This is a genomic window from Hymenobacter citatus, from assembly GCF_014333615.1.
Lineage (GTDB): Bacteria > Bacteroidota > Bacteroidia > Cytophagales > Hymenobacteraceae > Hymenobacter > Hymenobacter citatus.
This window is the reverse complement of sequence record NZ_JACSCY010000010.1, coordinates 57,672-164,063: the sequence shown is the minus strand read 5'-3', so window position 1 is coordinate 164,063 and position 106,392 is coordinate 57,672. Positions and strand designations below refer to the sequence as shown.

Here is a 106,392-nt window from a genome sequence, read left to right as displayed (position 1 = left end):
ATGTCGCGACGGGATGAAAGCCTAGCATAGGCTGTCAACTTACTAACTTGCAATCAATTGCTTTTTGCAACAGCCACCGTAGTTATACCCGGTGTCTTGGAATAATATATATTCGGTGCTCATAATACTGCTAAGTCTAGCATTGTATTTTAGCATGTAATCAAACTACGTGTTGTAGGGCGTCCTACTCCGCATGTGAGTTCACTTGTATTTCGCGTATGCTTCTTTGTCTCTTATGATTAAGTATTGTAACCTATTCGCCTTTATACTACTTCTCATCGGGTGGGCCGGATCACCTACTTGGGCTCAGCAAAGCAAGTCGCCTGCTCAATTACGACGTGATACCTTATTTGCTCTATTGCGAGTGCAAGGAGTACAAGCCATTTGCTTCTACACACCTGGCTGCATCGGTTGTCGCTCTCGTTCGCAAACCCCGTGTGAATCTGATAGGCGTGCCGAGCCTACCTTTGCCTTCTGGCAGTTGCAAGGACGTACATATCGCCTGTATTTAGGTGATTGCCGATTGAAGAAAGAGGTTGTCTCAACTGACTTGTGGTCATACATTAATCGTCATCATCAAGCTCTTGAGAGTGAGCATATTCGCCCGTTTCATCAACGAGTGTTTCTCTCTCTTCAACGCGTTTATCGTAACCACGGTGGGTGGCAGGAACTAGAAATTGTTTGGCCGAACTTTACAATTAGCCAAAGCTTCAGCGACTTTGATGTAACCCCGTTCATTCGTTCCTTCAGCGGCAAAGGAATAACGCGTAATATTTACTTTCGCCGCAACCAGCGGACGCATGTTTATCAACTTTGCCAACGATTGCAGGCTGCGTCTGAAGCACCTGACTTAACACAAGCAGAGAAGGATAGATAAAACCAGATGGTGTCTGACTTTATAACATTTAGTAAACGGACCTTTAATTAACGTTACAAGTGCTTTTTCAATAAAAATCACACATGTAGTAAATAATTAATTGATTAATAGATTTTTGTATTGCTTAGACTATTTTTTAAACGATGTTACAAGCTTACTCTGGCTATTGAAATAAACGTCAGGAGATGTGCTGGAAGGAGATGTTTCTCCAGCAACGTAATATAGATAGCGGCTGATAGTACATCTGGTTTACTCAAGCCCTACCAGAACCTATTCGTACACACCACTTGCGCTTTCTTCTTCAGGCGCAGGCCCAGCAGGATTTCGTGGCTGCCGTAGTGGTAGTTGTTGAGTTTGGAGAGGCCGGCGTCGTAGGAGTAGCCGATAGTGAACTGCTCGTAGCTGAGGCCTGCCAGCGCGATTACTGAGTCGAAGGCACGCCAGGAGGCGCCTACCCACAGCAGGTCGCGGTACTTGAGCTTGGCATTGAGGTCGACGGAAAGCGGGGCCGGATTCACGGTCTTCACCAGCACCGAGGGCACCAGCGACCAGTCCTGGCTAAGCGGCACCCGCACCCCGCCCGTGAAGAAGTAGTGCCGCTTCAGAGCGTTGCCGGGCGCGCCGGCACTCACTTGGTCGGGGCCGTAGGAGAAGTCGAGCTTGTTGCCGAGTAGCTGCGTGCTGGATACGCCCACGTAGAAATCGGAGCTGTATACCCACAGGCCCACCGAGCCATCGAGCACCCGCGAGGCCGCGCTGGCGGCCACGGTGGTGGGGTCATAGAACTGGAGCTGATTGCCATCCACGGCAAACTGCTGCATACCGATGGATGCTCCCAGCGCCGCCCGGATCTTGGGCGTCAGCACCAGGTTGTAGGCGTAGGAGGCGTAGGCGCTAGTGCGGCTGGTAGGGCCGGTCACGTCGCGGTACACTAGACCCCCAATGGCGTGAAAGGGCCTGCGCCGGTCGTTGAGGGTGCGTTTGCTGGTGCTGCGCCATTTGCCCAGCGAGGAGCTGCCGCTGAGGTAGAACGTTTTGGGCGCTCCATCCAGCCCTACCCACTGCGTGCGGTAGCTGGCCTTGATATCGATGTAATCTTCTACTCCGGTAGCGCCGGGGTTGAGAAGGTAATTGTTGTTCATGTACTGGCTGTATTGGGCCTCCTGCTGGGCCAGCGCGGGTATGGCAGCCAGCACAAGCAGCGGAAACAGCAATAGAAGTAAAGCTCTTTTCATATCTGTGGGAGTTATGAGTTGCGAGTTGTTGGACGTCATGCTGAGCGCAGCGTAGCGGAGTCGAAGCATCTCGCGTGCTGATGTTGCGTAACTAACTCAACGGTGCGAGCGAGATGCTTCGACTTCGCTCCGCTGCGCTCAGCATGACGTTCTTGTTTCTCTCAAACTCAATACAAAATCGTGATGGAGCCGCTGTACGACCGACCCAGCGGGCCCTTCGTGACCACGACGTAGTAGTAGGTGCCCACCGGAGCGGGCTGGCCGTTGATGTCGCCGCGCCACTCGTTGGAGCGGCTGTAGTTTTCGGCGGAGAAAATCTTGGTGCCCCAGCGGTTGTACACCGTCACGGTGTTGTCGGGGAACTGTTCGATGAACTCAATTTGCCAGGTATCGTCGCGGCCGTCGCCGTTGGGCGTAAAGGCATTGGGAATACGGATGGGCGGGCGCACCGTCACGGTTACCTCATCCGAATCGGCACAGCCACCAGAGCCGGCCGAGAGCGTATAGGTCGTAGTGACGGTAGGCGAAGCTGTGGGGTGCAGCGGGTCGGCAGGTGAGATGAAGAGGCCGGTTGCTGGCGTCCAGGCGACAGGGTAGGTGCCATCGGCGCGGCCTTCCAGCGTTACGGAGCTACCCGCCAGAATCTCCTTGTCGGGGCCGGCATCCACATCCACCGGTGGCTGAATTTGTACCGGTACCCCGTTAGACGTCACCGCGACGGGCTGGCCGCAGCTGTTGGTGGTGCTCAGGCGCAGTGTAACCACCTGGCCCGCACGCAATGTGCTGCTGGTGAACACCGGACCCGCAGCTACAGGGTTGCCATCCACCAGCCACTGGTATGTGGGGGTAGGGCCGGCCTCCGTGACACTGGCAATGCTGAACGTGATGGGCTCGCCCACGCAAACCGGCCCGCCGGGCTGGGCGGCAATGGATAGGGTAGGCGTGGGGGTAGGCGTACGTGTAACCGTAACGGTTGCCACGGCGGGTCCGGTGCTGCACAGCCCGGCGGTGGGCGTCACCTCCACCCGCACCTGGTCGCCCGTGACGAGGGTGCTGCTGGTGAAGGTAGGGCCGCTGGCTACAGGTGCGTTATTCACAAACCACTGATAGGTAGGCGCAGCACCCGCGTTGGTGGGCACCGCTGTGAAAGTGAGTGGCGTGCCGGGGCACTGTACAGGCGGCGGGGCCACGGTAACGGTCGGCGTCACGAGAGGCTGCACCTGGATGGCCACCACGTTGGACACCACCGTGGAGCAAGTGCCCGTGCCAGAGGTCACCCGGCGGCGGAAGTAGGTGGTAGCCGTTAATGCGCCGGGCGCGTACGTATCGCCCGTGGCGCCGGCTATGGCCGTCCAGTTCACGTTGTCGGTTGAGGCTTCCCATTGGAAGGCGAAGGTGCCCGTACCGCCCGTGGCCGCACCTGTGCTAGTGAGCGGGGCGGGGGTAGCGTTGGCACAAATGGTTTGGTTGGCGGCGATGCTACCCGCGGTCAGCGTCGGCAGCACGCTCAGCGTCACTACGTTGGATACTACTGGTGCGCAGGTGCCCGACGTTGCCTGGCGGCGGAAGTAGGTGGTGGTTGTGAGTGGACCTGGCGCAAAGGTCTCGCCCGTAGCGCCGGCAATAGCGGCCCAGGTTGAGTTGTTAGCCGACGATTCCCACTGATACGCAAACGTGCCCGTGCCACCACTAGCGGCGGTAGCGCTGATAAGCGGGGTGGGCGTAGCGCCGGGGCATAGAGTTTGGTCGGCAGCAATGCTACCCGCCGTGAGGGTTGGCGTTACGGTGATAGTCACCACGTTGGACACCACTGGCCCACACGGCCCCGAGGTGGCACGGCGGCGGAAGTAGGTGGTAGCAGCTAGAGTGCCTGGCGCGTAGGTGGCGCCGGTAGCCCCGCCGATAGGCGCCCAGGTGGTGTTGTCGGCCGAGGATTCCCACTGGTATTCTATCGTGCCCGTGCCACCCGTGGCTGCGCCCGTGCTAGTAAGCGGGGCCGGCGTGCTGCCGGCGCACAGCGTCTGGCTGGCAGCAATGGTACCAGCCACGAGGGCCGGCGTTACGGTGATAGTCACCACATTAGACGCCACCAGGCCGCAGGCTCCGGCTGTTACCTGGCGGCGGAAGGAGGTAGTAACCGTGAGGGCGCCCGGCGCAAATGTCTCGGCAGTGGCCCCGGTAACCGCAATCCAGGTGGTATTATCCGTCGAAGATTCCCACTGATAGGTAAACGTGCCCGTGCCGCCCGTGGCAGCGGCGGTGCTGGTAAGCGGCGCAGGCGTGCCACCCGCGCACACGGTTTGGTTGGCGGCAATGCCACCGGCTACCAGCTCGGGTAGTACGGTCAGCGTCACCACGTTGGACACCACTGGTCCGCAAGAGGCAGAAGTGGCCTGACGGCGGAAATACGTGGTAACCGGCAGAACGCCGGGCGTAAACGTAGCACTTGTAGCACCTATAATGAGCGCCCAAGTGTTGTTGTCCGTCGAAGATTCCCACTGGTAACTTACTGCGCCCGCGCCGCCACTAGCATCGGTAGTGCTTGAGAGGGGGGCGGGGGTAGCACCGGCACACAGCGTCTGGTCGGCGGCAATGGTACCAGCTACAAGTGCTGGTGCAACCGTAATGGTCACCACGTTGGACACGGCCGGAGCGCAGGCCGTCCCAGTATTGGCTTGGCGACGGAAATAAGTAGTGGCCGTCAGAGCGCCCGGTGCGTAGGCTTCGCCAGTAGCGCCCGGAATAGGTGTCCAAGCGGTATTGTCTGCGGAAGATTCCCATTGGTAGGCAATGGAGCCCGCTCCACCCGTCGCCGGTGCGACGCTGGTGAGCGGCGCCGGGGTAGCGCCGGAGCAAATGCTCTGATCAGCCGCAATGCTACCCGCCACCAACGCTGGCGTTACAGTGATGGTAATGGTATTGGATGGCGCGTTGCAGGGGCCGGAAATAGCCTGGCGGCGGTAGAGAGTAGTAAGCGTAGCCGGGCCGGGCGTGAGCGTTTCGCCGGTAGCGCCGGCAACCGGAGCCCAGGTGGTGCCGTTGTCAGTAGAAGATTCCCATTGGTAAGTAAACGTGCCCGTGCCGCCCGTAGCTGCGCTGGTGCTGGTAAGGGCAGCGGGCGTGCCACCTGCGCACACAGTTTGGTCGGCGGCGATGGTGCCAGCCACCAGGGCTGGTAGCACGGTAACAGCTACCGAGGTCGTATAGGTAGGCTCGCAGTAAGGGCCCGAGCCATTGGGCAGCAGCAGCTGCACACGCCGCCGGAAATAGGTAGTCCCAGCCGGCAAATTGGCTGGAGGCGTGTAGCTGGCCGCAGTAGCGCCACCGATTGGGGAGAAGGTGATGTTGTCCGTTGATGATTCCCATTGGTACGTTATCGGCAGACCGGCGTCGCTGGTCGCGTCGGTAGCGGTAATAGCGCCCGGCGCACTACCCGCGCACACAGTTTGGGGGCCAGCAATGGTGCCCGGTACAGGCAGATCGGGTACTTGAATACTGCCTGAGCTTTCGCGGCAGAAACATTCGGTTGAGATGCGCAGCGTTACGGTATAAGTGCCAGGCGTCGCATACACGTGCACGGGGTTTTCTTCCGTGGAGGTTTGGCCGTCGCCGAACTGCCAGGCGTAGGTTTTTCCGTCAAAATCAATTTGCGGAGCAGTGAAAGTGATTTGCCGGCAACCTGTTATCTCTGCACTAGGCCCCACGCGCAGCAGGGAGCTTTGGTTGAAGTTGGGCAGACCCAGCCCGCTAGTGTGGCCTGTTCCCAATTGCAGACTGTCCTCGGCGAAACCAATGGCCGCGCCCACCGAGTCGGGGTAGGGAATGAAGCCTAAGGCCGCTTGGTTGTTACGAGCCACGTAAATCTTCCCATCCGGTGCGGCCTGCATGGAGCCCAGGTCGGCAGAGGTAGTCAGCGGAATTTCCTGGCGGTTTAGCAGGCCTTGCCCACTGATGTTGAATTGCAGCAGCTTGGCTGGGTTCATCACCGTGGCGTACAGCTTGCTGCCCGGCACAAATTCCACCCCGTAGTATTTGCCTTCGCCGCTGTCGATGATGAAGGGGATATTCGGATTTTCGCTTACCTGACCCGTGCCCGTATCAAAATTGAACAGCTCCACCGTGCTGGTGCTGTCATTCAATGTATCGCTATAGCGGGCCAAGGCCAGCTGCCCGCCGTCGGGCGTTATTTTCATCTGACCCTTGTAACCCACCGACGACTCACTCGGGGCGTGCAGGCTGCCCACAGTGGAGATAATAGGGGTAGTGTCTACCCCTGCCACCCGCACGCGGTATGCCAAGAAGGCGTCGCCACGGTTGTTGTTGCCGGATTTCGCGTCGCCCCAGCCGTGTATGATAACCCAGATATCGCAGCCGTTTTTGTGAAATACAGCCGATAGCTTCTCCGCAGTACCGCGGGCGAGGGGGGTGTTTTTAGTGGCGGCTATTACGGTGCCTGGCCCCCCACCGGCGGGAATCTCGATTTCTGAATAGCTCAGCCCTATCGTGCTGTTCAGCGTGAAGAGCAGGTAGCGCGTCGGCTGACCCGCCGTAACCAGGCCCGGCTTCCGGATGGGTAGAGGGCCATCGGTAGTAGTGGAGTCACCCGCTAGGCCCCTGCCGTTAATCATTACACTGCCGTCGCCGTTCCACACAGTTCTACCGTTGCTGTAGAACAGAATCTTCCCATTACCGTCCGACATCACCCCCGAGCCGGCGGGCGCATCCATTGCGCTGTTGTCCAATACCGTGGGTGGTATGGAATCGGTGGCTTGGTTGAAGTCGAGCCCAGCCTTGAAGCCGAAGTACCAGGTGTTGGCAAACTTCTCATCGGCACTACACTCGGGTGGTGCACTAGGCGTTGTTTGGCCCAGGGCTGAAGTAGCAGCACCACTTAATAGTAGCAGCAGCAGGGAAAGAAGCCAACCAGCTACCAAACGCTTTGTATCCAGAGCCTTACGGGTGGTAGGGGGTAGGAAGCGGGTACGGGTTGTGCGGAAAATAGAAGACAGTAAATTTAGGGGCATAGCAGGGCGGGTAAGTGGGCGGACTGGTAACGTGCACTTTAACAGAAAAGTACCTCGTGTCGCCTATAAGGAGCAAAACCTGAAGGCAAGTTGCTTTGCTGCTGCAAAACGCTGCCAGCCGGTCTCAGTAAAGCTACGCACTACCTCTCAGCTTTGCGCAACGCAAGGGGTGAATAGTAAGGCGTAGAATGCAATTGATTACCGCGAAAGCCAACCCCTGCCAGGGCTCCAAGGCCTGGCAGGGGTAAGCGGGAATGCACGCCTATTGCACCACCAGGCGCCGCGTGGTGCGCTGGCCGGCCGCGGTTTCGGCCTGCACCACGTACACGCCGGCGGCGCGATGATGCAGGTCAAGCTGGTGGGTGCGGGCGGCCGTGGCTGAGCGGTAGAGCAGGCGGCCCGTCACGTCGAACAGGGACACGCGCACGGGGTCGGGGGCCTCTAGGGTAGCGGTGCTGCGGGCCGGGTTGGGGTAGAGCTGTACGGCCGTGAGCAGAGTAGGGGCCGTGGGGGCATCGGTTACCACAGTGCCGCGCACGCCGTAGGCCACCATGCCGCCGCTTTCGAGGCCGATGAACAGCTCGGGACGTTGGTCGCCGTTGAGGTCGGCCACGGCGGGCGCCAGGTGGCTACGCATACCCTGCCCCAGCCACGCTTGCTGGTAGCGGCCCAGCAGCTCGTTGTAAAACGTTTCGGTAAGTGGTGTGAAGGTGCCCTGCTGCGCCCGGTAGTTGGAAAAGAGCCGGATGCCGCCGTCACTGTCGGTTACCAGCAAATCGGGCTGGCCGTCGTTGTCGAAGTCGGCCACGGCGGGGTGCGCGTTGTAGGTACGGTTGCTGAGTGGGGCTTCCCGAGGAGTACGCAACTGCCCAAAATCCGCATTTACCAGCGCAAACGCCTGGCTCAAGTTGGCAGCGCCGGTGTTGCGGTAGTAACGCAGGCTGGTGGCGGCTTGGTCGTTGATGTTGGTGCCGAGGAGCAGATCCAGGCGGCCGTCGCCATCCACGTCCGCGAAGCACGGCGCGTCGTCGATGTAGTTGGGTAGGTTCTGGATAATCTGAGCCGCGGCGTTGTTGAACGCGGCCGGCTGCCCGGCGGGCGCGGTGTTCAACAGCACCCGCAGCTGACTGGTAGGGGCGGGCGTGCCGTTGGGGTTCATCGGAATCACCATCAGCGCCAGGTCGGGGCGACCATCCTGGTTCAGGTCCGTGAGCAAGGGCCGGATGCCGGCGTATTTCTGCGTCGACAACCCCAAATAGTCCTTGGTCATCAGCTGAAACGCCGGTTGCGTGGCCGTGCCCGCGTTGCGGTAGTACGTCAGCGAGGCACGAAAAAAGCCCTTGGTGCCGTTGCGGTTGGTGCTGCCCACTAGCATATCCAGCAGCCCGTCGCCGTCGATATCGGCGAAGGTAGGGGCGGCATTCTCGCCGGTGTCTATCATGCCGCGCTGCAAAAAGTCGTTTTGGCGGTAGGCAAACGCGGGCACCGCGCCGGCGCTGGTGTTCTCATAAAAGGCCACCGACTGCGTGGTATTGATGGTGTCCTGGTTGTCGAACACGCTGGGCGTCACCACCAAGTCGGGGCGGCCGTCGAAGTTCACGTCGAGGTGGTAGGCAGTGGGGTAGTTGGCCACCCGCACAGGCGTGGTGCTACTGGGGAAACTGGCGTTCAGGCCGGCGCTGCTCATCAGGGCCTCCGATTTGGTGCCATCGTTGCGCAGGCTCACCAGCTCGGCGCAGTAGTCGCGCCCCACCAGGGCGTCCTGGTCGCCGTCGCCGTCGAGGTCGAGTAGAGTGATGTTGTGGCCGCCTGTGTGCGCCGTACCTGCCGGACGGCAATAGGTGTTGTTGAAGGTGAACGAGGTGCAGGAAACCGCGCACGAGGCAAAGCCACCCCACTGCGGTGCCTCCAGCCGAAATTGCAGCCCCCCACAGGGCTCGGGGCTGTTGTTTCGGTAGTACTGCACCACCGCGCTGTTCACAAAGTCAAAGGTGACAATGTCCAGGCGGCCGTCGCCGTCCACATCCTGCAAGGCGGGCATGTTGTAGCCCCCGGGCAGGATGTTGCCCTGGAGCGTGGCGGTATTGAAAAAGCTCAGCTGCTCGCTCACCAGCTGAAAATCGGGGCCGCCGCCGCTGCCCGCCACGTTGCGGTACACGGCAATGTTGCCCTCTCGGGAGGTGAACAGGTCCGGGCGGCCGTCGCAGTCGTAGTCGCGCAGCAGCACCCAGTTCAGGAGCGTGCTGGGAAACAGCGCCTCATACTCAGGGGCATATTGATAGCGGCGGCCGCCATCGGGCGCCGCCACGTTCAAAAACGTGAGCGAGCGGTTCGTCACACGGTCGAACAGGTAGAGGTCTTGCTGCTGGTCGCCGTTCAGGTCGATGGCCGAAAACTGGGGCGAGTTCAGCCCGCCCGCCCAGGCGTTGGGTAGGGTTTCGGTGCCGTGCACTACTTTTACGAGGTCGGGCCTGCTAACCAGGCCAAACGGCACATTGGTTTGGGCCGTGGCCACCAATGGACCCACTATTCCGAATAAGAAAAGTAAAAAACGGTTCATTGGCAGCTGTTTTAGTAGTTGCAACGCACAATCACGTCACGAAAGTACTTCACTAGGTTCATGGTAGATACAGCGGCCCTCTACGCCCGGTTCCTTCAGTGCACCGCCGTCAGCACCGACTCGCGCCAGGCGCAGGACAATACCTTGTTTTTCGCGCTGAATGGTCCCAGCTTCCGGGGCCGCGACTTCGCCCCGCAGGCCCTGGCCCAAGGCGCCCGCCACGCCGTGGTAGATGATGCCGCCCTGGCCGCTCAAGACCCCGAGCACTATACCTACGCACCCGACCCGCTCGTGGCTTTGCAGGAGCTGGCGCAGTACCACCGCCAGCGGCTACAGATTCCGGTGCTGGCCATCACGGGCTCCAACGGCAAAACCACTACCAAAGAGCTAATCAACGCCGTGCTGAGTCGGCGCTACCGGGTGCAGTACACGCGCGGCAACCTCAATAACCACATCGGTGTGCCGCTTACGCTGCTCACTATCCGGCCGCAGGAGCACGAGCTGGCCATTGTGGAAATGGGCGCCAATCACCAAGGCGAAATCGCGCAGCTCTGTGCGCTGGCCGCGCCTACCCACGGCCTGCTCACCAACATCGGCCGCGCCCACCTCGAAGGGTTTGGCGGCGCCGAGGGGGTAGCCAAGGGCAAAGGCGAGCTGCTGCTCTACCTGGCTGCCCACCACGGCACGGCCTTCGTGAATACCGCTGACGCCAAAATTGCCGAGCGGGCCGCCGCCGTGCCGCAGCGCATTTCCTACCCCGGCCCCCAGGATACCTACCCCGCCACCCTGCTGCCCGGAACCGACTCCGCCGTGCGCCTGCGCCTGTTCGACGGCACCGAGGTAACGGCCCAGATTACCGGCGACTATAACTTCCCGAACCTGGCCGCCGCCGCTGCCGTGGGCGCGTATTTCGAGGTGCCTACCCCGGATATAGCTGCCGCCCTGGCCGCCTATGCACCCACCAACAACCGCTCGCAGCTGGTAAAAACCACTCGCAACGAAGTGGTGCTGGACGCCTACAACGCCAACCCCAGCAGCATGGCCGCCGCCCTGCGCAGCTTCGCCGCCCGCCCTACCCCGGCGAGTGGTAAGGTGGTTATTCTGGGTGATATGTTTGAGTTGGGCGAGGAAAGCGAGGCCGAGCACCGCGCCCTAGGCGAGCTGCTGGCCGGGTTGCAGATTGATACAGTAGTAGTAGTTGGACACGAAATGCGCCACGCCGCCTCAGCTAATAGCCAAGCCCACTATTTCGCTACCAAAGCCGAAGCCGCCGACTGGCTGCAACAGCAGCCGCTTCAGCATCAACTGATTCTGATTAAAGGCTCGCGGGGCATGGGGCTGGAGACGCTGCTGGAGCTGGTATAACTTTATGGTCAGCCGTTGACTAGGCTGATGGCAATCCGAGAGTGTGTTTGCGTTAGCCGAGATTGGTGTAGAGACGCATACTTGCGTCTCGTCGTTGAACTTCCGCCGCCTGATTCGTTCAACGACGAGACGCAAGTATGCGTCTCTACACCGGTTCGTATTAATGCAAACGGCTTCTCAGAACGAGAGCTATCAGCTAACAGCCAGCAGCTAACAGCCAGCAGCTAACAGCCAGCAGCTAACAGCTAATTTTTGATCTTCATCTTATACAGTCGAAACGGGTACTGTACCTTGTCCTCACCGTTGTTCCATTTGGGGGTGCGGTTGATTTGGGCATCCGTGAGGTAGAGGTAGCCGTCGGGGCCGAGGGCGAAGGTGTCGGGCCAGTGCAGGCGCGGGTCTTGGGTCACGGTTTCGAAGTGGCCGGCGGGCGTTACGCGGCGCACGGCGTGGTTGGGCGAGTCGGTGAGGTAGACATTACCGGCCGCGTCGGCAATCATACCGTGCGACACGCCGGTTTCGCCTACCGTCTCCACATGTTTGGCTACTTGTTGGGGGCTCAAGCTGGCATCGCGCAGGTACTCGGTCTTGATGCGGTAAAGCTTGGTCTGGTTGATGGCGCGGTAGTAGAAATACTCGAAATCGTGGGTTAGGGCAATGCCGTTTACATTGCTGCTGAATGGCTTACCCGTGTTGTCTTTCACCTCCTTGCCATCCAGGCGCAACACAAAGCCCGGCTCCGCCATCGTCGATTTATCGCCTTGTAGCACCAGGCGGCTTTTGCCGGTTTTCAGGTCCAGCACCACAATAGCGGCCAGCTTGGGGTCGGAGAGGTAGGCCACCTGCCGGCGCGTGTCGATGCGTACGTCGTTGAGGCCGCTCCGCTCGCGTGGGATGTCCTCGAAGCGGTAGATGCGCTCCACCTGATTCGTTTTCAGGTTGATTTTGAGGAGTTTGATTCCGGCAATTAATGGTGCGCCTTCGCCGGGGTTCGATGGATCCAATACCCACAAATTATCCTCCTGATCTACAAACACCGTTTGCACGCTCACGAAGCGCGTGCGCGCTTGCAGGGAGTCCCACTGGTTCCACTCGGCGTTGGGGTAGGGGCGGCGCTGCCCGTTCACGATTTCCGCCACGGCATAATCGTAGTTCTTATCCTTCTTCGGAAACGTAATAAATATGCGTCCCTGCTGCGACACGGCCACGCCTATGGGCTGGTGCTTGCCGAACTCCGCCACTTGTAGCAGCGGCGTGCCGGTGGTTTGGGCGGCAGTAGGTAGGATGGACATGGCCGTGAGGAGAAAAAAAAGGAGCGTTGATTTCATGTAGGGGGAGTTCGGAGAAGCAGTGTATAACGCTGTTATCCTTTCCATTCTGTCATCCTGAGTGCAGCGAAGGACCTTCTCACGGCAGAACGATTGACATAACAACGGCTCGTTCTAGCGTAAGAAGGTCCTTCGCTGCACTCAGGATGACAGAATGGAAAGGACAGCTCTTCCCTACGGCAGCGCTTCCTTCCGGGTTGATACGAACCACGTTGCGCAACCTTCAGCATAGTAGCAGGGTAGGGAAGAAGCGCCCCTTCTTCCCACTGTTCTGCTAACCCTGTACCTAATGCGCTTTCTCTTTCTGCTGCTGATCTGGCTGCTGCTGTTACCCCTATCGGCCGCGGCTCAGTCCTCCCCCAACCTCACCAAAGGCCGCATCATTCGGCAGGACCCCGGCCTCGATCAACTCCTCAGCCCCGACGCTCAACTTGAAATTGTAGGCTCCGGCTTCACGCACATCGAAGGCCCGCTGTGGGTAGCCGATAGCAGCATGCTGTTGTTTTCGGACACGAAATCGCGCACGATTTACCGCTGGTCGGAGCAGAAAGGCCTGTCGAAGTTTCTGGAAAACAGCGGCTACACCGGCCGCATGCCCCACGGCGAGGAGCCTGGCAGCAACGGCCTCGCCCTCGACGACCAAGGCAACCTGCTGCTCTGCCAGCACGGCGACCGGCGCATAGCCTTCCTACCCCTCGCCAAGCAAAGCGGCCTGCGCACCCTCACCGATAACTTCGAGGGCAAGCGCTACAACAGCCCCAACGATGTGCTGGCCCACCCCACCAACGGCGCCATCTACTTCACCGATCCGCCCTTCGGCCTACCTCAAAAGGAAATGGACCCCTTGCGCGAGCTGCCCGTATGCGGCGTGTACCGGCGCGATGCGAAAGGCAAGATAACGCAGGAAATTACGGACCTGTCGCGCCCCAACGGCTTGGCTTTCACCGCCGATGGCCGCACGCTCTACGTGTCTAACTCCGACTCGCTGCGCCCCGTGATTATGCAATACGATGTGCGCAGCAATGGCAAGCTCAGCAACGGCCGCGTGTTTTTCGACATGGCTACCCTACCCAAAGTGCGCCCCAAGGAACTACCCGATGGCTTGAAGGTAGACCAGGCCGGCAACGTGTATGCCACTGGCCCCGGCGGCGTTTCCATCCTCTCGCCCGCCGGCAAGCTGCTCGGCACCCTCGACCCCGGCGAAGTGGCCGCCAACTGCGCCTGGGGCGACGACGGCCGCACCCTCTACATCACCGCCAATACGTTTCTATGCCGCGTGAAAACCAGAGCGCAGGGAGTAGTAACGCAAAAGAAGAACTAGAGCTAGGAGCTAGAAGCTAGGTTAGTTCTTCTAGCATCTTTAATAACCCCACCAACTCCCGCACCAGTCCAGCATCTGTCTGCCAGTGCGCCACGTCAAACTCATTGGGTTGCGAGGGTAGGGGAATCAGCTTCTTGGCGCTAGTATGAAACTCTGTGGCGCCTATAGCAGCCGCTAGCGGCAGCAGATTGCCAGCGTTGATGCCCGCGCCCGGCTGTATGCTGATGCGGCCAGCGGCCTGGGTCACTAGCGCCGCCAGCTGCTGCTGCCCAGCCTCGGCGGACGTGGCGCTGCCGGAAGTCAGCACGCGCTGGCAACCGAGCGCTACGATTTCCTCCAGGGCCTGCGCCTGGTCCTGGCACACGTCAAAGGCGCGGTGGAAGGTAACCTGCATGGGCTGGGCCAGCTCTATGAGGGTGCGGCAGCGGGCCACGTCTACGCGGCCGGCTTCGTTTAGGATGCCCAATACTACCCCATCGCAACCCAGTTCGCGGCAGGCCAGCACGTCGGTTTGCATGAGGGCGAATTCCTCGGCGTCGTACACGAAGTTGCCCGGCCGGGGGCGAATCAAGACAAACACCTGAATACCGAGCAGCGCCCGCACGCGGCGGATGAGGCCGTAGGAGGGCGTGATGCCGCCCTGCTCCAGGTTCTGGCACAGCTCGATGCGGCCGGCGCCGCCCACCTGCGCCGCCTGGGCCGACTGCACCGAGTTGGCGCAGATTTCCAGGGTGTAGCTCACTTCAGCAGGTACTCGCAATTGACGAGCTGCTTCTGGTTTTTGGCGTCGCACACGGCGTAGCTGAAGCCTTTCTGTAGGGCAAACGCGCCTACCTCGCCCTTGCTGCTCACGGCAATAAAACCCACCTGAATGTCGCGGGCGGCCTTGTCGCCTTTGATGCGGAGGATGCGCTCCACGGCGGCTTTGCAGGCCGCTTTCGGCGACATACCCTGGCGCATCAGCTCCACTACCGTGTGCGAGCCTACCATCCGAATCACGTCTTCGCCCTGGCCGGTGGCGGCGGCGGCGCCTACCTCATTATCCACGTACAGCCCCGCCCCGATGATGGGCGAGTCGCCCACGCGGCCGCGCATCTTGAAGCCCATGCCGCTGGTGGTGCAGCTGCCGCTGAGGTTGCCCTGGGCATCCATGGCCAGCATGGCAATGGTATCGTGGTTTTGGGGGCCGCCCACGGGGCCTACCTTTTTCTGGTTGCCGCTATTTTCGATGTTGACGACGGGCTTATATTCGCTCTTTTTCAGCCACTCTTTATAGGCTGCGGCCGCATCGGCGCTCAGCTCCAGAGGCTCCAAGGGGAAGCCCTGGGCCACGGCAAACTGCTGGGCGCCTTCGCCTACCAGCATCACGTGGGGCGTTTTTTCCATCACGGCCCGCGCCACGCTGATGGGGTGCTTGATGCGCTCCAGGGCCGCCACGCTGCCGCAGTTGAACTTGTCGTCCATGATGCAGGCGTCGAGGGTTACGATGCCGTCGCGGTCGGGGTTGCCGCCCAGGCCCACGCAGCAGTTCTGCGAGTCTTCGGTCACGCGCACGCCGGCTTCCACGGCATCCAGGGCGCGGCCGCCTTTGCTCAGGATTTTCCAGGCATCCTGGTTGGCCGCTATGCCATCATTCCAGGTGGAAATCACCACGGGCTTGTTCTTGACGGTACCGGCGGCGGGTAGGGCGGCCGCGGCTACGGGTTTGGTGGCCAGCAAAGCCAGTCCGGCCGCCGACGATTTGATGAATTTTCTACGATTGGACATGCACAAGCGAAATGCGTTCGGGGTTAAAGAACGCAAGATTTGCGCATTTCTGCGTGATGTGGATGCAGGTCAGGCCAGACGGGATACCCCACCCCCAGCCCCTCCCCTCCGGGAGAGGGGTGCCAGACGCAAGTTGTCGTTGAACGAACCCCTCTCCCGGAGGGGAGGGGCTGGGGGTGGGGTAACTATGTCAGTGAAATCGTACTTTTCGCAAAGTCATTCTGAATACATTACCCTTACCACTTTATCCCTACTACCCTATGCGTACAGCATCTACCATCTTATTGCCCTTCTTGCTCCTCGGCGCCCCACTGTGCAGTTGGGCGCAGGCCACGCAACCCGTAACCGTCAGCCAGAAGAACCCCGCGGGCCGCGAAGAATACAACGTGCTGACCGCCGACCCGCAGACCAAGCAGGGCGCCTACCGCCACTACGGCGGCCGCAAAGGCGCAGTGCTGCTCGAAGAAGGCTTCTACGCGGCCGGCCAGAAAGACAGCCTGTGGACGGAATACGCCGAAATAGGCAGCCAGCCGAAAGCCAAAGGCCGCTACCGCCGCGGCCAGAAGGTAGGCGAGTGGGAATACTACACGCCCGACGGCACCCTGGCCACCCGCTACGACCATACCTCGGGCCAACTGCTTTTCCGCCAACCCAGCAAGTGGCCGCATCAGTTGGTCATTCGCCCCTTGTCCCCGGATGTGGTAATTACTGAGCCTCCCATCGCGCTGGCCGGCAACGATGCCCTGGCCCGCGCCGTGGGCATGAGCGTGCACTACCCGGTGATGGCGTTACGCCGAGGGGTAGGGGGCGAGGTGCGCGTTGCCTTCACCATCGACAGCAACGGCCACACCTCCAACCACCGCGTCGTGCGCGGCATCGGCTCCGGCTGTGACGAAGAAGCCCTGCGCGCGGTACAGAGCCTCAATGCCGAATGGATTCCGGCCTCCGCCAATGGGCAACCCGTGGCGTCGGAATGCAAGATGCCAGTGGTGTTTGCGGTTAGGTAGGGTAGGCGATAGGTAGTATCTTGGTAGCTGTATTTCATATCTATTTAACTTTATCTAATGGACCCTTTGACCGTTGCAATACTCGCCGAGCCAGCTAAGCAGATAGTGAAACCTGTTTATGACAAATTTCTAGAGCCACAGCTAGGTAAGATAAAAGAATGGTTTAAAGAAAAAGATTTGGTATCTCAAGAAGAGACGTTTGAAGAAAAATGTCTTGATTATATAAATCAAACTTACGATAAGTGTAATGTTGTTAATACACTCGTATTTCCTAATGAGCAAATTAAAATTGATGACCTGTACCAACCTTTGAGACTAGTTCCTGTTGGTGATGGTGAAATGCACGTTATAGCCAATACACAGCTTGGTTTTCTTAAGACTTATAGGAAGGTTTTAGTTAGAGATCAAGCAGGAATGGGTAAATCTACATTAATGAAGTGGATTGTCTGTAAAACTATTCTCAATAACATAGGTGTTCCTGTCTTTATAGAATTAAGAAAATTATCTGCTTCAAACAAGATAATTGATGAAATATTTAGTCAATTTAATCAAATTCAAAAACCTTTTAATAAGGATCTGTTATTGAGATTAATAAGTAATGGTCATTTTATTATTATATTAGATGGTTATGATGAAATAGTTCCTTCTGAGCAAAATAAGGTTGTTGAAGATATTGTTGAGTTTTCTTCAAAAGCTAGGAATAATTATTTTATAATGACGTCTAGGCCAGAGTCATCATTATCTACATTTGGAGATTTTAAAGTTTTTAATATTGCTGGACTTAAGAAATCTGATTATATTTCAATTATTAATAAGTGTGATGCAATTAGCGGATTTGGATTGTCGGAAAATCTAATATCAGATTTAGATAAAAAACGTGGACAAGTTCAGGTATTCCTCAAGAATCCCTTTTTAGTAACTTTGTTATATAAAGCATATGCTTATAATAAGAATATACCCTTAAAAAAGTCGGCTTTTTATGAAGAGATATACCAAGCTCTTTACAAACATCATGATCTTTCAAAGGATAGATACGAAAGGCCAAAAAAATCTGGCCTTGATATATATCAATTTAGGCAAGTCTTACGAAGATTTGCTTTCCAAACAGCGAAAGATGGTATTGTGGAGTATACAATACCACAATTAACATCTTACGTTGAGAAGGCTAGAAAAAATTTAGTTGGAATTCCTTCTTTTTCTGATTCCTCCTTTGTTGAAGACATCATTCAGCATGTTCCATTATTTTCTAAAGAAGGGCTTGATGTAAAGTGGCTTCATAAATCTTTGCAAGATTACTTTGCTGCTGAATATATTGTCTTCGCGAATCAAAAAGATGAAATACTAAATAATATATATAATTCAGGCAAGTATTTTAAATATGAGAATATATTAGATTTTATTGTTGAAATAGATTATCCTGTCTTTAGAAATACGATGCTTTACAACGCCTTGATTAAGTATAATGAATTTTATGATAAAAACAAAGGGCTTTACAGTAGATTTTCCGAGGATGAGATAGATGCAAGAATATCTATGATATTTGGTGCTGAGTGTTATCTAACTGATGATGTTAGGGATGATGAGCTAAGTGAAAAACTTAATTTAATGATAATTAATGATTCAATTATGGATTATAGTTATGGATATAATAAGGAATTATGTATTGCATTGGGCTATAATGATGTAGCTAGATTAGTATTAAATTATGTTAAATATTCTAATTGTGAAAATATATTTATAAATAAATATATTCATCCAAGTAAAAGTACTGTGGATGAAGACACTGATTTTATTTATAAAAAAATAAATAATAAGATTGTTCATATTATACCTAGTTCACGGCAATTTTATAATACTTCTTCTTATTTTTCAAAGATTAATAACGTTTATGTTCAAATTATGGGTCCAGAAACAACAGTGATTAGTTACGAGAAATGTAAATTGGTAAAGCTTGATATTGAAAGAAGAAAGGTAGGCGGAGCTGATAATGATGATTTAACTGGTCTTTAAATAAAAAAGCCATCATTTTAAGAATGATGGCTTTTTTATTTGCTACACCCCTACCTTCTCCTCACTCCCCAACTCACTCAGCACCCGCTTCGCCGCTTGCACGTTCTGCACGTCGTCGATGGTGATGATGAGCTGTTCTTTGCGCTCCTTCATGGTGGCGGTGCGGGGGTGGGTTTGCACGTAGTTGAGCACCGTGCCGAACTGGTCGCCCTGGAAGTAGGCCTCGTTGTTGGTGGCGGGCACGTAGGCTTTCAGCACGTTCTTCTTCAGCGTCACCTTCTCGAAGCCCACGCGGCAGGCCTGCCAGCGCAGCTTCACGATGTCGGCCAGCTGCTCTACCTCGGCGGGTAGGGGGCCAAAGCGGTCCACGATGCTGGCCACCAGCTTGCGCAGGGCCTCGGGGTCCTTCACGCGGTCGAGCTTGCTGTAGAGTTGCAGGCGCTCCGACACGCTGCTCACGTAGCTGTCCGGAATCAGGATTTGCAGGTCGGTTTCCACGTTGCACTCCTTGGGGCCTTTGGCGCCGGCGGCTTCCTGGAGGCGGCCGGTGGTGTCGCCCAGGAACAGGTCGCGGAACTCGGTTTCCTTCAGCTCCTGCACCGCGTCGTCCAAGATCTGGTGGTAGGTTTCAAAGCCCAGGTCGTTGATAAAGCCCGACTGCTCGCCGCCCAGCAGGTTGCCCGCACCCCGAATGTCGAGGTCGCGCATGGCCACGTTGAAGCCCGCGCCCAGGTCCGAGAATTCTTCCAGCGTGCTCAGGCGCTTGCGGGCGTCGGAGGGTAGGCCAGCCACGGGCGGCGTGAGCAGGTAGCAGTACGCCTTTTTGTTGGAGCGCCCTACCCGGCCGCGCATCTGGTGCAGGTCGGAGAGGCCGTGCATGTGGGCGCGGTTGATGATGATGGTGTTGGCGTTGGGAATATCCAGGCCCGACTCGATGAGCGTGGTGCTCACCAGCACGTCGTACTCGCCGTCCACAAACTTCATCATGCGCTTTTCCAGCGAGTCGCCGTCCATCTGGCCGTGCACGTAGGTTACGCGGGCATCGGGCACCAGGCGCAAGATCATAGCGGCCTGTTCCTCAATGTCTTTCACGCGGTTGTGCACGTAGAATACCTGCCCGCCGCGCTTCAGCTCCCGCGAAATGGCGTCGCGCACCAGCACTTCGTCAAACACATGCAGCTCCGTTTGCACCGGCTGGCGGTTGGGCGGCGGGGTAGCAATGACGCTCAGGTCGCGGGCGCCCATCAAAGAGAAGTGCAGGGTGCGCGGAATGGGCGTAGCCGAAAGCGTGAGCGTGTCCACGTTCACCTTCAGCTCCTTCAGCTTGTCCTTGGTCTTCACCCCGAATTTCTGCTCCTCATCAATCACCAGCAAGCCCAAGTCCTTGAACTGCACGTCTTTGTTGGTGAGGCGGTGCGTGCCGATGAGAATATCGGTCTTGCCCTCGGCCACCCTACCCAGCGTTTCCTTGATCTGCTTGGTGCTCTTGAAACGGTTCACGTACTCCACCGTCACGGGCAAATCGGCGAGCCGGTCGCGGAAGGTTTTGTAGTGCTGCATGGCCAGGATGGTGGTAGGCACCAGGATGGCCACCTGTTTGCCATCGGCCACCGCCTTAAACGCGGCCCGAATGGCTACCTCGGTCTTGCCGAAGCCCACGTCGCCGCACACCAGGCGGTCCATGGGGTGGGGCTGCTCCATGTCGTGCTTCACGTCTTCGGTGGCCTTGCCCTGGTCGGGCGTGTCCTCGTAGATGAAGCTCGATTCCAGCTCGGCCTGCATAAAGGAATCCTTGGCGAAGGCGAAGCCCGGCGCGGTCTTGCGCTTGGCGTACAGCCGAATCAGCTCGGCCGCAATGTCCTTCACCTTCTTCTTAACGGCCTTTTTCTTGTTTTCCCACTCCGGCGAGCCCAGCTTGCTCATGGTAGGCGGCGTGCCCTCGGCCCCGCTGTACTTGGCAATCTTGTGCAGGGCGTGAATGCTCACGGTCAGCACGTCGTCGTCGCGGTATACCAGCCGGATAGCCTCCTGCAACTGCCCGTTGATGTCCACCTGCATCAGCCCCGCAAAGCGCGCAATGCCGTGGTCCTGGTGCACCACGTAGTCGCCGGGTTGCAGGGTGCGCAGCTCCTTGAGGGTCAGGGCCTTTTTCTTGCTGAACTTGCGTGTTTCCTGGGCGCGGTAGTAGCGCTCAAACAGCTGGTGGTCGGTATACACGGTCAGCTTCAGCGTATCGTCTACGTAGCCCTCGCGCAGGGCCAGCAGCAGGTGCTGAAACTGCACGTTGTTGTCCAGCTCGTCGAAGATGGTGCGGAGCCGGTCGGCCTGCCGCACCGAGTCGGCCGCGATGATGCTGGTGAAGCCCTGCTGCTGGTAGTCGCGCAGATTCTTGAGCAGGCGCGGAAACTCCTTGTTGAAGCTGGGCTGGGGCTTGGCCGTGAAGGCAAACTCCTCGGCCCCGGTCTTGAAGTGAAAGCGCTTGCCGAACTCCACCACCGCGAAGTTTTCGAGCTGCTTGCGGAAGGTCTTGGCCGTTTCAAACAAATCGGCCGGCTTGCTCACAATCTGCGTGCCGCCCGCCGACTCCAGCAACCGCTGAAAGCCCGCATCGGCCTTGTCGAACGACTCGTCTACCACGTCCAGAGTCAGGCGCACGTCCTTGGCCCACACGGTCAGGTTGCGGGGTAGGAAATCCAGGAAGGCCTCGCGGGTTTCGTGCAGCAGCTTGGTTTGCACGTTGGGGATGATGCTGATCTGCGCCTTGCGCTCCACCGACAGCTGCGTTTCGGGGTTGAACGTGCGGATGCTCTCCACCTCATCCCCGAACAGCTCGATGCGGTAGGGCAGCTCGTTGGCGTAGCTGAAGATGTCCACAATGCCCCCGCGCACGGCGTACTGCCCGGCCTCGTACACAAAATCCGTCCGCTCGAAGTCGTACTCGCCCAGCATCTCCCCGATGAAGTTCACGTCCAGCTTCTCGCCCGTCTGGATAGAAAATGTATTCGCCACCAAGCTCTTGCGGTTGATAACCTTCTCGAACAGCGCCTCAGGGTAGGTGACGATGAGGGCGCCGGCGTCCTGAGCTGTTAGCTGTTGGCTGTTGGCTGTTAGCTTTTCCTCCACTTCGGGGGTAGGCTCCACGGGTTTCTGGCCTTTGCTACCCTTGCTGCCGCTGAGGCGGTTGAGCACCTCGGCGCGCATGAGCACGTTGGCGTTTTCTGTCTCGTCGAACTCGTAGGGGCGCTTGTAGGAACTGGGGAACAACAGCGGCTCGGCCTGGGGCAGCAGGTGCTGCAAGTCGGCCAGGAAGTAGGCGGCTTCCTCCTTGTCGTGCAGGATAAACAGGTGGTGCTGCTCGGGGTAGAGCGTGTGCAGGGCGGCGGCCAGCACCGCGTCCTGGCTGCCTACCAGCCCGCGCAGGTGTAGGCGGGGTAGGGGCGTGTCGGCGGCCTCGGCTTTTTTGAGGGAGCGAAGCGTGGCCGGATTCAGGCGGGCGCCTACCGTCAGCACGGTTGGGTCGAGGCGGTAAAGCTGGAGGAAGTCAGTAACCTTCAAAACAGGATATAGCTAGGAGGGAGGGCAAAGGTAGAAGCCCGGCCGGAAGGAATTTCCGGTCGGGCACGCGTAGGATATGGTAGTAGCAATACCGCAACCGCGCAGCGAAAGTTTCCGGCGCGGCTGGCAAGCGCCACCGCAGCAATTGCCGTATCTTAACAAAACGGATTGTCTCTATTCAACTATGGCCGATCATAACGAAAACCTTCCGCTGGGGGCAGCCGAAATCCTAATCGAAATGCGGGCAATGCGGCGGGAGAATCAGGAAAACAACGACCGCCTACTCATGACTATAAATCGGCTTACTGGTACGCTGACCGAGCACGTAGTTGATATTCGTCAGAACGTCCAGCGCATAGACCAACGGCTGGAGAAAATAGAAAAGAAACTAGACGAGTTTACCGATTTCTAGCACCGCCTGCGCATACTTGAAAATATTGTGCTGCGCAAAGCCTCGTAGTATGCGCTAGAAACTAGTTCCTCTCCTTTTTTCAAGGAGGGGCTAGGGGTGGTCTGACTAGAATTAGAAAACTAGAACTAGTATCGTTCTGAGGTATGGAACCACCCCTAGCCCCTCCTTAAAAAAGGAGGGGAACTAGCTTTAGCTTTTAGCTCACAGCTTAGTTCAGTAACGGCCGCGCCGGTATCTTCGTGGTTTATTTATACTAGTAGTATCTCTCCTTGCGCGGATCTTCTCACCTGGCCATTGGCCTGATTACCGGCGTGGCCGTCGCCGGACTTGTTCCCCACGTGCCCTTCTCGGTGGCCGGCATTGCGCTGGCGGGTTTTTCCTCCCTCGCCCCCGACCTCGACCACCCCAACTCCCGCCTGAGCAAGCGCCTGGGCTTTGTGCAGCAGTACGTGCGCTGGGCCTTTGTGCTGGCTGGCGCGGCCCTGGCCGTCTACACCCATTTTCTCCTACCCCTCGGCCCCGACCGGCGCATGGGGTTCACGGCGGCGCTGGCCTTTGGGCTAATTGGAGCAGCCATGCAAGGTAATTCTGTGCGGCGGCTAGCGTTGCTGTTCACAGGCTTATGCACGATAGTAGCCGGGTTTTACACCGAGTTTCTGTGGTTGAGCATGCTGGGGGCCTTTGTGTCGGTAGCGCCCTTCACCAGCCACCGCTCCTGGACGCACACCCTGTGGGCGGCGGGCCTCTGGACGTACATCGGGCACCTGGCCAACTACACTCTGGGTTGGCACGGGGTAGCGTGGTTTGCGGGCGCCGGCTACCTCTCGCACCTTGTGGCCGATTCGCTCACCAAAGCTGGTGTGAAATGGCTGATGCCTCTCACCGATGCCTGCTTCAAGATTCCGCTGATCCGTACGGGCTCTGCGAGTGGCAACGCGTTGGAAGTGGCTATCTGCCTGGGCTATGCTGCGCTGGTGCTGAGTCTGGTATTAGGCAATATGTCTTTCTAAGCTGCGTTTGAGGCCTGTGCTGAGTGGCTGACACCTACTGCACAACATTGCTTGGTGGAATTGGAGTGCGTAGAGCAGGTAGGATAAAGTGAAACGGGGGGAAGCTGATGTAGCAGAAACTGGATTTATACTGGAAAAGCTAAAAATATATTACTATAATAATACAGGAACCAGCTAGATTTGTGGCGGATAGTTGAAAGGAAGGTCGCGTGAAGTAAATTTATATATAGCTAATGGCATATACGAAATAGGTTGGATTTTGCTTTAATTTGCAGATTGCTAAGTGAATATACCTAGAGTAGGTATGAGACAGAATTTATGCGTGGTCTTTCAATCTTCATCCATGCATCATCTCGTATAGTACTCCTTACCGAAGCATATCACTTCTGCCAGATACCTCAGAAATCAAGCTACAGCAATAGTATGTAGCGTAGCTTGATATTCTACAGTAATTACTTAGTAATCAATATGAATAATTTTACACAGTTCAGCTTGTATATTTGACCTGGTACTTCCGCAACACAAGTACCTCCTGTTGTTTGCCCGTTCTCTTTTTCTTACTCACACCTCATTTTGCGCACACACAATTTTTTGCTTTATGAATCAGATTAATAGCCCTCTGGTTAGGATAGGCGTCTTTTACGATGGCAATTATTTCCTTAAAATCAGTGATTACTACTACTTCCAGCACGACCGTAAGGCCCGTATTAGCCTGGAGGGATTGCACGAGTTTATCCGGCAGCAAGTAGCCGAAGAAGAAGACGTAGACGTACGCCTGAGTCAGATCATTGATTCGCACTTTTTCCGTGGCCGCCTGAGCGCCACCGAAGCCCGCGACAAGGACCGCCTGTTCCACGACCGGCTGTTCGACGATATCCTCATGAACCTGGGCATCAACACGCACTACATGCCCCTGAAAACCCGCGACGGCCGGTTGCAGGAAAAAGGCATTGATGTGTGGCTCTCGCTGGAAGCCTACGAGCTGGCCATGTACAAGAGCTTCGATGTGGTGGTGCTGATTGCTGGCGACAGCGACTACGCCCCCCTCATCAAGAAGCTGAACACCCTAGGCACCCGCGTGATGCTGCTGAACTGGGACTTCAAATACACCGACTATAAAGGCGAAAACCGTGTAACGCGCGCCTCGCAGCAACTGCTTAGCAGCGCCACCTACCCGGTAGACATGCACGACATCATCGACCAAGGCCTGTCGACCAACGAGGAGCTGATCGAGAATATGTTTGTGGCCCAGTCGGAGCCTACTACCTACCCTACCTCTACCCTGAAGCCCGTACGCCCCACGGGCCCCACGGCAGCCGGTCCGGTAGGCACGGTGGGCATTAGCACCATCAAAAACCTGAAAAACGGTTTCGGCTTCGTGGTGATGCCGCCCAACAACCTGTTCTTCAGCTATGCTGATATGGCCGAGGGCGACTTCAACGACCTGAACGAAGGCGACTGGGTGGAATTCACCGTAGGCCGCAACCACCGCGACGAGGACTGCGCCCGCAACGTACGCAAAGTGCAGCCCCCGCAGATGGAAGATGGCGACGAGTACGAAGATGACGAGGAGCAGGAGCACGAATCTGCCGGCTCGCCCGACCGCCTGTAAGCCCTAACTTCGGTTTAGCTTGTCATACAAAAGCGCCGGTTTCCACTAGGAAGCCGGCGCTTTCGGTTTATTTTATACAACTAGTTACTGCTTGTGTATACCTGTCTGGTATGCAGTCAACAGCTGTAGTAACTACGGAATAATCTGGTCGTTGCGCAGCTGCGCAAACAGGTCGAAGAATGATTCCTCGGTGGGCTGGTATACCAGGAAACCCAGCTTGCGGCTCTTGCTCATGTCGGTCATCACCTCCAGGGGGCGGCCCAGGTCGAGGTCGGTGTGCCAGGGTGAGGCCAACTGGTGTAGCTCTGGTATAGCCAATTGGTAACGGGCGGCCATATCGCGCCATAGGTCGGCATCGTTGGTCATCTGGGCTTCCAGCGGGTGCACGGTGCCATCGAAACCGGCGGCTTCTACCCCAAACCAGGCCGCCAGGCGTGGCCACAGCCAGCTCCAGCGGAAATAGTCGCCATTCACGATATTAAACGCTTCGTTGCGGGCGGCGTCGGTGGTAGCGGCCCAGGCCAGTTGCTTGGCAATAATGCGGGCGTCGGTTACATCCGAAAGGCCATTCCACTGCGCTTCGGAGCCGGGCCATTGAAACGGCCGGCCGGTTTCCTTGCAAATGCTGGCGTACACGGCCAACGTGGTGCCCATATTCATCAGGTTGCCTACGGCCTTGCCAATGATGGTGTGGGGGCGGTGGATGCTCCAGGTGAAGCCGTCGCGCTCCGCCGCCGCGTATACCTCATCTTCCTGGGCGTAGTAGAAGTTCTCGATGTCGAGCCGGGGCAGCTCTTCCCGGAACGGGGTAGGAGGCAGGGTGCCGCCCTTCGCGTACGCCTCAAACGGCCCCAGGTAGTGTTTCAGGCCCGTAACCAGCGCCACATGCTGCACGGTGCCCTTCGGCGAAAGCGCCGCCAGGATATTGCGTACCAGCGCGCTATTCACACGAATGTTTTCGGCCTCCGTATCCTGCCGCATCCAGGTGGTGATGAACACGTGGGTAGGGTGCACATCGGCTAGGGCTGCTTCCAGGGCGGCTGGCTCCAGCAAATCGGCGGCCACGGGGTGGAGGCCGGCGAGGTGCTGCGGGGGGCGGCGCGCTAGGCCGTACACGGTCCAGTTGGTGGCGAGCAGCTCGGTGGCCAGGTTGCTACCAATGATGCCGCTGGCGCCCACAATCAGGGCAATTCTATTATCGTTCATGCTTTTCGTATCGAGAAAAAGAAGGCGTGAAAGTCCCACGCTCTCTATTCAACCCCCGGAAGGAAGAATAGTTGAACGATACATGATTCGATTGCTGGCGTAGGCTGTCCAGCCAACGCGGGGTAGGAGGTAGCCCGGTAGCTTAGCGCAGCGACTTGCGCATCAGAAAGTGCGGCACGTTGCCGAACAGCGTGTGCGACGGTGCCACCACGGTATAGCCGGCCGCCTCGTAAAACGGCACTGCCGTAGCACGGGCGTGCAGGATGCACTCTGTAAGGCCCTGCTGTCGGGCGCCAGCTTCCAGGAAATGTAGTACCTGTCGGCCCAGGCCCCTACCCTGGTAGGCCGGATCGACGGCCATGAAGCGCACTTGTGCTTGGCCTGGGGCCGAGGGGTGCAGCCGACCCACCGCTACTACCGGCCCATCGGGGGTAGGGTAGCGCAGCAGCGCGTGCAGGGTAGTATGGGCGTCGTCGTCGGGGGCGCGCTCCGAGCCGGGCGGCTGTTGCCAGGGCGCCCGCAGCACTTGGTAGCGCAGCTGGTAATAGGCGGCAAAATCGGCGGCGGTGCGGGGCGAGGAAACAGACATGGCAGCGAAGATAAAAATTACGTACAACGCATCTTTGGCCTACAAGCGGCCTGCGGGCAAACGCCTACCTTTGGCGCCCGCATTCAGCCTGTAGTTCCTTTTTCTTACCCTTCTAGTACTCATTTCCTTATGCCTTCTTTCGACATTGTGAGCAAAGTAGATCCGCAAACACTCGAAAACGCGGTGAATACAGCCAAAAAAGAATTGCAAACGCGCTACGACCTGCGCGATACCAAAGGCGGTATCGAGCTGGATAAGAAAGCCAATACCATCCAGCTCAGCTCCGAAAACTCTATGCGCGTGAAGGCCCTGGAAGATATTCTGCTGGCCCGCGTAGTGAAGCAGGGCATCGACGGCACGGCCCTCGACTTTACGGATGAGGAGCAAGCCAGCGGTGCCCTGGTGAAGAAAACCGTGAAGGTGCGCGCCGGTATTGATAAAGATACGGGCCGCAAAATCAGCAAGGCTATCAAAGATGCCAAGCTGAAAGTAGAGGTGCAGATGCAGGATGAGCAAGTGCGCGTATCGGGCAAGAAGATTGACGACTTGCAAGCCGTCATTGCCCTGCTGCGCCGCACCGATATCGGCCAGCCTCTGCAATTCGTGAATATGAAGTAGATAGGTTGCTTAGAACGTCATGCTGAGCGGAGGTGAAGCACCTCGCTCACATTCTTGAGCTAGGTATGCAACGTCAGCACGCGAGATGCTTCGACTCCGTTGCACTACGCTCAGCATGACATGCTAAGCAACCTGTTGCCACATCACCTCATCAGCACTTCAACCCCGTGTTTGACTTCTCTACCTTCGCCGAAGCCCACACCTGGGTCAGCCTACTCACGCTGACGTTCATGGAAATCGTGCTGGGCATCGACAACATCATTTTCATCTCTATTGTCGTGAACCGGCTGCCGCGCGAACAGCAGGCCCGCGGCCGCACCATTGGGCTGCTGCTGGCCCTGCTGTTCCGGATTGGGCTGCTGCTCAGCATTTCGTGGATTGTGGGGCTGAAAACGCCGTTGTTCCACTTGGATCTGCCGTTCCGGGAGCCCGATTTTGGGGTGTCGGGTAGAGACATTATTCTGTTTCTGGGTGGTCTCTTCCTGTTGGCCAAAAGTACCACCGAGATTCACGGCAAGTTGCAAGGTGAAGAAGAGGAACACGGTACGGGCAAGTACAACACCCTGTCGCGGGTGATTTTCCAGATCATTGTCATCGACATTGTCTTTTCGTTCGACTCCATCCTGACGGCCGTGGGCTTAGTCAACAACGTGCTGGTGATGATCCTGGCCGTGATTCTGGCCATGGGCGTGATGCTGGCTTTCTCGGGCTACGTAGCCGATTTCGTGAATCAGAACCCCACCATCAAAATCCTGGCCCTGTCGTTTCTGATTATGATTGGGGCCATGCTGATTATGGAGGCGTTCCACCAGGAAGTACCTAAAGGCTACGTGTACTTTGCCATGGCCTTCTCGCTGGCGGTAGAGCTGCTGAATATGCGGGTCCGCAAAAAAGTCCCGCCCGTGGAACTGCGCGACGTGAAAGCGCAGTCAACAGAGCAACCGTAAGCTATGCCTATCACCACAACACGCCCTACCCTCCAGCTTGCTCATGGCAGATGGAAGGGTAGGGCGTGCTGCTGCGTATGCGCGCCGGACGTACACCATTGACTGCCAGAATTCTTAGGTCATCAACCTGAGGGCGTGATGCCAGATTTCATCCGAAAAAAAACACGTAATACAGCCGGAGATTCCTAAATTTAGGAACTCCGTTGTGGTATCGAGCTCTCCCCTTATCTGTGTTAATGAAAAAACTATTACTCCTTTCTTTCTTGTCCATAGCCGCTGTTGCGCCTTCTTTCGGGCAGCAGGTAGTGAACTATGTGGGCCCTGGTATTCCGGATACTTGCTATGCCAGTTCCAAGGTGGTGCGCACGCGCGTACTCCCACCGGCCGCTTTTCTGGCAAACCGTCCATCGGCCACCAAGGCCACTATAATTGTTACGTATAAGGACTTTACGCCCGAGGCGCAGGCCGCTTTTCAGTATGCAGTGGATATCTGGCAGTCACTATTGGTGTCCAGCGTACCCATCCGCATCAACGCCACCTGGGAGCCACTCGGGACTGGCGTACTGGGGCAAGCTGGACCAAGCAGCTTGTATACAATCAATGGCGGCGGCGAGCGGATCAGCAATGCCTTGTACCCTACAGCCCTGGTGGAAAAATTGGTAGGTGGGGATATCAATAGAAACGCCCCTGACATCAATGCTAGCTTCAGTAGTACCTTCAACTGGTATCTGGGCACGGACGGCAATACGCCCGCCGGGCAGTATGACCTGGTATCGGTGGTGCTACACGAACTGGGCCATGGCCTGGGCTTTCTAACTTCGAAAGACTATGACGCGACTAGCAAACAAGGGTCTTTGTCGACGCCGCCTAGTATCTATGCCGATTTCATGAAAACCGGTGCCGGGCTAAGCGTAGCCGACACCCGCATCTTTGCCAATCCTTCGGTGGAATTAGGCACGGCCTTCACTACCAATGATTTGTATTTTGATAGCCCCCTAACGCGGGCCGCTAACAACGGGGAGCGGGCGCGTTTGTACGCGCCTACTACGTATGCGGCCGGCTCCAGCCTCTCCCACCTCGACGAAAATACTTACGGTCCCGGCGACCCTAACTCGCTGATGTCGCCGCAGTTTGCCTCGGGCGAAGCCATTCATTCGCCTGGGCCCATTGTGCTGGGTATGTTCAGTGACATGGGCTGGTTTAATACCGCTGTGCGTAATCAAATATTTTATAGCGATACCGAAACGCCTAGTACCTTCCCCGTTACGGTTCGGGTAGATAGCGACGGTACGATTACGCCCGGCTCGGTGAAGCTGAACTATTCCTTCAACGATGGGGCTACCACCACGGTAACGATGACGCCTACCGGCAGCGTCAACGAGTACACCGCTACCATCCCCAATCCCGGCCTTAATGTGCGGGTGAGCTACTATGTAGAGGCTTCCGACAATGAAACCCGACGCATCTACACCGCCCCCGGTCGCAACGCCTTTTCCACGGTATCCAACCGCTACTCGTTCTTCGTGGGGCCCGATGTGGTAGCGCCTACGCTCACGCACACGCCGCCTACCTACCTGTTTGCCAGCAGCCTACCATATACCATCACGGCGCAGGCCACGGACAACATTGGGGTAGCATCCGTAACGCTGGAATACAACGTGAACGGCACGGCCCGGCCTTCTATCACCATGACCAGGGGCACTGGTAACAACGCCAACACGTACACGGCCGTGCTCAGCACCGCCGCTGGCCCTATCACCGCTGGCGACGTTATCAACTACCGCTTGGTAGCGCAGGATAATTCCTCCAATACTAACCGTACTACCCTACCTGCTACTGGTTTCTTTGCGGTGCCGGTGGTAGAAGTGCGCCCGGCGGCCGATATGTACGCCAACGAGTTTGAGCGTACCACGCCTATCGACTTTGTGGGCTTGGGCTTCTCCATTGCTACGCCCGCGGGGTTTGCCAACGGAGCCATTCACTCCACGCACCCCTACGCCAACAATGCAGACTACACGTACCAACTGCTGGTACCTATTCGGGTGAAGGCCGATCCGCAGATTGCGCGGGTGCGTTTTGATGAGATTGTGCTGGTGGAGCCTGGCGAAACCGGCTCGGTGTTCCCCAACGAGGATTTTTACGACTATGTGGTGGTAGAAGGCAGCCTGAACGGCACCACCTGGACGCCACTGGCTCCCGGCTACGATGCCCGCGACAATGCCAACTGGCTCGATTTGTACAACCGTTCAAAAAGTGGCAGCAACTCGGCCGCTGTGGGTACACCGTCCCTTTATGCTTCCCGCACTATCAGCCTACTGGATAAGTACAAGGCCGGCGACGTGGTGCAGCTCCGCTTTCACCTGCACGCCGATGGCGCTGCCTACGGCTGGGGCTGGGCCATTGACAACCTACACATCCAGGACAACACCGTGACGCCGACAGCCCAAGCCCTGCAAGGTGCCGGCGTGAGCCTGTTCCCGAACCCTACGGCCGGGCAGTTCACCGTCCAAACCCGTTTCGATAAGCCAGTAGCCAACCTGGAAGTGGTAGTACGCAACGCCGTGGGCCAGGAAGTGCTGCGCCAGTCGCAAGCCGCCGTGAAAGGCCCGGTGTCCCTACCCCTCGACCTGACCAAGTACGCTAATGGCTTTTACCTCGTCAGCCTAACAGCCGACGGCGAAACTGCCACGCGCAAAGTGATGCTGAACAAGTAGGGGCGCGTTGCCCGTGCCCGTCGTTGCAACACGACAGACCAGCAGCGGCTGCTCCGATTGGGGCAGCCGCTGCTGTTTGTGGTGACCTAAAGTCTGTCATCCTTCGTCGCTGCTTGATGCGCGGAATGCTCAGGAGGACCCACACTTTTCGATTCAAAACGTCACAATCTCATTACTTCCCATCTTCGAGATAAAATCCCACAGCACTACGCCGGCAGCCACACTCACGTTCAGGGAATGTTTGGTGCCGAACTGCGGAATTTCCACGGCCGCATCGCAGAGGGCTAGTACCTCGTCTTCTACTCCAAATACCTCGTTGCCCATCACGAGGGCATAGCTCTGGCCTGGGGTAGGCTGGAAGTCGGGTAGGGGCTGGCTTGCGGTGGTTTGCTCCACGGCTACTACCTGGTAGCCAGCGGCCTTCAGCTGCTCTATGGCGGCCACGGTGGTAGGCGCATATTCCCACGCCACCGACTCGGTGGAGCCCAGCGCCGTTTTGGTGATTTCGCGCTGAGGCGGGCGGCCCGTGATGCCGCACAGCCAGATTTTTTCCACCGCAAAGGCATCGGCCGTGCGGAAGGCCGCCCCTACGTTGTGCAGGCTGCGCACGTTGTCGAGCACCAGGACGAGGGGGAATTTTTGCGTATTTTTGAAGTCTGCCACCGTTAGGCGGTTCAGCTCTTCCATCGAAAGTTTGCGCATTTAGCAAAGGTAGGAACACGCCGCCGGCTGGCGGGTGTTTGCTGAGTTATTAACAAAATACCCATCATGCTGAGCGCAGCGGAGCGAAGTCGAAGCATCTCGCTCGCATTGTTGAGGTAGTTGGATAACATCAGCACGCGAGATGCTTCGACTTCGCTCCGCTGCGCTCAGCATGACGTTCTGATTGCCCTACCCTTTGCGCTCATATTACCCTCGTACTACCCCGCACACCCGTGAAAACGAAATCCGCCGACTCCACCAAAAAGCCTGTTCGCACGCACGGTTCCCTTGGGCCCGCGCCCGTAGCCGATACGCCGCTGATGAAGCAGTATTACCAGCTGAAGCAGCAGCACCCCGGCGCCCTAATTCTCTTCCGGGTAGGCGACTTCTATGAAACCTTCGGCGAAGATGCCGTGAATGCCTCTCGCATCCTGGACATTGTGCTCACCAAGCGCGGAGCCGGCACGCCCTCGGAAGTGCCGCTGGCGGGCTTTCCGCACCATTCCCTCGATACCTACCTGCCTAAGCTGGTGCGCGCCGGCCAGCGCGTGGCCATCTGCGACCAGCTCGAAGACCCCAAACAGGCCAAGGGCCTCGTCAAGCGTGGCATCACGGAGGTGGTCACGCCCGGCGTGAGCCTGCACGACAACGTGCTGGAGCGCCGCCGCAACAACTACCTCTGTGCCATTCATTTCGGGAAGCAGGAAGCCGGCATCAGCTTCCTGGACGTGAGCACCGGTGAGTTTCTGGTGGCCCAGGGCGATGCGGCCTACCTGGGTAAGCTGCTGCAAAACTTCACGCCCGCCGAGGTGCTATTCTGCAAGCGCAGCCGCCGCGAGTTCGAGGAAAACTTCGGCCCCGACTACTGCCATTTCGCCCTGGATGAGTGGGTGTTCGGCTTCGACTACGCCCACGACACGCTCACGCGCCACTTCAACACCACTTCGCTCAAGGGCTATGGTATTGATAATCTGAAGGAAGGCATTACGGCGGCGGGCTGCATCCTGCACTACCTCGCCGAAACCAAGCACACCGACATCGGCCACATCGGCAGCATCGGGCGCCTGGAGGAGGACAAATACGTGTGGCTCGACCGTTTCACGGTGCGCAACCTAGAGCTGGTGCACGCCCAGCACCCCGGCGGCGTGCCCCTCATCGACATCCTCGACCAAACCGTGACGCCCATGGGCGCCCGCCTGCTGCGCAAATGGGTGGTCCTACCCCTGAAGGAGCCCGCCCAAATCCAGCGCCGCCTCGATACCGTGGATGGCTTGCTGCAAAACCCCGAGCTGCTGGCCGAGCTGGACCAATACCTGCGCCAGATCAACGACCTGGAGCGCCTGATTTCCAAGGTGGCCGTGCGCCGCATCAACCCGCGCGAGTTGGTGCAGCTGGCCCGCGCCTTGGAGGCCATCGAGCCGATACGGGAGCTGCTGGCGGCCTCGGAGCTGCGCGCCCTGCAAAAACTGGCTGACCAACTGAACCCCTGCGCGGCGTTGCGCGACGAAATCAAGGCCAAAATCAAAGTCGATGCGCCCTTGCTCATCAACCAGGGCAACGTGCTGAACGACGGGGTAGACCCCGAGCTGGACCGCCTCCGCCGCATTGCGTTTTCGGGCAAGGATGAGTTGCTGAATATTCAGCAGCGCGAGCAGCGCAACACCGGTATTTCGTCGCTGAAAGTGGCGTATAACAAGGTGTTTGGCTACTACCTCGAAGTCTCGAACGCGCACAAAAGCAAGGTGCCCACGGAGTGGATTCGCAAGCAAACTCTGGTGAATGCCGAGCGCTATATTACGGAGGAGCTGAAAACCTACGAGGAAACCATTCTGAACGCCGAGGAAAAGCTGTTTTCCCTAGAAATGCAGCTCTACAATGACCTAGTGCTATCAGCGGCCGAGTCGGTGTCCCAAATTCAGCAAAATGCTCGCGCTATTGGCGTCACCGACTGCCTGTCTTCCTTCGCCAACACGGCCCGCCAGCACCGCTACGTGAAGCCCGTGGTGAACGATGGCACTGTGCTCGACATCCGCGCCGGCCGCCACCCCGTGATTGAGCGCCAGCTGCCGGTAGGCGAAGCCTACATCCCCAACGATATCTGCCTCGACCAGGACGACCAGCAGATTGTAGTCATCACCGGCCCCAACATGGCCGGCAAATCGGCCCTGCTGCGCCAAACGGCCCTCATTGTGCTACTGGCGCAAATCGGCTCCTTCGTGCCCGCCGATGCAGCTACCGTGGGTATCATCGATAAGATTTTCACGCGGGTAGGGGCTTCCGACAACCTGAGCAAGGGCGAAAGTACCTTTATGGTGGAAATGACCGAAACGGCGTCTATTCTCAATAACTTATCGGACCGCAGCCTGGTGCTGATGGACGAAATCGGGCGCGGCACCAGCACATACGACGGCATCAGCATTGCCTGGGCCATTGTGGAGCACCTGCACAACTCACCCAAGGCACGGGCTAAAACGCTGTTTGCCACCCACTACCACGAGCTGAACCAGCTGGCCGACGACTGCCCCCGCGTGCGCAACTACAACGTGGCCGTAAAGGAAGCCGACGGCCGCATTCTGTTCCTGCGCAAGCTCCAGGAAGGCGGTTCCGAGCACAGCTTCGGCATCCACGTGGCCCGCATGGCCGGTATGCCCACAGCCGTAGTGCTGCGCGCCAACGAAATCATGCACCATCTGGAGCAGGAACGCGCCGGCACTGGCCTGGAACCCGACGCCCCTACCGAGTTCGACGAGGTGCTGGCCGGCCTGGATATCGAGCCGCCTACCCCCGAAACGGGCCGCCGCGCCCCCAAGGCCCAGCCCGCCGCGTCCGTGCACAACGCCCCGCGTCCCAGCCTGCAGCTCAGCATGTTCGAGCCCGCCGACCCGGCCCTGGAGCGCGTGCGCGAGCTGCTGGAGAAGCTGGACGTGAATACCCTCACGCCCATTGAAGCGCTGCTGAAGCTGAATGAGCTGAAGCTGGCGGCAGGTAGCAAGTAACCAATCGGCCGTACACAAAAAGCCCCTCGTACTATGGGTAGTACGAGGGGCTTTTGCTTGCTACCCGCTGAGGAGGTAGGCTACTTAGCTAGCAAGGAAATCTAATATCCAGGGTTCTGCTTAAGTTGCGGCGATACATTTATCGCATTCAGCGGGATAGGGTAAATCTTGGTATGGTCGTCGGCGTCCGGCGACTTATCCCACCATGTACCACTATTAAACTTGCCAAAGCGAATCAGGTCAGTGCGCCGGCGGCCTTCCCCGATGAATTCGCGGCCCCACTCGTCCAGCAACTCTTGTTCCGTAAGCACCGCTCCACCTGCACCGTACAGGCTAGATGAGCCAGCAGGGTAGTTCCGGCGCCGCACGGTGTTCAGCAGTTCAGCTGCTGCCGTGGGATTACCTGCCCGGAATCTACATTCGGCCAGCATGTAGTAGATTTCTGCTAAGCGTATCTCGGCATAGTCCGACTCAATTTTGTGCGGGTCAGAAGAGGGGTAAAAAGGATACTTCACCATGAAGATGCCTGAGTTCTGGTCAGCATTGTTCATGTCCGACACCTTATTGGCTGGCACCTGACCAGGTTTTGTGTATTTGAACAGGCCCACCTGGTCGCGTAAGTACAGTGTGTAGCCGCGGGTACTTTTGATGGTGTCCTTGCCGTCGTTATACAGCAGGTAACCTTTCAAAAACATACCCTCGCGAGTGCTATTGCCCAGGTTTTGGTAGTTTTTCAGACGTACGTCATCGGCATACTTCTGAAACTTTACGAATGGCTTCCCCTGCACAAAGGCATATTCCTTATTTTCTACATCGTGGCCCGGTTGCAGTGCGTAGCGCGGGTTACCCCCACCAAAATCGGTGAACTTAAAGTAGTTGACGGGAACGTTGTAGGGGAGTGCCCAGAAGTACATGCCGCCTGTATATTGCCAGTGCGAGCGGCCGAATGAGCCAGGGAAAGCAAAAATAGTCTCCGATGACTGGTCGTTGTTCCAGTCGAACGGCGCGTCCCAGCGGCTCTCGATGGCATACGGGCCGTACTTGCCACTGATAATGTCCTGACACAGGGTCGCGCAATCAGTGTAGTGGTCCTGGTCGATGTACACTTTGGCATTCAGGTAGAGGCGAGCTAGTAGGGCGGCCGCGCCCGCCTTGCTCCAGCGGCCCTGAAACTGCGCGGTACCTTGGTCGCCTTTCGCTAATAGATCTGGTAGTGCCTCCTTCAACTCTTTTTCAATAAAGCTGAAAGCCTCCTGGGGGGTCGATTGGGGCGGACTTGCTGTTTCCCCCTTCACCTTCGTCACAATCTGGATATTGCGAAACAGATCCAGCAGTCGCAGATGGTACCAGGCCCGCATCACGCGCAACTCCGCAATAAGCTGCTTTTGCTCCTCCACGGTCATGTTAAACCGGGCGGGGTCGAGGGCCTGGATGTCTTCCAGGGAGTTTGTTGCCAGCACATTGCCTTGGCTAAGGAGCGTCCAGGTGCCGTTAATGTACCCCTCCTGAATTGTCCAGGTGTGGTAGTGGGCTCTTGCATACTGCCCGCCGTCAAACCAGTCACCCTCCCGGTTAGGAGTCATGAGTTGGTCAGCGCTTAATTCCTGTAACTGGTAGGGTGCATCTTGTATGGTGTTGTACCCGTGCTCGAATGTACGCAAGAAATCACGGTACACGTCGTCTTTAGTTTGCAGAAAGTTGTCGGCCGTAATACGGTCGTACAGCGTTTCATCCAGGTTCGTGCAGCCACTAAACCCAGCAAGTACTACTGCCGCCGAAAGGCCGGCGTATGTTTTAAAGTATTTCATAGGAGGCAGAAAGAGGCGTTTATAGACCGAACTGAAGGCCGAATAGAACCTGCGTAGTAGCAGGATAATACTGGCGAGTACTGTTGATGCCCGGATACAGCCCATTGATGGGCAAAATGTCGGGGTCGCCGCCGGTGTAGCCTGTTATAGTTACAATGTTTTTGGCTGCCGCGTACAGGCGCAACGAGCGGGCATATTTGGAGGTGAATTGAAAGGTGTATCCTATACTCACGTTGTCCAGCTTCACAAAGTCGCCCTTTTCTAAAAAGTAGTCTGAGAGCACACTTGTGGTTGCTGGGTTAGTGAGCTTGGCATACTTACTGTCCCCGTAAGCAGACGTTAGCACGTTGGCGTTGGACTGCGTGGCTGGCGTGCCTATGTAAAACGCCCGAGTATTGAAGGCATCAAAGCCTAGCACGCTTCGGATGAAAATAGAAGCGTCGAAATTCTTGTAAGTGAACCGGTTGCCCAGGCTCAGCGTGTACTTAGGTAGACCGTTGCCTACCACTTGCCGGTCGTCTAGGCTTGCTTGGTTGCCCGGAATGATGTTGCCATCTTTGGAATATACCAGCAAGCGCCCCTGTTCATCTACGCCGGCTGACTTTAGCATGTAGAACGTACCAATGCGTTGCCCTTCCTGCAAACGTTGCGCGTTACCGGGTGAGCCAGGAGAGGGTAGGCCCACTACGTCAATATAGGTTTGGCCTTGGTAGTTGTTATTCGAGAAAGAAACAAACTGGTTGCCGTTGGTAGCCCCGGCAAAGGAGATGTCATACTGAAAGTTTGGCTTGCTAATGATGGGCGCATTTAGCTGCACTTCCACACCCGAGTTATCCAGGGTTCCTACGTTGGCGTACGTGCTGGTCTGCGTATTGGGCGGAATTGGTACGGTATAGCTACCCAACAGGTCTTTGTTGCGACGGGAATAGTAGTTGACGCTACCGGTCAGCTTGCTGTTAAACAAGGCAAAGTCTACCCCAACGTTGAAGCTTTGTGCTTCCTCCCAGCGGAGATTAGCGTTAAGGTTTTGGTTGGGTCCGTATACTTGGTAGTACGTGCCGTTTAACAGATAATATCCAAAACCGGTGTAGGTATTCAGCGACAGGTAGTTGCCAAAGTCCTGGTTGCCCGTCACGCCATAGTCAGCTCGCAGCTTCAGATCATTGATCCACTCTTGGCCATCCAGAAAAGATTCTTCCCCAATGCGCCAGCCCACCGATACAGCCGGGAAATTACCCCACTTGTTACTGGTGCCAAACCTTGTTGAGCCCTCGTGGCGCAAGCTAGCTGAGAAGAGGTATTTGTCTTTAAATGAATAGTTGACGCGGCCGAAAAAGGCAATCAGCTTGGAGTCGTTTTTATAGCTGCCAGCATCGTTGCGTCCAGCTACTTGACCGTACAGGCCGGTGCCAATATTATTATACGTGAAAGCGTCCGATGGAAAATCACGATTGTAGATGGAGTTGCCTTCTGACGAAAAGTACTGATAGGAGTAGCCTGCCAGAGCCTGCAACGAATGTTCTCCGACGTTGAGCGCATAATTTCCAGTCCACTCCAAGCTTTGCTGGTCGCTACGGTTGTAGTTGCGGTTGGCAGAGTTCATACCCCCTTCGTTTTGCAGCGCAAACGTGGAAGTAGAAGGCCGGAAGAAGAAGTCGAAATAGTCAGTAGTGAATCGGCCGTACGTTACCTGCGTGTTCAGGGTAGGCAGAATATTTAGCCTGAACGTAGCGTCGTAGTTCAGGATTTTGCCTTCTGTACCACTCAGCTCCGTTTGCAGGCGCTCTGCTGGGTTGAAGCGACCATCAAATCCACTTTGAATATTATAGTACCGCGTCGGATCATCAGGGTTCCGCACCGGAATGGTAGGGTTCAGTGTCAGCGATTGTTCAAAGCTAGCGTAATCAGCATTGCGGGAGTTAATGTAGCGAGGCGCAAAGTTCAGACCTAGGGAGTAGAGCTTACTGGGTGCATTGTGGTTCAAAGAAATGCGCGCGCCGTATTCCTTCCTGCCTGAGCGCACATCAATACCTTTGGCATCACGATAATCGAGTGTAGCCCGGTAGTTGCTATTTTCTGAGCCACCCGAAGCGGTGAGGGTATGCTTGTGCGAAAAAGCATGATTACGGGAAATTTCGTTTAGCCAGTTCGTTTGGCTGCCGTAATCCGTACCACGTTCCTGCGCCAAGAACTCCTCGGGAGAAAGTACTTTAGGCTGTAAGGTGGCGTAATCGAATGTGGTGTAGGCGTTGTAGAACAGCTGATTCTCCCTGGTTCCTTTCTTCGTGGTCACCACAATCACGCCGTTGCTACCCCGCGTACCGTAAATAGCAGATGCAGCACCGCCCTTCAGTACATCAATGGATTCGATGTCGTTTTGGTTGATGTTTTCCAGGTTGCCGCCCGGCACGCCGTTAATCACAATGAGCGGACCTAAGCCAGCATTACGCGACGATACACCGCGCAACTGCACACTGGGCTGTGAGTTCGGGTCGGCGGCCGAGGTGTTAGCAATGGTCAGACCCGCTACCTTGCCTTGCAACGCCGTCAGCGGGTTGATGGCGGCCACTGTCAGCAGCTCCTTGCTATCGATGTGGGTGATAGTGCTGGTTACCTCTTTCTTATCGAGCGTGCCGTAGCCTACTACCACCACGTTATCGAGCGACTGGCTGTTTTCCTGCAAAGAAACGCGCAGTGTGGTGGTAGCTTCCTGCACCGTCACATCCTGCGGATTGTAGCCGATAAAGCTAAAGGTGAGCACGCTACCCTGCGGCACCGTCAGCGAAAAGTTGCCGTCGGCATCGGTGGTGGTGCCAGTGGTGGTTCCTTTCACTACCACCGTCACGCCGGGTAGGCCCTGGCCATTGGGCTGCGTTACGCGGCCTGATACAGGTACGTCGGCGGCGCTGGCGCTAGTCTCAAGTGGTGCCTGGCTTAGAATCACGCGGCCTTTGCGCACCTCAAACTGTGCCTTGCGCGGAGCAAGCAACTCGTTCAGGACCTTCTCTAATGGCTCGTCTGTCACCCGCAGGGTTACCCGCCGGCTAGAGCCGATAAGCTGCGGGCTGTAGACGAAGTGCACGTCCAGTTGCTTTTCAAGCTGTTTCAGCACCGATTCAATCGTTTGCGATTCCACTTGAAATGAAACATGGCGCTCTAAGAGCACTTGCTGCGCCACGGCTGGACGGGCAATGGCCATGGTAGTCAGTGGCAAGGCTAAAGCAGATTGAATCGCTAGTATCCGGAGGGGATATCCAAAACGCTTCGAAAGAGGTAAGCGGTTTTTCATAGACAGAAAACGATTGCGGTGGAGAGGTAAAAAAAAGTTTATTGTAGTGGTTGTAGAAATGGGCGCGCTATTATGCTGCTTGACAGGTTGGTAAAGCAGTAACTAGTTGAAAAAGAGAAGTATGAAAAGCAAAGTGCCATTAGCGGGTTATGTCAAAAGCTTAAGGCGTACAGCCATCACTGTGGAATAGAATTCGAGCGTTATCAGCAAGCGAATAGCTAGCACCGAGCGCTTTACTCAGCACATCCAGTCGATCGTAGAGCGATTCGGATTCTTGGTAGAAAGTAATGGTGATGGTGCAGTTAGCTACTTTGGCCTCGTCATACACAAGCTCGACTCCGTATGCTTTCTCCAAGGCCTGTAATACTTTGCTGACAGGCTGTTTATCGAAAGTAAAGGTCTGTGGAACCAAGACGACGGGGTTCTGTACTAGCTGTTTGCGCAATGGACGTGGCGTCAGGGCCGAGTACATTACCTGTTGGTTGGGCAGCAGTATAACACCCTCAGTAGCTGGTTGTACTGGGGTAGCACTTAGGTCGGCCCCGCGGCGTAGTTGCACAGACACCCGGCCTTCTTGCACGGCTACCTCATTTTTGCGTCCTGCGTAGGCTTTCACCCGAAAGCTGGTACCCAGCACAGTCGTCACAAGCTGATCGGTGTATACTAAAAAGGGCCGATCGGGATTTTTAGCAACCTGAAAGAAAGCCTCCCCCTGCAATCGAACTTCCCGACGCGAACCTATCAAGCCTGGCCTATAGTGTAAGCTGCTACCTGGGAATAGCGTAACGCGACTGCCATCTGATAGGGTAAGCAATTCGGTCTTTTTTCCCTTGTTGTGGTGCTGCGTCCACTCTACGGCCATCGTACTCGGCGCAAGGGTCGATTTCCATGTTTGGGGTAACACTACTGCCAACGCTACCCCAAGGATGAGTAATGCTGCTGCCAGCCAACGTACCACCGGCATGCGCCAAAAAGAGGTGGAATGGTGAAGTTCTTTACCAGTAAGCGTATGATCAGTGGGCCCATTACCGGAGCGGCCCTGCGTGAGATGCTCAATCTGACGCCACATAGCCGCACGCACTTGCTCCCGTTCAGTGGGTGGTAGAACGAAGTTCTCTGGCTCCCCAAGTTGATTGCTCCACTGCTCTATCAGCTCCCGTTCGCCGGGCTGGCTGGTGCCGTCGAGGTAGCGTTGGAGCAGATCTTCAAATTCAGCTTCAGTCATAGGGGTAGGGCCGAGGTAGGCGTCTAAAAAGGAAGACGCCTACCTCGGCCCTACCCCTAAAGGATAGACAAACTTTTTTTTGATACGCTATTGCCCTAAGTGCCGGTGCTTGCCTACATAGATGCTCTCAGCGGATAAAAAGCAGGAAGGGCGCCAGCATAACCATAAACTCTCGTAAGTACAGACGCAACAACTTCAACGATTTAGTGAGGTGATACTCAACTGTTTTCGATGTGACGCCCAAATGTGTTGCGATTTCCTCCACGGACTGATGTTCCAGGCGACTCAGCCGAAACACCTCCTTCGACTTCTCAGGCAGAAGCTCCACACTCCGTAGAAGCGCAGCCGACAAATCACTGGCATCCAGCGATTCTTCCGTTTCGTGCGTTGTCTCTATTTGTACGGTATGGCAGTAAGTAGCGTAATGCGTTCGGACTCGGTAAGCACGAATGTAGCTTAGTACCCGATGGTTGATGGCTGCCAGCAAGTAGTGGTCTAATTGTGCAATTGTCTGTTCAGTCCGCTTGTGCCAGAGCGCGGCAAATAACTCCTGTACTAACTCCTCCGCTGTTTCCCTCGATTTTAGCTTACGGTAGGCTAATGCAAACACCCGGTACCAGTACCGTTCATACACTTCAGCAAAAGCTCCTCGGTTGTCTAGCGCTACTGCTTCCAATAAGGCAGCATCGGTCCAAGACGCATAAAACCGGATAGACGAAGAACTCACAAATAGAGATGAGAAAGAGGAAAAGTACGGAAAGAAAGATAAGGTGGTATGATAAATATACTGATTTATAATAAAATAGTAATACCGCAAAAGGTAGTCTATCTACCCTAAGCGCCAACACATTTGGATAATACAGGAAGGGTAAATTGTATATATAGCAATAAAAATATGTTTAGAAGATATGCAGGTACTTGAGCAACCAGAAGATGGAGGTACCTAAATCTTTCCATTTTTATTGAAATTTTTCTGCTTGAAAATCAGCTGAAAACAGCTTTTTTGCAGTGGAATAGAAGGCTTTTTTACGGCTAGCACTTGACTTCAGAAATTCTTCTACTACCTTTGTCACATCAAAACGCCGGTAACGGTGTCGAGACTAAAAGCGAGAGTAGCTCAGTTGGTAGAGCGCGACCTTGCCAAGGTCGAGGTCGCGAGTTCGAACCTCGTCTCCCGCTCCAAACAAAAAAGACGTTGCTTTACCAGCAGCGTCTTTTTTGTTTGCACGTAGTAAATAATTGCTGCTGGTAGGTGTAACTACTTGAGCCAGAGTGGTGTAATGGTAGCCACGAGGGACTTAAAATCCCTTGTCTTCACGGACGTACGGGTTCGAGTCCCGTCTCTGGTACTAATAAAAAGCCCTTTCATTGTAAAATGAAAGGGCTTTTTTGTGTCGCTTCTGCTGCTGTTTCTAACCTACTACTGCATCAAGCGGCTGGCGATTTACTACCCGAAGCGTATCGGCAAGCAACTGGTAGGAATACACGCGTGCTTCGTGGTCGAAGATATTGGAGACGGCCATCAGCTCGTTGACTTGCGTGCGGTCAACGAATGCTTGGAGCTCTGCTTGTAGCGTAGCTTTGCTGCCAATGAAGGAATAGGCCAACATCTGCTCGACCATATGCTGCTGGGCCGGCGACCAGAAGGGCTGCATGTTTTTCACGGGCGGCTGTAATGGAGCAGGGTGGCCGGCTACTACGCTCAACATGAATCGTTGCAGAGAAGTAGACAGCCATTGCGCCTGATCATCGGTGTCGGCTGCTACTACGTTTACGCAGGCAATAACGTAAGGTGAGGCCAGCGCGGCAGAAGGGCGGAACTGCTGCCGGTAGATTTCTAGAGCGGGTAGCAACTGTGCCGGTGCGAAGTGGCTAGCGAAGGCGTAGGGTAGGCCCAACTCTGCTGCCAGGTAGGCGCTATCGGTGCTGGAACCCAGGATGTAGATTGGGATGTCGAGGCCTTCGCCTGGCATGGCGCGTACGGGACTAGAACTGTTGGAAGCAGAGAAATAGGTCTGCAACTGCTGAATATCGCGTGGAAAGTCCTGCGAGGCCCCAAAACGGCTGCCCCGAATGGCTTGGGCCGTGCGTTGGTCGGTGCCGGGGGCGCGGCCCAGGCCCAGATCAATGCGGCCGGGGTAGAGCGAGGCCAGCGTGCCCATTTGCTCGGCCACTACCAGCGGCGCGTGGTTGGGTAGCATAATGCCGCCCGAGCCTACCCGCAACGAGGTAGTGCCCCCGGCAATGTGGCCAATTAGAATAGGTGGGGCTGAGCTGGCCACGCTCACCATATTGTGGTGCTCGGAAAGCCAGTAGCGCGTGTAGCCCATGGTCTCTACCTGCTGGGCCAGGTGCAGGCTATTGCGGAAGGTATCGGTAGGGGTGCTGCCAGCAAGGATGGGCGCCAGGTCCAGCACGGAAAAAGCAACGGAAGAAGTATCGGCTGTCATAATTCGGAAGGAAAAGGAGGCTGGCGGAGAGGACCGCAGGCAAAGCCTCATGAGGGTTGTACCTGCTCAACAAAAAAGAGGCGCTACCGGTTGCCGGAAACGCTACGGGGCTGGATGTAGCCAAAGAGCTGTACCATGCCAGCACGATTCCATACCTGCACAACCGGAACTGCTTGCTTATCTTTGCGGTTGAGTACCGGGCACTACCCCGCATACCTTATGTTCCGACTTTCTGCCCTTGCGCGACGTCTGACGGCAGCTACTTTCCTGGTAGCCTTCCTCAGCATGTTCGCGGGGCGGTGCTTCTGCGGCCCGGTGAGCAGTGAGGTGAAAGCACCCAAGATGACGTGCTGCACCAAGATGGCCGGCAAGCAGTGCGAGGGCATGGGCAAGGCAAGCCATCCGTCTGGCAGCACCGACAAGTCGGATTGCGAGACGCCGGTAAAGACCTTCTTTGCGGCGTTGGCCGGTCCGCCTAGCCACGATGTTGGGGTAGGAGCCCCGCTGTGGTTGGCCTTGCCGCCTACCTTCAACTTTGAGTTTGCGCGTTACGTGCGCTGGGAACAAGCCCGGCCGGTAGCCCTGGTGCCCCGGCGCCACCTGAAGCCGAAGATTCCGGATATCCGGGTCTTCACCCATTCCCTGACTATTTAAAGTCGATTTCGCACGCGCTGCCGCCGTGGGTCTAGCTCTGCTATGCCCACGGCGGCAGCGCGTTTTTGCGCGCTAATGCGTCGTAGCAAGCAGCTGCCAGGTAGCTTCCTTTCGTGCTTCTTTATACGTTTCTCATTCATTTTCAACCTTTTTCACTTACAATGATGAAATCTGCATTCCTTTCTTTTATGGCTGCTGGCCTATTCCTCGTGAGCAGCTGCGGTGCCGACAACAAGCCTGTAACGGTAGGCGCCGAAGGCCCTGGCGACAACATGGAAACCACTACAACCGATACCACGGCTACCCCCGCCACCGCCGGAACCTATGTGTGCCCCATGCACCCCGAAGTGACCAGCGAAAAACCCGGCGACTGCCCCAAGTGCGGTATGGCCTTAGTGAAACAATAAAGTAGTTACTGGCTGATGGCTGCTAGCTATTGGCTTCTGTTCAACAAAAAGCTAATAGCTAACCGCTATCAGCCAACCGCTTACAACATGGTAGAGAAGCTCATCTCCTTATCGTTGCGCAACCGGGTGCTGGTGCTGCTGCTGGCGGCCGGGCTGTTTGGGTGGGGCGTGTACGCCCTGCGCCGCAACCCCATCGACGCCATTCCGGACCTCTCCGAAAACCAGGTGATTGTGTTCACGGAGTGGAGCGGGCGCAGCCCCCAGGTGCTGGAAGACCAAGTGACCTACCCGCTGGTATCGAACCTACAGGGGATTCCGAAGGTGCGGAATATCCGGGGCGCATCAATGTTCGGGATGAGCTTTGTGTACCTGATTTTTGAGGACGATGTGGATCTGTACTGGGCCCGCTCGCGGGTGCTGGAGCGCCTCAACTACGCTCAACGCTTGCTGCCCCAGGGCATCACGCCCACCCTCGGCCCCGACGGGACGGGAGTAGGGCACGTGCTCTGGTACACCCTAAAAGCGAAGGGTATGGACCTGGGTGAGCAACGCGCCTTGCAGGATTGGTACGTGAAGTTCGCCCTACAAACCGTGCCCGGCGTGAGCGAAGTGGCCTCATTTGGCGGCTTTCAGAAGCAGTACCAAATCACCCTCGACCCCACCAAGCTCAACTACTACCGCATCCCGCTGCCCGACGTGCTGCGGGCCGTGCGCGCCAACAACAACGATGTGGGCGGGCGCAAGTTTGAGATGAGCGACATGGGCTACATTGTGCGCGGACTGGGCTACATCGAGAATATCCAGGACGTGGAGAACATGCCCGTGGGCACCTACCAGTCTACCCCCATCCGCATCAAGGACGTGGCCACCGTGCAAATGGGTGGCGACCTGCGCTTGGGTATTTTCGACGTGAATGGCGAAGGTGAAGCCGTAGGCGGCATTGTGGTGATGCGCTACGGCGAAAACGCCGACAACGTCATCAACGCCGTGAAAGCCAAGATGCAGGAGGTGGAACGCGGCTTGCCGCCGGGCGTGAAATTCGACATTGCCTACGACCGGAGCACGCTCATCGAGCGGGCCATTGCCTCGGTGCGCGGCACGCTGGTGGAGGAGATGGTGACGGTGTCCCTCATCGTGCTGCTGTTTCTCTTCCATGCCCGCAGTGCGCTCATTATCCTCATTCAAGTGCCACTGTCCATTGCCATTGCCTTCATTCTGCTGGAGGCGTTTGGCGTGTCGTCCAATATCATGTCGCTCACCGGTATAGCCCTGGCCATTGGGGTGATTGTGGACGACGGCATTGTGGTGGTGGAAAATGCCTACCGGCATTTATCGGAGGCGCAGAACCCCACCCCCTAGCCCCCTCCCCTCCGGGAGAGGGGGAACTAGCTTTTAATTTCTAATTCCAAAGAACCTGATTTTACTGCCTAAAAGCCTTCAAAAACTAGAGCTAGTTAATCTAGTATTAGTCCCCCCTCTCCCGGAGGGGAGGGGGCTAGGGGGTGGGGTAATCGTTGACACATGACCAGCGAAGAACGTAACCGAATTATTGAGCGGGCCTGCCAGCAGGTAGGGCCGGGCGTGTTCTACTCGTCCATTATCATCGTGGTGTCGTTTCTGCCGGTGTTTTTGCTCACGGGGCAGGAGGGCAAGCTGTTCGCGCCGCTGGCTTGGACCAAGACCTTTATCCTGCTGGTCGATGCCTTTGTGGCCATTACGGTAGGGCCGGTGCTGGTGAGCTTCCTACTGAAAGGCAAGCTGAAACCGGAGGGTAGCAACCCGGTAGGACGAGTGTTGGAGCGCGTGTATGCACCCGTGTTGGCGTGGTGCCTGCGCTGGCGCAAAACCACGTTGGGCCTCAACCTCGTGGCCCTACTCATCAGCATTCCGATGCTCCTGAGCTTGGGCACCGAGTTCATGCCGCCGCTTGATGAGGGTAGCATCCTGTTCATGCCCGTGACCCTGCCTGATGTATCGAACCAGGAGGTGAAGCGCATTTTGCAGGTGCAGGACCGCATCATCAAGCAAACGCCGGAGGTGGCGCACGTGCTGGGCAAGGCGGGTAGGGCCAACACGGCCACCGACAATTCGCCGCTGTCGATGATTGAAACCATTATCCTGCTGAAGCCCCGCGACGAGTGGCGCGCCGGCATGACCAAGGCCAAAATTGTGGACGAGTTGAACCAGAAGCTCCAGATTCCGGGCGTGGTGAACGGCTGGACGCAGCCTATTATCAACCGCATCAACATGCTCTCTACCGGCATCCGCACGGATGTAGGCGTGAAAGTGTACGGCCAAAACCTGGATTCCATCTACCGGCTTTCCACCCAAATTCGGCAGCACTTGGCGGGTATCGACGGCGTGAAGGACTTGTATGTGGAACCCATTACGGGCGGCAAGTATCTTGATATCAAAGTGAAGCGAGACGAAATTGGGCGCTATGGATTAAGTGTAGACGATGTGAACCTGCTGGTGGAATCGGCCTTGGGTGGCATGGAGTTGACCACCACCATTGAGGGTAGGCAGCGCTTCAGCGTGAATGCCCGCTTTGCCCAGGACTTCCGCAACAGCCTACCTGCCTTGCAGCGCCTGCAAGTGCAGACGACCAGCGGCCCCATCCCGCTGTCGGCGGTGGCCGATATCCGGATTGCGGAAGGCCCGCCTATGATCAACTCCGAAAACGCCCTGCTGCGCGGCACGGTGCTGTTCAACGTGCGCGACCGGGACCTGGGCGGCACCGTGGCCGAAGCCCGGCAGCGCCTGGAAACCATGATGGGCAAGCTACCCAAAGGCTACTTCCTCGATTGGAGCGGACAGTACGAAAACCAGCTCCGCGCCACCCAGACGCTCAAATTTATCCTGCCGTTGGTGCTGGTCATCATTTTTGGGGTACTCTACTTCACTTTCGGCTCGCTGAAAGAAGCCTTTTTCAACCTGGTCACAGTGCCGTTTGCGCTGATTGGCGGCGTGTTCATCGTGTATTTCTATGGCGTGAACCTGTCGGTAGCGGTGGCAGTGGGCTTTATTGCGCTGTTCGGGTTGGCCGTGGAAACCAGCATTCTGATGGTGATTTACCTCAACGAAGCTATGCAGAAGCTGGTGGCCCGCAAAGGCAACTCCCGCGATACTATCACGCCCGCCGACATTCGGGCGGCCGTGATGGAAGGCGCCGCCCAGCGCCTGCGCCCCAAAATCATGACCGTGTCAGTGTCCTTGTTCGGGCTGGTGCCGGTGCTGTGGTCCACGGGGGTAGGGTCCGATGTGATGCTACCCATTGTGCTCCCGCTGATTGGTGGCGTATTCACGTCGTCGATTCATATTCTGCTGGTCACGCCGGTAGTGTTTGAGATGACCAAGGAATACGAGCTGCGCAAACACGGCCAGATGGAAATTCCGGTGGCCCGGCATTAAAGATAAAGAGAATAAGAACGTCATGCTGAGCGCAGCGCAGTCGAAGCATCTCGCGTGCTCCCGCTAATTCCTACCTGTTAGTAGCTGACATCAGCACGCGAGATGCTTCGACTCCGCTGCGCTCAGCATGACGCCCTTTTTCTGCATGACATCATACAGTTGATACCATGAAACGCCTCTTGCTTTTCTTCCTCTTCTTACCCCTCGCCACCCAGGCCCAACTGCCGGAGACGTTGCCGTTGGATACCCTGCTGGCGCGGGTAGAGCGTGTGCATCCGCGCCTGAAGCAGTACGATGCCCAGGCTAAAGCTGCCGATGCTTATGCCGCCGGCGCCCGGGTGTGGACGGCGCCCAGGGTAGGAGCCGGCCCTTTCATGGTGCCGTATAGTGCCAACCGCCGCGGTGAAGATATGGGCATGCAGTCGGGGGGCTCGGTGATGGTGATGGCCGAGCAAGGCCTCCCGAACCGTGCCCGCCAGCGCGCCAACGAAAGTTACCTGCGCAGCCAGGCCAACGTGGAACGCGAAACCCGCGCCTACACCCGCAACCAGCTTCGTGCCGACGTGAAGCAGAACTACTACGACTGGCTGATGCTGCAAAAGAAGCTGCACGTACTAGAAAAGACCGAGCGCCTGATGGAGTTTGCCCTTCGCAGTATCGAACTACGCTACAAATACGGTGGCGAAAAGCTCAGCGACGCCTACCGCGCCCAAGCGGCCATACAGTTGCACCACGTGGAGGAAATGGAGCTGGAAGGTCAGCTAAAGGAGCGCCGCGCCAACCTGAACACCCTGCTGGTACGCGATCCGCAAACCTTATTCTACATCGACACCACCTACCACCTGCGCGCCCTCGACCGCAGCCTCGATACCACCGAGCTGTCCCAGGCCCGTAGCGACGTGCGGGCCTTGGATCAGTCGCTGGTGCGCAACCAGTTGCAGCAGCAGTTGGAGCGCACCGCCGCCCGGCCCGAGTTCAGCGTGCAGGCCCAGCACATGCAGGGCTTGGGTAGTATGCCGAACCAATACACGGTGCTGGGTACTATGTCGGTGCCGTTTGTGCCGTGGGCTTCTCGGCAGTATAAGGCCAACGTGGCGGGTATGCAATTGGAGAATCAAGCCCTGCGCGAGCAGCGTGCCGATTTGCTCAACCAAGCTGCCGGCAAGGTGGAAGCTCTGAATGCCCGTCGCCGCGCCCAGTACGAGCAGGTCCTACTCTACCAGCAAAACGTGCTGCCGGCCGTGCTCAAAAGCTACCGTGCTACCCTGCTCGCCTATGAGCAAAACACCGAAACCTTCTCGGCGGTGCTGCAAGCCTGGGAAACTCTGCGCAACACCCGCCTCGCTGCCGTGGATCAGGAGCAGCAATTGTTGCAGCTACAGGTGGAGTTTGAGCGCGAGCAGGAGCAGTAGGAAGTAAAGAGGTAAGACAAAAGCCGTCAGCGGTTTGTATATGAATAAGAAGAAAAGATGGCAGGTGCGTTTGTATCTGCTGGTGCTTCTGGCAGGCCTATTTTGGATGGCCGCCGGGTGCTCCACCAAACAGCAGGCCAAGCACACCCACGCCACAGCCGAAGAATACTACACCTGCCCTATGCACCCCGAAGTAGTGCAGGACAGCCCCGGCAAGTGCCCGGTGTGCGGCATGTTCCTGGTGAAGAAAACTACCGGCCCGGCCGTCGATGCCGACACCAGCGCCCTACCCACTCCCGCCGGCAGCGCCGCCCTACCCGCCGATGTGCAACTGGTGCACCCAACAACCAGCGCCGAAGCCACGACTATCACCGCCCCCGGCGTCATCAGCTACGACCCGCGCCAGTTCGAGCGGGTGGCGGCCAGGGTAGGGGGGCGCATCGAGCGGCTGTACGTGCGCTACCGCTTTCAGCCCATTAAAAAAGGTCAAAAGCTCTATGATATCTACAGCCCCGAGCTACTCACGGAGCAGCAAAATTTGCTTTTCATCTTGAAAAACAAGCCCATTGACCAAACGCTGCTAGCATCGTCGCGGCGCAAGCTGGAGCTGTTGGGCCTGACGACGGCGCAGGTGCAGGCCATCGAGAAAAGCGGCCGGCCGCAGTTGCGCATCAGCGTGTATAGCCCGGCTGATGGCTATGCAACAGAGGTAGGGCCAGAAACTGAAGCTAACAACGCCTTGGAGCAAGCCGGTCCGCTAGCCATCCGAGAGGGTGACTACGTGCAACCCGGCCAGCCCGTGTTGCAGCTCATCAACACCGCTACGGTGTGGGCCTTGCTGCAAGTATACGCCGCCGACCTGGCCCGGGTGCAACCCGGCCAGGCCGTGGAAATTACGCTGAGTGATGCGCCCCAAGCCGCGCCGCGCCGGGGCAAGGTAGCGCTGGTAGAGCCACTCATCACCAGTAGCGCGCCTACGGCCACGGCCCGCGTCTACCTATCAAACAGCGGGCAGCAACTCAAAATCGGGCAGCTTGTAACGGGCCGAATTCAACCCGCCACGCAGGCTAGGGGCCTGTGGGTGCCCACCGCGGCCGTCCTCGACCTGGGCACCCGGCAAGTCGTTTTCCGGCAACAGGACCATCAGCTACAGCCCGTGGCGGTGGTAACGGGTGCCCGCGCTGGCAACCAGGTGCAAATCACGCGCGGCCTGACTGCCCAGGATCAGATAGCCGCCAACGCGCAGTATCTAACAGATAGTGAAAGTTTTATTGAACCAGTTCTGTAAATAGTCGTCTGCCGGTCCGACGCCGTAGGCGTCCGACCGGTCGTCGTTGAACGAGCTTCGTGCTGACGTCTACCAATGAATGCAGGCGCCCGCAACGATGACCGGTCGGACGCCTACGGCGTCGGACCGGCAGACGACCTAGCAGACAACGACACCCATTCTGCGAGAAAAACATGAAATACACGCTGCTCCTACTGCTATTCTTCGTGGCCTGCCGCCAAGCCACGCCAGAGGCCGATTCGGCCACGGTGCCCGAAGCCGACCCCACGCCCAACCCAGCGCTGGCCGCCACGGCGGAGCAATACTACACCTGCTCCATGCACCCGCAAATCCACGAGGACGAGCCCGGCGACTGTCCCATCTGCGGCATGGACCTCATCAAGGTGCAGCACCAATCGGCCACTACCACGGCGCATACCATCCGGCTCAGCGCCCAGCAGGTGCGCCTGGGCGGTATCAAGGTGAGAAAGGTAGGCGAACAGCCTACGGCCACGGCGGCAACTGGCACGGGCCTCACGCTTACGGGCCGTGTGGTGCCCAACCCCGAAAACCTGACCCAAGTAAGCGCCCGCGTGCCTGGCCGCATCGAGCGGCTCTACGTGCGCAACCCCGGCGAAACCGTGCGCGCCGGCGCGCCGCTGTTTGCGCTCTACAGCGAAGAATTGCAGAAGGCGCAACTGGATTTTCTGCTCGCCAGCGCCCAACAGCGCGAGCTATCCGGCGCCGACAACATCGACTACGCTCCGCTGGTAGCCGCTGCCCGCAACCGGTTGCAGCTCTGGGGGTTCACGGCGGCGCAATTGCGGCAGCTCCTGCGAGCCGGCAAGCCGCTAAACCCTGTGCCCTACTTCAGTTCAACAAGCGGCGTGGTGCAGGAAGTAGCCCTGCGAGAGGGCGATTACGTGCAGGAAGGCACACCCGTCTTCTCCCTCGTCGACCTGAGCACGGTGTGGGTGGAAGCCCAGCTCTACGCCACCGATGCCGCCGTGCGCGCCGGGCAGCCGGTTACGGTCACGTTTCCGTCGTTGCCGGGTAGGGAGGTGGCGGGGCGCATCAGCTTCGTGAATCCTGAGCTGGCCGATAGCAAAGTGACTTTGGTGCGCGTGGCCTTACCCAACCCGCAACGCGCCTACACGCCAGGCTTACAGGCCGTGGTGCGCATGGCCCCTACCTCGCCCCAGGCTCCAACGGCGGCAGGCGCACTACGCGTGCCTATGGCTGCCGTGTTGCAGGAGCAAGCCGGCAGCAGCCTGTGGGTGCGCCTTCCCAACGGCAGTTACGAGAACCGCGAAGTGGAACTGGGGAAGCAGGCCGGCGGGCAGGTCGAGATTCTTTCACACCTGACGGCCGGGGAGGAGGTAGTGGTAGACGGGGCCTATCTGCTGCACAGCGAGTATATTTTGCAGAAGGGTGCTTCGCCGTTAGCAAGACAGTAGAGACACAATATTTTGTGTCTCATCGTTGCTGATGTTGATTGAGCTGGCGCGGCTCTTCTCGTTGCTGAAGTTTGAACGATGCGGCCGCCAGTCGTTCAACGATGAGACACAAAATATTGTGTCTCTACCAGCAATAGCGCAACTTTCTGCGTTACACGTTCTGCTGCCGTATCTTTCGCGCCTTCTTGTTCCTACCCCTCGCCGCCTATGTCTACCCCCGATCCTGAATACTACCGCCAGAAAATTCAACAGGTTTTTGCCGAAGTAGGCAACGTGGTGGTAGGCCAGCAGTACATGGTCAACCGGCTGCTGATTGGTCTGTTTACCGGCGGCCATATTCTGCTGGAAGGCGTGCCGGGTTTGGCCAAGACGCTCACCATCAGTACGCTATCCAAAGTACTGCATTTGCACTTCCAGCGCGTGCAATTCACGCCCGACTTGCTGCCGTCTGACCTCGTCGGCACCATGATTTACAATCAGAATCAGTCGGAGTTTGAGGTGAAGAAGGGGCCGATTTTCGCCAACCTAGTGCTGGCCGACGAGGTGAACCGCTCGCCCGCCAAGGTGCAGAGTGCCCTGCTCGAAGCCATGCAGGAAAAGCAGGTGACCATCGGCGAAACCACCTACCCCATCGACCTGCCCTTTCTGGTGTTGGCCACGCAAAACCCAGTGGAACAGGAAGGTACCTATCCGCTACCCGAGGCCCAGCTCGACCGCTTCATGCTGAAAGTGTACGTCGACTACCTCAAGAAAGCCGACGAGCTGGAGGTGATGCGCCGGATGGCCAACATGAGCTACGTGGAGGCCGTGCGGCCGGTGCTGAGCAAGGAGGATATCTTCGCCATTCGGGCGCTCATCAACCAGGTGCAGATTTCTGAGACGCTGGAGAAGTACATCATTGAGCTGGTATTTGCCACCCGCAAGCCCGCCGAGTACGACCTGGCCGAGTATGCCCAATACGTGCAGTTTGGCGTGAGCCCCCGCGCTAGCATTGCCCTGCACCGCGCCGCCAAGGCCGTGGCCTTCCTCAACGAGCGCGACTACGTGCTGCCCGAAGACATCAAAGACGTGGCCACCGACGTGCTCAACCACCGCATCTTACTCAACTACGAAGCCGAAGCCGACGGCATCCGCACCCAGGATTTCATCGAAGCCATTCTGCGCAAAGTGCCGATCAGCTAGCGTCGGAGCGTTCGGCGGGAGTTGCCGCCACACTCGGCAGCAACAGCCACTTGCGGGCCAATGCCCGCCCGTAAGCAATATCGGCTGGTCCTGGTAGCAGGTCGGGCAGGCGGGTGCCCGTATCGCGCAGAAAGTGCCGGAGCAGGTATACGGTGGCGGTAGCGTAGGAAAGCGACATCGCCAGCGCAGCGCCGCTGATGCCGTAGCGCGGAATGAGGTAGGCGCAGGCCGGCAGCGTGACCGCCACGCCCAGGCCAGCAGCCACGTTGTTGATGCGGTAGCACTCCAGTCCGCTGAAATACGTGCTGCACATAATATTGAGAGCCACAGCCAGTATCCCCGGTAGCAACCACCAAAGCACGGCCCGCGTGGCCCCAAACTCGGGACCAAACACACGGGCAAGTACCGCGCCCGGCAGTGCGCACAGGACCACCAAACCCACGCCGGTTGCCAGCAGCGTGAGGCGGGTAGTGCGCAGGGTAGGGGCTAGCTGCGCCTGTTTATCAGCGGCATGTATCAGGTCGACGTATTGAATCAGGGCCGTGCTGCGCGGAATCAGCCACAGGGCTTCGGCCAGCGACACCCCCACGCTCAACACGCCCAGCGCCCGTACATCGACGTAGTGCGCCACGAAGTAATAGGATAGGCGGTAGTTGATGAACGTTAGGATGTTGGAGAAGTGGGCACTCCGGCTATGGTAGGCCAGCTCCCGCGCTACCAAGCGGAGCGGCTGCCCGGTACGCCATCGGTCGGGCAGTTGCCAGAGCGCGCCCAGGCTGAGCAGGAGCGGGAGGCCGTAGGCGGCGTAGGCGGCGTAGTAATACGCGGCTACCGTGCGTTCCCAATAGCTCAGGAAAGCCACCAAAAGCCCTCCCGCCAGCAACAGCACCTGGGCAACGGTCAGCAAATTGTACGCGGTTTCGCGCTTGCGTCCCAGCAGCAACGCAGTGTTAACAGACAGCAACGCTTGGCACACCGTTACTAACCATACATGCAGCAAATAGCCGGGGGGCACGGTTCGTAGCAGCCCTATTACTGCTGTGCCTGTGGTGCATACCAGCAAGGCCCAGCCATACGCCGGCACCAACAGCTGCCAGCTGCTATACCGCGGCGAGAGGTAAATCAACGATGAGCCGCCCAGTAGACCGGTCAACAACAGCACCACTGCGCAATCCGTCACAAACAGGCTCACACTGCCGCGCCCGGCTGCGCCCAGGTAGTGCGCCGTTAGCCACACCACCGCAAAGCTGAGCAGGGCCGTGAGCAAGCGCGTCAGAAAATGATAGAGGATACGCCGGATCATGGGGTAGGGGGCGTTAGGCCTAGCAGCTCGTTGTATAGATCAGCAAATTGCTGACCCACTGCCATATAGCTAAACCGCGCCACGGCGTGCGCGCGCATACTATCCGTGTCAAATGCTGTGGTTGGCTGTAGGATGGCGCGTAGCGCCTCGGTTAGGGCGTCTTCATCGCCGGGCGGGAGCAGCCGCCCATACCGGCCATCGGGCGGCAGCAGTTCTGGCACACCTCCTACCCGCGTAGCCACGGCAGGTAGGCCGCTGGCCTGGGCCTCTACCAGCACGCAGGGTAGGTTTTCGTAGTTGCTAAACAGCACCAAAGCCGCCGCCTGGCGCATTTCCTGGGCCACGGCCGCAGGGGGCAGCTTGCCCAGAAACTGTACGGCACCATCCAGTAAACCCAACTTGGCGGCAGCTTGTCGCACGGCGGCTTCATCGGGGCCGTAGCCCGCAATGCGTAGTGTGAGGGTAGGGCGCTCAAGGCGCAGGCGCTGCACCACGCGCAGAATGCCCGTCAGGTTTTTGGCTGCTTCATTGAAAGCCGCCACGTGCAGCAGGGACCGGTTGGGGTCTACCGCTGTGGCGGGATGAAACAACGCGGTATCCACCACGTTCGGAATCACTACGGTTTGTTGGTTATACATGCCCAACGTCCGCATGGCCTGCCGGAGGTTGTCGGAGACTGTATGCAGGGCGGCCGTGCCGGCTACCACCCGGCGCGTGAGCCAGCGTCGTACCCAGCTTAGTTGCCGGGCGCGGGCGGGCAGGTAGAGCGTCCAGTGCTCGGTGAGGAGGTAGGGAATGCCGTAGCGCAGCCGCCACCACCACGCCAGCAGGCCCGTGCGCAGCAGCACATGCACGTGCGTAAGCTGGGGTGGAGCCCCCCAATGCCGTAGGGCCTGTCGGTAGCCCTGGCCCGCGCACCAATAGTAGAGCAACAGTTTCAGTGGCTTATCCAAGGGGGCAAATCCGATTGGCCGAGCGCGGTAGTAGTAGCGCCACGTTGGAAACCCGGTGCTGTGGTCGGCCTCGCATACAATAAGGGTAGGAAGCGGGCCCCGCGCTACGGTGGCAAACACCACTGCCACTTGCGCGTGAGGCGCAATGGCCGCTACGTGCCGCGCCACGAAGTCACCCTCCTGGTCGTCGTAGCGGTGCGGGTACCACTTAGGTAGCATCAGCACACGCGGGTTGGTCATAGCGTGCAAGCTACGGGGTTTTGGGTGGCCCAAACAAGTAGGGGCGCAGGCCTGCTTCAGGCTTGGTTCGACGCTGCTGCTGTACTTTTGTTTACGTTTTACCTTTCCTGTTTTCAGTATGCTCCTGTCCATGACCGGCTACGGCATCGCCCACCGCGAAACCGACCACTACACTGCCACTGTCGAAATCAAATCGCTCAATTCCAAAACCCTGGACCTGAGCCTGCGCCTACCCCGCTTCCTGCAAGACCGCGAGCTGGAAGTGCGTAACCTATTGGCTAAGAGTCTAATTCGTGGCAAAGTCAATCTAAACTTTGAAGTAAGTCGCAACGCTGGCACTCGCACCGCTACCATCTTCAACCGCGAAGCGTTGCTGGCGGCCTATCAGGAAGTGAAAGCCATTGCGCAAGAGCTGGGCCTGCCTGCCGGTGAGGAAACCCTGTTGGCGGCTCTGCGCCTACCCGGCGTGCTGGCCGGCCCCGACCAAGCAGCAGAGCCGGAAGAGGAAATCACCTGGGACGAGTTGCTGCCGCTGGTGCACGAGGCGCTGGAGCGTATCAACCAGTTTCGCCGCGACGAGGGCCAAGCCCTGACCACCGAAATTCTGAGCTATATCGACCACATTCGCGTGGCCCTGGCAGACGTAGAGCGCCACGACCCGACGCGTATTACCCAAGTTCGGCAACGCCTGCAAAACCATCTGAATGAGCTAGCTGCGACGGAAAATTTCAATGCCAGCCGCTTCGAGCAGGAGGTGCTGTACTACATCGAGAAGCTCGACATTGCCGAGGAAAAAGTGCGCCTGATCAATCACCTGCACTACTTCACCGAAACTGTGTATCTGCCCGAGCCTACAGGCAAAAAACTCGCCTTCATTTCCCAAGAAATAGGTCGCGAAATCAACACAATTGGATCAAAAGCGAATGATTCTACTATCCAGCATTTAGTAGTGGGAATGAAAGAAGAACTAGAGAAAATCAAAGAGCAAATAAATAATATCCTATAATTGGTAGTGCTTAAATTTGGTTGATAGAAATAGTTATATGGTATTTTTACATGATTTCAAGTTTTTATTTTGATCTATGTTTACAGTACTTTATCAATGATAAGCAAGGAATGTATGTAGGGTGCGAAGAGATTTATATCGTTACAATTGACTATTTTATGAGAAATTGGCAGGGTTTTCGGAGATGGATGTAGAAAGCACAAAAATATTTCTTTTGGACAAAACTTGTCTTTAAGATTATTCGTAGTAAATTGTGCTAATCAAGCAGGGGTATGCTCTATGGCGTATCCATCATTCTTCTGAAATTCATCTTTTTTCAAGTAAATGTTATGAAAAAAGCTTTACTACTTCCGTTTCTCTGCCTTTCCATGCTTCTAATGGCTGCTCGCCCATTCGCCGAGATAGAGCTTATTAAGAAGCGCGTACTCAGCGAACGGGTTGAGATTCTCATTCCCAAAGGGTTTGAGGTAATGAGTGAGCAACAAATGGATTTCAACTACGGCAGCGCCCAAAGCCGCCCGAGTGTTATCTACACCAACAGCAAGGAAGCCAGCGTTGCCTTCACCTACACCGACAACGCAGCTGATCAGGACATGATCAACATGTACGCCGAGACGTTTTACAAAACCTACACCAAGCAGTTCAAGAACGCTAAGTGGTTTTCCAACGGTGTACGCGAAATCAATGGTCGCAAAATGGGCTACATGGAGCTGATGAAGCCGGAGTTGGGCCATGAAGTTTATACGCTGGTGTTCTTCACCGACGTAGAAGGCAAGCTGCTCATGTGCACTTTCACCTGCGCTGACCGCCAAAAGCCCGAGTGGGAAACGGTAGCCAAGCAGATCATGGGCTCCCTCCGCACCAACGGTTAAGACTAGGTAGTAGTCGAGCGTAAGTAAGAAAACCACTAGCACGTCATCAACAGGTGACGTGCTAGTGGTTTTTTGTGCGCAACGGCACAACAGTAGCGCGTTGCAGCACCTGATTTAAGTAACAGAAGAATATACTACACGTTCGCTTGGTTTCTTAAAAGGAAGCCAGAAACTGCGTAATCAACTTAAATACGCCGGAAAAAGCCGTTAGGGGCAGCGCGGCAGCTTGGTCGTGCACATCGTGGTAGGCAGTGGGGCCGCCACGGGTGTAGAGGAAGAAGGCGGGCACACCGCTTTCAGTGAAGTAGTAATGGTCGGAATTGGCAGCCTTGCCGCGGGCTGCTACGGAGGGCACAAAATGCCCAGCCTCGTTGAACTGTTGCAAGCGCTGAAAAGCATCGGGCAAAACACGGCCATTCACCACGGTAATGCCCTCCTCGCCAGTGCCCAATAAGTCTAGGTTAAGCAGGAACCGGATGCGGGGTAGGGGCACCAACGGGTGCTGCACGAAGTAGCGTGAGCCAACCAAACCAGCTTCTTCGCCACCAAAGGCAATGAACACCACCGAGTAAGCTGGACGGTTTTCGGGGCGGGCGTAGTAGGCGGCCAGCTCCAACAGCATGGCTGTGCCGCTGGCATTGTCGTTGGCGCCGGGAAAGTAGGCGCGGCGGCCCATGGTTCCCAAATGGTCGTAGTGCGCCGTAATAACCAAAAACGAATCGGGCTGGGCGGTGCCGGGCAGCATCCCAATCAGGTTTTGAGTTTGGTAGTCGTGCTTTAGCTCTGCATCTACCCGCACAGCTACCTGCGCTGCTAGGTCATCTTGTTTAGAGGTATACTTCTGCCAAACCGATTCCAAAATATCTAGGCGTACTTGGCCAGCCTGTATGGAAGCCAGTGAAGCCGTGAGCTTGGGCACCAGCGTAAAACGCATTGCTGCCGAGTCGAGGTGTTGTTGTAGGGGTAGGGGAAGGGTAGCTAGGCGGGGTACGTCGGCGTTACGGATTGCCACGCCGCCCCCGTACCAAGAGCGTTTCAACAGGCGCTGCTGGGCCGCGACATCTGTGAAAACCAGCGTATCGAGGTGGATAATGGGTGCCGCTGAAAACGGCCCGCCTATTTTGCCTGGGCCTGATTCGGGGGCGGCAATGAACTCTGTGCCTGGCTGCAACTTGCGGGAGCGGCCCAGCACCGGAAACCGCAGCATGCCAACGCTAAGATCCAGTTGCAGCTTCCCCGGAAAGGTATTGACCGTGAGCGGAAAAGACTGGGTATAGTCAGGCGCCAAAGGCTGCAAACCCAGTTGCCGAAACCGTTGCCGTAGGTAGGCGGCGGCGCGCTGGTCGCCGTCGCGTACATAGCCGCGGCCGTGCATGTGGGGCGCGGCGAGGGTAGCAATGGTGTGGCGTACGCGGGACATGTCCTGCGCCAGTGTCCCGAAGGGTAGGAGCCCTACCCCCAGCAGTAGCCAGCGGCGCCCGGTAACTATCAGGCTTGCCACCAGCGCCTCAATAGCCAGGCTGCACCCAGGCCTGCCACGGTGCCCAGCGTGTCGCTGATGAGGTCGGACCATTCGCCGTGGCGGCCTAGGTTCATGGTCATTTGCAGCACCTCAATCAGCGCCCCAAACAAGGTGCAGCCAACGCCTACCCACCACAACGCCCGACGGCGCAAGGTAGGGAAGCGGCGCTGCCGCCGGGCCGAGATGTAGGTGGTAAAAGACAATACCGCAAAGACACCTGCGTGGGCAGCCGTGTCAAACGATAGCAACTCCCACTGCGGCGTATTGGGCATTTCCTGGGCTGGCGTGAGGGTCAACACCAACACCAACGCCGCCCACGTGGCCGGCACGCCAGCAAAGGCGCGCGGCGACGCGGGCGGCGTTATGCTTGTAGAAACCGTCAACTTAGGCGCCTACTATTTCGCCATAGGACTCAGCCGTCAGCAGCTCGTCCAGCTCGGCGGGGTTGCCCACCGACATCTTGATCATCCAACCGTCGCCGTAGGGGTCGGAGTTCACTAGCTCGGGGCTGCCATCGAGGGCGGGGTTGATTTCCAGCACGGTGCCGGTGAGCGGGCTAAACAGGTCCGAAACCGTCTTCACGGCCTCTACCGTACCGAATACGTCGTTTTGAGCCACGTCTTTGTCCAGCGTATCAATGTCGACATACACGATGTCGCCAAGCTCTTTTTGCGCGTGGTCGGTGATGCCCACGTACGCTACGTCGCCTTCAACACGCACCCATTCGTGCTCTTTGGTATACTTCAGTTCAGCGGGGAGATTCATGCAATGCCTGGTTAAAATGAACAGCCCTCAAAAGTACGGGAAAAGGTGAGATGGTGAGATAGTGAAATGGTGAGTTTGCTGTTCTGATTGCGCTATTGGCGCATTTCGCGCAATCAGAACAGCAAACTCACCATTTCACTATCTCACCATCTCACCATCTCACCTTTTACTGCGACAGGCTATAGCGAAGCTGGATACCGCCTTCGGTAGCCGCGTTGCGGAAAGAGTTCTGCACGCGTGGAGCCGTTACGGTGCGCGTGAAGTAGAATTGCAGGTTCAGGCGCTGGTTGAGGGTGTAGTCGATGGTAGGGCGCAGCAATACCTGGCGGGTACCGCTGGTGACGAGGCTCACAGCAGTGCCCACATCCACGCCGTCTACTACCTCGTCAATGGTGCGCTGGATGATGGTGTTGTCGCGAATCGACATGTCCAGGCGGGCATTGAGCTGGTTGCGCAGCACTTTTTGTTCGCCCCCAATGCGGAAAGGTAGCTTCAGGCGGTCCGTCACGTAGCCGAAGCCTATCACCATCTCGGTGGTGTGCAGCTCCGTTACCTGGGCGTTGATGGTGTTCAGGCCTACGTTGCGCGTTACGCGGTACTCCAGGTTGCCGGATACCTTTTGCAGGGTTTGGAACGTGAGGCCAATCAGCGGGGCCAGTTGCTCCGAAATGGTTACCTGCCCCAAAATGTAGTAGGGAACGAACAGGTTGTTGTCGTTGGTGACGGTCGCAAACTCGTTGTTTTCAGGCGCTTTAGTATAAAGCGTAGAGGTAGTGTAGCTGTTGATGCTGTACACCGAGGTGTACGCGTGCTTGAGCGTGACGGAACGAAAGTAGCGCTGTACGAAGGGCAGTTGGGCCAAGCCGTTGTACTGAATAGTCCAGTTGGGCAACGGGACTTTAAATTGCGTGGTCGGGCTGCCACCCTTCGCCTTATAACCATCCGACGACTTGCCGCGGTAGGCATCCAGGAAAGCGGGGAGTAGCACATCCTGCGAGTTGTAGCTGTACACGCCAGGAGCCGTATTGGCGGCCGTCAGGCGGTCATACACAAAAGCTCGGTTCTGCACGAAGCGGTTGAAAGCCTTGGAAATCGTACCCTCCGCCGACCGGTCGCCGAACAGCGTTTGGATGGAGATGAACGAGGTGCTGAACGAGCCCGAGCCCAACGGATTGCTGGCCGTAGCCGTGTTGCCTGGTACGGGTAGCAACGTCTCCTCATCAATAGCCCGACGGTAGAATACTTCACGGTTGCGGACCTGCTGCTGGCGCGCATCCAATTGAATATTGAAGTCACGGAAGGGTTGCAGGGACGTGCGCAGCGTCAGGTTCTCGGTGAACAAGGAGCTGAGCGGCGTATTCAGCAAATCGCTGCGCTCGGTGTACCAGCCGTTGCTGGCGGCGCGCTGATACAGTACATCCAGGTCCGAAAAGTTGCTGTATTGCTTGCCCAGCAGGAACGGAATACCCGGTGCATCAAACGAGCTATTCATCCCGAAGAACTGCGTGCCGGGTAGGTAGCCTGGCAGCAGCGTGCCGTTGCTGCGGGTGTAGGTAAAGTCCAGGGAGCGGGCCGTCATCAAGGAGCGTAGTACCGCCTTCAGCGCCCGGAGCTCGGGACCTTTGCGGGTGGAGTCGGCGGGGGCTCCGGCTACGCCGGGCGCACCGGGCGGAGTAGGCTTGGGCTTAATAATGCGGCCTTTCTCATCGCGCTGCACGGGTGGGGGCGGCGGGGCGTTGTTGATGATGTTGAGGAAGCGCACCTTGTTGTAGAGCTTCACCAGATCAATCTTGCCCGTACCACTCAGCTCGCCGTTGTTCTGAATGGTGTTGCCGAGGGTCGTGCTATCCGAGAGTGGGTTACTGGGGACGCGTTGCACGCGCAGCGCCGTAGAAGCCGCCTGCCAAGTGTAATTGGCCGAGTAGCGCGCATTCATCGATACCCAGTCGGTGAGCGGGAATTTATTCAGCGGCACAGTCCAGGTCACAGCCACTTGCTGGGTGAAGTTGGTGGTACGGCCCCCGCGCAGCAGGTTATCACGAATCAGGTCGCGGTTCTGCTGAGCCTGATCGGAACTGCCCACAGCCCGGCCTACTCCTTCATCCACAATCGCGCGGTTGTTGGCCGTGTAGTCCAGAATCAAGGATTTAGCCAGGTCCCACTTCAGGTCGTAGATGCGGTTGAAATAGAAGCTTTTCTGAAAAATACCTGCAATGCCCGCCGTGGTGGGTAGGGTGCCAGGCTCCAGCACGCGCTGCAAAAACCGCTCGTTGTAGCGCCGGTCCAGGTCGGCCCTGAACGAGAAGCGCGAGGGTAGGGGCGTGAAGTTTACCTCCTGCAAAAACTTCAGGTAGGGCGAGTCCAGCGCCTTCAGGCTGGCCAAGGGCGTGTAGTTCTTGGGTGTGGTCTGATACACGTAGGCCAGCGCCCCCGTGAAGGTGCGGGTGTAGTCGCGGTCGGTGTTGATGTCGGTATGCGTGCGCTCGGTAATGGCGTAGCTCACGGCAAAGTTCTCAATGTCGTAGGGGCGTACCGGCTTTTGTGGGTTGAGGCGCTCCTTGTGGGCGTTCAGAACGCTGATGCTGCGCTGGCTGGTTTGCGAAACGACTTCCTTCTCGTACTCGCGGCGCAGCTCTCGATTAGAACCAAACTTTTGCAGCGACTGCGTGAGCTTGGTATCGGGGTCCAGCGGGTCGTACTCAGGCTTGCTGACCTCGGTGCCGGCCTGCACCAGCACGGGTAGCCGCAGGCCCAGCTTTTCGGGCAGGAACTTATCGGCCGCAATGGTGGCATTCACGTCGCCGCGCATGATGTCGCTGGTGGTGCGCTGTTGGAGCTTGTCCTGCAAGCCGCCGAAACCCGAGGTAACGTAGCTGCCCGTAGCCGTTACGTTGGCCACATCGGCCAGCTGGGTATTGAAGCGAGCCGTGGCGGCCCAGGCGCTCTTGCGGTCAAACTCAAACACCCGAAACTCGTCGGCCCATACCGTTACGGACTTACTGGCGCCGTTGTCCAGGGGGTTGAGAATGCCAATCATGGCGCCCTGCACCTGCGAGAAGTCGGGGTTGCCTACAATCGTAATCCGGGCGCCGTTGGGTAGGTCTACGTTGTACGGGGCGAAGTAAAACTCGGACCCCAGCCCATTCTGAACGGCAACGGCGTTACGCGCCGCTTTGGCATTGATGAAATCCTGGAACGCCACCTGAATCTGGTTGGCGTCGGGCCAGATTTCGGCGGTGGTAGAGGCACCGGGGCGGGTAAGCTTCAGAGGAAGTGAATACTCGTAGTAGTTCTGGGTATAGTCGGTGCCGATGCGGACGAAAGCGCGCACGTCGTCGTCGTTCACGGTAGGATCCTGGCTTTCGGCGTGCAGGAACATCCGCAGCTGCTTGTAGCGTAGCAGGCTGATCTGAATGTTTTTGTAGGCCGCTTTGCCGTAGCCGTCGCGCAGGCCGTCTACAGCCAGGCGCAGGCTCTGCTCGTTTTGCCGACGGTTCACGGTGCTGGAGCCATACTCTTGGTCGCGCTGGATGCCGGGCGGCAACACGTACGGAATAGCCCCCGACGTATTGGCCGACGCGCCGTTTTCCTCCAGGCTCACCGTCGAAATGGCAAAGCCCTCGGCGTCGGTGTCGTTGTTCAGCACGGGCTGACCGGGGGTAGCAATGGTGCTCAGGAAGCGGCGCCACTGGTTGGCCACAAATTGCGGCTGCACCAGGCGCAGCACCACCGGCTGCTGCCACTGCGTGAGGTAGAGGCGCACAAACCGGATGGACTTGAACCCAAACGGCTGCCCATTGGGCGTGCCCCGCACGGCCGAATACTGCCGCACCGGCACCCGGAACTGGTACCACGACACCGACTCGCCATTGGAACCGGCAATGCTACGCGTCACCTTGTCCACGATGTAGTTCTGGCCCACCACCATGTTGTTGGGGCGCAGCTGCATACGATACTCGTAGTAGCGCTCCAGGTCCGTCACCACGTTGTCGCGGTTTAGGTCTTCCTTGTCGGGGTAGGCGGTAGAGCTTTGGTTGGTATCGGAGGTGGAGTTGCCCTCCATGCCGTTGTACTGCTTGTAGCGGCCCAGAATGTGGTTGCCAGCCACAGTACCGTTGTACTGGCCCGAGAGGTGGTGCAGGAAGTCGTCGCCGGCCGGGTCGTCCAGGGTAGAGAACGGACCGGGTACTCCCAGCGCTTTTTCGGCGGTATTGTCTACCCCATCCAGCCCCACGTCCTGCTGCGCCCGCGCCCCGTTGGCAGCCGAGAAGGCATCGGTCAGGAATTGCTGGGTGGTAGCCCGTCCCCAGGATGTGTTCTGCGTCAGGTTGGCCGCGTTGTTGGTGCCATCGGGTAAGCCGTTCTCAAACTCGTTGATGTTGTTGTCGCGCAGCACATCTTCCGACACCGAGCCCAGGTTGATATAAAAATCACCGCCAGGGTTGGCCGAGGCCACCGTCTCGTTCACCCCATCGCGAATGACGTTGTTGCCGTTGTTGCTTTGAATGAACGGATCCATCATCCAGAACTCAATGTACTCTACGTTGGCGTTGTCGAAGTCCGTATCGAAGGTGATTTCGCGGCTGATGGCGCCGTAGTTGCTCTGTGGTGACCCAAGCAATTGGGTGCGGCCATTGGGGTCTCTGGGGTCGAGAGTTACCTGCGGGTTGTAGTTGTACTGCCCACGCTCCGTTGGGAAGTAGGCCAGGTCCAGGGGCAGCTCAAAACCGTTGCCGGTAGCGCCTACGTCGCGGGCCGGGAAAATCTCCGTGCGCGGAATGCCCCGCACGTAGTGGTTGCGCAATTCCTGCGTTCCAATGCTAGAGGGCTTGCTCGGACCATTGGAATAATAGGTCTGATCCACAGTATACCAAGCCAACTTAGCGCGGCGATACGCAAAGGGTAGCCCCTGTAGCTGAGAACCTTGAATGGGTAGGGGCGTAGCGCCCAGGCGCCATACCGTAGCCGAGTTCAGGCCGGCCAGCGTGTAGGGCGTGCGTGCATTCTCGAAGTCATCGAGGTAGGAAACGCCGTTTTCGCCGCGGCCCAGCTCGGTTTTGCCCGGCAGCAGCTGCGCAAACTCCCCGCTAAACGCCACCGACGACGGCGCCTTGGTGCTCAGGCCCGGCAGCATGTCCAGGTACTTGGTGAGGGCCCGCGACTCGCGGCGCATGTTCACGTCGAAGCCGTAGATGGTGTTGTTGTTAGGCTCGTCGCCGATGGCCACGCGGTTGATGCCGGGGGCCTGGTTTTCAATCAGCTTCAGCATGGTAGCGCCAAAGTTGATGTCGGGGCTGAGGCGGTAGTCGAGGCGCGTGCCGATGAGGCGGCGCGGCTGCACCTGCACCACCGCGTTTTTCTCGAAGGTAATGCGCAGCTCGTTGGCCGAGTTGAGGTAGCTCGGGTTCAGGACCTTCACCTGGGCCTGATCGTAAAATACCTGGTAGTCAACTCCTTCCTGCAACAGCGTACTACCCGCGTACACCCGCACCGAGCCCTGAGCAATGCCAAAGCCGGGTAGGCTAATGACATCGGTAGACGTGGCCTGGTAGCGCCCACGCAGGAAAAACTTGTCCTTGTCCTGCACCTGTTGGGCATCGCTCTGCACCTGGTTATACAGGGCCGAGTACACGTACTTGTCGATCAGGTTCTGCTCAGTGCCAGCTATAAACTGATTCTGCAAGTAATTGCCAAATGGCTCTACCTCCGGAAAATAGATGCGCCCCAGGGTAGGGTCGATGGTGATGCCCGAAATATAGTCGAAGTTGCCGTCGGAGTTCCGGTCGTTGTTAGGGTTCAGGTTGTCGAGGTTGAGCACCTGAATCAGCGGCACGTTCCGCACGTTCTGCCCTTCCTTCAGCGAAATCAAGTCTACGCCCGTCACGTCGTCCTTGTACACCACTTGCAGCTGGAAGTTCTCGCGGTTGAGCTGCGTAGCGTTCAGCGCGTACACGTTCTTCATCAGCAAGTCCCAGGTAGGGAGGTTGCGCGTGACCAGGTTGGGGTTCTGCGGATTCACGTTGGGGTCGGCCAGGCCCACGCCAGGGTTGGTGGCCTTCAGCATCTTCAGGAAAATCACCTGATCGGGATTGACGCTGGCGTAGTCATCCACCAGCTCTCCTACCTTGTATACCTGGCCGTTGTAGAGGTATTCGTAGCTCACGCCCAGCACCTGCTCGGGCAGCAGCTGCGTGTTCAGCGAGAGGTAGCCCAACTGGGCGTTGAAGGTGTATTCGGTAGGCGCCAGCTTGCGCGCACGCACCCGCTCGAAGTCAATGGCTTTCACCAATCCCAGCGAATTCAGGGAGTTGTCTACCGTGAGGTTGCCACGGTCCCGGCGTACCTGTTCGTACTCGGTGTTTTGCCCGTTGCCGGGCGGCGTGTTCACCGTGCGGTTGCCTTGCAGGAACTGCGGGCGGTACACCCGAAACGGCTCGGCCAGGTCCATCAGCGGCACTACGTTGCGCAGATCAGTGGCCGTGCGGTTGTCGTTGGTCACGTACACCTCCAGGCGGCGGATTTCGATGCCGCTCTGCACGGTGGGCAGGTTGCGCAGGGCCGCGTTGTACCGGTCGCGGAAAAACTGCGACAGGAAGAAGTGCCGGTTGTTTTCGTACTGACTGGCCTTGATTTCGAAGTTGCGGCTCTGCCCGCCGTTCTGCACCGTCACGGCGTCTTGCTGACCGCGCAGGGTGCTGGCCACGGCCGTCACGCCCAGGCGCCCAAATTGCAGTTGGGCCTTCACCCCAAACAGGTTCTGGCCGCCCGTAATCAGGGAGTTGTTCAGGGGGAGGCTCACGTTGCCCAACTCCACCTTCCGGATAATCTCCGTTTCGTAGCCCGTGTAGTCGAGCTTCATATTGTTCTCGAACTCGAAGGCCGCCTTCGTGTCGTAGTTGAACGTCACCCGCATTTTCTCCCCGATCTGGCCGGTGAGGTTCAGGTTCATGTTCTGCTCGTAGTTGAAGTCGCCGGTGCGCTGCTGGCGGAGCGTGAGGGTAGGGTTTTCGTTACGGTTGAAGCGCGCGCCCATGCGCAGCGTCACGGCGCCTTGGGGCCGGATGTCCACGTAACTACCCCCGAAGATGCGGTCGGCCATGGGGCCGAGGTAGATTTTCGGAATCAGTCGCTGGGCCGTGGCGGGCGTGTTGGCACCGCCCGTTACGCCGCCGGCCGCCTTTTCGCGGTAATAATCGCGCACGGCCTGCTGCTGCCGAAACCGCGAATACTCCTCAAACGTCATCCGGCTCGGATTTCGATAATCGATATCCGAACCTATTTTCTCGTTTAAGTCGTAGTAGTCTAAACTGTCGCTCGCCACCACCTCGGGTTTCACGTTGGCGGGCTGGTCGAGCAGTAAGGGCGAGCGGCGCCGGGTAGGCGACGTGATACCCTGCCGGTCCGTGGGCGCCACCTTGGGGCGCGTGCTGGGCCGGTAACGACTGGTATCGGGCAGCACTACGCGCGGGGTATCCGGCAGCAACTGGGCCACCACGGGTAGGCGGGTCAGAAGCCGGTGCAAGGTAACCGCAGTAGGTGCCAACGGCTTCGCCTGCGACCACCAGGTCACCAGCAACGCACACAGAACCAGCGAGGAGGAGAGGTGTTTCTTATCGAAGCTCAAGGAAGTGAAACGGCCGCGTGGCCGGGAGGAACGCTAATGGGTCTTAAGAGCAAACTTAATCAATTCCTCTACGCTCAGCTCGTTGCCGTGCTTGTGCTGGATGGTATCCAGCGTTTTTTCTGCCGCCGTCCGCGCAAAGCCCAGAGTCACCAAAGCCGCTAACGCTTCCGAGCGGTTGGTATTGTGTGCTTTGGCCAGTGGCACGGTATCCACACCGGCTTTAGCCAACAGCTCATCCTTCCGCAACCGGTCTTTCAGCTCCAGCACTACGCGCTGGGCAGTTTTCGGGCCAACTCCCTTGATACTCTGGATGGAACGCACGTCCTCACTCACAATGGCGTGCCGAATTTCGCCCACGCTCATGCTGCTCACCATCACAATGCCCGTGCCCGGCCCAATGCCCGACACCGAAATCAGGTGCATAAACAGGGCTTTTTCGTTGGGGTCCAGAAAGCCGTACAGCGCGTTGGCGTCTTCCTTGATGTGCTGGTAGGTGTATAATTTTGCCTTTTCGCTTTCGGCGGGCAGCTTGGAGTAGGTGGCCAGCGAAATCTTCACTTCATAGCCAATACCGTGCACGTCGAGGATGGCGAGGGTAGGGTCTTTATAGGCAAGCGTGCCGTCGATGTAGGCAATCATGGAGGGGAAGTTGGGAGTAGGGCGAGTTGCTACTAACTGCTCAGAAAACAGCTGGCTGTTTGTGCAGTGTTCAGTTCAAAGTTAACCCGGTTGCGGCAATAAAGCATCACGGCCCAGCACAAGCAACTACCAAAACGCAGAACGCCGCGCTACCCTGCTTGTGGTAGCGCGGCGTTCCAGAAAAGAAAGCTATTTACACCAATTTTTCCCTACCCTTTGCCAGCTGCTGGGCATCGGCTACGGCAATGGCGGCCATGTTCACAATCTCGCGCACCGAGGCGCCCAGCTGCAAGATGTGCACCGGCTTGCGCATGCCCATCAGCACCGGCCCGATGACCTCGGCGCCGCCCAACTCCTGCATCACCTTGTAGGCAATGTTGCCGGCCAGTACCGTGGGGAAGATGAGCGTGTTGGCACCGCCGTATTTGGCCAGCTCCGAGAAGGGGTATTGCTCCTGCAACAGCTGCGGGTTCAGGGCGGTGTTGGCTTGCATCTCGCCGTCCAGAATCAGGTCGGGGTAGCGCTGCTTGGCTAGCTCCGTGGCGCGGCGCGACTTATCGGGAATAGGGCCGGGGTTGGAGCCGAAGTTGGAGTAGCTGAGCACCGCAATGTGCGGTTCGTTGTCGAAGAAGCGCACCGTGCGCGCCGCTAGGCCAATGATGTCCACCATTTCCTCGGCCGTGGGGTCGATGTTCACCGTGGTATCGGCGAAGAAGAACGGCCCGCGCTTGTGCTGGATGATATACATACCGGCAACGCGCTTCACGCCCTCATCTACCCCAATCACGCGCAACGACGGCTGAATGGACTTGCTGTAATCCTTGGTCAAACCCGTTATAAACGCGTCGGCCTGGCCGGTTTCCAGCATCATCGAGCCGTAGTAGTTCCGCTCGCGCATCAGGCGCTGGGCCTCGTAGAGCGTGATGCCCTTGCGCTGGCGCTTCTGAAACAGCAGCTGGGCAAACTCCTCGCGGGTAGCCTTTTCCTGAATGTTGTCGATGATTTCGCAGCCGGTCAGGTCGAGGTTGCTGGCGCGGGCAATTTCCTCCAGTTTCTGGCGGTTGCCCAGCAGCACGGGCTTGGCAATGCCCTCGTCCACCAGCGTTTGGGCGGCTTTGAGAATTTTGTAGTTGTCGCCCTCGGCAAATACCACCCGCTTGGGATTGGATTTGGCCGCCGACGTCACGCGGTTCAGCAGTTTCTGGTTGGCGCCCAGGCGGCCGCGCAGCTCGTCCTCGTAGGCAAACCAATCCGTAATCTGACGGCGCGCTACCCCGCTTTCCATCGCTGCCCGCGCCACGGCGGGGCTCACGGTGGTAATCAGGCGCGGGTCCAGGGGCTTCGGAATCAGGTAAGTACGGCCAAAGGCCAGGGTGTTGTCGCCGTAGGCTTTGTTCACCAGGTCGGGCACCACATCCTTAGCCAGCTCGGCTAGGGCGTGCACGGCGGCCAGCTTCATGGCCTCGTTGATTTCCGTAGCCCGCACATCCAAGGCCCCCCGGAAGATGTAGGGAAAGCCCAGCACGTTGTTCACCTGGTTGGGGTGGTCGGAGCGGCCCGTGGCCATAATGATGTCCGGCCGGGTTGCCATGGCCAGATCATAGTCAATCTCCGGGTTCGGGTTGGCGAGGGCAAACACGATGGGGTTATCGGCCATCATCAGCAGCAGCTCAGCCGGCAGCACATTGGCCGCCGACAGGCCCAGAAACACATCGGCGCCGCGCATGGCCTCGGCTAGCGTTTTGATGGGCCGCTGGGTAGCAAAGCGCATCTGCATGTCGGCCAGATCGGTGCGCTGGTGGTTGATAACGCCGTCCTTATCGAACACCACCACGTTCTCCAGCTTCACGCCCAGCTCCAGGTACAGGCGCAGACACGATACCGCCGCCGCGCCGGCCCCGCTCACTACCAGCTGCACTTCGTCAATCTTCTTCCCTACCAACTCCAGCGCGTTCAGCAGGGCCGCCGAGGTGATGATGGCCGTACCGTGCTGGTCGTCGTGCATCAGCGGAATGTTCATCTGCTCGCGCAGGGCCGTCTCGATGCGGAAGCACTCGGGCGCCTTGATATCCTCCAGGTTGATGCCGCCGAAGGTAGGCTCCAGGGCCTTCACGATGCGAATAAACTCGTCGGGGTCGGTGGCGTCAATCTCAATATCGAAGCAGTCGATACCCGCAAACTTCTTGAACAACACGCCCTTGCCCTCCATCACCGGCTTGCTGGCCTCGGGACCGATGTTGCCCAGGCCCAGCACCGCCGTGCCGTTGCTGATAACGGCCACCAAGTTGCCTTTGGCGGTGTACTTATACACATCGTCGGGATTGGCAGCAATGGCCAGGCAGGGCTCAGCCACGCCCGGCGAGTAGGCCAGCGCTAGGTCAGACTGCGTACTGACGGGCTTGGTGGGCACTACCTCAATCTTCCCGGCGGGTTCTTGGGAGTGGTAGTTGAGGGCGTCTTGTTTGTTGATTTTCAGCATGAGCAAGGAAAGTGGGTGGCAAACCGTCGTGGGTGCGACGAAGGGGCAAAGGTAAGGCAGCGGTTGGCAAAGGTAGGCGCCCCTGGAAAGAAAAGCGCCCCAGGCAGTAGGCCGGGGGCGCGGGGTAGGGCAATGTCTGTGATTCCGACCGCAGGGAGAAATCTCGCGTGCTGACGTTGAATACTGTCTTTCGTCAGCACGCGAGATACTTTGACAAGCGGACGCTAGATCAAGCAGGGCGGGCTTTAACTGGTCTCCACAATCAGCTTTTGACCCGGCTTCACAGCATCCGATTTCAGATGGTTCAGCCGGCGCAATTGCTCCACTGTCACGCCCTGGTAGCGGCGCGAGATGTTGTAGAGCGTGTCGCCGGGCTGCACCAAGTAGGTACGGGGCGGCGCAAGGGTAGGGGCAGCAGGTTGCGAACGAGGCGCTGGCTTGGGAGCCGCAGCGGTTAGCACAGGGGCTGCCGGAGCCTCTTCCTCTGCCTGTGTCACGTAGAGCGTCAGCTTTTGCCCTGGCATCAATTGGCTGGAAGCCGAAGGGTTCCAGTCCATCAGTTGGGCCACGGTTACCTCGTGGCGCTGGGCAATCTTGCTGAGGTTGTCGCCGCGCCGCACGGTGTAGAGAGTGGCAGCCGTATCCGCAGGCGCTACCGTTGCTGTTGCTATGGAGGGCGTTTCGGGTGTTGAGGTAGGGCGTTCCTGATGAGCAGGGGCCTCCGTGCGTCGGGCAACGGACCGGGTAGGGGCTGCCGCGGCGGTGGCAATAGCCGCCGCCGGCGCAACCGGTTTCACCACTGCTACCGGCGTTACCACCGTGCCATCTGCCCGCCGCGCCGATGCTACGGTGGGTAGGGCCTCCGGTACTTGGGCCGCTACCTTTGTATACGTCGGGGTAGGAGTAGGCTGTTTTTCGGTGGGTGTCGGTACAAATACTAGGAGCTTCTGCTGGGCCCGCAACGTCTGCTGGCGGCTACTCAGCTTGTTCCAACGCCGTAGTTGGCTTTGCGAGACATCATAATGTCGGGCTACTGTGGCAATGGTCTGACCTCGCCGTACCGTGTGCACCTTGCGTTGCAGGCGCGGCGCTTCAGGTGGCGGCGCGGCGGCCAGCAACGCTGGAGCAGCTGGCGCACCCGCCATGCGCGGTGGTAGCGGTACTAGGGGCTGCGGCAACTCCCGCAATGGCTGGCAGTAGGCAAACAGCGTAGACCGATCAACGTTGACCAACTGCGCCCGGAGCGCCGAGGGTATCTGAATAACGTAGGAACGATACCCCGACGGCAAATATGCCCGCTTGATTTCTGGGTTATATCGCAGCAAGGCTAGCGAGTCGGATAAGCCTACTGCTTGGCTGAGGCGGCGCAAATCGAAGGCCCTGCCGCGCAGGTGCAGCGTATCCAACGGCTCAGCGTATTGGTAGCGAAGCTCGGGCGAGTGCAGCTGGTGCTCCCGCGCGTACTTCATGGTATACATGATGGCCGTGAAGGTAGGCACGTAGTTGCGCGTCTCCTTCGGCATGTGCGGGTACAGGTCCCAGAAGGTTTTTTTACCCGTCCGGCGCATCACGCGCTGCACATTGCCTACCCCCCAGTTATACGAAGCCAGCACCAGCTCCCAATCGTGAAAGACGCCGTAGAGGGCCCGCAGATACTTGCAGGCTGCTTCGGTAGCCTTCTCGGGGCTCATGCGTTCGTCTACCCACTCGTCACGCACCAAGCGCCAGTCGCTGGCGGTAGGGCCCATAAATTGCCACAAGCCGGTAGCGCCTACCCTGGATTTGGCCGTCGGAATCAGGGCTGATTCCACTACGGCCAGGTATTTCAGGTCGTTGGGTAGATCGTACTTCGCCAAATACTTCTCAAAAATCGGGAAGTACATATTCTCCCGCTCCAGCACCCGCTGCGTGTAGGCACGGTTGCGCTGGGTGAAAAAGTTGACGTAGGCCAGCACCGAGTTGTTGAACACGTGCGGCATATCGGTTTCAATACAGCCTACCCGGTCGCCCACCAGGTCGCGCAGCTCGGGGGGCGTCTGTGCCCACAGCAGCTTCACGGAGTCGACGGGCGCCGCTACCAGCGAATCGGGGGGCAGGGTCAGCAGGTTCACCTGCACAGTATCATCGGGAAGCGGGAGCGAGCCAATGGGTGGAGCAGGCAGCGTTTGAGCCGTTCCTATCCTTCCAAAAGCCAGAAATAACAACCCCGGTGCGGCTACCCGCTTCCACAACGACAACTTCTTCATCAGGGCAGCGCGGGTGTTAAAGACTCGGCAATCGAGTTGGCAAAAGCCAGCAGGTGCTCCTCGCGGAATGCCCCAGCCAGAAGCTGCAAGCCAATAGGTAGTCCCTCGCTGTCGGTGCCCGCCGGTACCGAAATAGCCGGTACCCCAGCCAGCGACGCCTGCACTGTAAAAATATCGGCCAGGTACATCGCCAACGTATCCTTGTTCACATCGCCGATATGGAAGGCGGTGGTGGGAGTAGTGGGCAACACCAGAAAATCGTACTGGCGTAGCAGTTCGTCTGTCTTTTCTTTGATCAGGCGACGCACCTGCTGCGCTTTGGTGTAGTACGCATCGTAGTAATCGGCCGATAGCACGAAGGTGCCCAGCAGAATCCGGCGCTGCACTTCCGGCCCAAAGCCTTGGGCGCGGGTTTTTTTGTAGAGCGATTCCAGATCGGTAGCGTCTGGGGCGCGGTAACCAAACTTCACGCCATCGTAGCGGCCCAGGTTGGAGCTGGCCTCGGCAGTAGTCAGGATGTAATAAGTAGGAACGATATAATCGAGGTAGGGAAAGTCTACGGCTTCCACCACGTGGCCTTGGCTGCGCAGTAAATCCAGCGCCTCTTCCGTAGCCGCCTTAATTTCCTCATTCAAACCCGGCCGCTCCAGGCAGTCCTTAATGTAGCCGATGCGGTATTGCGCCGCCGGCTCCAGTTGCTGGCTGTATGCCGGCACGGGGTGGTGGCTTACGGTGCTATCAAAATTGTCGGCCCCGGCCATTACTTCTAGCAGCAGCGCTGCATCTTCCACCGAGCGCGTGAGCGTACCAATCTGGTCGAACGAGGACGCGTAGGCAATTAGCCCGTAGCGCGAGATGCGCGAATAGGTAGGCTTGAAACCCACCACGCCGCAAAACGCCGCCGGCTGCCGTACCGAGCCGCCCGTGTCAGAGCCAATAGAAGCCAGGCACAAATCGGCCTGCACCGCCACCGCCGAGCCCCCCGACGACCCGCCGGATACCCGGTCGGTGTCTAGTTCATTGCGCACCGGCCCGAAGTAGGAAGTTTCGTTGGAAGCGCCCATGGCAAACTCGTCGCAATTTTGGCGACCAATCAGGATGGCGTCTTCGTCCAGCAAGCGCTGCACGGCCGTGCCGGTAAACAAGGAGCGGAACCCATCCAGAATATGGCTGCTGCTCTGCAACGCATGGTCTTTGTAGGCCAGCACGTCTTTCAGGCCAATTACCATACCGGCCAGCTTACCGGCCGTGCCGGCTTGCAACTTGGCGTCCACAGCATCGGCCTGGGCGCGGGCCTCGTCGGGCCACACTTCCAGGAAGGCATTCAGATGTTGCTTCTGCTGGATGTTATCCAGATAATACTCGACGAGCTGACGACAGGTAGTAGTGCCTGCCGTCAGCTCGCGACGAACTTCCGTGAGGGAGTTAAAGCGTTTCAAATCGCTGGGTCAGTGAAGTGAAAAAAGGAATTGTCAGGAAGTAGCAGTCTGTTACCGGCAAGCCGTATAGGCTTGCGTGAAGAACAGACCGCTACTTCCTGACAACTAAAGTAAGGGTTTCCTTTGAAACGACGACTTAGGAAGTCTGATCGAGGCGGTTAGAAGTGTGCTCTGGTTGCGGGGCTGGCATAGCCACGCCACCGTCCATAGGAGGTGCTACCGTGGTAGGAGGCACCGGTACCGAGTCGGTATGAGCCGGAGCGCCAGGAGCCGAAGCATAGGGCTGTTGGTACGGCTGCTGATAGGGTTGCTGCGGCTGCTGGTACGACTGGTTCGGATTAGGACGGCCGGAATTTTCAATTTCATTGCGAATCTCCGACGAAGCGTCTTTGAACTCACGAATGCCTTTGCCCAAGCCCCGCGCCAGTTCAGGAATCTTGTTAGCGCCGAAGAAAATGAGGATAACCACCATGATGAGCATTATCTCACCACCTCCTAGGTCACCCAGGAATAAGAAAAGAGGCGTATTCATTGCAGTAGGTTAGTAACGGGGTTGAGTTGGATTCTGAGGCTGATTGGTAGGCGGCGCCTGCTGGTCGCGGTAGGGCTGTTGGGTAGGCTGCTGCTGGTAGGGTTGCTGGTCGCGGTACTCAGGGCGCTCCTCTTTGGTTGCGTCCTTAAATTCCTTCACCCCCTGGCCCAAGCCACGGAACAGTTCAGGAATGCGTTTGGCACCAAAAAAGATGACAAGCACGAAGATAATAAATATGATCGTGCGGGGGGCAATAGCCAGAAACAGCGCGGTTAAGAGCATGGGCGAGGCCACAAGGCCAGTTTGGGGTGGTAAAACTATAGCTACGCAATGAGCTATGGTTTAGGATTGGTAAAGGTACCCGATAATTCGCAAATCAGTTCCGGTAACCAGTAGTTTTCGTGCCGGAGCCAAAGTAGGCTAAAGGTATTGGCAAAAAATGGGGTAAAAAGTTGAGCGCTAAAAACCCAGCTTCTGCCGTGCTAATCTCATGGTTCAACGATTACCACTCAGCAATCTATTATTCAACTAATATCTTCGTTTCCCTTCTATCTTATTAATCTTTTACCAGCGCATGCAACTCAGAAGTTTATCTGCACGCTAATGCCTAAAAATTCCTATAAAAGTCAATCCTCATTGGTTTCAACTAACGCAGCTAGCCAAGAGGCTGAGCGGTTGAAAATACTGCGTAACTATCAGATTCTGGACACACCCAAAGAACAAGCCTTCGACGACCTGGCAAAGCTTACGGCCTACATTTGTGATACGCCGATAGCCCTCATATCGTTCATCGGTGCTGATCGGCAGAGTGTAAAGGCGCAGGTAGGAGGCGAAGGGCTGCACGATCTGCCGCGTAATATTGCCTTCTGCAACTACGCGATGTTGTCGGAAGATCTGCTGGAAGTGGAGGATGCTGCACAAGACGCTGAATTTCGGTATAACCCTCTGGTGGTTGGCAAGCAAAAAGTGCGTTTTTATGTGGGGGTTCCCCTACTTACACCCGAGGGATATCCTCTGGGTAGCTTATGTGCCATCGATACCGTGCCGCGCCAGCTTAATGAGCCGCAGAGAGAGGCGTTACGTATATTGGCTCGCGAAGTGGTGGCACACCTGGAGTTGCGCCGGGCCAGGCTGCAATTGGAGAAAGAAAGGCAGCAGCTGGTAGAAATGATGCGCCCCAACACCGAGGAACTCAATAAGGCAACGACAGAAGAGCAACCCACGGAGATATTCGTGCGCCAGGAGCAGAAGCTGGTGCGTGTGGCCACGGCCGATATCACCTACGTAGAGGCGTTAGGGGATTACGTAAATATTCATACTGAGCGAGAACGGCTTACCGTGTATAGTACGATGAAAGAGCTGGAAAGCAGACTACCTAGCCGGGACTTTGCCCGCATTCATCGCAAGTATATTGTGTGCCTGGGACGCATTGTGGCCATCGAAACTGACACAGCGCTATTTGAAACCAGCAAGACCGCTACGTTGTCGCTACCTATTGGCAACTCATACAAGGCATCACTCCTGAACCGACTGAACTTGATATAGTACCGTTTCCGGATAGTGTAGCTTTTTATTCAGCGTATGTAATCGGTGGCTTTACCGAGTGAAACTATCGCTTCAGCGAAAAAGGGAAGGTTACTCTTTAAGAAGTATATAACTTTCCGGTAGTTATCTAAGATTTAACAAAGGAGCAGGCCATGTTCTGGAGTTGGAAAATTGATAGCTAAGTTTGTTTTCATAGCTCGGAAAGACACCGTATTGTATACGGTGTTTTTTTTGTTTAACGGGGGTTGCTGTGCTGCTCTGCTAAGCACTATTTGCGGCCCAACCAACTTTCCGGGTTAAGATTGGCACTGTTGCGCCACAGCTGAAATTGTACTTCAGAGGTGCCCTCCGAATTGGTTTGTACAGTACCAATAGTTGCACGAGCCTTCACTTCCTGACCTTCGTGCACACTTACGGAGCGTAGCTTGGCGTACACCGTAAAGTACTCACCGTGTTGGATCATGACAATGTTGTTCATGCCCGGCACACTAGACACTGTCAGTACCTTACCGTCGAAAATAGCTCGTACTGGCTCACCAGCATTTGTTTGGATATCTACGCCGCGATTCTCCACTATGACGTTTTTGAGCACTGGGTGCGCGTGTCGGCCAAAGTGCTGGGAGATGAAGCCGCGCGCCACAGGCCACAGCAGGCGGCCTTGGTTGTCGGCAAAGGAAGAGGATAGAGCGGCTGTTTCGGGGGTAAGCGTCACGCGGTTCACTCGGCTGGCGGCGGCATCTTCCTCAGCGGCGCTGGTGCGCGAGGTGCTACCCGCTCCGCCTCGCACTCCGCTACGGGCCGCATTGGCACGGGCCGCACGAGCAGCAGCAGCGGCGCGAGCCGCCCGGGCAATCTCTTCACGCACCCGTTGGGCAATCAGATTATCTAGGCGCTGCACAGCTTGCTGGCGGCGGGCCAGCTCTTGGCCCAGCTTTTCTTCTTGCTGGCTGAGCTTAGTTACTACCTGATCCTGCTGCGTTTTAAGACTGATAAGATTCTTTTTCTCCGTGAGCTGGTTGGAAAGCAGAGTGCTTTTCTGCTGACGCTGTTCGTTGAGATTATTCAGCTGGCGGCTCAGCTTCTGCTGCGTAGCGCTGATTTGGGCAGCCTGGGCCTGTCGCACTTCTGAATACTGCCGTACATAGCGCAGGCGGCGTAAAAAGCTATTGAATGAGTCGGCCGCAAACAGAAACATAATGCGGTTGTAACTATTTGCCGTCTTAGAGGCCGCGTAAATCATGCGAGCGTACTCGGCGCGCAACTGCTCCAGGCTTTGCTGGGTTTGTTGTACCTGGCCTTCGGTCTGGCGCACGTCTGTTTCCACGGTTTTTAACTCCGTGGAGATGTTGCGAATCACGCCTTGCTGCACGGTGAGCTTTTCCTTCAGCGCATTCAGTTGCCCAATAGAAGCCTGTTTTTTCTCCTGAGTCTGGGCCAGGATACGACTGGTTTCTTTGATGCGCCGCAACGTAGTGCGCCGCTCCCGTTCCAGTTGCGCTTTGCTTTTGGTGCGGGTGGTAGGGCGCTTACGCTGTTGTGCCTGAGCAGGAGGTCCGCTCAGGAATAACAGAAAGGCAGTAAGGAGTAAGATGTAAAAGCGCAACGTTCTCTTCACGCGGTTACTTTTTTCGCGTGTAGCCCGAAGGTACGGAGAAGGGGAAAGACAGGCGTTCTTTGTCCAAGTCTACGTTGCGGTAGTTGATGGATAGCGTGGAGGCGCCGCTACCCTGTTTCACCTGCACCAGCGTGGAGTAGGCAAACTGTTGCTGCGTACCGGGTAGGGCCTGAAAATCGGTGTAGTTCACCATGTAGCTGTTCTGCGAGTTTGGGTCGGTCACCGTCAGCTCTTTCACGCGTTGCCGGCTTAGTTCAATCAGTTGCTTGAGTAGCAAGCCCGATTGTGCGTACTCCACCCGCTGTTGTGGGCCCTCGGTTACTACGGTAGGCGTCACGCCGGCCGGGGCGGGCAGGTAGTTGCCCAGCAGCAGCGCCTGTAGCTGCTCGAAGGTTACCTCCACGTTGAACTGCTGCTTTAGGTAGGCAAAGTCGCCGGCGTAGTACTCCCGCTGCAACTTGTTCATGATCTGGATAGAATCGCGCGTGATACGGGCGCGTACGCCCTCAAATCCAGCTAACCCCAGCGACATCCAGATAATACTGTCCTTGCGCATGCGCACGTTGATGTTTACCGTCTGCTTCAGCGAAGGCATATCTACCTGCGCCTTGCCCTTGGCGGCGAGGTAGCGAAAATCGATATTCTCTACCTTGATTTCCGGATTGATGGGCGTGGCTGTGGTAGCCGGATTAGTGGTAGCAGTAGGCGTTAGTTTGCGCTGACAGCTGCCCAACACGAGCAGAACAAGGAGCAGCAAAACGCCGGGGTACTTACTCATAAAGCTTCTTTTCTTTGATCTTACGGTCAATCAGGATCGAGGCGTCGCCGGCTTTTTTGGCGCGCTCCCAAGCTGCTACGGCCTGCGTAGGCTGCTGTAGTTGAAACAGCACGTCGCCGTAATGTTCCAGCAGTGTGCCATCGGAACTGTGTTTCAAGGCGGTTTCCAGCGCTTGGCGGGCACCGGTGTAATCTTTCAGCTTATACAGCACCCAAGCGTACGTGTCGAGGTAGGTAGGGTTATCGGGAAACTGCTTCACTAGCCGGCCGGCCATCTGCTTGGCCTTGTCCAGCTTCTCGCCCCGCAGGGACAGGTAGTAACTGTAATTGTTCAGGGCCTGCGCATTGTTGGCATCAATGCTGAGCGCGGCCTCATACGCGGCATCCGACTTAGGGTAGTCTTTCACCTCGTGATATACATCGCCCAGCTGCGTGTTGAATTGCGCCTGCAGCTCGGGGTTATCGGTCGTGAGCTTGCGGCCGTATTCCAGCGACTTGATAGCCTGGGCGGGCTGCTTTTTCAGCACGTGCCCTACCCCGTTGTAGAACCACAGTGGTGCCTGGTTAGGAAACAGCTCCAACGCCCGCTCGGTGTGTGCCAGCAACGAATCGGTTTGGTTCAGTTCAGCATCCAACAGTACCACTTGCTGCCAAATCTGAAACTTAGAGTTATCAAGTTGAATGGCGCGCAGATAGGAGGCGCGGGCATCTTGCTTGTGCTCTATGATGGTTTGCACATCGCCGGCCATAGCAAAGGCCTTAGCTTCCTGGGGGTGGGCTTTGGTGGTGATAGTGGCTAGGTCCAGCACTATTTGGGTGAGGTCCGGATTGGGCAGCTGCCGGATATATTCGATCAGAATCCGAACTTTCGTGTCGATATCCAGCGCCGGATTGCCAAAAGCCAGCTTCAGTTGCTCCACCGACTCGGCCTTTTTGCCCTGCAACCGGTACACATCAGCCAAGATCATGCGGGCCTGCGGGTTGTCGGGGGCTTGGCGCAACGCTTGTTGCGTAACGCGCAACGCGTCGGGTAGGCGGTTGTTGGTCACGTACATCTGGGCCTGCGCCAATACGTACCGAATATCGTCGGGATTAGAAGCAATCAGCGTCTCTCCTTCTTGCAAAGCCTTGTCCAGGTTGTTCTGCTTCAGATAAATCTGCTGCTTCTTGAAGGCTACCTCGTCTGTAGGGCCAAATTCCTGCTCGGCTTGGTCGTAGGTAGTTAGCGCTTCTTGCAGCTTGCCTTGTGCCAGATACAAATCGGCCAGATTGAATAGGTAATAGTTCGAATCGGGCACATCGCGAATTAGGCTGATATACACCTTGGCAGCCTGGTCGTACTGCTTTTGAGTGGTATACGTTTGGGCCAGCAGCAGATAATAGTAGGTATTTTTGGGGTCGAGGCGTACGGCGGCCTGCGCGAAGTTGGTGGCCTCCTTAAGGTTGCCTGTGAGCATATTTACCTCCGCAATTTTGTAGCTAATAGCCGCATTGTTGGGGCTGAGCGCATACGCTTTCAGCAGCCGCTCCATGGCCTTGGGGTAATCTTCAAGCAGCGCATAGCGCACCCCATCTACAAAGTATGCCTCGCTTTGCTCCCGTTCCCGCGTCGAAGGCTCGCGCGACTTCTGCTGCGCTTTTTCTAGGGCCACCCGGTGGGCCAGCTCCTTTCGCTCGCGGCGGCTGAGCTTGCGCTCCTTGGCTGGCGTCAGGCCGGTATCTGTTTCCGTAGATTGTTGTGCAGCGGTGCTACCGGCCACTAGTAGCCCCAGCATCAGCAGCAAGAAAGCAGATAGTTGAGGCATACAGAGTGAAAATAAACCGGCCGGACGGCCCGGCGCATCAACAAAATAACAAAGAAATAGCACGGCCCGTCAGGACCGCGCTATTGCTAACGTCAAAACGCAGAAAAATATCACACCCGCAGGGTGTTAAAATCGCCCAAGCTCAAATCGGCGGGGGCGCTCACTACGGTGGCATTGTTGCCTACCATCGAGTTGGTAATATTGGCATGCAGCACCGAGGCCGATTTCTGCACGATAGAATTCGTCAGCACCGAATCGCGCACGTTGCTGTTGTCGCCCAGCGACACGTGTGGGCCTACCACCGAGTTGGTCACCACGGCGTTTTCGCCAATGTACACGGGCTCAATCAGCACTGAATTTGTGATTTTAGCCGAGTCGGCTACCAGCTTCTCGCCACGCTCCTGCAAGTACTCGAGGTAGCGCTGGTTGGTGAAGACGGTAGCGTCCTTGTTGCCGCAGTCGAGCCATTCGGTTACACGGCCGGGCACAAACTTGGTGCCCTTGTTTTTCATGTTTTCGAGGGCGTTGGTGAGCTGGTACTCGCCTTTGTCCTTGATGTCGTTGTCAAGTAGGTATTGCAGTTCCTCGCGCAGGTAGGCGCCATCCTGGAAGTAGTAAATACCGATGATGGCCAAGTCAGAAACGAACTCCTCGGGCTTTTCTACGAAGTCGGTAATTTCGCCGCTGTCGTCCAGCTTCACCACGCCAAAGGGCTTGGGGTCGTCTACCTTCTGCACCCAAATGGTACCAGCAGCCGACGAATCCAGCTTGAAATCAGCCTTAAACAGCGTATCGGCAAAGGCCACTACCAGCGGGCCGGTCAACGACTCTTTGGCGCACAGAATAGCGTGGGCAGTGCCCAGCGCCTCATCTTGGTACACGATGCTCGCTTTCGCTCCTACCGACTCCGCAATCTTTTGCAGGTTGCTCTCCACCTCTTTGCCGAAAGCGCGGCCAATGATGAAGGCTACTTCGTCCACCGGCTCGTTGCACACCTGGGCAATATCCTCCACGAGGCGCTGCACAATGGGCTTGCCCGCAATCGGAATCAGGGGTTTGGGAACAGTGAGGGTGTGGGGGCGCATGCGTTTGCCCATGCCGGCCATCGGGACGATGATTTTCATATCCTTCCTGAGTAGGAGTGTTAGAAGTGGGTAATAAGTGCTCTATATTATATAGAAACGGAGAAAACCTTGTTGCGGTTGGTTTAACGACTGCCCGTGCTGCCGTAGCCGCCCGTGCCGCGGGCCGTTTCGCTTAATTCGCTAGTCGGCTCCCAGTCAATAACCTCGTGGCGGGCAACGACAAGCTGCGCAATCCGCTCGCCGTCCTGCACTACGAAATCCACGTCGGAGAGATTCACTAATAATACTTGAATTTCGCCTCGGTAGTCAGCATCAATGGTACCCGGACTGTTCACGATGCCAATGCCGTGCTTATAGGCCAGCCCGCTACGGGGCCGCACTTGCATCTCATAGCCCACGGGTAGGGCCACAAACAAGCCAGTTGGGATAAGGGCGCGCTGCAAGGGGCGCAGCGTCACGGGCTCCTGTAGGTTGGCCCGCACGTCGAGGCCGGCGGCATGGGCTGTTTGATAGGCGGGTAGGGGGTGATGGGAGCGGTTGATAACGGGAATCTGCATCGGGCAAAGGTAGGAGGGTAGGCGAAAGAAGCCAGAGCGTCCTTCCGAAAGGACGTCACTCCAAGTGAATGGCGCGCTAAGAGGCCGTCATTTCGCCCAACAGGAAAACTCTCGCGTGTTGACACTTGACCGTCATGCTAAGCTTGTCGAAGCATAACGGTCAATAACAGTCTACCTCCCTATCGCGCGCTGTGGCTTTTCTATTAGGACAATCAACCCGATGAAGCCCAGCGTAAGCAGCGCGTGGAAGGCGTGCCCGCTCCAAGTACCCGACAAGGGTAGCCACCAGCTGACGGCTACTACCCCACAGGCCACCAGCAGCCACGTCAGCAACCGCGCTACGGGGTAGGGAACCGGAAAGTGCCGTTCGCCCAGCCACCAGCACAATGCCGCCATCATAAAGTAGCAGGCCAGCGTGGCAATGGCCGAGCCCATGTAGCCCAGCACCGGAATCAGCAGGAAGTTGAGTATGATGGTGAGCACGGCCCCAGCGAAACCCAGATAGGTGCCGTAGTAGGTTTTGTCGGTGAGCTTAAACCACACCGACATATTCCAGTACACGCCCAGAAATAGGTTGGCCAGCAGTAGTACTGGTACCACGCTCAAGCCTTGCAGGTACTCGGGGCTTTGTAGGAATACCCGCGCTACCAAATCCACATTTACGCTCACCGCCACAAACAACACGGCGCAGCACAGCGTGAACCACTTCAGCACCAGGGCAAACGTACGGGGCGAGTTCTTTTCGGTACTCTGAGAGAAGAAGAACGGCTCGGCCGCGTATTTGAACGCTTGGATTACGAGGCTCATCAAGATGGCAATCTTATAGCAGGCGCCATAGATGCCTACCGCCGCTAAGCTATCCTGGCCGGGGTAGAAGCCCTCGGGCAGCCACTTCGGCAGCAGGATGCGGTCCAGCGTTTCGTTTACCATACCAGCCAGGCCCATCAGCATAATGGGGTAGGCGTAGCGCAGCAGCGGCCGCAACGGTTCCAGGTTCAGGCGTGGCCGGACGCTGAGTAACTCCTGGTACAGCAGTGCCAGTGTGAAAGCGCTGGCCGCTAGGTTGGAAATAAATACATAGCCTACCCCTACCGTGGGGTCGTAGAGGCGGGCCACCAGTGGCTGTAAGACCGTGAGGTATTTGCCGGCCAGTACATCGGGACAGAACACGATAAAGAACAGGTTCAGCCCGATATTCAGCAGAATATTAGCCAGCCGAATAGCCGCAAATTTTTTCGCCTTGTTTTCCAGCCGCAGCCGGGCAAACGGAATGGCCGCCACCGCATCCAGACCCAGAATACAGGCAATCCAGACGGCGTATCGCTCGTGGCCGGGGGGCAGGGACAGCAGGCTCATCAAGGGCCGGGCCAGCAAAGCCAGCCCTACCGTGAGCACGGCGCTGGTGAGCAGCAGCAGCGTCATCACACGGTTGTACAACTCCTGCCGATCAGTATCGGGGCGGTTGGCGAATCGGAAAAACGTGGTTTCCATGCCGTAGGTGAACACCACGTTCAGGAACGACACGTAGGCGAACAACCCTGTTACGATGCCGTACTGCGCTGCCACAAACCGGGCCGTGTACACGGGGACCAGCAGCGTATTCAGCACCCGTCCCACAATACTGCTCACGCCGTACACGGCCGTCTGGCCCGCCAGCTTTTTGGCTACGCTCATAAATAGTGAAATGGTGAGATGATGAAATAGTGAGTTTGTTGTTCTGCCAACCTCAGAAAGAGTGCGTTGGGCAGCACTGATGAAAGGAATGAGGCGCTGTTCAGTCAATGTATGCTGCGCTGATAGCGCGAGCAGAACAACAAACTCATCATTTCACCATCTCACCATTTCACTGCCCTGTAAAGGCCGCCGGGCGCTTTTCTAGAAAGGCCTGCGTGCCCTCGCGAAAGTCAGCGGAGCCACAGCAACGCCCAAACAGGTTGGCTTCGGTCTGGTAGCCGTGGCGCTCCTGGTCGTAGGCCGCATTCACGCAGTCGATGATCATGCCGATAGCCAGCGGGGCTTTACTGAGGATCTTTCCCAGCAGCTGCTCGCAGAAGGGTAGCAACTCCGCCAACGGTACTACATGGTTCACCAGGCCCAGCCGCAGCGCCTCGTCGGCTTTCACCTGGTCGGTGGTCATGAGCAGCTCCAGCGCTTTGCCTTTGCCAATGAGCTGGGCCAGCCGCTGCGTGCCGCCGTACCCCGGAATTAGGCCCAAGTTGGCTTCGGGCTGGCCGAAACGGGCATTCTCAGAGGCCACGCGCAGGTGGCAGGCCATAGCCAATTCGCAGCCGCCGCCCAACGCAAAGCCATTTACGGCGGCAATAACGGGCTTAGAGCTTTCCTCAATCATACAAAATACTTCCTGACCTTTCTCGGCCATACGGCGCCCCACTATCTCGTTCAGCTCGGCCAGCTCGGCAATATCGGCGCCGGCTACAAAGGCCTTGTCGCCGCTACCCGTCAGGATAATGCCGCGCACTGTTTGCGCGTCCAACGCATACTGCATGGCCTGGCGGATTTCCTCAATGGTGGCCGCGTTCAGCGCGTTCAGCTTGGTAGGGCGGTTTAGAGTGATGCGCAGAATGCCGGAAGCCGAATCCAGCTGCAACAGCAAATTATGAAAGAGGGGAAGCATAGTGCCGTAACTAGATAAGAAGCCAAAAATCGGGTAGGCAAAGATAAAGCAAAAGCGCGGGGCCTACTGGACTTGCCCCGAGCAATTGCAGCAGCCCAGTCTTGAGAAGGCAATTGCTTGATAGTGAATTATAAATGATATAACATATAGTAAAGTATATTTACTTTGCGCTGTTCACCTTCACTTTCTCACCAAAACAAATAGGCTACATGGGTTTTTTCTCTGAGTTCAAGAAATTTGTCTCGAAGGGCAACGTGCTGGATTTGGCAGTCGGTGTTATCATTGGTGCTGCCTTCAGCAAAATCGTCACCTCGCTGACCGATGACATCATCATGCCGATTATTGGCTTGGCAACGGGAGGAATTGATTTTAAAAATTGGTTTGTCGCACTTGACGGAAAATCCTACGATACTATAGAAGCCGCCAAGACAGCGGGGGCAGCTACCGTCAATTTTGGCCTGTTTTTAAATGCTGTTATCTACTTCTTTATCATTGCGTTCTGCGTGTTCCTGATCGTGCGCTTTGCCAATCGATTTAAAACGCCGGATGTGGTAGAAGTGAAGCCGAACCCGACACCAAGCAAAGAAGAAATATTACTTACCGAAATTCGCGACGCCTTACGTAGCCGCGCATAGCGGCGAGAGTGGTCTACTGAGCAGCCGGTTACCAAGCTCGTAAGGCTTGTACACCGGCTGCTTTGTGTATATGATAGTTTGTTTCCGTCCTGTTTTGTCCTTTACTCTTCGCGTTGCCCTCTTATGGTTGCTTGTGTTGCCGGCCGTTTGTCGGGCGCAAACCATGCCGCGTCGCATTGCCCTTGAGCCTTATAAGTTGTCCACTGAAATCGACACGACCCGCGGCTGGCGACGTGGTGGCGCCGGTTCCATTAATTTCAGCCAGGTAAGCCTCAACAACTGGGCGGCCGGTGGGCAAAGCTCCTTATCGTTACTAGGTATTGGCAACGTGTACGCGCATTTCCGGGGAGAGAAACACACCTTCGCCGCAGCTGTCGATTTGGTGTATGGGTTGTTGAAGGCTGGCCCAGCCAAGATGCGCAAAAGCGACGACCGGCTAGAGATGAACATTCGCTACGCCCGGCAGTACTCCAACAAGTGGTCGTACGCTACGCAAGTCAACATCAAAACTCAGCTCACGCCCACCAAGTCCAATGAAATCCGGGATTCGCTGACTTCCCGGTTTTTCGCGCCCGCGTACATTCTGGCGTCGGCGGGCTGGGAATACAAGCCGGTTGAGTATATCTCCATCCTCTTATCGCCTGCTACCGGCAAGTTCACAGTGGTTAATAGCCAGCGCCTAGCCGATTATGGAGCCTTCGGAGTGCAAGGCGCACGCCGCGACGCCGATGGGCGTCTGGTGCGCGGAACCGGAAAGCTGTTTCGGGCCGAGGCAGGGGCCTACATGAATGCCCGGCTGGTGAAAACCATTCTGCCCAACGTTTCCTATCAGACCCGACTAGAGCTTTTTAGCAATTATTTCTACAATCCGCAAAACGTTGATGTGTACTGGACCAACTTGCTTGATTGCAAAGTCAACAAGTTCATCAGCGCCAACGTAGCGACTATTCTGATGTACGATGATGATATTCCCGTACCCATTGGTGATGGCACCACGGGCGAGAAGGGACGTCGTATTCAGTTCAAAGAAACCTTAGGTATTGGCCTGACTTACAAGTTCTAGGACTGAACTAAAGCAAGAAAGCAAGGGTTGTCGTACCAATCAAAAAGCGGTATCTTAGTTGCTTGCCGCCTATAGTCTCATAATACGCTGCTGCATGAAGCATTTTTTTGTCTGTTTAAGCCTGTTGCTCCTCATGTCCTTGGCCCAGCAAGCCATTGCTCAGGCTACCCTGGCTACTCGTAAATCGTTGGTTAGCGACGAGCCTGCTACTCGTCGTAGTGGCAAAAAGAAGGCTTCTGATGCAGAAATCGCCCGTATGCAGCAACGTATGAGCATGAATGCCGATGAGGCCAAACGCGACAAGCAGATGGAAATCCTGGAGGCTCGTTCGGGCATGGGTTCCAACACCAGCTTTAGTCGCGGCAGCAGTTCCGCCCGTCAATACGATTCGCGCAACGGTGGTTTTACTGTCAAGAAATTTAAAACAAAAGACATCGGATCGTTACGCCAGAAACGCGGTCAGACCCACGCTGCCCCCGGCATTGACCCTAAAGGCAAACCGCTGAAACACAAGCATAAAAGGGGGTTCTTGTTCTTTTAATCAGGATCAAAAACATCTCCAATAATAAAAAGCCCTTACCACACTGTGTGGTAAGGGCTTTTTATTATTGGAAATACAGGAGGTATCAACCAGTGAGAAACAACCATGCTGCTACCAATGCAAAGCCAATAGCAGCTTACATAGATGATGGATATGAGGCGAGGTAGAGACGCACTAGTTTGTGCCTTGTCGTTGCTAAGGTCGGCTCCATTCTCTACCATTCAGCGGAGTGGAAGGGCCTAGACCCTTCCACTCCGCTGAATGGTCCAACCAAGGTAAATCATTAGCGTGTAATTGCTACGAAGAAAAAATACAAAACGCTTCCGGCTCCTGTAAGAGCCGGGGGCGTTTTGTATTGGCTGAAAATACCAGCGGCTACTTACAGCGTCCGCTTGATTTCCTTTTCCTCGAAGCCTTCAATGATGTCGCCTTCTTGCAAATCATTGTAGCCTTTAATGCTAATACCGCACTCGTAGCCTTGGCGCACTTCCGACACATCGTCTTTGAAGCGTTTCAGGGCCTGCACGTCGCCCGTATACTGTACGATGCCATCGCGTACTACGCGAACTTTCGTGTTCCGGTTAATAGAACCCTCCGTCACCATACAGCCGGCAATGGTGCCTACCTTGGTGATGTTGAACACCTGACGTACCTCCAGTGTGGCTACCGTCACCTCCTGCACCGTTGGGGCCAGCATACCTTCCATAGCATCCTTCACCTCGTTGATGGCGTTGTAGATGATGGAGTACAGACGGATATCGATCTGCTCCTGCTCGGCCAAGCGGCGGGCGCTCTGTGAGGGCCGCACCTGGAAGCCAATGATGATGGCGTCGGAAGCCGAAGCCAACAACACGTCCGATTCGGAGATGGCGCCTACCCCTTTGTTCAGGATATTCACGGCTACCTCCGGCGTGCTGAGTTTCAGCAGGGAGTCGGCTAGTGCTTCTACCGAGCCGTCCACGTCGCCTTTCACAATCACGTTCAGCTCCTTGAACGAACCGATAGCCAAACGACGACCAATCTCGTCCAATGTGATGTGCTTCTTGGTACGCATGCTCTGCTCGCGGGCCAGCTGCTGACGCTGCGTAGCCAGTTCACGGGCATCACGCTCCGTATCCATCACCACGATTTTGTCACCAGCTTGCGGAGCACCCGTCAGACCAAGCACCTGCACCGGAGTAGCCGGGCCGGCTTTCTTCATCTTCTTACCGCGGTGGTCTGTCATGGCCTTCACGCGGCCGTAGTGCGGACCGGCCAGCACGATGTCACCTACCTGCAACGTACCGGTTTGCACCAGCACGGTGGTTACGTAGCCACGTCCTTTGTCCAGCGAGGCTTCGATAACCGTACCCACAGCATTGCGGTCGGGGTTGGCTTTCAGCTCTAGCAGTTCAGCTTCGAGCAGTACCTTCTCCAGCAGATCGTCGATACCGATACCGGTTTTAGCCGATACTTCCTGCGACTGGTACTTACCGCCCCATTCCTCTACCAGAATGTTGATAGCTGACAGCTCCTCCCGTACTTTCTCGGGGTTGGCGCCAGGCTTGTCAATCTTGTTGAGGGCGATGATGATCGGTACCCCAGCAGCTTGCGCGTGGTTGATAGCTTCCTTTGTCTGCGGCATCACCGAATCGTCGGCAGCTACTACGATGATAGCAATGTCCGTCACCTTGGCACCACGGGCACGCATGGCCGTAAAGGCTTCGTGACCCGGCGTATCGAGGAACGTAACGGGCTTGCCCGACTGCGTTTTCACCTCGTAGGCACCAATGTGCTGGGTGATACCACCGGCCTCGCCCTTGGCTACGCTCGCATCGCGGATATAGTCCAGTAGCGACGTTTTACCGTGGTCAACGTGACCCATGATGGTAACGATAGGAGCCCGGTCGCGGAGGTCTTCCGGATCGTCCACAATCTCCATCTCGGTTTCCTCTTCCTCCGCCGACAGGAATTCCACGTCGTAGCCGAACTCGTCGGCAATAACGGTAATGGCTTCCGCGTCGAGGCGCTGGTTGATGGAAACGAACATGCCCATGCTCAGGCACACTTTAATAACGTCGTTAACCGACGCATCCATCAGCGAGGCCAAATCATTGGCCGAGATGAACTCGGTAACTTTCAGTGTCTTCGAGTCCAGCTCGTTCTGCTGACGCTGCAACTCGTTGGCTTCGGCCACACCAGCCCGCTTATCGCGGCGGTATTTGGCGCGGTTGCCACGGCTGTTGTTGTTGCTATTGCCGCTAAGCTTGGCTAGGGTTGCCTTAATCTGCTCCTGAATCTGCTTATCGTTCTGCTCAGGCGTATTGGCTACGGCCGGGCGGGCCGGCTGATTGCGGTTGCCCTGACCACCAGGACGGTTGTTGCCGCGCTGCTGATCGGGACGGCCTCCGCCGGTACGATTACCTCCTTGCTGGCCGGGCTGGTTCTGCCCGATTGTGCCACCACCCGAGGTAGGGATGCGCTGCCGCTTTTTCTTGTCGGCACCAATGCCGCTCTTCCGTACATCAGACGAAGCCACAGGCCGACGACCACCACGCCGCGACGAATCTACAGGCAGTTCGATTTTGCCCAGTACCGTGAGGCCCTTGAGCTGGTCGGCTTTTGCTACGATGGTCGAATCTTCTTCAACCGGAGCAGTTGGGGCCGCAGCAGGTGTTTCCGGTGCTTTGGTAGGAGCAGGGGCAGCAGGAGTGGGTGCTTCTTTTGCTGCCGGGGTAGCAGCCGCTGGTGCTGCTGGCGCTGGGGTAGGAGCCGGAGCGGGAGTAGGAGTAACCGTAGGAGTTGGCGTAGTGGGTGCCGCTGCCACTGGTGCCGCCGGGGCGGGAGCCGGGGTAGGCGCAGCCACTACGGGCGCTGGTGCGGGTTTCGGAGCTTCCGGCGCTTTTTCCTGAGCAGGTTGCGCTGGTGCTGACGCAGGAGCAGCCGGCTTGGGAGCCGGAGCTGGTGCGGGCGTGGCAGCTGCCGGAGCCGGCGTGGGCGTCGCTGGCCGGGGCGGCACGGGACGACCTTTGGCATCGAGCTCAATTTTACCCAACACCTTCAACCCGGGCACGCGGGGTGCTTCGGGCTGGGCGGGGGGAGCAGGGGCCGATGGCGCAGCCGCCACCGGTGCAGCTGCTGCGGGAGCAGGCTGTTCGGCGGGTTTGGGCGCAGCAGGTTGCTCGCTGGCCTTGGGAGCCGGAGCCGGCTCGGGTTTGGGCTGGGCAGTTTCCAACTCTGTCTGGCGCTTGGCCTGGCTGAGCTTGGCAGCCTCGATTTTATCCTGAACCGACGATTCAAAGGCCTTATTGAGCATGCGTACTTGCTCGGCCGTCAATTTCGTGGTCGGTTTATTATCGATATCAATGCCTTTTTCCGACAGAAAGTCCACAATTGTGGAAATTCCGACGTTCAGGTCTTTGGCCGCCTGATTCAGCCGTTTGGTTGCTGCTTCCGCCATTCTATGCTCGCGAACGATACTCTTATCCAGTTGCAAAGTTACTATATTAAATCTTGTCAGCCGACGCTAAGTCGCGCCACTGGCGTGATTTAGCGTCTTTGCCGTACCGGCCGCCGCGCCCTCATTGCGCGTCGTCGGAAATGGTTGGTTCTGTTTGCTCTTCGTCGGCTTCAAATTCCTGGCGGATAATGCGGAAAACGTCTTGTACCGTTTCCTCCTCCAGCTCCGTGCGCCGCACGATATCCTCTTTGCTGACCGCTAATACGGCGCGGCCAGTATCGAGACCGATTTTTTTGAACTCATCGAGGATCCACTCCTCAATTTCGTCGCGGAACTCGTCGAGGGCAATGTCCTCTTCGTAGTCGCCCGCGTCGCGGAACACGTCGATTTCCATGCCCACCAGCCGCGAAGCCAGCTTGATGTTGGCGCCGCCCCGGCCAATGGCCAGACTCACTTGGTCCGGCTTCAAGAACACCGAAACCCGACCAGTTTGTTCGTTTATCTTCATCGAAGTCAACTTTGCCGGCGACAAGGCTCGAGCGATGTACAACTCCAGGTTGTCGGTGTAGTTGATGACGTCGATGTTTTCGTTTTCCAACTCCCGTACCACGGCGTGAATACGTGAGCCTTTCATGCCCACGCAAGCACCTACTGGGTCGATGCGGTCATCGTAGCTTTCAACGGCTACCTTGGCCCGCTCGCCAGGCTCGCGCACGATATTTTTGATGGTGATAAGGCCATCGTAAATCTCGGGTACTTCCAACTCAAACAAGCGCTCCAGGAACGCTGGCGCCGCCCGCGACAGAATAATCTTGGGCGTGCCGTTCAGCACATCTACACGGTGCACTACGGCCCGAATAGTGTCGCCCTTGCGGTAGCGGTCCTTTGGAATCTGCTCCGATTTGGGCAATACCAACTCGTTTTCTTCTTTGTCCAGAATCAGCGCCTCACGGCTCCACACCTGGTAAACCTCGCCGGTGATAATCTCACCCACCATGTCCTTGTATTGCTGGTAGAGGTTGTCGCGTTCCAGGTCTTTCACTCGCTGAATCAGCGTCTGGCGGGCCATGAGCACGGCACGACGACCGAAATCCTCGAGCTTCACGTCTTCAGCTACTTCCTCGCCTACCTCAAAGTCAGCCTCAATCTTGCGGGCTTCAGCCAGCGGAATCTTGTCGAAATCCCAGATATCTTCGGAATCATCGTCCACGATTTCGCGGTTGCGCCAGATTTCCAAGTCACCCTGGTCCACGTTGATAATGACGTCGAAGTTTTCGTCGGTCGTATACTTCTTGCGGATCATGGTACGGAACACGTCCTCCAGGATGCTCATCATCGTGGGACGGTCGATGTTCTTGGATCGGGCAAACTCGGCAAACGATTCGATCAGGACGTTGCTGTTCATCGAATTTGAAGATTAAATTGTTGAATTGTTAAATGGCTGCTTGTTGAGTGATAAACGGTTGGTGAGTTCAGCTAGCGCAAAACAACCATTTAATAATTCAACTTGTCACTACTTAACTATTAACCAGTTACTTAAATGAAATAACCACTTTAGCCTCTGCAATATCTGCAAACGAAATATGCGCGGAGGGTAGGGTTTTCTTTTTGTTCTTTTCTTTCACTACCTCCGCCAACTGAATGCCGTCGGGCGTAGTTTCTTCTAGCACACCGGTTTTCTCAGTGCCATTGGTAAGCTTCAGAGCCAAGGAGCGTCCCGCGTGCCGGGTGTACTGGCGCGGGTCGGTGAGGGGTTGATCGGCGCCGGGCGAGGTAACTTCCAGCGTGTAGCTGGCTTCCTCGCCGTACTCCTCTTCAATGCGGCGGGCCAGTCGGCGACTCGTCTGCGCGCATTCATCAATCCCCACTCCTTGTTCGCCATCCAGCGTGACGGTGACTTTGGGCCGAATGGCATCCGAAACCGTCAGGCCTACCACAAACAGGTTGGCGTCATCGGGCAGGCTAGCTTGCAACAGCTCGGCAATGCGGTCACGATCAAACTTCATAGGCAGAAAAACAGGGGGCAAAAGAAAGAGGGGACTGCGCGTCCCCTCTTCACGATAGTTAATAAGTGGGGCAAAGGTACGAAATAAGAATGCAATTCGCAACCTGTAGCCCACTTACTGTTGTATGGTAGAGAGGGGTAGCAGTGGTATAATAGCGTAACACTATGTTAGGGCTACTTAGTTCATGCTACACTGCTCTTCGCCAGGCAAACCTATCTACGTATTTCCACCCATCCTTTCACAGTACGACCATCTATCAACCGGAGTAGATAATAGTAGATGCCATCGGGCTGGGTGCCGCCGTCCCAATCGTTGTGGTAGGCCACCGACTCGTATACCTTAGCGCCCCAACGCGAGAAAATTTGCAGCTGCGGTGGGCAGCTGGTTGTAACCTCGAAAAAGTCATTTATCCGGTCGTGGTTGGGGGTGAAAATGTTGGGCGGTGTGAAGGCCGGTAGTACTTCCACAACGGGAAGCGTGAGTGGCAGCCGGCATAAGCTATTATTATAAGGTAGAACGACGGTAGGCTGATAGCGTCCGGCTGTGGTGTAGACGTGCTCCGTAGCGCTGCCCGTTGCTTGTGTGCCATCGCCAAAATCCCAGGTGGCATTGGGTGTGGCGCCTATAAACGAAATTCGCAACGGGGCTTCCTGGTTTTCGGGGCAGTATTGTGCCTGCCAGCTAGGCTGAGCGGTAGGCGGGGTGGCCACGCGTATGGTACGGGTAGTGGTGCTCGTGCAGGCGGCGTTGGTTGCGGTGTAAGTGAGTACAGCCGAGCCAGTGAAGCCAGCAGGCGGCGTAAACAGGCCATCGGCCGTTACGCCGGTGCCGCTCCAGGTACCACCAGTTGGGGTAGCACGCAGGCGAAATGGCTGAGTGGTGCCAGGACACAGCACCGTGTCGGGGTCGGTGCGGGGGGTAGGGGGTGCCAGCACCGTCAGTTCGACGGCGCTTTCGCAGAAAGAACCTACCACTCGATAGAAAATTTTGTGCTGCCCGGCCCCGGCAAAGCTGGGGGTGAAGATGTAGCGCGAAATTGTATAGGAATACACGACGCCCGGCCCATACCAAGTCGCGCCTTGTGGTAGGGAAACGTCGGGCATAGTGGTGCAGTAGGCCGGAAATGCCGGGAAGCTGAAGGAAGGTGTGGCTTGTACAGATAGGGTAATCTGTCGGCTGGCAGAACAGCCGCTCGCCGGTTGAATTGTGTACGTAAGTACTTGGCTGCCTACAAGCTGGGGGGTAGGCGTAAAGAAAAAGCCAGTGCTTTCAGAGCCCGTTACCCCTGGCCCGGTCCATGTGCCTCCGCTTGGGTAGCCGCCCAGCCGCACGGGCACGCCGTCGGAGCAAAGGGTAGCGTTATAGCCCGCATCAATATAAGGCGGCGCCGTAACGGTTACGCTTTGCGAAGCCTGCGTGCGGCAACTATCGGCAGCAGTATATACCAGGCGATGGGTGCCGGGACCAGCAGAGGCGGGAAAGAACTTGTTGTCTCGCACACCGGGGCCGCTAAACGTGCCGCCCGCTGGAGTAGCGGTGAGCGGAACACCTACCGGAGGGCCATTATACGAGTAGTCGAGGCAGTAAGTCGACTGGGGTAGGGGCGAAAAGGAAACAGTGGCTCCAGGCGTCACCGTTAGTTGCAGGCTCGACTCGCCTCCGCAGAGGCCTTTGCCTTCTACCACGTAGCGCAACGTATTTTGGCCCACTAGCGCGGGCGTAGGCACGAAGCGGTAGCCCTCAGCAGCAGAGCCTACCACGCCGGGGCCGCTCCAGGTGCCGCCAGCCGGATGGCCCGTTAAGCGGTAGGAGGTAGCCGATAAGCAAACTGTCGCATCGGGGCCGGCGGAGATGGCAGTTGGCTGGAAATCAAACTTAAAGGCGAAGTTGTTGCAGTTTGTGCTATTGTTGGTAGCCGAAAAAGTAGTCGCTCCCGGCGGAATTGGTAGGTTAGAAGAGCCGCCGCAGCCACCGCATACAGCTTGATAGACCACGCCCCGCTTATCGAAGCGTGAGGTGCCGCCGTCCACATGTTCCCCAGAGGAGTTATAGCCGCCATAGAAAGTGGCGTATTCCAGCTTGGTAGCTCCCGCCGAAAGCTGCAACAGATAAAAGTCCCTACCATCGGTGGTAGGCTGCAGGGCGTTGGCGGTAATTGGTAGTCCGAACGTGCTGCTCCCACTAATGTATGCACCGCCACCATAGCCACTCACATAAATTCGGTCGCACTGATCGACAAGAAACGCTGTAGGAGAAATATCCAAAGCAGGGCGGCCGCTGCCAAACACCGTGGAAAATTCAGTGTTGGTCAGATCAGCATTGAGCTTATGGATGAACTGATGGCTGCCAGGGTTAGTGTAGCGGCCGGCTGTAACGGGGTAGTTGCCCAGGCTCTGGCCCAGGGTGTACACGCCGCCATCGGCATCCAGTTGCAGAAAATAGGCTTGGTCGTAGCTGGCCGTGCCCAGGTAGGTGGTGCGGTTCAAAGTAGTCCCATCGGCGCTGATGCGGGCCACGAATGCGTCGATGTTGCCGGGAGCATTGGGTAGTAGGCTGCCGGCGGTGGCGGGTAGGGTAGGGCTGGTGGTGCCCCCACACACGTACAGGTCATTGCGCGCGCCAAGCTGAAGCGAGTACGCCGCATCGGCCTCCGAACCGCCCAGGAAGCTGCTCCACAACAGGCTGGTTAGGCCGGCATTCAGCTTGCACACCAAGGCATCGGTGGTGCCGCCCTGGTAGGTGCGGGTGAAGCCATTGACAATAGGAAAATCAGGGGACCCCGTGTAGGAAGCCAGATAAATGTCGTTGGCGTCATCCACCAGAATATCACCTCGGAAGGCATCGCCGTAATTGTGAAATAATTTCAGACCCGTTTCCTTGGGATTAAGGATGCCATCGTTGCCGCTACCGCCCAAAAAGGTAGAGCCTAGCAGGCGGGTACCATCGGCACTAAAGCGGGTAACTACTAAATCGGAGCCGTTGGGTAGCGCAAGGGCGCCACTGCTGCTGTAGGGCTCCACATAGGTGCCGCCATTGAAGTGCCTGCTGTAGGCACCAACTGTAGTTGGAAAATCGGTGGAGGAAGTGGTGCCCAGCATCACCAATTCACCTAAGTTATTAACTACTAGGCTGTGCGGATATTCGGTTTTGGCGCCACCCAGGTAGGTAGCCCATACGCGGGCCGCGGGGCCATTGGCCGCGGGGTTATACTTGATTAGCGCAATATCCACCACGTTGCCAACGGTGGTATTATAGGCTCCAGTGGTGGTTGGATAACCGGGACCAAACGCAATACCGCCAGAGTAGAGGTTGCCTTGGGCATCGTAGGTAGCCGTGAAACCCCAGTTATCGGACGTGGAGCCGGTGAAGGAGGCAAATACCACGGTCGGGTCGATGGTGAGCGGGCGCTGATGGTCGTAGGTGCCCACGCGCAATGTTACGGTGTAGTTGTGCACTTCATAGGCGCACGTTACGGGCTGCCGCTGGCCCGCCGCATCAAGCTGCCAGGCTTGTGGAGCCAGCTCTGTGAGTGTTCCTACAGACGTCTGAATCAGCAGGGCGCCGTCGGCGCGAAGGCGCAAAGCGTCGGCTCCTTCGTAGCGCAGCTGAATAACGGTGGCATCAGCCCGCGGGGCTACCTCAAAATCGTATTCCAGCTGCTGTTGGGCGTTTTCGTAGAAGTGTACATCTATACCGGGCCAAAGCTGCTGGTAGCGCACCTGCCGGAAGCTGGGGACCTTGCTGGCCCAGTGGGTAGGGTCGGCCCCGTGCATATAGTTGCGCACTTCGCCGGTTACCTCCTCGCCACGGAGCTGCACTTGCGGGCTGGCACCCGCAAAACGTACGCGCAAGGCATGGGCGGCCAGCTGGTCGGCGGCAGCTGTGGGGGCAAGGGTAGGGCGTTGGGCCGTAGGTGCAGCCTCGTCGTCGTGCGCGTGCGCCAGCGGGTTGCGGGCAAACAGGGCATACGTCAGTCCATCTGGTTCCAAAAATAGCCGCCCTTGGTGCAGGTTAGCTGCGTAGCGGGCACGGGTGTCCCACTGCCCACGATTCTCAATAAAATCTAAAATTTTTGTGGGTGCCGCCGCCAAAGCTGCGGCCATAGAGAGCCAGCCTACGAGCACGCAGGCGGCTATTCTTTTTAAAAACATAAAAAAGGTAGTAGAAGTACCGTTAAGAGATAGGCAAGGCTTAATAACCTTGCAACATACTCAACGTCTGACTTCTACCCAACCTTTGGCCGTGCGGCCCGCCGTATCGCGCAGGTGGTAATAGTACACGCCATCGGGCAGATTATCGGCGCGCCAGTCGTTGCGGTACGTCTCGGTTTCGTACACTTTGGTGCCCCAGCGGTTGAACATCTTGAGCGAAGCCGGCTGGCAGCTGAAGCGCGGCACAAAGGTTTCGTTCTTGTTTTCCGAATCGTTGTTGGGGGTGAAAATATTGGGGACGAATACGTCGCCTACCTCCACCGGAGCAAACTGCGTCACCACCACGCAATTGGCGTAGCGAGCTGTCAGCTTCACGCGGTAACTGCCCCCTTTGGTGTACTCGTGGCTGGGGCTGGGGTCAGTGGATTTCGTATTGTCGCCGAAGTCCCACTCATAGCTGCCGCCGGGCAATACTGGCTCAAATTGTACTGTGAACGGCGCCAAGCCCGCATACTGAGGCGCGGCAGTGCATTCGGGCACGTTCAGGGCCACGTTAGAGGCGGAAAGGGGAGTCAGTACCACTTGCTGGCTGCCGGTATTTGCACACCCATCGGGGGTAGCATAGCGGTAGGTGAGGGTGAGATTAGCGCCTTTGCCCTGAGTATCGGGTGGCGTGAACATACCACTCGACGATACGCCCGTGCCAGACCACGTGCCCCCGGCCGGAGAAGCCGCCGGCAGCTGGAAGGCTTGCAGCTGATCGGCGCAAAGCGTAATGACCGGATTGGTGGTGATAGTAGGGAGCGGCTGCACCGTGACGGCCATAGTAGACACCGTGCAGCTCACCGTATCGGCAAGAGAGTAGGTGAGGGTGTGCGTACCCGCACCAGCCCGGCTGGGTGTGAAGCTGTTGTTGGCAACACCAGGACCACTCCAGGTACCGCCGGCTACGTTGGCCGCAAGGGGTAGGGCAGCCGTGCTACTAACGCACATACTGGGCAGGGCCGTGAGGGCAACAGACACGGTGCCCGTTACCACATAACGTACGGTGGTACGACTGACACAGGTGCCTGTAACGGGAGCCGCGTAGGTGAGAAAGTAAGAGCCTGCACTCAGGTTGGCCGGCGAGAACTGGTAGGAGCCCGCGGCAGTCCGTGTCACGCCGGGGCCGCTCCAGGTGCCACCGGCGGGCGTGCCGCCCAACGTCATAGGCGAGGCGCTGGCGCACACGTAGCGCACTGGGCCAGGGTTGGAGCGCACTGGCAGGAAGTCAATTTTAAAGGCTGCATTGTTGCAGTTGCTGCTGCGGTTGGTGCTGGAGTACGTGCTGGCACCAGGCGGAATCGGAAAGCTGGAACTGCCCCCGCAGCCTCCGCACACAGCCTGGTAGACCACACCCCGCTTATCGAAGCGCGAGGTGCCGCCGTCGACGTGCTCACTAGATCGTTGGCCTGTACCTCCGAAGAAGGTAGCATACTCCAGCCGCGTCATGCCCGGCGTAAACTGAGCCAGGTAGAAGTCAGCGCCGTCGGTGTCTTTTTGAATGGCATTGGCCGTTGTAGGCAGACCGTAGGTGTTGCCGCTAAAGTTATTGCCACCGCCCCAGCCACTAATATAAATTCGTTCACACTCATCCACCAGAAAGGCCGTGGGCGAAATATTAGGATTAGCGGCGCCCGAACCGAAGGTGCTGATGTACTCGCTGCGGGTGAGGTCGTGGTTGAGCTTCTGCACAAACTGGTGCCCATTTGCCACGCCGTATACGCCCGCGGTAGCCGTCAGGCGGCCGCGCGTCTGGCCCAGCACATACACATTCTCATCGCCATCGAGCTGTAGAAAATAGGCCTGATCGGTGGAGTTGGTGCCCAGGTAGGTGAGGCGCTCCAGCGTGTTGCCATCGGCGCTGATACGGGCCGCAAATCCGTCGATGTCGCCCTGGCGCGTGGGCAAGTAGCTGCCGGCGGTACCGGGCAGGCCGCTGCTGGCCGTGCCGCCGCATATGAAGACGGCGTGCGCCTTATCTACTTGAATGGAGTAGGCCGCGTCGGTGCCGGTGCCGCCCAGGTAGGTGCTCCACACCAGCGTGCGCAGATCGGGAGAGAACTTGCAGATCACCGCATCGGAAATACCGCCCCCCATGCGACGCTGTAAGCCCGTGGCCGGAAAGTTGTTGCCGGTGGTGGAAGACGCCAGGTACACATTGCCCTCGGCATCGGTGGTGATATCGCCCCGAAACTGGTCGCCGTAGTTCTGTACTAGGCCGTTGGCGAGGCGCTCCAGAATGCCGTCGTTGGCGGAGCTGCCCAGGTAGGTGGAAGCCACCAGCTCGCTCCCGTTAGCGCTGAGCTTCGCAATGATAATGTCGGAACCGCCGGGGTAGTCCAGGCCCGGATCGGGGATGAAGGTGGTACCGCCGTTGTAGGTGCGGTCGTAGGCGCCGGTGCTGGTGGGGAAGTTGCTGGAGCTGGTAGAGCCCAATATCACCAGCTCACCCTGCGGGTTCACTATCAGGCTCTGTGGCACCTCGGCGCCGCTACCTCCTATATAGGTGGCATACAGCCGGGCGGTGCTGCCGCTCACGCTGGTGTTGTATTTGATGATGCCAATGTCGGTATTGCCGCTCCAGGTGGTGCTGTATGCCCCGCGCGACACCGGGAAGCCCAAGTCGAATACCGTACCGCCCGAGTACATGTTGCCCTGCGCGTCGTAGGTGGCCGTGAAGCCCCAGTTGTCGGCCGTAGAGCCGGTGAACGACGAAAATTCCAGGGTGGGGTCGATGATGAGCGGTAGGCGGTGGTCGTACTTGCCCAGCTGAAACGTGAGCGTGTTGCCAGTAAGCACGAAGGCCACGGGTACGGCCACGCGCCGGCCGTTGCGCTCCTGCCAGGCCTGCGGAGCCTGTTCCGTTACATGGCCCACGCTGGTGGTCACAATTAGGTTGCCGTGGTCGAGGCGTAGTTGAGCACCATCGTAGCGCAGGCTGATTTGCTCGGCTTGGGCGCCGGGCTGCACCGTGAAGTCGTATTCCAGTAGCTGGCGGCTGTTCTCATACAAGCGCATGCCAATGCCAGGGTAGAGCTTCTCGTAGCGCACCGTGTGGTAGCCGTGCGCGGCGCTGGCCCAGCGCTCCTCCTGGTTGCTCAAGAAGTAGTTGCGCTGCCCGGCAGTAGGCTCCTCACCGGTCAGCACAGCATCGGGGTTGGCTCCTATAAACTCCACGCTGTAGGCGTGGGCGCGTACCTGGTCGGTCACCTGCCCCGCTACGTGGTCGTGGTGGGCGCGCAGGGCCGCCGGATCTACAAAGGCATAGATGAAGCGGGTAGGGCTCAGAAATAGCCGGCCGGCCGGTAGCTCGGCCGCAAAAATAGCCTGGTCGTTCCATTGCCCACGATTTTCTACAAACTCCAGCGTACGCGCATCTGGTGTAGCCGATGCCAAGGCTGGTAGGGTTCTGAAAATCAAACTAATAAACAGGGTGCACAAGGCAGTGCGTAGGGTAAAAATAAGCATAGGCGGATAGTGGCAAAAACGTAGGTAATGTACGGACAAAAAACTGTTTTCTACCCTTCCCAAAGTCGTCGAAAGATCAGGGTAGTGAAGCCTTGCCTGTAGTCAATCCGCCCCGAAATCCTACCTTTGCCAGCGGACCCGCGCTGCCGGCGCAGGCCTGCTTTTCCGCCGATTTTCGTGGCCTTGTGCCGCGCCGTAGTGCCTGTGCGTCGTTCCTTTGCTTTTAAGTCTACCCTGCTTATCATCCTGTGGGTGCTGGTGGCCATTGCCTGCGTGCAGGTGCCGGCCCGCACCTTCTGGCCCGCTGCATTTGGGGCGCTTACCCTACCCGTAGCATTGGGCTTCAACGTGGGTGCCCTGTTCTACTGGCTGTTGCGTAGCTGGCGGGTGGCAGTGCTGCCGCTGCTGGTGGCAGTGCTCACGTGGCCGCACTTCCAGCGCGGGTTGGCCCTGCACCCACTGCACGTGGTGCCGCCTACCAGTGCGCCGGGCCAGCCGGTGGGCGTGCTGAGCGCCAACGTGCGCATCTTCAATGTATACCCGCAGCTGCGCGATGGTGGCCTGAACTCCTCACGCAAACTGATTAAATGGATTGCCACCAACCCGGCCGATATCATCTGCCTGCAAGAGTTCTACAACGAGCCCAAAGCCACCCAGGATGGCGACGTATTCAACGCCGTGCGGCGCATTGGGCCGGCACAGGGTAGGGAGGTATTTGTGTCGAAATCGTTGACGAATAGCATTGGAGGAGAATTCGGCTTGGCCATTTTCTCGCGCTTTCCGATCGTACATCGGGGTACGGTTTCCTTCGGCAAGCTCACGCAGAACCACGCCATGTTTGCCGACGTGCGCCTACCCTCCGGCGACACAGTGCGGGTATTCAATTTCCACCTGCAAAGCATGAGCATGGAAGAGCGCGACATTGTGGACAGCTACTCCAGCAAGGCCGGCTTCGAGCAGAAAGGCCGGGGGCTGCTGGCCCGCTTCCGGCGTGGCATGGTGGCGCGCAGCGTGCAGATCGACTCGCTCATGCAGCGCTTCGAGCGTAGCCCCTACCCCTTGCTGCTTTGCGCCGACCTCAACGACCTGCCCTACAGCTATAGCTACGACCAGCTGGCCGACCGCTACCAGAACGCCTGGGCCAGCATTGGCAACGGGGTAGGGGCTACCTACAACGGCCGCCTGCCCTTCGTGCGCATCGACAATCAGTTTGTCAGCCCCGAGTGGACCATTGACGACGTGCAGGTGCACCGCGAAATTCCATACTCCGACCACTTTCCCCTCACGGCCCGCTACCGGCTAAACGTGCCGGCCCTGGCAAAGAAGTAGCGTTATGTACCGGCAATTGAACCTTATATACTGTCGAGCTTCGGCTTTATACTACGCAAACTGATTTTTGTACTTGGTTGCGTCAGAAAACAAGAAAAAACAGGACGCTAAAAACGAAATAGCGTCGAAACAGTTAGCAGTGCTTACGCACCAACTATCCAGCAGCAGACCAACCACGACCACCGTGCACAAAATCAGCGTAATCCGCTGAATCAGCAACATCTGCGCTTTACCTTTGCCCTCATGGAGCACCCGCTTTCCCTCTACAATACCCTCACGCGCCGTAAGGCCCCGTTCGAACCCCTGCACGCACCCTTTGTGGGGGTGTATTTGTGCGGCCCTACCGTGTATAGCGAGGCGCACCTGGGTAATGCCCGCGGCCCGGTGGTATTTGATGTGCTGACGCGCTACCTGCGCTACCTCGGCTACACCGTGCGCTACGTGCGCAACATCACCGATGTGGGCCATCTCGAAAGCGACGCCGACGAAGGCGAAGACAAGCTGGCCAAGAAGGCCCGCGCCCAGCAGCTGGAGCCCATGCAGGTGGCCGAAACCTACGCCCACCGCTACCATCACCACATGGCGCAGCTGGGCAACCTGCCGCCCGATATCGAGCCCCGCGCCTCGGGCCATATCACCGAGCAAATCACGATGATTGAGGAAATCATTGCCAACGGGTTTGCCTACGAGGTGAACGGCTCGGTGTATTTCGACGTGCCTACCTATAATGAGAGCCACAACTACGGCAAGCTCTCCAACCGCAACATCGACGAGCTGCTGGCCGGCACCCGCGACAACCTGGCGGGCCAGGGCGAGAAACGCTCCCCGCTGGATTTTGCGCTCTGGAAAAACGCCTCGCCCGAGCACATCATGCGCTGGCCCTCGCCCTGGGGCGAAGGCTTTCCTGGCTGGCACCTGGAGTGCTCGGCCATGAGCCGCAAGTACCTGGGCAAGGAGTTCGACATTCACGGTGGTGGGCTGGACCTGATGTTTCCGCACCACGAGTGCGAAATTGCCCAGAGCCAAGCCAGCCACTCGCACACCGACGAGTCGCAGGTGTGGATGCACAACAACATGATTACGGTGAACGGCACGAAGATGAGCAAGTCGACGGGCAACTTCATCACCCTCACTGACCTGTTTGCGGGCACCACTGAGGCGCTGTCGCAAGTGTTTTCGCCCATGGTGGTGCGCTTCTTCCTGCTGCAAGCCCACTACCGCTCGCCTGTAGACGTGACCGAGGAAGGCTTGCAAGCCGCCGGCAAAGGCTACCGCAAGCTAATGAACGGTCTGCGCCTGCTCGACAAGCTGGCCCTACCCGAAGGTACCGAGCGCGCCGCCGACACCGAGAAGGCCGACGCTGAATTGCGCAAGCTAACAGCCGACTGCTTCGTGGGTCTTAACGACGACCTGAACACGGCCCGCTGCGTGGCCAGTCTGTTTAATCTGCTGCGCAAGCTGAACGGCTACGGTGCCAATCTGGCTACCCTCGCCAACGTGAGCGAGGCCGAGTTGCAGGAAACTACAGCGTCCTACCGTGCGTTGGTGACCGACATTCTGGGCCTGGCCGACGAGCCCCGCGCCGACGCCGAGCAACTGCTGCACCTCACGCTGCACTTCTACCAGGAGGCCAAAGCTGCCAAAGACTACGCAAAAGTGGACGAAATCCGGGCCGCGCTCAAAGAGCAAGGCATTGTGGTGAAAGACACCAAAGCCGGCGTTGATTGGGCGTACAGCGAAGAGTAGGTTTGCCGTTGAAGCCAAAGTTGAAGTTGTAAACTGGAACGTCATTTCGACCAGCGGGAGAAATCTCGCGTGCTCCCGGTAATTTCCTGCCAATTGAATTAGTATGGCACGCGAGATTTCTCCCGCTGGTCGAAATGACGTTCTGGCTTGATAACGTTCTTATTTTTATTACCCCATGACCCAAAAATTCTCTTGGCTGGCCCCCGCGCTGGCGTTGCTGCTGCTCGTAACGGGTTGTAAGAAAGACAACCAGGCCGAAACCATCGCTACCGCGCCCGAAACGCCCGCCCTACCCAAAGCCCCAGCTTTCAACGCCGACTCGGCCTACGCCTACACGGCTCGGCAGGTAGCGTTTGGTCCGCGTGTGCCCAACTCCAAAGCTCACGTAGCTACCGGCAACTGGATTGGGGACAAGTTCAAAAGCTTCGGGTTGAGCGTGCGCGAGCAGCCGTTTGAGGCCATGGCCTTCGATGGCAAAATGCTGCGCAGTCGCAACATCATTGCCCAGTTCAACCCGCAGGCCGGGCGCCGCGTGGCCGTGTTTGCCCACTGGGACACGCGCCCCTTTGCCGACAAGGACAAAGAGAAGAAGAATGCCCCGCTCGATGGGGCCAGCGACGGCGCCAGCGGCGTAGGCATTGCCCTGGAAATGGCCCGCCAACTCAGCATGCAGCCCGATAGTTTGGAGCCCAACGTAGGCGTCGATTTCATCCTGTTCGACTCCGAAGATTACGGCTACGACGAATCGACCCAAAGCGAGCTGAAAAACCGCATCACCGACGGCACCGACAGCTGGTGCCTGGGCTCGCAGTACTGGGCCAAAAACAAAGTGCCGGCCAACTATAACCCCAGCTTCGGGATTCTGCTGGACATGGTAGGCGCCCAGAACGCCAAGTTCAGCCGCGAGGAGCTGTCGGTGCAAAACGCCAAGGACGTGGTAGATAAGGTGTGGAACAACGCCTCCAACCTCGGCTACTCCGACTACTTCCTGTTCCAGAGCGCCCCCGGCATCGACGACGACCACGTGTACACCAACCAGGCCGGCGTGCGCACCATCGACATCATCGACCACCTACCCGTGGGCGACGAGTACTTCCCCGCCTACCACCATACTACCCTCGATAACATGGACATCATCGACAAGCGCACGCTCAAAGCCGTGGGCCAAACCGTGCTGACTACGATTTACGGGGAGTAGGTGTCATTCCGAGCGCAGCGATGAATCTGAGTGAAGGCGTGAGTTTTGAGAAAATTTTGGTTTGTTATGTGGGTCTTGGTAACGTAAGTTGCCAAGACCTATTTTTTATCTAAATGATGACACCTGCTGGATTTGTAGAAAGCTGGAACCAAGGCGTGGAAGATGAACATAATGGCTTGGTCGCTCCTACAGCGGCGGCTTTAGAAGGCGTAAACATTCCTGATGAAGCACGTGAATTTTTATTGCAGGCCGGCTTGCCATACTCCGCGGCTCCTTTTGTGGATTTTGGCTACGATTTAAAGGAGACACACATTAAAACACTAGCAGAAGTCTGCGGTATTACAGATACAGTGGCTCATCAGCTATACTATATAGGTAGTACAGGAAGTGGTGATCCTATTTGCATCAGTAGCACAGGCAAAATCTGGTTTTTCAACCACGACAATGATTTTGAGCCATTCTTCATCAATTCTTCCATAGCTCAACTCGCAGCTTGTTTGCTGCTGTATCGCCAGCTACTTATTTTGCCTAAGCATTTATGGGGTAAAGAGAATAGTTTGGAGTTTCAGCAATGGCAACCTGCTTCAGAGGAATTTGCTAAGCAGGTAAAGCAGATAGACCCAGAAGCATATCCTACGTCGCATCGGATTAAGCGAGGCTACGACTGTATGTGGCCAATGGAAAATCAATAAGTAACTCACGTGACGAAGTGGCTGCGTAGCGGCCGTAGGTTTGTAGAAAACCAATGGCTCTAGTCAACCGCGCCGCGTAGCGGTGCAAGAGACGTATGGTTTTCTTGCACCGCTACGCGGCGCGTCCCATACTTTCCGGTGTACTACAAACCTATAGCCGCTACGCGGCCACTACTCCACATGAGCTGAATAATTAAACGAACATTTCCCGGGCCTCGGACGCGTGCAACGCGCCCCTACACGTACGTCAACTGTGCACCTTCTGCTTCAACCTCCAGCCGCGCCCGGCGACCCACTACCAGCGCCATATTCTCAGGCTCGTGGCCTACCGGGAAGCCGTATGCCACCGGAAAAGCATACTTGCTGGCGTAGGTGGCAATGATTTCCTCCGGCGTTTGCCCGAAGGGCACCGTATTGTCCTGCGGCGCCGAGAAATGACCGACTACCAAGCCCGCCAGATGGCGCAGCTTGCCAGTGCGGTCGAGGTGCACCAGCATCCGGTCGATGCTGTAGAGATACTCCTCCACGTCTTCTAGAAACAGGATGCGCCCGGCCGTAGACACGTCGGAAGCCGTGCCGGTGATGGTTTGCAGCAGACTGAGGTTGCCGCCTACCAGCTCGCCTTCGGCCATGCCTAGCCGGTTGAGCGGGTGCGCCGGCACAGCATACGAAACCGGTTCCCCGAACAGCGTCCGTCGCAGGCTTTCCAACGAAGCCTCGCCGCCCGCCTGATGGAAAAGCAGCGGCATCACGCCGTGGATGCTGGCATGGCCCAGAGCCAGCAAATGGCAGTTCAGGGCCGTGATGTCGCTGAAGCCGGCTACCCATTTGGGGTTGGCGGCGAAACCGGAAAAGTCTACCTGGTCGAGGATGCGGGTAGTACCGTAGCCACCCCGCGCCACCAGAATGGCGCGGATATCGGGGCGGTCCAGCATCTGCTGCAAATCCTGGCGGCGCACCTCATCGGAGCCACCAAATTGATTGGCAGCTACGTTGGTAGAGGCACCCAGCACTACTTCCAGCCCC

General features: G+C 57.3%; 70 protein-coding genes and 2 tRNA genes (1 of these 72 cut by a window edge). 32 read left to right on the top strand and 40 right to left on the bottom strand.

Annotation, left to right across the window (positions count from 1 at the left end; genetic code table 11):
* The first annotated feature begins 364 nt into the window (after positions 1 to 364).
* Positions 365 to 877, top strand: a complete 513-nt coding sequence (locus tag H8B15_RS13665) for a hypothetical protein (RefSeq protein ID WP_187320244.1) — start codon at positions 365 to 367, stop codon at positions 875 to 877.
* A gap of 260 nt (positions 878 to 1,137) precedes the next feature.
* On the opposite strand, the gene H8B15_RS13660 is transcribed toward H8B15_RS13665, so the two are convergent.
* The 3 genes from H8B15_RS13660 to H8B15_RS13650 form a co-directional block, all read right to left on the bottom strand.
* On the bottom strand, positions 1,138 to 2,112 hold the full coding sequence (locus H8B15_RS13660; protein ID WP_187320243.1) for a PorP/SprF family type IX secretion system membrane protein: 975 nt from the start codon (positions 2,110 to 2,112) through the stop codon (positions 1,138 to 1,140).
* Between the two features lie 167 nt (positions 2,113 to 2,279).
* Positions 2,280 to 7,136, bottom strand: a complete 4,857-nt coding sequence (locus H8B15_RS21195) for a T9SS type B sorting domain-containing protein (protein ID WP_187320242.1) — start codon at positions 7,134 to 7,136, stop codon at positions 2,280 to 2,282.
* A gap of 262 nt (positions 7,137 to 7,398) precedes the next feature.
* Positions 7,399 to 9,696 carry a T9SS type A sorting domain-containing protein gene (locus tag H8B15_RS13650; protein ID WP_187320241.1) on the bottom strand — a complete coding sequence of 766 codons (2,298 nt, stop codon included), beginning with the start codon at positions 9,694 to 9,696 and terminating at the stop codon, positions 7,399 to 7,401.
* Positions 9,697 to 9,756: 60 nt separating this feature from the next.
* Here H8B15_RS13650 and H8B15_RS13645 point away from each other — a divergent pair, with 60 nt between their 5' ends.
* Positions 9,757 to 11,061: a UDP-N-acetylmuramoyl-tripeptide--D-alanyl-D-alanine ligase gene (locus H8B15_RS13645; RefSeq protein WP_187320240.1), complete on the top strand. Its 1,305-nt coding sequence runs from the start codon at positions 9,757 to 9,759 to the stop codon at positions 11,059 to 11,061.
* 245 nt (positions 11,062 to 11,306) lie between these two features.
* On the opposite strand, the gene H8B15_RS13640 is transcribed toward H8B15_RS13645, so the two are convergent.
* A complete protein-coding gene (locus tag H8B15_RS13640) occupies positions 11,307 to 12,389 on the bottom strand; it encodes an SMP-30/gluconolactonase/LRE family protein (RefSeq protein ID WP_187320239.1) in 1,083 nt (360 codons plus the stop codon).
* 289 nt (positions 12,390 to 12,678) lie between these two features.
* Here H8B15_RS13640 and H8B15_RS13635 point away from each other — a divergent pair, with 289 nt between their 5' ends.
* Positions 12,679 to 13,710: an SMP-30/gluconolactonase/LRE family protein gene (locus H8B15_RS13635; RefSeq protein ID WP_187320238.1), complete on the top strand. Its 1,032-nt coding sequence runs from the start codon at positions 12,679 to 12,681 to the stop codon at positions 13,708 to 13,710.
* Positions 13,711 to 13,726: 16 nt separating this feature from the next.
* Here H8B15_RS13635 and H8B15_RS13630 read toward each other — a convergent pair whose 3' ends face one another.
* Positions 13,727 to 14,452 carry a copper homeostasis protein CutC gene (locus H8B15_RS13630; protein WP_187320237.1) on the bottom strand — a complete coding sequence of 242 codons (726 nt, stop codon included), beginning with the start codon at positions 14,450 to 14,452 and terminating at the stop codon, positions 13,727 to 13,729.
* Positions 14,449 to 15,477 carry an isoaspartyl peptidase/L-asparaginase family protein gene (locus H8B15_RS13625; protein ID WP_187320236.1) on the bottom strand — a complete coding sequence of 343 codons (1,029 nt, stop codon included), beginning with the start codon at positions 15,475 to 15,477 and terminating at the stop codon, positions 14,449 to 14,451. Before H8B15_RS13625 ends, H8B15_RS13630 begins: the two co-directional genes overlap by 4 nt.
* Before the next feature lie 260 nt (positions 15,478 to 15,737).
* Here H8B15_RS13625 and H8B15_RS13620 point away from each other — a divergent pair, with 260 nt between their 5' ends.
* Together H8B15_RS13620 and H8B15_RS13615 are read left to right on the top strand one after the other, a co-directional pair.
* Positions 15,738 to 16,484, top strand: coding sequence for an energy transducer TonB (locus H8B15_RS13620; protein ID WP_187320235.1), 747 nt, complete (start codon positions 15,738 to 15,740; stop codon positions 16,482 to 16,484).
* Between the two features lie 57 nt (positions 16,485 to 16,541).
* Complete coding sequence (locus H8B15_RS13615; protein WP_187320234.1) at positions 16,542 to 18,494, top strand: NACHT domain-containing protein; 1,953 nt, start codon at positions 16,542 to 16,544, stop codon at positions 18,492 to 18,494.
* A gap of 42 nt (positions 18,495 to 18,536) precedes the next feature.
* On the opposite strand, the gene mfd is transcribed toward H8B15_RS13615, so the two are convergent.
* Positions 18,537 to 22,049, bottom strand: coding sequence for a transcription-repair coupling factor (gene mfd, locus H8B15_RS13610; RefSeq protein WP_187320233.1), 3,513 nt, complete (start codon positions 22,047 to 22,049; stop codon positions 18,537 to 18,539).
* Positions 22,050 to 22,233: 184 nt separating this feature from the next.
* Here mfd and H8B15_RS13605 point away from each other — a divergent pair, with 184 nt between their 5' ends.
* The 3 genes from H8B15_RS13605 (at position 22,234) to H8B15_RS13595 (ending at position 25,083) form a co-directional block, all read left to right on the top strand.
* Positions 22,234 to 22,461 carry a hypothetical protein gene (locus H8B15_RS13605; RefSeq protein WP_187320232.1) on the top strand — a complete coding sequence of 76 codons (228 nt, stop codon included), beginning with the start codon at positions 22,234 to 22,236 and terminating at the stop codon, positions 22,459 to 22,461.
* A 269-nt stretch (positions 22,462 to 22,730) separates the two neighbouring features.
* Complete coding sequence (locus H8B15_RS13600; RefSeq protein WP_187320231.1) at positions 22,731 to 23,471, top strand: metal-dependent hydrolase; 741 nt, start codon at positions 22,731 to 22,733, stop codon at positions 23,469 to 23,471.
* Positions 23,472 to 24,069: 598 nt separating this feature from the next.
* Complete coding sequence (locus H8B15_RS13595) at positions 24,070 to 25,083, top strand: NYN domain-containing protein (RefSeq protein ID WP_185281520.1); 1,014 nt, start codon at positions 24,070 to 24,072, stop codon at positions 25,081 to 25,083.
* 132 nt (positions 25,084 to 25,215) lie between these two features.
* On the opposite strand, the gene H8B15_RS13590 is transcribed toward H8B15_RS13595, so the two are convergent.
* Positions 25,216 to 26,289 (bottom strand): SDR family oxidoreductase, encoded by a 1,074-nt coding sequence (locus tag H8B15_RS13590; RefSeq protein ID WP_187320230.1) that lies wholly within the window; start codon positions 26,287 to 26,289, stop codon positions 25,216 to 25,218.
* Positions 26,290 to 26,431: 142 nt separating this feature from the next.
* Entirely contained in the window at positions 26,432 to 26,878 is a 447-nt protein-coding gene (locus tag H8B15_RS13585; protein ID WP_187320229.1) for a GNAT family N-acetyltransferase, read from the bottom strand.
* A 129-nt stretch (positions 26,879 to 27,007) separates the two neighbouring features.
* Between H8B15_RS13585 and H8B15_RS13580 the strand changes: the two genes are divergently transcribed.
* From H8B15_RS13580 to H8B15_RS13570, 3 genes are all read left to right on the top strand, one after another.
* The gene (locus H8B15_RS13580) at positions 27,008 to 27,496 is read left to right on the top strand and encodes a YajQ family cyclic di-GMP-binding protein (RefSeq protein WP_187320228.1); all 489 of its coding nucleotides are present in this window, start codon (positions 27,008 to 27,010) and stop codon (positions 27,494 to 27,496) included.
* A 167-nt stretch (positions 27,497 to 27,663) separates the two neighbouring features.
* Entirely contained in the window at positions 27,664 to 28,443 is a 780-nt protein-coding gene (locus tag H8B15_RS13575) for a TerC family protein (RefSeq protein WP_343069161.1), read from the top strand.
* 236 nt (positions 28,444 to 28,679) lie between these two features.
* Entirely contained in the window at positions 28,680 to 31,157 is a 2,478-nt protein-coding gene (locus tag H8B15_RS13570) for a T9SS type A sorting domain-containing protein (protein ID WP_187320227.1), read from the top strand.
* A 153-nt stretch (positions 31,158 to 31,310) separates the two neighbouring features.
* Here H8B15_RS13570 and H8B15_RS13565 read toward each other — a convergent pair whose 3' ends face one another.
* A complete protein-coding gene (locus H8B15_RS13565) occupies positions 31,311 to 31,859 on the bottom strand; it encodes an RNA methyltransferase (protein ID WP_187320226.1) in 549 nt (182 codons plus the stop codon).
* 320 nt (positions 31,860 to 32,179) lie between these two features.
* Here H8B15_RS13565 and mutS point away from each other — a divergent pair, with 320 nt between their 5' ends.
* On the top strand, positions 32,180 to 34,855 hold the full coding sequence (mutS, locus tag H8B15_RS13560) for a DNA mismatch repair protein MutS (RefSeq protein WP_187320250.1): 2,676 nt from the start codon (positions 32,180 to 32,182) through the stop codon (positions 34,853 to 34,855).
* A gap of 101 nt (positions 34,856 to 34,956) precedes the next feature.
* On the opposite strand, the gene H8B15_RS13555 is transcribed toward mutS, so the two are convergent.
* From H8B15_RS13555 to H8B15_RS13540, 4 genes are all read right to left on the bottom strand, one after another.
* Positions 34,957 to 36,663: a RagB/SusD family nutrient uptake outer membrane protein gene (locus H8B15_RS13555; RefSeq protein ID WP_187320225.1), complete on the bottom strand. Its 1,707-nt coding sequence runs from the start codon at positions 36,661 to 36,663 to the stop codon at positions 34,957 to 34,959.
* Positions 36,664 to 36,682: 19 nt separating this feature from the next.
* On the bottom strand, positions 36,683 to 39,862 hold the full coding sequence (locus H8B15_RS13550) for a SusC/RagA family TonB-linked outer membrane protein (RefSeq protein WP_187320224.1): 3,180 nt from the start codon (positions 39,860 to 39,862) through the stop codon (positions 36,683 to 36,685).
* Positions 39,863 to 40,112: 250 nt separating this feature from the next.
* Positions 40,113 to 41,177, bottom strand: coding sequence for a FecR family protein (locus tag H8B15_RS13545; protein WP_187320223.1), 1,065 nt, complete (start codon positions 41,175 to 41,177; stop codon positions 40,113 to 40,115).
* A 127-nt stretch (positions 41,178 to 41,304) separates the two neighbouring features.
* A complete protein-coding gene (locus H8B15_RS13540; RefSeq protein ID WP_187320222.1) occupies positions 41,305 to 41,904 on the bottom strand; it encodes an RNA polymerase sigma-70 factor in 600 nt (199 codons plus the stop codon).
* Positions 41,905 to 42,283: 379 nt separating this feature from the next.
* Here H8B15_RS13540 and H8B15_RS13535 point away from each other — a divergent pair.
* Together H8B15_RS13535 and H8B15_RS13530 are read left to right on the top strand one after the other, a co-directional pair.
* Positions 42,284 to 42,359: transfer RNA gene (locus H8B15_RS13535), tRNA-Gly, on the top strand.
* Between the two features lie 84 nt (positions 42,360 to 42,443).
* A tRNA-Leu gene (locus H8B15_RS13530) sits at positions 42,444 to 42,526 on the top strand.
* A gap of 63 nt (positions 42,527 to 42,589) precedes the next feature.
* Here the strand turns inward: H8B15_RS13530 and H8B15_RS13525 are convergent.
* A complete protein-coding gene (locus tag H8B15_RS13525; RefSeq protein WP_187320221.1) occupies positions 42,590 to 43,627 on the bottom strand; it encodes an LLM class flavin-dependent oxidoreductase in 1,038 nt (345 codons plus the stop codon).
* Between the two features lie 219 nt (positions 43,628 to 43,846).
* Here H8B15_RS13525 and H8B15_RS13520 point away from each other — a divergent pair, with 219 nt between their 5' ends.
* From H8B15_RS13520 to H8B15_RS13485, 8 genes are all read left to right on the top strand, one after another.
* Positions 43,847 to 44,281, top strand: coding sequence for a hypothetical protein (locus H8B15_RS13520; protein ID WP_187320220.1), 435 nt, complete (start codon positions 43,847 to 43,849; stop codon positions 44,279 to 44,281).
* 188 nt (positions 44,282 to 44,469) lie between these two features.
* Positions 44,470 to 44,688: a heavy metal-binding domain-containing protein gene (locus H8B15_RS13515; protein ID WP_187320252.1), complete on the top strand. Its 219-nt coding sequence runs from the start codon at positions 44,470 to 44,472 to the stop codon at positions 44,686 to 44,688.
* Positions 44,689 to 44,775: 87 nt separating this feature from the next.
* On the top strand, positions 44,776 to 46,047 hold the full coding sequence (locus H8B15_RS13510; protein ID WP_187320249.1) for an efflux RND transporter permease subunit: 1,272 nt from the start codon (positions 44,776 to 44,778) through the stop codon (positions 46,045 to 46,047).
* Between the two features lie 162 nt (positions 46,048 to 46,209).
* The gene (locus tag H8B15_RS13505; protein WP_187320219.1) at positions 46,210 to 48,099 is read left to right on the top strand and encodes an efflux RND transporter permease subunit; all 1,890 of its coding nucleotides are present in this window, start codon (positions 46,210 to 46,212) and stop codon (positions 48,097 to 48,099) included.
* 167 nt (positions 48,100 to 48,266) lie between these two features.
* Complete coding sequence (locus H8B15_RS13500) at positions 48,267 to 49,511, top strand: TolC family protein (protein ID WP_187320218.1); 1,245 nt, start codon at positions 48,267 to 48,269, stop codon at positions 49,509 to 49,511.
* A gap of 40 nt (positions 49,512 to 49,551) precedes the next feature.
* A complete protein-coding gene (locus H8B15_RS13495; RefSeq protein ID WP_187320217.1) occupies positions 49,552 to 50,799 on the top strand; it encodes a heavy metal-binding domain-containing protein in 1,248 nt (415 codons plus the stop codon).
* A gap of 173 nt (positions 50,800 to 50,972) precedes the next feature.
* Positions 50,973 to 52,235 carry an efflux RND transporter periplasmic adaptor subunit gene (locus H8B15_RS13490; protein WP_187320216.1) on the top strand — a complete coding sequence of 421 codons (1,263 nt, stop codon included), beginning with the start codon at positions 50,973 to 50,975 and terminating at the stop codon, positions 52,233 to 52,235.
* A gap of 207 nt (positions 52,236 to 52,442) precedes the next feature.
* The gene (locus tag H8B15_RS13485) at positions 52,443 to 53,417 is read left to right on the top strand and encodes an AAA family ATPase (RefSeq protein WP_187320215.1); all 975 of its coding nucleotides are present in this window, start codon (positions 52,443 to 52,445) and stop codon (positions 53,415 to 53,417) included.
* Here H8B15_RS13485 and H8B15_RS13480 read toward each other — a convergent pair.
* Together H8B15_RS13480 and H8B15_RS13475 are read right to left on the bottom strand one after the other, a co-directional pair.
* Positions 53,410 to 54,720, bottom strand: coding sequence for a lipopolysaccharide biosynthesis protein (locus H8B15_RS13480; protein WP_187320214.1), 1,311 nt, complete (start codon positions 54,718 to 54,720; stop codon positions 53,410 to 53,412). The two genes, H8B15_RS13485 and H8B15_RS13480, sit on opposite strands and share 8 nt — an antisense overlap.
* Positions 54,717 to 55,913, bottom strand: a complete 1,197-nt coding sequence (locus H8B15_RS13475; RefSeq protein WP_187320213.1) for a glycosyltransferase — start codon at positions 55,911 to 55,913, stop codon at positions 54,717 to 54,719. The genes H8B15_RS13480 and H8B15_RS13475 overlap by 4 nt, the downstream gene beginning before the upstream one ends.
* 118 nt (positions 55,914 to 56,031) lie before the next feature.
* On the opposite strand from H8B15_RS13475, the gene H8B15_RS13470 reads away from it, so the two are divergent.
* Positions 56,032 to 56,919: a YicC/YloC family endoribonuclease gene (locus tag H8B15_RS13470; RefSeq protein ID WP_187320212.1), complete on the top strand. Its 888-nt coding sequence runs from the start codon at positions 56,032 to 56,034 to the stop codon at positions 56,917 to 56,919.
* 377 nt (positions 56,920 to 57,296) lie between these two features.
* Positions 57,297 to 57,791 carry a hypothetical protein gene (locus H8B15_RS13465; RefSeq protein ID WP_187320211.1) on the top strand — a complete coding sequence of 165 codons (495 nt, stop codon included), beginning with the start codon at positions 57,297 to 57,299 and terminating at the stop codon, positions 57,789 to 57,791.
* Between the two features lie 154 nt (positions 57,792 to 57,945).
* On the opposite strand, the gene H8B15_RS13460 is transcribed toward H8B15_RS13465, so the two are convergent.
* From H8B15_RS13460 to H8B15_RS13415, 10 genes are all read right to left on the bottom strand, one after another.
* On the bottom strand, positions 57,946 to 59,292 hold the full coding sequence (locus H8B15_RS13460; RefSeq protein ID WP_187320210.1) for a M28 family peptidase: 1,347 nt from the start codon (positions 59,290 to 59,292) through the stop codon (positions 57,946 to 57,948).
* The gene (locus tag H8B15_RS13455; RefSeq protein WP_187320209.1) at positions 59,280 to 59,696 is read right to left on the bottom strand and encodes a VanZ family protein; all 417 of its coding nucleotides are present in this window, start codon (positions 59,694 to 59,696) and stop codon (positions 59,280 to 59,282) included. Before H8B15_RS13455 ends, H8B15_RS13460 begins: the two co-directional genes overlap by 13 nt.
* Before the next feature lies 1 nt (position 59,697).
* On the bottom strand, positions 59,698 to 60,078 hold the full coding sequence (gene gcvH / locus H8B15_RS13450) for a glycine cleavage system protein GcvH (RefSeq protein WP_187320208.1): 381 nt from the start codon (positions 60,076 to 60,078) through the stop codon (positions 59,698 to 59,700).
* Between the two features lie 166 nt (positions 60,079 to 60,244).
* The gene (sov, locus tag H8B15_RS13445) at positions 60,245 to 67,600 is read right to left on the bottom strand and encodes a T9SS outer membrane translocon Sov/SprA (protein WP_246455467.1); all 7,356 of its coding nucleotides are present in this window, start codon (positions 67,598 to 67,600) and stop codon (positions 60,245 to 60,247) included.
* A gap of 135 nt (positions 67,601 to 67,735) precedes the next feature.
* Positions 67,736 to 68,341, bottom strand: coding sequence for a Holliday junction branch migration protein RuvA (gene ruvA / locus H8B15_RS13440; protein ID WP_187320207.1), 606 nt, complete (start codon positions 68,339 to 68,341; stop codon positions 67,736 to 67,738).
* A 193-nt stretch (positions 68,342 to 68,534) separates the two neighbouring features.
* Positions 68,535 to 70,820 (bottom strand): NADP-dependent malic enzyme, encoded by a 2,286-nt coding sequence (locus tag H8B15_RS13435; protein ID WP_187320206.1) that lies wholly within the window; start codon positions 70,818 to 70,820, stop codon positions 68,535 to 68,537.
* 245 nt (positions 70,821 to 71,065) lie between these two features.
* On the bottom strand, positions 71,066 to 73,066 hold the full coding sequence (locus tag H8B15_RS13430) for a LysM peptidoglycan-binding domain-containing protein (protein ID WP_187320205.1): 2,001 nt from the start codon (positions 73,064 to 73,066) through the stop codon (positions 71,066 to 71,068).
* A complete protein-coding gene (gene gatA / locus H8B15_RS13425; protein WP_187320204.1) occupies positions 73,066 to 74,505 on the bottom strand; it encodes an Asp-tRNA(Asn)/Glu-tRNA(Gln) amidotransferase subunit GatA in 1,440 nt (479 codons plus the stop codon). Before gatA ends, H8B15_RS13430 begins: the two co-directional genes overlap by 1 nt.
* Positions 74,506 to 74,641: 136 nt before the next feature.
* Positions 74,642 to 75,037: a twin-arginine translocase TatA/TatE family subunit gene (locus H8B15_RS21280; RefSeq protein ID WP_187320203.1), complete on the bottom strand. Its 396-nt coding sequence runs from the start codon at positions 75,035 to 75,037 to the stop codon at positions 74,642 to 74,644.
* A 9-nt stretch (positions 75,038 to 75,046) separates the two neighbouring features.
* Positions 75,047 to 75,319, bottom strand: a complete 273-nt coding sequence (locus H8B15_RS13415) for a twin-arginine translocase TatA/TatE family subunit (RefSeq protein WP_187320202.1) — start codon at positions 75,317 to 75,319, stop codon at positions 75,047 to 75,049.
* 321 nt (positions 75,320 to 75,640) lie between these two features.
* On the opposite strand from H8B15_RS13415, the gene H8B15_RS13410 reads away from it, so the two are divergent.
* Positions 75,641 to 76,582: a GAF domain-containing DNA-binding protein gene (locus H8B15_RS13410; RefSeq protein WP_187320201.1), complete on the top strand. Its 942-nt coding sequence runs from the start codon at positions 75,641 to 75,643 to the stop codon at positions 76,580 to 76,582.
* Between the two features lie 268 nt (positions 76,583 to 76,850).
* Here H8B15_RS13410 and H8B15_RS13405 read toward each other — a convergent pair whose 3' ends face one another.
* The 7 genes from H8B15_RS13405 to H8B15_RS13375 form a co-directional block, all read right to left on the bottom strand.
* On the bottom strand, positions 76,851 to 78,197 hold the full coding sequence (locus H8B15_RS13405) for a murein hydrolase activator EnvC family protein (RefSeq protein WP_343069160.1): 1,347 nt from the start codon (positions 78,195 to 78,197) through the stop codon (positions 76,851 to 76,853).
* A 4-nt stretch (positions 78,198 to 78,201) separates the two neighbouring features.
* A complete protein-coding gene (gene lolB1 / locus H8B15_RS13400) occupies positions 78,202 to 78,954 on the bottom strand; it encodes a lipoprotein insertase outer membrane protein LolB1 (protein ID WP_187320200.1) in 753 nt (250 codons plus the stop codon).
* A 13-nt stretch (positions 78,955 to 78,967) separates the two neighbouring features.
* Positions 78,968 to 80,779: a tetratricopeptide repeat protein gene (locus tag H8B15_RS13395; protein ID WP_187320199.1), complete on the bottom strand. Its 1,812-nt coding sequence runs from the start codon at positions 80,777 to 80,779 to the stop codon at positions 78,968 to 78,970.
* Positions 80,780 to 80,889: 110 nt separating this feature from the next.
* Positions 80,890 to 81,903 carry a sugar phosphate nucleotidyltransferase gene (locus tag H8B15_RS13390; RefSeq protein ID WP_187320198.1) on the bottom strand — a complete coding sequence of 338 codons (1,014 nt, stop codon included), beginning with the start codon at positions 81,901 to 81,903 and terminating at the stop codon, positions 80,890 to 80,892.
* A gap of 83 nt (positions 81,904 to 81,986) precedes the next feature.
* A complete protein-coding gene (gene dut / locus H8B15_RS13385) occupies positions 81,987 to 82,421 on the bottom strand; it encodes a dUTP diphosphatase (protein WP_187320197.1) in 435 nt (144 codons plus the stop codon).
* 171 nt (positions 82,422 to 82,592) lie between these two features.
* Complete coding sequence (locus H8B15_RS13380; RefSeq protein ID WP_187320196.1) at positions 82,593 to 84,095, bottom strand: oligosaccharide flippase family protein; 1,503 nt, start codon at positions 84,093 to 84,095, stop codon at positions 82,593 to 82,595.
* 169 nt (positions 84,096 to 84,264) lie between these two features.
* Positions 84,265 to 85,056: an enoyl-CoA hydratase/isomerase family protein gene (locus tag H8B15_RS13375; protein ID WP_187320195.1), complete on the bottom strand. Its 792-nt coding sequence runs from the start codon at positions 85,054 to 85,056 to the stop codon at positions 84,265 to 84,267.
* A gap of 209 nt (positions 85,057 to 85,265) precedes the next feature.
* On the opposite strand from H8B15_RS13375, the gene mscL reads away from it, so the two are divergent.
* The 3 genes from mscL (at position 85,266) to H8B15_RS13360 (ending at position 87,295) form a co-directional block, all read left to right on the top strand.
* A complete protein-coding gene (mscL, locus tag H8B15_RS13370) occupies positions 85,266 to 85,691 on the top strand; it encodes a large conductance mechanosensitive channel protein MscL (RefSeq protein ID WP_187320194.1) in 426 nt (141 codons plus the stop codon).
* Positions 85,692 to 85,887: 196 nt separating this feature from the next.
* On the top strand, positions 85,888 to 86,754 hold the full coding sequence (locus tag H8B15_RS13365; protein ID WP_187320193.1) for a DUF3078 domain-containing protein: 867 nt from the start codon (positions 85,888 to 85,890) through the stop codon (positions 86,752 to 86,754).
* A gap of 94 nt (positions 86,755 to 86,848) precedes the next feature.
* Positions 86,849 to 87,295 carry a hypothetical protein gene (locus H8B15_RS13360; RefSeq protein WP_187320192.1) on the top strand — a complete coding sequence of 149 codons (447 nt, stop codon included), beginning with the start codon at positions 86,849 to 86,851 and terminating at the stop codon, positions 87,293 to 87,295.
* A gap of 379 nt (positions 87,296 to 87,674) precedes the next feature.
* Here the strand turns inward: H8B15_RS13360 and infB are convergent, their stop codons facing one another.
* The 5 genes from infB to H8B15_RS13335 form a co-directional block, all read right to left on the bottom strand.
* Positions 87,675 to 90,734: a translation initiation factor IF-2 gene (gene infB, locus H8B15_RS13355; RefSeq protein ID WP_187320191.1), complete on the bottom strand. Its 3,060-nt coding sequence runs from the start codon at positions 90,732 to 90,734 to the stop codon at positions 87,675 to 87,677.
* Positions 90,735 to 90,855: 121 nt separating this feature from the next.
* On the bottom strand, positions 90,856 to 92,139 hold the full coding sequence (nusA, locus tag H8B15_RS13350; RefSeq protein WP_187320190.1) for a transcription termination factor NusA: 1,284 nt from the start codon (positions 92,137 to 92,139) through the stop codon (positions 90,856 to 90,858).
* Positions 92,140 to 92,266: 127 nt separating this feature from the next.
* Positions 92,267 to 92,740: a ribosome maturation factor RimP gene (locus tag H8B15_RS13345; RefSeq protein ID WP_187320189.1), complete on the bottom strand. Its 474-nt coding sequence runs from the start codon at positions 92,738 to 92,740 to the stop codon at positions 92,267 to 92,269.
* 212 nt (positions 92,741 to 92,952) lie between these two features.
* Positions 92,953 to 96,843 (bottom strand): DUF7948 domain-containing protein, encoded by a 3,891-nt coding sequence (locus H8B15_RS13340; RefSeq protein WP_187320188.1) that lies wholly within the window; start codon positions 96,841 to 96,843, stop codon positions 92,953 to 92,955.
* Between the two features lie 108 nt (positions 96,844 to 96,951).
* Positions 96,952 to 100,353, bottom strand: a complete 3,402-nt coding sequence (locus H8B15_RS13335; RefSeq protein WP_187320187.1) for a DUF7948 domain-containing protein — start codon at positions 100,351 to 100,353, stop codon at positions 96,952 to 96,954.
* Between the two features lie 252 nt (positions 100,354 to 100,605).
* Between H8B15_RS13335 and H8B15_RS13330 the strand changes: the two genes are divergently transcribed.
* From H8B15_RS13330 to H8B15_RS13315, 4 genes are all read left to right on the top strand, one after another.
* Positions 100,606 to 101,730 (top strand): endonuclease/exonuclease/phosphatase family protein, encoded by a 1,125-nt coding sequence (locus H8B15_RS13330; protein ID WP_187320186.1) that lies wholly within the window; start codon positions 100,606 to 100,608, stop codon positions 101,728 to 101,730.
* Positions 101,731 to 101,973: 243 nt separating this feature from the next.
* A complete protein-coding gene (gene cysS / locus H8B15_RS13325) occupies positions 101,974 to 103,476 on the top strand; it encodes a cysteine--tRNA ligase (RefSeq protein ID WP_187320185.1) in 1,503 nt (500 codons plus the stop codon).
* 175 nt (positions 103,477 to 103,651) lie between these two features.
* Positions 103,652 to 104,674, top strand: a complete 1,023-nt coding sequence (locus H8B15_RS13320; RefSeq protein ID WP_187320184.1) for a M28 family peptidase — start codon at positions 103,652 to 103,654, stop codon at positions 104,672 to 104,674.
* Between the two features lie 113 nt (positions 104,675 to 104,787).
* Complete coding sequence (locus H8B15_RS13315; RefSeq protein WP_187320183.1) at positions 104,788 to 105,366, top strand: SMI1/KNR4 family protein; 579 nt, start codon at positions 104,788 to 104,790, stop codon at positions 105,364 to 105,366.
* A gap of 236 nt (positions 105,367 to 105,602) precedes the next feature.
* Here the strand turns inward: H8B15_RS13315 and H8B15_RS13310 are convergent, their stop codons facing one another.
* On the bottom strand, positions 105,603 to 106,392 hold the 3' portion of the coding sequence (locus H8B15_RS13310) for a S66 peptidase family protein (RefSeq protein WP_187320182.1). It continues 113 nt past the right edge of the window; 790 of the gene's 903 nt are visible here — the last part of the coding sequence; its start codon lies off the right edge, out of view; it ends in the stop codon at positions 105,603 to 105,605.

What these genes read in the sequence shown, in the direction of transcription:
- H8B15_RS13500 (WP_187320218.1), top strand. Translation starts at nt 48,267, where the DNA reads ATGAAACGCCTCTTGCTTTTCTTCCTCTTCTTACCCCTCGCCACCCAG.
- H8B15_RS13525 (WP_187320221.1), bottom strand. Translation starts at nt 43,627, where the DNA reads ATGACAGCCGATACTTCTTCCGTTGCTTTTTCCGTGCTGGACCTGGCG.
- H8B15_RS13475 (WP_187320213.1), bottom strand. Translation starts at nt 55,913, where the DNA reads ATGACCAACCCGCGTGTGCTGATGCTACCTAAGTGGTACCCGCACCGC.
- H8B15_RS13415 (WP_187320202.1), bottom strand. Translation starts at nt 75,319, where the DNA reads ATGCTCTTAACCGCGCTGTTTCTGGCTATTGCCCCCCGCACGATCATA.
- H8B15_RS21280 (WP_187320203.1), bottom strand. Translation starts at nt 75,037, where the DNA reads ATGAATACGCCTCTTTTCTTATTCCTGGGTGACCTAGGAGGTGGTGAG.
- ruvA (WP_187320207.1), bottom strand. Translation starts at nt 68,341, where the DNA reads ATGATTGCCTACATCGACGGCACGCTTGCCTATAAAGACCCTACCCTC.
- H8B15_RS13515 (WP_187320252.1), top strand. Translation starts at nt 44,470, where the DNA reads ATGGCTGCTGGCCTATTCCTCGTGAGCAGCTGCGGTGCCGACAACAAG.
- H8B15_RS13410 (WP_187320201.1), top strand. Translation starts at nt 75,641, where the DNA reads ATGCCTAAAAATTCCTATAAAAGTCAATCCTCATTGGTTTCAACTAAC.
- H8B15_RS13480 (WP_187320214.1), bottom strand. Translation starts at nt 54,720, where the DNA reads ATGATCCGGCGTATCCTCTATCATTTTCTGACGCGCTTGCTCACGGCC.
- H8B15_RS13615 (WP_187320234.1), top strand. Translation starts at nt 16,542, where the DNA reads ATGGACCCTTTGACCGTTGCAATACTCGCCGAGCCAGCTAAGCAGATA.
- H8B15_RS13345 (WP_187320189.1), bottom strand. Translation starts at nt 92,740, where the DNA reads ATGAAGTTTGATCGTGACCGCATTGCCGAGCTGTTGCAAGCTAGCCTG.
- H8B15_RS13320 (WP_187320184.1), top strand. Translation starts at nt 103,652, where the DNA reads ATGACCCAAAAATTCTCTTGGCTGGCCCCCGCGCTGGCGTTGCTGCTG.
- H8B15_RS13625 (WP_187320236.1), bottom strand. Translation starts at nt 15,477, where the DNA reads ATGTCCAATCGTAGAAAATTCATCAAATCGTCGGCGGCCGGACTGGCT.
- H8B15_RS13520 (WP_187320220.1), top strand. Translation starts at nt 43,847, where the DNA reads ATGTTCCGACTTTCTGCCCTTGCGCGACGTCTGACGGCAGCTACTTTC.
- H8B15_RS13590 (WP_187320230.1), bottom strand. Translation starts at nt 26,289, where the DNA reads ATGAACGATAATAGAATTGCCCTGATTGTGGGCGCCAGCGGCATCATT.
- H8B15_RS13545 (WP_187320223.1), bottom strand. Translation starts at nt 41,177, where the DNA reads ATGACTGAAGCTGAATTTGAAGATCTGCTCCAACGCTACCTCGACGGC.
- H8B15_RS13640 (WP_187320239.1), bottom strand. Translation starts at nt 12,389, where the DNA reads ATGAAATCAACGCTCCTTTTTTTTCTCCTCACGGCCATGTCCATCCTA.
- H8B15_RS13605 (WP_187320232.1), top strand. Translation starts at nt 22,234, where the DNA reads ATGGCCGATCATAACGAAAACCTTCCGCTGGGGGCAGCCGAAATCCTA.
- H8B15_RS13375 (WP_187320195.1), bottom strand. Translation starts at nt 85,056, where the DNA reads ATGCTTCCCCTCTTTCATAATTTGCTGTTGCAGCTGGATTCGGCTTCC.
- H8B15_RS13435 (WP_187320206.1), bottom strand. Translation starts at nt 70,820, where the DNA reads ATGCTGAAAATCAACAAACAAGACGCCCTCAACTACCACTCCCAAGAA.
- H8B15_RS13340 (WP_187320188.1), bottom strand. Translation starts at nt 96,843, where the DNA reads ATGGCCGCAGCTTTGGCGGCGGCACCCACAAAAATTTTAGATTTTATT.
- H8B15_RS13490 (WP_187320216.1), top strand. Translation starts at nt 50,973, where the DNA reads ATGAAATACACGCTGCTCCTACTGCTATTCTTCGTGGCCTGCCGCCAA.
- H8B15_RS13485 (WP_187320215.1), top strand. Translation starts at nt 52,443, where the DNA reads ATGTCTACCCCCGATCCTGAATACTACCGCCAGAAAATTCAACAGGTT.
- H8B15_RS13360 (WP_187320192.1), top strand. Translation starts at nt 86,849, where the DNA reads ATGAAGCATTTTTTTGTCTGTTTAAGCCTGTTGCTCCTCATGTCCTTG.
- H8B15_RS13430 (WP_187320205.1), bottom strand. Translation starts at nt 73,066, where the DNA reads ATGAAGAAGTTGTCGTTGTGGAAGCGGGTAGCCGCACCGGGGTTGTTA.
- mscL (WP_187320194.1), top strand. Translation starts at nt 85,266, where the DNA reads ATGGGTTTTTTCTCTGAGTTCAAGAAATTTGTCTCGAAGGGCAACGTG.
- mutS (WP_187320250.1), top strand. Translation starts at nt 32,180, where the DNA reads ATGAAGCAGTATTACCAGCTGAAGCAGCAGCACCCCGGCGCCCTAATT.
- H8B15_RS13565 (WP_187320226.1), bottom strand. Translation starts at nt 31,859, where the DNA reads ATGCGCAAACTTTCGATGGAAGAGCTGAACCGCCTAACGGTGGCAGAC.
- H8B15_RS13660 (WP_187320243.1), bottom strand. Translation starts at nt 2,112, where the DNA reads ATGAAAAGAGCTTTACTTCTATTGCTGTTTCCGCTGCTTGTGCTGGCT.
- nusA (WP_187320190.1), bottom strand. Translation starts at nt 92,139, where the DNA reads ATGAACAGCAACGTCCTGATCGAATCGTTTGCCGAGTTTGCCCGATCC.
- H8B15_RS13555 (WP_187320225.1), bottom strand. Translation starts at nt 36,663, where the DNA reads ATGAAATACTTTAAAACATACGCCGGCCTTTCGGCGGCAGTAGTACTT.
- H8B15_RS13380 (WP_187320196.1), bottom strand. Translation starts at nt 84,095, where the DNA reads ATGAGCGTAGCCAAAAAGCTGGCGGGCCAGACGGCCGTGTACGGCGTG.
- H8B15_RS13585 (WP_187320229.1), bottom strand. Translation starts at nt 26,878, where the DNA reads ATGTCTGTTTCCTCGCCCCGCACCGCCGCCGATTTTGCCGCCTATTAC.
- H8B15_RS13465 (WP_187320211.1), top strand. Translation starts at nt 57,297, where the DNA reads ATGGCTGCTCGCCCATTCGCCGAGATAGAGCTTATTAAGAAGCGCGTA.
- H8B15_RS13595 (WP_185281520.1), top strand. Translation starts at nt 24,070, where the DNA reads ATGAATCAGATTAATAGCCCTCTGGTTAGGATAGGCGTCTTTTACGAT.
- H8B15_RS13650 (WP_187320241.1), bottom strand. Translation starts at nt 9,696, where the DNA reads ATGAACCGTTTTTTACTTTTCTTATTCGGAATAGTGGGTCCATTGGTG.
- H8B15_RS13505 (WP_187320219.1), top strand. Translation starts at nt 46,210, where the DNA reads ATGACCAGCGAAGAACGTAACCGAATTATTGAGCGGGCCTGCCAGCAG.
- H8B15_RS13510 (WP_187320249.1), top strand. Translation starts at nt 44,776, where the DNA reads ATGGTAGAGAAGCTCATCTCCTTATCGTTGCGCAACCGGGTGCTGGTG.
- H8B15_RS13470 (WP_187320212.1), top strand. Translation starts at nt 56,032, where the DNA reads ATGCTCCTGTCCATGACCGGCTACGGCATCGCCCACCGCGAAACCGAC.
- H8B15_RS13645 (WP_187320240.1), top strand. Translation starts at nt 9,757, where the DNA reads ATGGTAGATACAGCGGCCCTCTACGCCCGGTTCCTTCAGTGCACCGCC.
- H8B15_RS13570 (WP_187320227.1), top strand. Translation starts at nt 28,680, where the DNA reads ATGAAAAAACTATTACTCCTTTCTTTCTTGTCCATAGCCGCTGTTGCG.
- H8B15_RS13635 (WP_187320238.1), top strand. Translation starts at nt 12,679, where the DNA reads ATGCGCTTTCTCTTTCTGCTGCTGATCTGGCTGCTGCTGTTACCCCTA.
- dut (WP_187320197.1), bottom strand. Translation starts at nt 82,421, where the DNA reads ATGCAGATTCCCGTTATCAACCGCTCCCATCACCCCCTACCCGCCTAT.
- cysS (WP_187320185.1), top strand. Translation starts at nt 101,974, where the DNA reads ATGGAGCACCCGCTTTCCCTCTACAATACCCTCACGCGCCGTAAGGCC.
- H8B15_RS13390 (WP_187320198.1), bottom strand. Translation starts at nt 81,903, where the DNA reads ATGAAAATCATCGTCCCGATGGCCGGCATGGGCAAACGCATGCGCCCC.
- H8B15_RS13580 (WP_187320228.1), top strand. Translation starts at nt 27,008, where the DNA reads ATGCCTTCTTTCGACATTGTGAGCAAAGTAGATCCGCAAACACTCGAA.
- H8B15_RS13550 (WP_187320224.1), bottom strand. Translation starts at nt 39,862, where the DNA reads ATGGCCATTGCCCGTCCAGCCGTGGCGCAGCAAGTGCTCTTAGAGCGC.
- gcvH (WP_187320208.1), bottom strand. Translation starts at nt 60,078, where the DNA reads ATGAATCTCCCCGCTGAACTGAAGTATACCAAAGAGCACGAATGGGTG.
- H8B15_RS13395 (WP_187320199.1), bottom strand. Translation starts at nt 80,779, where the DNA reads ATGCCTCAACTATCTGCTTTCTTGCTGCTGATGCTGGGGCTACTAGTG.
- H8B15_RS13495 (WP_187320217.1), top strand. Translation starts at nt 49,552, where the DNA reads ATGAATAAGAAGAAAAGATGGCAGGTGCGTTTGTATCTGCTGGTGCTT.
- H8B15_RS21195 (WP_187320242.1), bottom strand. Translation starts at nt 7,136, where the DNA reads ATGCCCCTAAATTTACTGTCTTCTATTTTCCGCACAACCCGTACCCGC.
- H8B15_RS13315 (WP_187320183.1), top strand. Translation starts at nt 104,788, where the DNA reads ATGATGACACCTGCTGGATTTGTAGAAAGCTGGAACCAAGGCGTGGAA.
- H8B15_RS13620 (WP_187320235.1), top strand. Translation starts at nt 15,738, where the DNA reads ATGCGTACAGCATCTACCATCTTATTGCCCTTCTTGCTCCTCGGCGCC.
- infB (WP_187320191.1), bottom strand. Translation starts at nt 90,734, where the DNA reads ATGGCGGAAGCAGCAACCAAACGGCTGAATCAGGCGGCCAAAGACCTG.